The sequence below is a fragment of the Mycolicibacterium arcueilense genome (genome assembly GCF_058536225.1).
The window spans coordinates 734,677-849,465 of sequence record NZ_JBZTYL010000007.1 but is presented as its reverse complement, the minus strand read 5'-3'; the positions used below and the strand labels follow the sequence as shown (position 1 = coordinate 849,465).

Here is a 114,789-nt window from a genome sequence, read left to right as displayed (position 1 = left end):
GGACCGACGCGGAGGCCCCGGCCGCCGCACTAGGCGGCGGCCGGGTTACCTGCGGCGTTCTTCCGCGGACGGCCACGCGGCCGCTTGCGGGCCACAATGGTTCCGCGGTCGAGGATCTCGCCGCCCCAGACGCCCCACGGCTCCTGCCGTTCCAGCGCGGCGGCCAGGCACTCGTTACGGATCGGGCAATCCGCGCACAGTGCCTTGGCCTGCTCCAGATCGACTGGGCTCTCGGCGAACCACAGATCGGGATTCCCGATGTGGCATGGCACCGCCGGCAGCCGCTCTTCGCATGTCACCGGCGCGACGCTCATCTCCGGAGCGGTCATCGCAATGGACATGTGCTTATCCCCCTGCTTCCTGGTCGTTTGTTGTCGGCGATCTGTCTCTTCGAGGGATCTGCGACCAGGTTTCGAGGGTTGGAACAACTCCCAAAAACAATGGCCACGGATCCGGTTGACTGCGGGTCCGTGGCCATTTGGCTGTGATGGGAGCTCTTCCTAGAAGGGGCTCCGATCCACGGACGCGCCAGTCGCGGCGGCGGGACGGCGCTTATGCTGCGGCGCAATAGCAGCAGCGGCGGCGGCCGGCCATCCGGCGGCGGGGGCAGCGGGTGCGGCGTACCGACGGGCTGCCGGGGAAACCGCGGCAACGGCGACGGCGAGCACGGACGACGGCATGCCAGCAACCGCTACACCGCTGAATTCGATGTTGTTATCCATTGCGGGCACCCTCCTTCCGTCTCGTTACCAGAGCTGTGTTACGAGGCTAAAGCCTAACAGCCAGATCGCACAACCTATTTTCTACCTGCGGTTTTGGCACGATCTTTACGAATTTTGGCGGCCGCGAACCAACTCGAGAACATCTGGGCCGTATTGCTCAAGCTTGCGCGCACCGATCCCGGGAAGCGCCACCAGTGCGGCTTCGTCGGTCGGCAGAGACTCGGCGATGGCGATCAGAGTGTTGTCCGTGAACACCACATAGGCCGGCACTTTCATCTCCTTGGAGACCCGTAGCCGCCATTCCTTGAGCTCGGCGAGCAGCTCCTCGTCCAAGTCCGACGGGCAGGTTTCGCAGCGCCGCAACATGATCGCGGGCGGAGTTGTCAGAGCGGCATTGCAGACCCGGCAGCGCGGCGCCGGTCCTCGCTGACGACGCGACCGGTCCGGGCTTGAGCCGGCCCCGTTCTGCAGCTGCGGCGCGATGCCGTTGAGGAACCGCGACGGCCGTCGGCCCTGCCGCCCGCCCGGGGTCCGGGCCAGCGCCCAGCTCAGCCCCAGGTGTACCCGGGCACGGGTGACCCCGACATAGAGCAGCCGACGCTCTTCCTCCACCGGTTCACTGTCGGGTCCGTGCGCGAGCGCATGGGAGATCGGCAAAGTGTTGTCGGCCAGGCCTACCAGGTACACCGCATCCCACTCCAGCCCCTTGGCGGCGTGCAGCGACGCCAGCGTCACGCCCTGCACCACCGGTGGGTGGCGCGAGTCGGCCCGCTGGCGCAGTTCGGCGACCAATGCCCGCAGATCCAGCTCAGGGCGCACCGCGACCTCTTCGTCGACCAGTTCGGCCAACGCCGTCAACGCTTCCCAGCGTTCCCGCGCCTTGGTGCCGGCCGGCGGCTCGGCCGTCAACCCCAGCGGTTCCAGGAGCTCACGCACGAGGGCGGGCAGGTTGTCCTCGGGAATGTCCCGCTCCGCGAAGCGTTGCATCGCTACCAGTGACTGACGGATCTCCTGGCGGCTGAAAAAGCCCTCGCCGCCGCGCACCTGGAACGCAACCCCCGCCTCGGTGAGCGCCTCCTCATAGACCTCGGACTGCGCGTTGATCCGGTAGAGCACCGCGATTTCGGCCGGCTCCGTTCCGTTTTCGATCAGCTTCTTGATGGACCGGGCGACGGCGTTGGCCTCGGCGACCTCGTCCGGATATTCGGAAAACGTCGGCTCGGGACCAGAATCGCGCTGCCCCACCAGATGCAGCTTGCTGCCGGCCATCCGGCCACGTGCGGCTGCGATCACCCGGTTGGCCAGTGACACCACCTGCGGCGTCGAGCGGTAGTCGCGCTCCAGCCGCACCACCGCGGCGTCGGGGAAACGTCGCGAGAAGTCCAGCAGGAACCGCGGGGTGGCCCCGGTGAACGAGTAGATCGTCTGGTTGGCATCACCGACCACGGTGAGATCGTCGCGCTCCCCCAGCCACGCGTCGAGCACCCGTTGCTGCAGGGGCGTGACGTCCTGGTACTCGTCGACGACGAAGCAGCGGTAGCGGTCGCGGAATTCCTGCGCGACGGCGGCGTCGTTTTCGATGGCCGCGGCGGTGTGCAGCAGCAGGTCGTCGAAGTCCAGCAATGCTGAGCCGTCGCGGCGCGCCTTGAGCGCCTCGTAGCCCGAATAGACCGCCGCCACCTTGGAGGCGTCGAACGGAATGTCACGCCCGGTCTTCGCGACGGCCGTGCTGTAGGCCTCGGGGGTGATCAAAGATGCCTTGGCCCATTCGATTTCGCCGGCCAGGTCACGGACATCGTCAGTACTGGTCTGCATACCCGCCCGGTTGGCGGCCTGTGCGACGACGGAGAACTTGCTGTCGAGCAACTCCCATCCGGTGTCGCCGACCAGCCGCGGCCAGAAGTACTGCAGCTGCCGGCGTGCCGCGGCGTGAAACGTCACCGCCTGCACCGCAGCGGTGTTCACCCCCGACTCCTGGCCCAGCACGCGCAACCGGCTCCGCATCTCCCCGGCCGCGCGCGCGGTGAAGGTCACCGCCAGCACCTGACTGGGCGCGACGTGACCACCGGCCACCAGATGCGCGATCCGGCGGGTGATGGTGCGGGTCTTGCCGGTGCCCGCGCCGGCGAGCACGCACACCGGACCGCGGGCGGCCAGCACAGCCTCCCGCTGCTCATCGTCCAGATCGCCCAAGGCGGGCGAGGGAGCCTCCAACGGCATGCGGTCCATGGTGTCAGAGACCGGTGACATCATCGGGCCCGGCGTGTCCCCCGGCCTACCGCTGCCGGCTTAGCCACTGGTCGAAGGTGGTGGGCGCGATGCGGGCATTCTCACCGGGCAGCAAGACATTGCCCGACATCGACAGCCCGAAGATCGACGACCACGTCGGCACCAGCGTCACCTCACGCCCGCGCGCCGCCAGGGTCCGGCGGGCCAGGTCCACCAGATCCTGGGTCTGCGGACCGGCCACGTCGACGTGGCGGCCCTGCGGGTCGCCCACCACCACCTCGGCGAGCACGGCGGCCACGTCGTCGGGATCGATGGGCTGAACCAGCAACGGGGCGATTTCGGCACGCCCGTTCTGCTCCGTCCAACTCACCACCATCTCGGCGAAATCATGGAACTGGGTGGCCGGCACGATCGTCCACGGCACGGACCCGGCCTCGATCAGCCGCTCCTGCTCGCGTTTTCCGGCATAGTGCGGATTGCCCTCGATGTCGTGGATTCCCACGATGGACAGCAGCACATGGTGCGCCACTCCCGTGCGTGCTTCGGCCGCGAGCAGGTTGCGGGTGGCGGTGCCCAGGTAGTCCACGGTGCTGTCCCGGTCCGCGGGCGGCGCACTGATCGCGTCGACGACCGCCTGCACCCCGGCCAGGGCCGCGTCGAGACCCTCCCCGGTGGACAGGTCCACCCCGTTCGAGCGGCTCATCGCCACCACGTCGTGTCCGGCACCCTGCAGCGCCGCGACCACGCGCGCCCCGATGTTCCCTGTAGCCCCGGCAACTGCGATCCGCATGACGACTCCTGTCCTGGCCGATAGATATCTCGGACTATATAGGTCCTTGATATCTGTAATAAACTACGGCCGTGAAACTTCCCGTGGCCACGGAGTGGGCGCTGCACTGCGCGACGTCGCTGGCGCAGCTCGAGGCCGGGACCACCGCATCGGCCGCCGATCTCGCGGAGTACTTCGACCTGCCCGCGGCCTACCTCGCCAAGCAGCTGCAGGCGCTCACCCGTGCGAGCGTGCTGACCGCGACGACCGGCCCGCGCGGTGGGTTCCGCCTCGGGCGGGCACCAGCCGACATCACGCTGCTGCAGATCGTCGAAGCCGTCGACGGTGCGGCCGCTCCCTACGAATGCCGCGAGATCCGGCAGCAGGGCCGCGGCGCCCTACCTGCCGCCTGGTGCCGCCACGAGTGCATCCTGGCCGTGAAAATGGCTGAGGCGCACCAGGCTTGGCGGGCCAGCCTCGACGACGTCACGCTTGCCGACATCCTCGCCGACATCCCGGGCGCGGCGCCGGCCCGCACCCGAAAGTTGTTGGGCAGGCGGGGCACATAGCCGGATCGCGCCCCGCCCGGTCAACTCAGCCCCATTGTCCGACCACGTATCCGACGAGCAGAACCGCGAATCCACCGATCTCACCGGCGATCAGCAGCGCCATCGAGACGTGCATCCCGGCATTCGGGTGTTCGAACTGATTCGTCGTGTCACGCCGCGCGCCATGGACGATGTAGCTGATGATCGCGGCGAGGAAGAAGAACACCAGCACCATGGCCGCAGTCAGGTTGACCCAGTCCGGCCACGCACTGAGTTCGACGAACACCGCGGTCAGCAGCGTCGCGAACGCATACAGCAGCGACGCACGATGGGCGATGTCGACATACGGATGGGCGACGTGCTGCGCGGAAGTGGCCATCTGCCGGTACTTCCACACTCCGAGTGCGAGTGCCAGCAGGAAGATCAGCCCGGCCGCGAGCAACGTCGTCGCGGTGGCAATACCCAACGCCGGGATGGCGCGATCCATGCCGCCGCCCCTCACGACACGTCGAGGAGCCGGCGCAGTTCCTCGCGATCGTCGCCATCGAGCGGGAGCAACGGCAGCCGCGGCACGCCGACCCCCTGGCCCACCAGTTCCAGGCCGCCTTTGATCGTGGTGGGCAGACCGCCCGCGACGATGAACTCCAGGAAGGGCTTGAGTTCGGTGTAGATGGCCTCAGCCTTCGTCCAGTCTCCGGCCTGTGCCGCTGCGTAGAGATCCAGGCACGGCTGCGGCAGCAGGTTCGGCGCCGCTGTACACCAGCCCCTGGCTCCCGCCTTGAAGGCCTTGAGAATCATGGGATTACTGCCGTTGTAGAACGGCAGCCGGCCGTCGGTGAGCTCGGACAGGCGCTCCATGCGGGTGATGTCACCGGTGGATTCCTTGACCATGGTGACGTTGTCGATGTCGTTGAACATCTGCACCAGCAGCTCCGGCCGCATGTCGATGCCACTGGTCGCCGGGTTGTTGTAGACCATGATCGGAATCCCGATCGCGGCGCCGATCGCCGCGTAGTGCTGGGCGATCTCCCGTTCGGACAGCTTCCAATACGAGATCGGCAGCACCATCACCGCGTCGGCACCGGCGCGCTCGGCGTACTGGGCCCGGCGAATGGTGTTGGCCGTGGTCAGATCTGAGGCTCCGATGATGACGGGGACCCGCCGGTCGACCACCCCGATCGTGGTGTCGATGACGGCATCGAACTCGGCTTCGGTGAGGTACGCCGACTCACCGGTGCTGCCGAGCGGGACGATGCCGTGCGCTCCGCCGGCCACCAGGCGTTCGACCAGGGCAGCGAGCTTGCCCGTGTCGATCTGGTGGTCGTCGGTGAACGGCGTCACCGGATAGGCGAGAATTCCGTGGATCTCAGTGTTGGCAGTCATGTTCGTCCTTCTTCCGTACGGTTGGAGCTGGCTTCGGGGATCAACTGGTGAGCGCGTCGGGGTGATTGCGCAGCGCGCGCCGGGCGTAGTAGGCGAAGTTGGCCTGGCTGCGTTTGGGCCGCAGCGTCCAGTCGTGGGCCTCGCGGGCCAGTCGCGGCGGCAGTTCGGCGATGGTGCCCGCGGCCATGGCGGCCAGTTGCAATTTGGCGCCGCGCTCGATCAGCATCGCCAGCGAGCATGATTCCTCGATGCTCGCTCCGGCGATCACATGGCCGTGGTGGGCCAACAGGATCGCCTTCTTGTCCCCCAGTGCGGCGCTGATGATCTCGCCCTCTTCGTTGCCGACCGGAACGCCGGGCCAGTCGGCCAGGAAGGCGCAATCGTCGTACAGGGGCGCGATGTCCATCTGCGATACCTGCAGCGGGACTTCCAGCATCGACAGCGCCGCGACGTGGAACGGATGCGTGTGCACGATGCACTGGACGTCGGGCCTGGCGCGGTAGATCCAGGTGTGGAATCGATTGGCGGGATTGGCCATTCCCTCGCCCTCGAGGACGTTGAGATCTTCGTCGACCAGCAACAGATTGTCTTCGGAGATCTCGTCGAAGCCCAGCCCCAGCCGTTGGGTGTAGTAGGTACCGGGCGTGCCGGCCCGCGCGGTGATCTGACCGGCCAGGCCGGAGTCGTGGCCTGCGTCGAAAAGTGCCCGACACGTCAACGCCAGCTTCTGCCGCGTCGTCAGGGTCGACTCTTCGATATGAGTCGACAACCCGTCGAGGGCACGCTGCATCAGAACTTGTTTCGAATCACCAAGCGTAGTCGTCATCTCGGCCTGCCTTTCTCGGTGGTGAACCAGCGACACAAGGATTTACCGTATGACACTTTGTGTCCTGATGTCAACGTTGCTGAGCACCAGCTACGCTTGCCAGCAGGTGACACCATGTGTCCACCGTGCATTCACAATCCAAGGAGAGTTCGATCATGGTCCTGGCGGCGGCAGTCCAACTCGACGCGACACTCGCCGATGTTCCGGCCAACCTGGCCGCCTGCGAGCGGCTCAGCCATGAGGCCGGGCATGCGGGGGCACGGATCATCGCGCTACCGGAGTTCTTCTCCACGGGGATCGGCTTCGCGGCCTCGCTGGCCGACGCAGCGTTACCCCCGGACGGCCCCGCCACGCAGCTTCTCACCACGCTCGCCCGCCGGCACTCAGCCCTGGTGGGCGGCTCTTTCCTCTGCCGCGACCCCGACGGACACGTCCGCAACGCGTATTTTCTCGCCGATCCGACCGGCGTCATCGGGCGACACGACAAGGACCTCCCCACGATGTGGGAGAACGCGTTCTACGTGGGCGGCAACGACGACGGCGTCATCGACACCGCCGGGTATCAGGTAGGCGCCGCGGTGTGCTGGGAGCTGATGCGCACAGACACGGTCCGACGCCTGCGGGGTCGCGTGGACCTCCTCATGACCGGCTCGGGCTGGTGGTCGATCCCCCGGTGGCAACCACATGCCGTGTTCGACCGCATGGAGCACAACAACCGTCGCACCGCGCGCACAGCGGCGGCCTCGTTCTCCCGCTACATCGGTGCACCCTGCGTGCACGCGGCCCACGCAGGCAACCTCGAATGCTCAATGCCCTGGTTGCCGGCGACCTACCGCGGCCACTTCGAGGGCTCGACCATGATCACCACGGCCGCCGGCGAGATCGTCGCCGAACGACGGGCCGAGGAAGGAGAGGGCGTGGTTCTCGGGGAGATCGCGGTCGGCCGCCGGGATCCCGGCCTGTCCGCCCCCAGCGGCTATTGGTTACACAAGCGCGGCCTCCTACCGAGCACAGTCTGGCACTACCAGCGCTGGCACGGCCGCCCGTGGTACCGACGCAACGTGGCTGGCACCCCATCGGGGGTATCGGCCTAGGAACACCTTCACCGGGCGAAACCCGGTCGAAACATGCGCTTTTCACCCCGACAACCGCAGGCCAAACAATATGTTTCCTTCATGACACATTGTGTCCTATGATTCGAGGCGTACTGCTCGGACCATCGAGAAGGAGTGCAAAGCCATGAAGCACATCGCAACCATCACGGCGCTTTCTGTGGGCGTAGTCGCCGGCGGCCTCACTGTCGGCGCCGCGGTCGCCGCGGCGGCCCCGACCGGACCGTCGGCAGCAGAAACCATCGCGCGACTACAGGCCGAAGGCAAGCGGGTGATCATCAACCGGGTCGGCAGCGGCCCGCTCAGTCAGTGCATGGTGACCGATGTCCGCTCAGTGGTCTTACGGCCGCAGGCGAAGACAGTCACGATCCACGGCCTGCCGGATCTGGAGCCCATCCCCACCGTGCACGTGAACCTCAAGTGCTCGCGCGGGTCCTGAACGTAAGTCAGCGGTTACGGCCGTACTCGGTGTGGGTGATCACCAGAACCTCACTGGGCGTGCTCCCCCGCTGCCGCAGCTGGTGCGGTAACGACGCATCGAAATATGCGCAATCGCCGGGTTCCAGGATGACCAGGTCGTCCTGGTAGCGCAGCTCCACGACACCTGCGTGGACGAACACCAGCTCCTGCCCGGCATGCTCTGGATGCGGATGTTCGGCGAACTTCAGAGTCGGTCGCACGATGAACGGCGACATCGACTTTCCGAGCATGCCCGCGGCCACGGCGTGATAGCGGCTGTTGCCCCGCTCGCCCGCACGGTCGATGGACAACGTCGTGACGGCAGGATCCTCGGAAAACAACTGTGCGACATCGACCTCGAGCGCACGCGCCAACTTCATCGCCACCGCGATCGACGGGGTGGAACGCTGGCGTTCGACCTTGGACAGGTAACTCTTGGTCAACCCCGTCGCCTCGGCGAGCTCCTCAAGCGTCATGCCCCGCTGTTGACGCACAGCACGCAACAGAGCGCTCATAACACCTCCTGCTCCCGGCGAAGAATACCCAATTCGGGTAATAGTCCCATAGGACAGCCGGTGTCATATCGTCGACATTCCGATCGGCCATACTCTCCTGGTGACGCGCGAACTATCCGCCGGCACCAGTGACCAACGCCCACAACCCGTCCGCGCCAGCCCGAGTGGCGTACTCGGTGAGCTTGTCGTCCCATTGCGCGACCGACCCGTACTCCGAGCGCCACGACAGTGCCGGCATGGTGAACTCGTGCAGGCGATGCTCGCGGGTGGTACCGATCGCGCCGTGGACCTGATGAGCGTTGCGCACGACCACTGAAGCCGCATGGCCCGCGCAGGAACGTGCGACTGCGACAAGGAAATCCAACTGCGGTGAGGACCAATCCGAACGCAGCGCCTCGGCCAACGCGCCGTCGGTGGCCGCGCGAGCCAGTGCCGACTCGGCAGCGATGTCGGCCACCAGGTTCTGCACCGCCTGGAATTTCGCCAGCGGCCGGCCGAACTGGGTGCGCTCGGTCGTGTGAGCCACCGACATCGCCAGGATCCGGTCGAGTGCGGCACATACCTGAATCGCCCGCACCAGTGCGGCGCGGCGGGTGAAATGCTCGAACATGTTGTCGGGCAACGATGTTCCGCCCAACGCGGCGAGATCTGCTCTGACGTCATCGCGCGGCTCCCCCGCCCGGTTGTGGCCGGGGATGACCGTCAGCGACGCGGTGTCCACGTCGGCCACGCGGTAGCCCGCATCGTCGCGCCAGAGCACCACCACCCGCTCGGAGTCCGCCGCCCACGGCACCCCGCGGGCCGCACCGTCGGCGTCGAGCAGGCAGGCGGTGCGGCGCGCGTCGTCGACCTCCAGCCCGGCCGTCTCCAGCAGCCAGCAAGCCAGCAGATCGTGTTCGCCCAGTGGGACACTCACGCCGTGCCCGGCGGCCGCGCGCAGTAACTCGGCGGCCTCAGCCCAGCCGGCCCCGCTACCGCCGCCTTCCTCGGCTCCGGTCAGCCGGATCAGCCCGAGTTCCCCAAGTTGGTCCCACAATTCGTCGACGCCCTCACCGGGCGCGTACTTCTCACGGTGCGCGGCGAACACCGCCGCCATCATCTCCACCAGTTCGATGTCGACACTCATCTCATCCCCAATCCCCGCGCAATGACCCCGCGCAACACCTCGTTGGTACCGCCGCGCAGGGTGAACCCCGGACGCTGGGCCACGGCATCGGCCAGCATCGCGTCGTAGCTCTCGTCCTCCGTCTCCCCGAGAACGTCGGCGAAATCGGCAATATCGCCTTCGGTGGATGTTCCGAGCACCTTGACCACAGCCGCCGCGGTGTCGGCCGGCTCGTGCCGCTCCAGCGCTCCTGCCACCGCCATCGACATCTGGTGCAGTCCGGTGATGCGGGCCAGATAGCGCCCCAGATCGGTGTGGCGCGGCAGAGATCCGTCGCGCATGTGCGAGGCCAGGTCGGCCAGCAGCGGGAAGGTCGACAGGAAGCGCTCGGGCCCACTGCGTTCGAAGCTGAGCTCGGAGGTCACCTGCTGCCAACCGTTGCCGATGGTGCCGAACACCATGGTGTCGGGCACGAACACCTCATCGAGGATCACCTCGTTGAAATGGTGCTTGCCGTTCATCGAGATGATGGGCCGGATGTCCACGCCGGGCGCGTGCAGATCGACGATGAACTGGCTCAGGCCGTCGTGGCGGTGTGCGGGATCGACCGGCGCACTGCGGGCCAGGCAGATGAACGCGTGGGCCAGATGTGCCCCCGATGTCCACACCTTCGCACCGGTGATCGCCCAACCCCCGTCGACCTGCACCGCCTTGGTGCGCACGCTGGCCAGATCTGATCCGGAATCCGGCTCGCTCATGCCGATTCCGAAATAGCACTCACCTTTGGCGATGGCGGGTAAGAACTTTCGTCGCTGCTCCTCGGTGCCGTACTTGAGCAGTGACGGGACGATCTGCCGGTCGGCGATCCAGTGCGCCCCCACCGGAGCCCCGGCCGCCAGCAGCTCCTCGGTGACCACGAAGCGTTCCTGGTGGCTGCGCCCGTGCCCGCCGTAGGAGACCGGCACCGTCATGCCCAACCAGCCGTTGGCGGCCAGCGCCCGGCTGAAGTCCTCGTCCCAACCGGTCAGCCAGCTGTCGGCATACCGGCCGATCCTGCCGGCCCGCTGCTGCTCGGCGACGAATGCGCGCACCTGTAGCCGCAGCTCGTCGAGCGCGTGCGGGTCGCCGGCCACCGGCGGTACCAATCGGGTCATGTTCGGCTCCGTCCCATTGCAGATTGGCAACTTACCGCTGCGGGCCGGAGACCTGCGTCACCGCGGGGATCAGGCAGCCGTTCAGCTACGTTATGTGCACTATGACTGCTACACCCACTGTGACCATGTACACCACGACGTGGTGCGGCTACTGCTCGCGGCTCAAGATGGCGTTGAAGTCCGAGGGCATCGCCTGGACCGAGGTCGACATCGAGCAGGATCCGGCCGCCGCCGAGTTCGTCGGGTCGGTCAACGGCGGTAACCACGTGGTACCGACCCTGAAGTTCGCCGACGGGTCGACGCTGACCAACCCGACCATCAAGCAGGTCAAGGCCAAGCTCGGCTAGCCGTCTCAGTCCAGCGCCGCCCAGGATTCGATGATCTCGCGAGCGATCGAAATCGAGCCGGGCAGCAGCAACCGTGACCGGGAATCGCCGTCGGCCGCACCCCAGTCCCCCTGGTCCAGCGCCTCACGGATCTCGGCCCGGGTGAACCAGCCGGCCTCGGCGATCTCGCCGTCATTGAACGAGAACGGCTGCTCGGGATCGCCGACGGCGTGGAAGCCCACCATCAGCGACCGCGGGAACGGCCACGGCTGACTCCCCAGGTACTGCACATCGGTCACCGTGATGCCGATCTCCTCGGAGATCTCCCGCACCACACAGGTCTCGAAGGATTCACCGGCCTCGACGAAACCGGCGAGGATCGAGAACAACCGCTCGGGCCACACCGTCTGCCGGGCCAGCACAGCGCGGTCGAAGCCGTCATGAACCAGGCAGATCACCGCCGGGTCGATGCGCGGGAACTCCTCGTGGCCGTTGACCGGGTCGACGCGGGACCAGCCCCCTTTGGCCGGTTTGGTGGCGCCACCGTCCACCGCGCTGAACCGGGCCCGGTCATGCCAGTTGAGCAACGCTGTCGCGGTCGACACCAACTGGGCGCTGACGTCGTCGAAGACCTCACCGGCCCGGCGTAGGTCGAGCACCTCGACCGGCTGGTCCGGGTCCTCGGGCCCCTCCAGAGCGCTGCGAATGCCCCAGACATGCCGCCCGTCGGCCAGCCGTCCCAAGAACACCGCGTGCTCCGGCGGCTTGTCGGTGCCCAGGCTCGAAGCCTTGCCGAGGACCACCTGGCCACCTGAGATCAGCACCTGGTTGCGTCGGTCGACCCGCAGCAGCAGCGCGTCCTTCCAGCCTTCGGTCGCGGCGTCGATATCGGTGCGCAGGGCATCGGCACGGTCGGCACCGACCCGCGAGAGCAGAGGAACGTTGCGCAGGCCGAAGGTTCTAGGTGTCATCGCTCGGCGTCCGCGCTGCGGATGTAGAGCAGCCGGTCCCCGGCCTCCAGCGCATCCACCTCAGGCGCGTCGACCCGCACCAACCGGCCGCCGCGCACCACACCCAGCACGATGTCGTGCAGATGGCGCGGAGAGCCGCCCTCCTCCTTCGGAGTGACCTCGCGCTCGGCGATGGCGAAGCCCGCGTCGGGAGTCAGCAGATCCTCCATCATCTCCACCACGCTGGGTGTCTGCGTCGCGATACCGAGCAGGCGGCCGGCGGTCTCGGACGACACGACCGTGGAGTCCGCGCCCGACTGCTTGAGCAGATGCAGGTTGTCCGACTCCCGCACCGCCGCGATGATCTTGGCTTTGGGGGCCAACTCGCGGGCCGTCAACGTGACCAGTACCGCGCTGGCGTCGTTGTCTGCCGCGACGATGATCGACTTGGCGTGCTGGGCGCCTGCCAGCCGCAGGACACCGGAATTGGTGGCGTCGCCATGCACGGTCACCAACCCAGCGCCCTTGGCGCGTTCCAGCGCTGCCGCGTTCTCGTCGACGACGACGATGTCAGCCGGGGAGACCTCGTCGCCGACCATTGCGGCGACCGCCGTCCGGCCCTTGGTGCCGTATCCGATGACGACGGTGTGGTTACGCACTTTGTTCCTCCATCGCTGAATCTTCAGCGCCTGCCGGGATTGGGTGGTCAGGGTTTCCACGGTGGTACCGATGAGAACGATCAGGAAGGCCACCCGCAGTGGCGTGATGACGATGACGTTCACCAGCCGGGCCGAATCCGAGTACGGCGTGATGTCGCCGTACCCCGTGGTCGACAGCGACACCGTCGCGTAGTACAGGCAATCCAGGAACGTCAACGGATTGTCGGGATTCGGGGCACTGTCGTTGTCCCGATACCCGTAGCGGTCTGCGTAGACGATGAGCACCGCCGCGAACAGCGCGCCCAACGCGTACAGCACCCGCATGAAGATCTTGCGGGCCGGGCTGACGAACGGCTCGGGGATGCGCAGCACATCGACGAGCGCGGCATCCGGGCGCGAAGTCAGGTTCGGGTCCATCGCGGCGAGCCGGCGCCGCAGCCTGCCTTTAGCCACGCGACCCCATCATCGAGCAAAGCACCCCGGGATGTGCCGGGATCATTCCGATCAGACGCACGCCACAATGTAACCATGACCGCACCCGAGCCTCAGCGGATCTCCTCCGCACCCACCGCACAACGCATGGCGGCCCTGCTCCTGGGCATGGGCACGCTGCACTTCGTCGCGCCCAAACCCTTCGACTCGATCATCCCGGCCGAGCTGCCCGGCAGCGCCCGCTTCTACACCTACGCCTCCGGCGTCGGCGAGCTGGCCACCGGTGCCCTGCTCGCCGCGCCCCGCACCCGGCGCCTCGGCGCACTGGCCGCCGTGGCCCTGTTCATCGCCGTGTTCCCCGGCAACGTGAACATGGTCCGGCTGTGGTGGGACAAGCCCTGGCCGATGCGGATCGTGGCGATCGCCCGGCTGCCGCTGCAGATCCCGATGATCACCACGGCACTGCGGGTGTACCGCAACTCGTAGCCGCGCTACCAGAACAACTGGCCACCAACGAGTTTCACCGCCCGGCGCAGGTTCGGACCCTTCCCGAGCCGAGGTTTGGCAAGGCTATCGTTGCTGGTGACGTGCCGTTTTGATCGATATGGTCGGGATCGTGACGAATCCCAGCCATCCCTCCGAGCCGCACGTCGGATCACTGTCGTCGAAGCTGAACTGGCTGCGCGCCGGGGTTTTGGGCGCCAACGACGGCATCGTCTCCACCGCAGGCATCGTGGTGGGTGTGGCCGCGGCGACGGTGGAGCAAGCGCCGATTCTGACCGCCGGCATCGCAGGCCTGGCCGCCGGCGCAGTCTCGATGGCGTTGGGTGAGTACGTCTCGGTGAGCACGCAACGCGACACCGAACGCGCACTGCTGCGCAAGGAACGCCGCGAGTTGCGTGACGACCCGGCCGCCGAATTGGACGAGTTGAGCGCGCTCTACGAGGCCAAGGGGCTGTCGACGGCGACCGCACGCACGGTGGCCGAGGAACTCACCGACCACGACGCCTTCGCCGCGCACGCCGAGGTCGAATTGGGTATCGATCCCAAGGATCTGACCAATCCGTGGCAGGCGGCAGCATCCTCGGCGCTGTCCTTCACCATCGGTGCGCTGCTGCCGTTGATCGCGATCCTGGTCCCACCGACAACGTGGCGTATCCCGGTGACCGTGGTGGCGGTGCTGCTGGCGCTGATGCTCACCGGGGCGGTATCGGCCGGGCTGGGTGGGGCGCCGAAGGGACGCGCGGTGCTGCGCAACGTGATCGGCGGCGGCCTGGCCCTCGCGATCACCTATCTGATCGGCCTTCTGGTGGGCACCACCATCACCTGACCGGAATACATCTAGAACTCCCGGGCCCCGCTCGACGATGCCGCGGGGTCGGCCAGCAGCGCGACGAGTTCGTCCTCCCCTGGTAGCGCTTCCGGGCTGACGGTCCGCCCCGAGCGCACATAGTGGAACGCGGCCCGTACCGACTCCGGTGCGCATCCGCGCAGCGACGCCCAGGCCAGGCGGTATACCGCGAGCTGAACCGCGGCCTGCGCCATGGCTTCCGGCGTGGCCGGCGGCTCGCCCGTCTTCCAGTCGACCACGGTGGTCGTGCCGTCCTCGTCTGCGAACACCGCGTCGATACGGCCGCGCACGACGGTCGTTCGGGTCGTTCCGATCGCCATGTCGAAGGGCACCTCTACCTCGATCGGGGTGCGTGCGGCCCACGACGACATGACGAAGGCGTCCTGCAACTCGGACAGTTCGGCAGCGCTCGCACGTCCGCTGTCACTGTCCACCGCACCGGGGATGTCGTCGAGGTCGAACAGCCGTTCCGAATGGAAGAACCGCTGCACCCACTCGTGAAACGCGGTGCCCAGCAGCGCATGCGGGTCCGGGCGTTGCGGCAACCTCCGGCGCAGGCGGTGCAACGCAGCCTCCCGGTCACGGCTCAACTCCACCAAGGTGCTGACCGACACCTGGCCGGGCAGCTCAAGCGGCGCGGCCTGTGGCGCACGATCCCGCTCGGCCAGAAGTGCATCGACATCGGCGGCCCAGCCCTCGGCGTCGGCGGTGTCGGTGTCAGCGGCGTGCTCCGAGCCCGCCTCCGCCCGGCTGCCGTCGGCCAACACCTGGGCCACCAGCGCCGCACCCCGGTCGACGTCGGACTCTCTGGCGGGGGCCGCCGGCCAGATCGCTTCGACAGCCTTGTCCCGCAACGGGTTGACCTCGCCGGCCGACGGGTCGGGAGCCCACTGTTCGATCTCACCACACGGCTGCCCCTGCGCGGCCGCATCCTCGATGACGGTCTTGATCTCACACAGGAACTCCGAGGGCCCACGCGGCTTGCTTTCGGTGGCACCCCAGTGATGCCCGGAGATCAGCAGGGTGTCCTCCGAGCGGGTGATCGCGACGTAGAGCAACCGGCGCTCCTCGTCGATGCGCCGCTGCTCGAGGCTCCGTTTGTGATCAGAGATCTTGTCCGACAGGATCTTCCGGTCGTTGATGTCAGACGTGTCGAGCACGGGCACACCCAACTCCGACTCGGTCGCACGATCGCCACGCAGCAGCGGAGGCAGATCCGACGAGTCGGTGAGCCAGGTACGTGCCGATGCGGTCGACGGAAATACCCGGCCGCTGAGGTGTGGCACCGCGACCACCTGCCATTCCAGCCCCTTGGCGGCGTGCACGGTCAGGATCTGCACCCGGTCGTGCGACACCGTCAATTCGGCGGGCGCCAGGCCATTTTCGACCTCCGTCGCCACATCCAGGTAGGCCAGCAGCGCGAGCACCGACCCACCCGCGCGCCCGGCGAAATCGGCCACCAGGTCACAGAAGGTGTCGAGGTTCTCGGTCCCGGTCCAACCCGCCGCCACCGGGCGGGCCGCGCGAGCCTCGGCATCCAGTCCCGCGACCCGTCGCACCTCGGCCACCAACTCGGGCAGCGGGTGGCTCAGATGTGCCCGCAGCATGGTCAGTTCGCGCCCGAGCGCCTCGATCCGCTGATAACCCGCAGGCGAATAGTGTTCGGCGGCACCGGGATCGCAGAGCGCGTCGGCCAGACAGGCCGAGTCCGCATCCGGAGCGGCCTGAGCGACGATCTCCGCGGCGCTGGGCTCCCCCACCGGACGATCGTCGAGTTCCCTGGCCCGGCGCCACAGCGCGGCGATGTCCCGGGCACCGAACCGCCACCGCGGCCCCGTCAGCACCCGCATCACCGCGGACCCCGCGGCGGGATCGGCCACCAGCCGCAGCATCGCGACCAGGTCGGCCACCTCGGGTACCGCCAACAGTCCGGCCACCCCGACCACCTCGGCCGGCACCCCGCGGGCGCTGAGCGCCTCGGCCATCGGCGCGGCGTCGGCGTTACGCCGCACCAGCACCGCTGCGGTCGGCGTCACCGTCCCCTGTGCCACCGCCCCGTGGTAGATCCGGGCCAGATGGTCTGCGACCCAATTACGTTCGGTCTCGACATCATTGAGCAGCGCACACCGGATGGTGCCCGGCTCGGCATCGGGCCTGGGCCGCAGTTCATGCACCGTCACCGAGCGACGCCGGGCTTCGGCCGATACCGCGTTGGCCAGATGCAGGGCACTCGGCGGGTTACGCCAACTGGTGCGCAGTTCCAGCGTCGGTGCGGGACTCCCGTCGATCAGCGGAAAATCGGTAGTGAACCGGGGCAGGTTGGTCGCCGACGCGCCCCGCCAGCCATAGATCGACTGGATCGGGTCACCCACCGCAGTCAGTGCCAGGCCTTCGTCGACGCCTCCGCCGAACAGCGAGGACAGCGCCACCCGCTGCGCGTGCCCGGTGTCCTGGTACTCATCGAGGAGCACCACCCGGAAACGCTGCCGCAGTTGTTCACCGACCTGCGGGAAATTCGCGGCCAGCCGCGCCGCAGCGGACATCTGCATACCGAAATCCATCACCTTGTCGGCGCGCATCCGCTGGTGCAGCGCATCGATCAACGGCACCAGCTCGGTGCGTTCGGTCTGGGTGGCCAGCATCTTGAGCAGCCACTGGCTGGGCCCGCGGTCACGCTGATAGGGGCCGGCAGGCAGGGTGTGCACCAACCGCTCCAGCTCCACGTGCGTATCACGCAGTTGATCGGTGTCCACCAGGTGTTCGGCCAGCGCGCCGGCCAGGCGCAGCACCATGCCGGTGACAGCGGCCGGGGTCTTCTCGATGGCCAACTCCCCCGGGTGCGCACACACCACATCGAAGGCCAGCTGCCACAGCTCCGTCTCACTGAGCAGCCGGGTGTCCGGCTCGACCGGGAGCAGCAGCCCGTGCTCGCGCAGCAGGGTGCCGGCGAACGCGTGATAGGTACTGACCGTGGCGATTTCATCGGCGCCGCCGGGCACCGGCGCCAGACCGGCACCGGCAAGGCGGGCCAGCCGGGTCCGGACGCGGCGCAGCAACTGGCCCGCGGCCTTGCGGGTGAAGGTGAGGCCCAGTACCTGCGAGGGGGTGGCATAGCCATTGGCCACCAACCAGACGACCCGGGCCGCCATGGTCTCGGTCTTACCGGCGCCCGCGCCCGCGATGACCACCAACGGTCCCGGCGGTGCGGCGATCACCGCGGCCTGCTCCTCGGTCGGCGGGAACAGTCCCAGCGCGGAGGACAATTCGGCCGGGCTGTACCGCACGGCGGCCTGTGTGGATTCCGTCATGACCGGTCCCCCGCAGCCTGGGCCGGGCACGACGAACGCACCGGGCAGTTCGCGCAACCGTCGTTGACGCGGGCCACGAACTGCGGCCCGGCGGTGGCCGCCGCCGCGCTGCTGACCGTGCCCAGCCAATCGGCACGAGTGTCTGGTGTCATCGGATCCTGTTCGCGTTCGGTGGCGCCCGCCGCACCTGCCTTGCCCAGGTATACCAACCGGCCCCCGCCCGGCTGATCCCCCTGCGGCAGTAGTCCCGCGGCCACCGCCAGCTGATACGTGGCCAGCTGGGCGTGCTTCTGCGCGTCGTCCTTGGTGACCGGACTCTTACCGGTCTTCAGGTCGACCACGACGAGCCGATCCGCCTGATCCCGCTCGAGCCGATCCAGCCGGCCCCGCACCCGAACGCCCGGCCCGTCGGGACCCGGCTCGACGAGCACGCCCTCGACGTCGATCTCGGTGGCAACCTCGGTCAGCTGTGCCCGGGAGTCCGCGCGCCACCTGGTGAAGGTTTCCAGCATCTCGCGGTGGCGGGACAACTCGTTGTCCGAGTACCACCTTGCCTCGAAAGGCAGGTCTTCCCAGACCTTTTCCAGGTCGTTGACCAGCTGGCTCTCGGTCTTTCCGGAGTCGGCGACCAGCGCATGCAGCAATGAGCCGACCGTCGAACGCACGTCGCGCCCGTCACTGCCGCCGTGGCGCTCCAGCAGCCAGCGCAGCGGGCAGTCGGTGAGCATCTGCAGCGTGGACGGCGACAACACAACCTCAGGCGCCACGCCATCGGTCTCAGACCACAGCGGCTCCTCGGTAGACAACGCCGTCATGGTGTGCCATTGCGAAGGATCCGCCCCCGGCACACCGGCTGCGGCAAGCCTGGCCAACTGAGTGGCCGCACAGGACCGGGACTCGTCGTCGACAGCACCCTCCGGCGCGCACACGACCGCCCGCAGCCGGCCGACCACCGCCGACGGCAACAGCACCCGCGGTGCGGCCAACGGCGGAAGCGGAACGGATTCCGTTGCCACCTCGGCCAGTTCGGCACAGAACAAAGACGGCAGCAACGATTCGTCCCCGCCATCGCTGTCGACCGCGGTCACCAGCAGCCGGGTCCGGGCCCGCCCCATCGCTGCCATCAACAGCCGCCGTTCCTCGGCGAGTAGAGGGGCGCGGGTCGACACTGCGCGGTCATCGGGCGCGGCCACCCCGTCGAGCACATCAACCAGATTCTGCGTACCCAGGATCCCGCCGCGCGGAATGGTATTGGGCCACAGTCCTTCCTGCACTCCGGCGATCACCACGAAGTCCCATTCGCGGCCGAGTGCAGCATGCGCGCTGAGCACCGAGACCGCGTCAGGCCTGGTGTTCGAATCCGAGGCCGACATCGACGAGCCCAAGGTCGCCACATGGTCCACCAGCCCGCGCAGCGATGCCCCCGCCGTGCGGCTCACAAACTGATCGGCCACATCGAACAGGGTGGTCACCGCGTCGAGGTCACGGTCGGCCTGGGCACCGATGGTGCCGCCCCGCTCACTGGCGGCCAGCCAGCGCGGCTGCAACCGGCAGGCGTTCCAGACCTGCCACAAGGTGTGGCGCGGATCGGCGCCGTCCCGTTGGCTGCGACGGGCGGCGGCCAGCACCGACCGCAGCCGGCGCAGCGGCTTGACGTGTTCGGCCGACAACCCGGCCGGCTCCGCGTCGATGGCCGCAACGAGCAGATCGGTGAAATCCTTTGGTGGCGTGGAGCCATCGGCACGTCGCAGCGCCCGTCGCAACTGCCGCAGGGTCACCGGGTCGACGCGTCCGATCGGACCGGTGAGCAGGTTGATCGCGCTGTCGCCGTCGAGTCTCCCGGCCGCCGCCACCTCCAACACCGTCAGCAGGGCCGCGACCGCAGGCTGCTGGGCCAGCCCCAGATCGGCACCCGTGGCGTGCACCGGCACCCCGGCCCCACTCAGTGCCCGCGCCAGAGCCGCGCCTACCCGCGGAACCGAACGCACCACCACCGCCATCTCCGACCAGGGCACCCCGTCCACCAGATGAGCACGGCGCAGTGCGTCGGCGATGTAGGCGTTCTCGGCATGCGGCGTGGCCGCCAACCGCATGGTCACCTCACCTTGTCCATGCTCGGGGTTGCCTTCCATCGCGCGCCCGGCCCCCACACCGGGCAGCCGGCGGGCGATACCCGAGATCGCCGCAGCGACCGCGGGGGCACAGCGGCGTGACTCGGTGAGGATGATCGCCGGGGCATCCTCGCCGCCGTGATCGCGCAACAACACCGGATCGGCGCCGCGGTAGGAGAACACCGTCTGGTCCGGGTCACCCGCGATCACGGTCAAGCCCGCCCCGGCAGCCAGCACCCGCACCAACAACGCGGCCTGTGGGTCGAGGTGCTGGGCGTCGTCGACCAGCAGCAGGCTGATCCGCGCCCGCTCGGCGGCCAGCAGATCCGCGTCGGTCCCGAGCGCCTCCAGCGCCGCACCGACCAGTTCGGCTGCCCCCAGCGCTGGGACCGTGGCCTGCGGTGCGGCCATCCCGACGGCCGACCGCAACAGCATGATCTGCTCGTAGGCCTGGGCAAACCGGCCCGCCGCCAACCATTCCGGACGTCCCGCCGAACGGCCCAGCCGTTGCAGGGCACGCGGATCCACGCCGCGCTCGGTGCAGCGGGCCATCAGATCACGCAGCTCGGTGGCGAAGCCCGCGGTACTCAGCGCGGGCCACAGCTGCTCGGGCCAGCCCACGAGGGAATCCGCGCCGTCCTCGATATCTCCGGCCAGCAGTTCCCGGATGATGCCGTCCTGTTCAGCAGTGGTGATCAGCCGCGGCGGCGGATCACCGTTGCGCTGAGCCGCCAGCCGCAGCAGCGCGAACGCATAGGAATGCACGGTGCGCACCATCGGTTCCCGTACGACACCGTGCGTGCCCGCCCCGAGCAGGCGGGCGGTGATGGCGGCCCTGGCCTCGCCCCGCAACCGGGCCGAACCGGTCAGCAACAGCACCGACTCGGGATCGGTGCCTGCCGCGATGTGCTCGACCGCGGTGTGGATCAACAGCGAGCTCTTGCCGGTGCCCGGCCCGCCCAACACCCGCACCACACCACCGCGCCCCGGTACCAGCAGCTCGGTGCCGGCCAGTGCCGGTTCGATGTGGTGTGTGGTCATGGAGGAGATGACACCAGAAGGGACCGACAAGTAGCGGAGCGGATTGGAGCGAAAGGCCCGACAAGTAGCGGAGCGGATTGGAGCGAAAGGCCCGACAAGTAGCGGATTGGAGCGAACAGCCCGACAAGTAACGGTGCCGCGACTCCTGGCAGCATGAACGGATGTCAGCCGACAAGTTGCACGTCCACCGTTACGGTCCCGCCGATCCGGCCCGTCTGTTGCTCGTCCACGGATTGACCGGACACGGGGAACGCTGGAAGACATTGGCCGAACAACACCTGCCCGAGGTGGCCGTGCTGGCGCCAGATCTGCTCGGGCACGGCCGCTCGTCGTGGGCCGCCCCGTGGACGCTCGACGCCAATGTCGAGGCCCTGGCATCGCTGTTGGACGGTCCGACGCTGGTGGCCGGGCATTCGTTCGGCGGTGCGGTGGCACTCAATCTCGCTGCCGCACATCCCGATCTGGTCAGCGGGCTGCTGCTGTTGGACCCTGCGGTCGAACTCGACGGCCAATGGATGCGTGACATCGCCGATTCCATGTTGGCCTCGCCCGACTATCCCGACCGCGCCGAGGCACGCGCGGAGAAGGCCAACGGTTCGTGGGGCGAGGTAGCACCGGATGAGTTGGACCGTGACCTCGACGAGCACCTCGTCGAACTACCCGGCGGCCGCTACGGGTGGCGGATCAGCATCCCGGCGATGATGTCCTATTGGAGCGAGCTGGCCCGCCCGGTTGCGCTGCCGCGCAAGGGCACACCCACGGTGCTGGTTCGCGCTACCCGCACCAGCCCGCCGTATGCGCGGGACGGTCTCATCGGCGCACTCAGCGGACAACTTGGCCCGGACTTCACCCTGCTGGATTGGGACTGCGATCACATGGTGGCCCAGGCCAAGCCCGCCGAGACCGCGAAGCTGATCCTCGAGCAACTGGGCTGACATGCCCGCCGTCACCGAGGAACAGGTGGAGACCGTGCGCGCACTGGTCGCCGCGATCCCGTCGGGCCGCGTCTGCACGTACGGCGACATCGCCGATGCCGCAGAGCTTTCCAGTCCGCGAATCGTCGGTTGGATCATGCGGACAGACTCCTCGGACCTGCCCTGGCACCGGGTGATCCCGGCATCGGGGCGCCCGGCCCCGCACCTGGCGACCCGGCAGTTGGACCGGCTGCGCGCCGAAGGGGTGCTCGCCGTCGACGGGCGGGTCCGCCTGACCGAGTACCGCCACCAGTTCTGACCGCGAACAGACACCTAGGTACCCGGAAATGGTCGAAACGGGGTACTGCCGCGTCTGCTCGCGGGAGAAAGGTGAGTTACAGGATCAGCCGGACCAGCGAGGCAGTGCGGGCCAGGCCCGGGAAGGCCGCGGCAGTCGACCGCGGGTGCAGCGCGTGAACGGCGAGGCGGAACATCAACGCCCGCAACAACATCTGCGGCCATTCGGGCAGTGACTGCCACCGCTCGACCAGCCCGTCGTCGGCGTCGCCCCAGGACAGTGCGTCGATCACCACGACCCCGGCAGCCCACGGGGCGGGGCGCCAGTACGGGGTGATGTCGGTGATTCCCGGCGCGGCCGTCCCGGCGAAAAGCACTGTGCCGTATAGGTCACCGTGGACCAGTTGACTGGAGCTCTTGGTCGGCCTGCGCAGGCCGGCCAACTGATTGATCAGTTCGACCGAGCGCTGACCGTCTGACGAACCGGGCGAGACCCTCGCGCCGGGCGGCAACGAATGCAGCGGCCGGTCCTCCCAGGCCGCCCGGTCGGCGGCGATGAACACGTCGACGTCAGCCCATGGCGCGACGGGCGGTTGGGTGAGGAAGCGGGGCCGCTCCAGTTTCGCGGTGGCCTCGTGCAATCGCACTGCGGCCGACACCACCTCGTCGTGACGGGGCTCGGGCGTCCCGGCGACGAAGGTGTCGGCACGCCACCCGGCGACCACGTAGCGGCCGTCCGTCGAGCGGACCGGGCGGGCCAGCCGCACGCCGTCGATGAACAGCGATTCCCGCACCTTGGCCGACCACGCCGCACGGGCGTGCTCGGGCACCATCGACATCACAACCTCGCCGCAGCGCCAGCCACCCTCCCAGCCTGAGCCGAGCGGTACCGGGCGCACCCCGGACAGGCCGAACGCCGCCAGCACATGTTCCGGCGGCCGTTCCACACTCACAACCTCAGCCTAAGGTGTGGACCGGCAAACCAGCCGTCAGTACATCACCATGTCGGGCTCGAGTTGCTTGGCCCAGGCCACAATTCCGCCCTGCAGATGCACCGCGTCGGAGAAACCGGCCTGTTTGACGATGGCGAGCACCTCAGCGGAACGTATCCCGGTCTTGCAGTACAGCACCGGTGTCCGGTCCACCGGGAGCTTGGCCAGTGCGTCACCCGACTCGAACGTCGGCTTCGGGATCAGCTCGGCGCCCTCGATGTGATTGATATCCCACTCGACGGGCTCGCGGACATCGATCAGCGCCAACGGTTTCCCGGAATCGATGAGCTCCTTGAGCTCCAGCGGGGTGACCGTCGACCCGGCAGCGGCCTCCGCGGCGGCATCCGAAACCACACCGCAGAAGGCTTCGTAATCGATCAACTCGGTGATCTTGGGAGTCGCGGGGTCCTTGCGGATCCGGATGGTGCGGTAGGTCATGTCCAGCGCGTCATAGACCATCAGCCGGCCCAGCAGTGGCTCGCCGATGCCGGTGATGAGCTTGATTGCCTCGGTCCCCATCACCGACGCGATCGAGGCGCACAGGATGCCCAGCACGCCACCTTCGGCGCACGAGGGCACCATGCCCGGCGGCGGCGGCTCGGGATAGAGGTCGCGGTAGTTCAGGCCGAGACCATCGGGAGCGTCCTCCCAGAACACCGATACCTGACCCTCGAACCGGTAGATCGAACCCCACACATAAGGCTTGCCTGCCAGCACCGCGGCATCGTTGACCAGGTAGCGGGTGGCGAAGTTGTCGGTGCCGTCGAGGACCAGGTCGTACTGGCTGAACAGCTCCACCGCATTGTCGGGTTCCAACCGGAACTCGTGCAGATTCACCGTCACCAGCGGGTTGATCTCCAGCACCGACTCCTTGGCGCTCTGCGCCTTGGATCGCCCGATGTCGGACTGACCGTGGATGATCTGCCGCTGCAGATTGGACTCGTCGACGACGTCGAACTCGACGATGCCGATGGTGCCCACCCCGGCCGCGGCCAGGTAGAGCAATGTCGGTGAACCGAGCCCACCGGCCCCGATCACCAGCACCTTGGCGTTCTTCAGCCGCTTCTGCCCGATCACGCCGACATCCGGAATGATCAGGTGCCGGCTGTAGCGCGTCACTTCTTCGCGCGTCAGCTCGGCGGCCGGCTCGACCAACGGCGGTAACGACACGTCCAAATTCGCGGACACCGGATGTCTCCTCAGTTTCAGATGATCAGTTCATCGTCCCAGCTGCTCGTACCCACAACGGTAATCCGGTGCCGATGCTTCCCGTGCCCCGCCCACGCGATCGCTCCGGCCGCGCGTCCAGCCACCGATCTGGACGCCCGTGCCGCGCGGCGAATCCCACCACGGCGGCGGCGGTCAGGCGATCGGGTACGGCCAGGGATTGAACTTGCAGGTCAGACCATCGGCCGTGACGGTTCCGGGGTCGAACTTGGCGGCATCGTCATTCGAGGTGGAGAACGTCTGCTGCATCATGATCGGCGCCAGCTTCCCGTTGGCTTCACAGGCTTCATGGCGCTGGTACCCGATGGCGTGACCAACCTCATGGTTGATCAGGTACTGGCGGTAGGACCCGATGTCCCCCTGGAACGGCACCGCACCGCGCACCCAACGAGCCTCGTTGACGAAGACGCGGGGCTGATGCCCGTCGTACGACGGGTTGTAGCAGGACGATTCCAGCTCGATGTCGTAGCCACAGCCCTCCCGGACCGTCATCGGAGAGGTCAGCGACACCCGGAAATCGGGTTCGACACCGCTGGTCTCATCGACCCGGGTGAAGGCGAACAGCCCGTTGTGCGTCCAGCTCTTCGGATTGGCCAGGGTCTCGCTGACCATCCGGGCAAAACCGTCGTCACCTCCGAACGCGGTGGTGTCGACTCCGTCCTCGACCTCGACGCTGTAGGTGAACGACTTCGTGGTGCCCTGGCCGATCTTGGGAGTGGTGCCCGGCACGATCCGCCAGGTCCGGGCGCCGGCCTCGGTGAACTGGCCGCCGGCGGGCAGGATCCCGGTGGGCAGGTTCGCGTCGAACTGGGTCAGGCCCTTGGGCGGCGCGCCGATGATCGAGGTGCTGGCCACATCGATCGTGGGAGGGCCCTGCACCGGGCCCTCCTCTTCCTGCGCGGAGTGCGGCGCGCTGGTGCCGGTGATCGTCTGGTACATGACCACCACGGTCAGCACGATGAGGACCGGCAGCGCATACGCGCGCCAGCCGTAGGTGGACACGAAGCGGCCGATCCACGTCTGCTTACGCCACTGCTGGTGGTCGTCGCGGTTGGATCTGGCTCGTCCTGAATCGGAGGCAATCGGATCTCGCTGAGCGCGTAGCGGCTCCCGCCACTCGTTGCGCAGCGCCGGGACACGGCCACCCCCGCGACGTCCCGGGTCGTAGGTCACCGGACCAGAATGGCACAGAGTCCTGTGGATGGGTTCGGAGCGCAGCTATGCCGTGACCTCGCCGGTGTCATTTCGAAATCCATGCCGTTTCGCATCGCCCGCACGACGGCAGTGACGAGTCACGGTAGTAGTGTCGGTGCGATCAGCGGCTCGGATGAACATGTCCAAGTGCGCCAGAGCAATACAGATTGAGGACCTGATGAGCGATCTCGCCAACACCGCCGAGAGGAGAGGCGACAAGCCTGCGACCGGTGGTCGACGCGGCAACCGCCTGCCTCGTGATGAGCGGCGCGGACAGCTGTTGGCAGCCGCCAGCGAGGTATTCGTCGAACGCGGATACCACGCGGCAGGGATGGACGAGATCGCCGAACGCGCGGGTGTGAGCAAACCCGTTCTGTATCAACACTTCTCGTCGAAGCTCGAGCTGTACCTGGCAGTGCTGCAGCGCCATGTCGACAACCTGGTGTCCGGCGTGCGCCAGGCCTTGCGCACCACGACCGACAACCGGCAGCGGCTGCGTGCCGCGGTCGAGGCGTTCTTCGATTTCATCGAGCACGACAGCCAGGGGTACCGGCTGATTTTCGAGAATGACTACGTCAGCGAGCCGCAGGTGGCGGCTCAGGTGAAGGTGGCAACCGAGGCCTGCACCGATGCGGTGTTCGATCTGATCAGCCGCGATTCCGGTCTGGAGGCGCACCGCGCCAGGATGATCGCGGTCGGACTGGTGGCCATCAGCGTCGACTCGGCGCGGTACTGGCTGACCAATGAACGGCCGATCGACCGGAATACCGCCGTGGACGGCACGGTGCAGTTCGCCTGGGGCGGACTGTCACACGTGCCACTCACGCGGTCGTAGAACTCAGGCGGATTCCGCCCCCACGCCGAAACCGACCCGACGCACGTCGGCGGCGCCGATCTCCACATAGGCGATCCGGCTGTTCTGCACCAGGAATCGCCGTCCCTTCTCATCGGTCAACGCCAGCACACCCGAATCCTTGGCGAGTGCGTCGGTGACCTGCTGCTCCACCTCGGTGGGTGTCTGCGCGCTGTTGAAGGTGAGCTCGCGCGGGCTGTCCGTGACACCGATTTTGACCTCCACGCTGGACCCTTCTTTCTTTCTCACAACGTTTGTCGACTTCCCTGAGCAGGCTAGTGGACGGTCGGACCCGCCTGCCGCGAGCGGGGCTGGACAAGAGGTACGCCGTGCGCGAAACACAGATACCGAACCGAGTCCGGACCGTGACCGACACGCACCGAACTCAACCTCATCTGTCACTTTCGTCTCGATAGCATCAGTTTCGATATTGGACGAGACGACTGGGACAGCCGCATGACCAGGCACTATTCGCCGTATGACACCACTCCGACCGAGCGCTTCGGGGATCACCCGTATGAGTCGGGCGGGTACTCCGGCCATACCTCGGCCGGCTACAACTACAGCCCAGAGTCGGACCATTCGGTCGATTACGACGTCGACTACGACGACTACGACGACGAGGTCACGTTCTACGAGGACCCCATCGACCGCCGCTGGATCTGGGTAGCCGCTGTAGCCGGCGCGATCCTGTTGATCGCGGTGATCTGCACCGTGGTGATCCTCGGCGGCGGGGACAGCGGTTCGGTGTCGGCCACGCTGACCTCACCGGCGGCCCAGCCGACACAGACCACCCAACCGGCCCAGGACGCCACCTCCAAGCCGGTCCCGCCGCGCGCAGCACCGACGGCGCCGCTGTCCCCCGAAACCGTGACCACGGTGACGCCGTCACCCAGTGCCACCGCGGCGCCTGCGCCCGTCGCCCCGCCGGCCGAGGCGGCCCCACCCGCAGCCGCCGTGAGTCCGAACACCATCACCTACCGGGTGACCGGCAACCGGCAGCTCATCGACCTGGTGACCATCGTCTACACCGACGCGCAGGGCGCCCTGCAGACCGACATCAACGTCGCGCTGCCCTGGGCCAAGACCGTCGTGCTCAACCCCGGCGTCACGCTCAAGTCGGTGACCGCGACCAGCGTCGCGGGTCAGCTCAACTGCTCGATCACCGACGCGGCGGGCGGCGTGATCATGGCGCAGAACAACAACACGATGATCACCACCTGCACGCAGTAGAGACAGAACCTCTCAGCGGCGACTGGGTCTGGCGGATATCTACGCCAGGCCCAGTTCCTGCATCCGGGACTGATGGGTGTTCTGCAGCCTGCCGAAGAACTCGGCCAGCTGGGTCAGGCCCTCGCCGCTCGACATCACCAGGTCGACCAGTTCGTCGTGATCGGCCAGCACGAACTGCGCCTGGGTGACGGCCTCACCGAGCAGTCGACGCGCCCACAGCGCCAGTCGGTGCCGCTGGCGATCGCTGGCGGTCACCGCCGCGCGCACCTCGGCGACCACGAACTGCGAATGCCCGGTTTCGGACAGCACCGCGCGCACCACTTTGGCCACCTGCTCGGGTAACGCGTCAGCGATCTCCAGGTAGAAATCCGCCGCCAGCGCATCACCGATGTAGGTCTTGACCAACGCCTCCAGCCAGGTACTCGGCGTGGTCATCCGGTGGTAGTTCTCCAGCACCGAGGCGTATTTCGTCATCGCCGAAACGACGTCAACTCCCCTGTGCTCCAACGCATCCCGAAGCAACTCGTAGTGACCCATCTCCGCAGCGGCCATGCTCGCCATGTTGATCCGGCCACGCAGGTTCGGCGCCATACGCGCCTCTTCGGTAAGCCGGTAGAACGCCGCGACCTCGCCGTAGGCCAGCACCGCGAACAACTCGTTGACCCCGGGATGATCCGCCGTCACGCCCGAATCGACCGGTTCTGCGATCCGTTCCGCGGCAGGCTGAGGCGAATTCATGAAGCCAACTCTAGACGCCGTCGGGAGACCGGGATCGGCTGGCAAATCGGTCCACATCCCGCGACCAGCTACAATGGCAGACGGTAACGGCTTCGAGCCGACTGTTTCAGCGCCCGAACCGCTACCAGGAAATGTGCGTGCACGCAGTTGGCCCGCCCTGTGGAGCTGGGCCCAGCGGATCGGCAGCGCCGATGGATACGACCCGTATCCGGTGAACCCGACCGTTGTTTCATCGTCAAAACTCCGTGTGCGCTGGATGCCCGTGAGGTTTGACAGTGAAAGGCCACCTCTTCCAACCATGACTCATGTAAATAAAACGTTTGCCGAGCTCGGCGTCCGCGACGAAATCGTCCGCGCCCTCCGTGAGACCGGTATCGAACACCCCTTTGCCATCCAGGAACTGACCCTCCCGCTCGCGCTTGCCGGCGACGATCTGATCGGTCAGGCCCGCACCGGTATGGGCAAGACCTACGCCTTCGGTGTCCCGCTGCTTCATCGCATCTCCACCGACGAGACCCGCCCGCTCAACGGCACCCCCCGTGCCCTGATCGTCGTGCCCACCCGTGAGCTGTGCATTCAGGTCTATGGCGACCTCGCCGGAGCGGCCAAGTACGTCACCACGGGCGATCGCAAATTCTCCGTGACCTCGATCTACGGCGGCCGTCCCTACGAGCCCCAGATCGAGGCGCTGCGCAAGGGCGTCGACGTCGTCGTCGGCACCCCGGGCCGCCTGCTCGACCTGGCCCAGCAGGGGCACCTCCAGCTCGGCGGACTGTCCGTGCTCGTGCTCGACGAAGCCGACGAGATGCTGGACCTGGGCTTCCTGCCCGACATCGAGCGCATCCTGCGGCTGACCCCGGACGATCGTCAGTCGATGCTGTTCTCGGCCACCATGCCCGACCCGATCATCACGCTGGCCCGCACGTTCATGAACCAGCCGACCCACATCCGGGCCGAGGCCCCGCACTCGGCGGCCACCCACGACACCACCGAGCAGTTCGCCTACCGGGCCCACGCTCTGGACAAGTCCGAGCTGGTGAGCCGGATCCTGCAGGCCGAGGGCCGCGGCGCCACGATGATCTTCACCCGCACCAAGCGCACCGCACAGAAGGTGTCCGACGAGCTCGCCGAGCGTGGATTCAAGGTCGACGCCGTGCACGGCGATCTCGGCCAGGGTGCCCGCGAGAAGGCACTCAAGTCGTTCCGCAGCGGCGCCGTCGACGTGCTGGTCGCGACCGACGTCGCGGCACGGGGTATTGACATCGACGACGTCACACACGTCATCAACTACCAGTGCCCCGAGGACGAGCAGGCCTACGTGCACCGCATCGGACGCACCGGCCGCGCCGGCAAGACCGGTGTCGCCATCACCCTGGTCGACTGGGACGAACTGGGCCGGTGGGAAACGATCGACAAGGCGCTGGGCCTGAACTGCCCCGATCCGGCAGAGACCTATTCCAGCTCACCGCATATCTACGAAGAGCTGGGCATCCCGACCGACGCCACGGGCACCATCGGCGAGCCCGTCAAGGCCAAGGCCAAGCGCAGCCCCGACGAGAAGCGCATCTCCTCGGCCGACTCCGAGGGCCGGCCGGCCAAGACCCGGACCCGCAACCGTCGGCGTACCCGCGGCGGCGAGGCGGCCTCCGGTCACCCCGAAGGCGCCGCCCCGGCAGCCGAGAGCACCGATTCCGCACCGGTCACCGACCCGGAGGACACCGCCGGCGATGCATCGTCCGCCGGACGACGTCGACGTCGGCGCCGCCCCCGGAAGACCGAGACCGCCACGGCCGGCTGACCGGCGCACGCCAGACAAGACCGGTCAGTGGTCAAACCCGAACGCCGCACCCGCGGCGACATGGCCGCCGCGGCGGCAATCGTCGCGATCGTCGCGCTGGCGGCCGGCCTGATCTGGTGGACGAGTGACGCCCGGGCCACCATCAGCAGACCGGCTGCAGCGCCCGTTCCCTACCTGACGCCGGCCCACGAGGTACCGGCCGGGCTGCAGCAGTTGTGGACCGCCGACAGCCCTCGGACCACCGAACCCGTGCTCGCCGGCGGATCGGTGGTGACCGCCGAGGGTTCCACCGTCGAAGGCCGTGACCCCGCCAGTGGCGCCGTGCTGTGGAGCTACGCCCGCGACCTCGAACTGTGCGGTGTGACGGCGGTGTACCAGTACGCGGTCGCGGTGTATCCCGATGTCCGCGGCTGCGGACAGGTCAGCACCGTCGACGGCAAGACCGGCAGGCGCGGGCCTGCCCGCACCGCCTACGCCGACCCCGAAGTTCAGCTGACGTCCGACGGCTCCACGGTGCTCTCGGCCGGGGACAGTCGACTTGAGCTGTGGCGCTCGGACATGGTCCGGATGCTGTCCTATGGTGCGCTGGACGCCCGCATCAAGCCCGACGTGCCGGCATCACCGGTATGCCGCCAGCTGTCGGCAGCAGCGAATTCCTCGGCCGTGTCGGTGCTGGAATCGTGCCCGAAGAGCAAGTTCATCCGGCTGACGCTGCTGCGCCCAGCCGACGAAGAAGACACTCCCGAAGTGCGCTACGTCGAACTGCAGGACATCACCGACGAGTCCGGGGCCAAGGTGATCGCGGTGTCCGGCACCACGACCGCGGTGTATCTGCCCACACCGAGGCCGATGGTCAACGTCATCGACGAGACCGGAAAGACGCTTGCCAGCCTGCCGCTGGCCAAGCCTGCGGCGCCGCAGTCGACGACCACCCGAGCCGGGGATCTGATCACCTGGTGGACCGGCGACTCGGTTCTGGTGTTCAGCACCAACGGAGGGTCCGGCCTTCAGTACAAGTTCACCGTCAGCCCGTCGGGGCCGCATCTTCCGGTCGGGCCCGCCACGGTGATGGCCGGTCGGTTATTGGTTCCGGTCAGCGACGGTTACGACGTCTTCGACCAGGAGACCGGAGCCGGCCAGCGGCACATCGCACTGCCGCGTAGCCCCAGCGTGTCGCCGGTGGTGCCGGTGGCGGCCGGTGACACCGTGCTCGAACAGCGCGGCACGCAACTGGTGGCCCTCGGCGCGAACTGAACCGGACGTCCGGCTCAGCCGATATCGATCACGATCACCGTGGTGTTGTCGCTGCCGCCGGCGTCGTTGGCGACCTGGACCAGCCGCTGCGCAACGACCTCGGGGTCGTCCTCTGCGGCGGCGTCGACGATGTCGGCATCATCCGCACCGGCGAACAATCCGTCACTGCTGATCAACAGCCGGTCTCCCGGACGACACTCCAGATCGAACAGATCGGGCCGGATGGCGGGGCCGATACCGAGCGCCCGGGTCAGCAGATGACGGTGCGGGTGGAAGCGGGCCTCTTCACGGGTGATCTCACCGGCCCGCACCAGCTCTCCGGAAACACTGTGATCGTTGGTCAGCTGACTCATCGCGCCCTCGCGGATCAGGTTGAGCGGCGAATCCCCGATGTTGATGGCCAGCGGCCCGCCCTGCTCGTCGCCGAAGAACGCCACCACGGTCAGCGTGGCACCCGAACTGGTACCCGACGCGCTGACATGCGCGAAAACCTGTTCATTGGCCTGCTGGACCGCCCCGATCAGGCCGTCGCGGTCGGGCGCGGCGGTGAAGCCTGCGGCGAGCGCCTCCACCGCGATCCGGCTGGCGTGGTCACCTTCGGGTCCGAAACCGTCGGCCACCGCGTACAGAATGCCGTCGGCGAGCAGCGAATCCTGGTTGCTCTCCCGCACCGGGCCCTGGTCGGTGGCCGTCGCGGACCGTAGCACCGAAGCCATGGAGTTCGTCCTCTCGTCGCTCCGGCGACCCCCTGCCACCGGAAAAGGCACTGTTCACCGAGCCGCCCGTTGCTGACCGGTACCTCCGGTCGGAATAGGGCGATCCCCGCGACAGGCATGCGTGCTCCGCGGAGCAACCTCGCCGTGCGCACCTGGGCAACCTGGTCTGTCCATGGGACTGCTCCCTACACCACCTCAGGTGCGAAGGTCGGCAGCTTCTTGCCGGACTTCCAGTGTTTGAGCAGGGCCTGGGCCAGCTCACGATAGGCCAGCCCGCCCTTGCTCTTGCGGCCGGCCAGCACCGAGGATCCCGATGCGCTGGCCTCGGCGAACCGCACGGTGCGCGGAATCGGCGGAGCCAGTACGGGCAGTTCGTACCGGTCAGCGACATCCAGCAGCACGTCACGGCTGTGCGTGGTGCGCGAATCGTAGAGCGTCGGCAGCGCGCCGAGCAGTGCCAGCTCGGGGTTGGTGATCTGCTGTACGTCGGAGATCGTGCGCAGGAACTGGCCCACGCCCCGGTGCGCCAGGGTCTCGCACTGCAACGGCACGATCACCTCGTTCGCGGCCGTCAGACCGTTGAGCGTCAACACGCCCAAAGATGGCGGGCAGTCGATGATCACCACGTCGAAATCGTCGGAAACCTTGGCCAGGGCCCGTTTGAGCGCATACTCCCGCCCGGCCCGCATCAGCAGCATTGCTTCGGATCCAGCCAGATCGATGTTGGCCGGCAGCAGCGTCATCCCCTCGGCCGTCTCGACCAGCGCCGCCCCCGGCTCGACGTCGCCGAGCAATACCTCGTGTACCGACACCGGCAGCTTGTCCGGGTCGTGGCCCAATGAAAACGTCAGACAGCCTTGCGGATCCAGATCGACCAGCAGCACCCGCCGACCCTGCTCGGACATCGCCGCACCCAGCGACGCCACCGTCGTCGTCTTGGCTACCCCACCCTTTTGATTGGCGACCGCTAATACTCGCGTCACACCCTCATCCAAGCACGCTCCCGGCGGCATTGCCGGAACGTGCGGCAGAATCGCCGGTGTGAGCGACCGCCTGCACCGCCTGATCCTGCTTCGCCACGGCGAGACCGAATGGTCGGCTACCGGCAGGCACACCGGCCGCACCGAGCAGGACCTGACCGAAACCGGACGGGAGCAGGCCGTGCTGGCCCGCCCGGCACTCGCCGAGTTGCAGTTGACCGAGCCACTGGTGATCAGCAGCCCGCGGCGCCGCGCGCTGGACACCGCCGAACTGGCCGGACTGCATGTCGACGAGATCGACCCCGAGCTGTCCGAATGGGATTACGGCGACTATGAGGGACTGACCACACCTCAGATCCGCGAAAGCGTGCCCGACTGGCTGGTGTGGACACATGGCTGTCCCGGCGGCGAGAGCGTCGATCAGGTTTCCGCCCGTGCCGACCGTGCGATCGGCACGGCGCTGGATCATCTGGCCACCCGGGACGTGGTGTTTGTCGGGCACGGGCATTTCTCCCGTGCGATGTTGACCCGCTGGGCGGAACTGCCGGTGTCCGAAGGGATCCGGCTGTCGATGGTGCCGGCATCGCTGGCAGTCTGCGGATTCGAGCACGGTGTGCGTCAGATCACCGCGCTCGGGCTGACCGGTCACCCCAACCCGTGCCTGTCGCAGTGAACCCGTCGTTCGTGTTGGCCGGGCCGAAGGGCGCCGTCCTGGCCGAGGGGGTGCGCACCGGATTCGCCTATATCGCCGACGCCCAGGCCGCGCTGCGGTCGGGTACGCCAATAGTGCTGGGCGCGTTGCCATTCGATCCGGCCACACCGGCCGCGTTGTACGAACCCGATGCGGTCCGGTTCACCGATGCGCTCCCGGACTGGCCCGTGAATCCGTCCCCGACGGTGGTGGAGCGCGAAACCCTGCCACCGGGATCGGTGCACCGCGAGCGGGTGGCCGAGGCGATCCGGCGGCTGCAGGATCCGCAGATCCCGATCGACAAGGTGGTGCTGGCCCGCTCGCTGCGCCTGTCCACGGATTCCGCATGGGACGTCCGGACCGTGTTACGCCGACTGGCCGACGCCGACCCCGCCGCCACCGTCTACCTGGCCGATCTGTCTCCGGCGGGCGGCGCGAACGCCGGCACGGCCCTGGTCGGCGCGAGCCCCGAACTGTTGGTGGCGCGCGAGGGCGAGACGGTGATCTGCCAGCCCTTCGCCGGGTCGGCACCGCGCTCGGCCGATCCTGCCGTGGACGCGGCCAACGCGACCGCGCTGGCGGCTTCGGCGAAGAACCGCCACGAGCACCAACTGGTGGTCGACATGATGCGTCGGGCGCTCGAGCCCTTGTGCGTCGATCTGCAGATCGCCGAGGAACCACAGCTGCACGGCACCGACGCACTGTGGCACCTGAGCACCCCCGTGGTGGGCCGTCTTCGCGAAAAAGACACCACCGCAATCGATCTGGCACTCGCACTGCACCCCACCCCCGCGGTCGGCGGGGTGCCGACCGACCGCGCCGCCGCACTGATCGGCGAACTGGAGGGCGATCGCGGGTTCTACGCGGGCGCCGTGGGCTGGTGCGACAGCAGCGGCGACGGGCGCTGGGTGGTGTCGATCCGGTGTGCGGTGCTGTCCGCGGATCGATGCACGGCCCTGGCCAGCGCCGGCGGCGGTATCGTCGCCGAATCCGATCCCGACGACGAAGTCGACGAGACCACCACGAAATTCAGAACCATCCTGACTGGACTAGGGGCGACATGAGCGAGTTGATCCGCCGGGCGCGACCCGGCGACGAGGTCGAGATCACCGCGATGATCCGCGAGTTGGCCGAGTTCGAACGCGCCGCCGATGAGTGCACCGTCACCGAAACGCAGATGCACACAGCACTTTTCGGTGACCGACCGGTGGCCTATGCGCACATGCTGGAGGTCGACGGGCAGGTGGCCGCGACGGCGGTGTGGTTCCTGAACTTCTCCACCTGGGACGGCGTCGCCGGCCTCTATCTGGAGGACCTCTACGTGCGTCCGGCCTTCCGGCGCCGCGGACTGGCCCGAAAGCTGTTGTCCACCTTGGCCGCCGAATGCGTCGAACAGGGCTACACCCGGATGACCTGGGCGGTGCTGAACTGGAACGTCAACGCCATCGCACTGTATGACGCCGTGGGCGGCAAGCCGCAGACCGAGTGGACCACCTACCGAGTATCGGGACCAGAGCTTTCAGCACTGGCCGCCGAGCAGCGCGGCTAATCGCGTCGGGCGATCCAGTCCACCGAGGAGGGGCTGAACAGCAGACCCAGGGTGATCAGGGCGAGCAGCCCGACCAGCACGCCGTACACCACGTGATGCGAGGTGATCACGTACCAGGCCACCGGCAGCAACAGCAGGTTGGCCAATACCGCGATCCCCCGGCCCCAATACCGCGCGGCGATCAGCGCCCAGCCACCCGCGAGCACCCCACCACCGATCAGCAGGAACCAGATCGCTGTGCCGTACCCGCTGACGATGTGCTGATCTGCACCGCCCAGCGCCCGCACCAGCAGCACGACCGCCATGACCAGCGCGGCGATCCCTTCGGCCGCGGTCAGAAAACCTGCGTACCGGATGGCGGGAGGCTGGATCACGACTCCCGCTCCGCCAGGTACCGCACCGCGTATTCGTAGCCGGCCGGACCCGCGCCGGCGATGACGACCTCGGCGACTGCCGAGACGTACGAGTGATGCCGGAACGCCTCGCGAGTGTGGATGTTGCTCAGGTGAACCTCGACCACCGGCAGTTCGGCGGCGCTGAGCGCATCGCGGATCGCCACCGAGGTGTGGCTGTAGGCCGCCGGATTGATGATGATGCCGACGCAGTCCTGCCGGGCCGCCTGAATGGCGTCGACGAGCGCACCCTCGTGGTTGCTCTGCACGGCGCGGACCTCGAAGCCGAACTCGGCCGCCAGGTCGGCCACCCGCTGCTCGATCTGAGCCAGCGTGGTGGAGCCGTAGATCTCGGGCTGCCGGGTGCCCAGCATGTTGAGATTCGGTCCGTTGACGAGCAGTAATCGGCGTGCGGTCACGTCCTGTACGGTACCGACGCCGGCGTGGTTTTCGACGTCCAGATCGACGTCAGGGTCGTGAGCGGACAGAAAACACAGCCCTCACGTCGATCTCGGCGTCCAGGACCGCCCGGAATACTTGCCTACGTGACCGACCAACCCTGCCCGTGCGGCACCGGCCTGGCCTACGCCGACTGCTGCGGGCCGCTGCACACCGGTACGCAGCAGGCCCCCACGGCCGTTGCCCTGATGCGGTCCCGGTTCAGCGCGTTCGCCGTCGGCGACGTCGACTACCTGTTGACCTCCTGGCATCCCGACACCCGCCCCGCCGACCTGTCCCTCGACGGGGACATCGTGTGGCGGCGGTTGCAGATCGTCGACTCCGAGTCGGGAGGCGAGGACGACACCGAAGGCGTGGTCGAGTTCCGCGCCCAGTACGTCCACGACGGCAGCCGGCATATCCTGCATGAACGGAGCCGTTTCGAGCGGGTCGGCGGCCGGTGGCGCTACCTGGATGGACAGATTTACGAATAACTGCCGTACACCTTGCCCGGTTAGGCTCATGCCCCGTGCGTGCCGTGCTGATCGTCAATCCGAACGCGACCTCGACCACCCCGGCCGGGCGTGACCTGCTCGCCCACGCGCTGGAAAGTCGGGTGACGCTGACCGTCGAACACACCAATCATCGAGGTCACGCCATCGAGATCGCCCGCGATGCCGCATGTGACGGTGTGGACGTGCTGATCGTGCACGGTGGAGACGGCACGGTCAACGAAGTCGTCAACGGCCTGCTCGGCGACTGTGGAACCCGTCCCGACGCCGCCCTGGCGCCCGCGGTCGCCGTCGTGCCCGGCGGTTCGGCCAACGTCTTCGCCCGGGCGCTGGGCATCAGCCCCGATCCCATCGAGGCCACCAACCAACTCGTCGACCTCCTCGGCGGCTACCGGATGGGACGCCCGTGGCGCCGCATCGGCCTGATGGACTGCGGCGAGCGCTGGGGCGTGTTCACCGCCGGGATGGGCGTGGACGGCGACGTGGTGGCGGCCGTGGAGGCCCAGCGTGCGAAGGGACGCAAGGTCACCGCATCCCGCTACATCCGGGTGGCTGTGCGGGAGTTCCTGACGACCGCACGCCGGGATCCGACGTTGACGCTGCATCTGCCGGGCGCCGACCCGATTGCCGGGGTGCACTTCGCGTTCGTGTCGAACTCCAGCCCCTGGACGTATGCGAACAGCCGCCCGGTGTGGACGAACCCCGAAACCACGTTCGACACCGGCTTGGGAGTGTTCGCCACCACGAGCATGAACATCTGGTCGAATCTGCGTCTGGTCCGGCAGATGGTGGCCCGCAAGCCCCGCCTCGAGGCCAAGCACCTGATCCGCGACGACAACGTCTCATCGGTCACCGTGACGAGCAACACGCCTGCCGCCTGCCAGATTGACGGAGATTACATCGGCACGCGCGAAACCATGACGTTCACGTCGGTTCCCGAGGCGCTCAGCGTCGTCGCACCGACGAATAAAAGTGATTGACCTGCGCAAACACACCGCCTAGGGTGGAATTAGGGCGCAGCTAGATCCAGAGTGTAGTACACAGGAGTGAGGGTTCTGGTCACCGCCCCACCCAGTGACATTGCCCACGTGTTAACTCAATGCTATTGACATCTGTTCAGCCTGTGAAAGCATCAATGCAACAGTGCAGAAACATTCGTGTGCACGCGTTAACAGCCGAAGAAAATCTGGTGCGCTTTGCCGCGCACACATGACATGTCTAACGAGGAGTTTGATCTTATGGATTGGCGCCACAAGGCCGTCTGTCGCGACGAAGATCCGGAGCTGTTCTTCCCCGTGGGAAACAGTGGCCCGGCGCTTGCTCAGATCGCCGACGCGAAGCTGGTCTGCAACCGTTGCCCTGTAACCACTGAGTGCCTCACCTGGGCCTTGGACTCCGGCCAGGACGCCGGCGTGTGGGGCGGGATGAGCGAGGACGAGCGTCGTGCGCTCAAGCGTCGCAACGCCCGCACCAAGGCCCGCACCGGAGTCTGACCTTTCGGTTCAGATCACGACGCAAGCTATGGCCCCGACAATGTCGGGGCCATAGCTTATTTTTTGGACAATTCGCTACAGCAAATTGCGTAATTGTCATCACACCTTCTATTGACGCAACTGAGTAATTGCTTCAGTGGTACTGGCGTCCCACTGTGAACGCCCTGTGGCCCGCGGCCGGGCTCACTGGATGCCGCGACTGCGCCTGCCGATCGGCACCCGCAGCACCACATCGGTCCCCCCCGACGGGACATCGTGCATACCCAGCGAGCCGTCCAATTCCGCGGTGACCAGCGTTCGCACGATCTGCAGGCCCAGCCGGTCGGACTTCTCCAGGCTGAACCCGTCGGGCACGCCACGCCCGTCGTCGTGCACCACGACGTCGAGCCAGCGGGCGGAGCGCTCGGCCCGGATGGTCACGCAACCCTGGGGCGTGTCGGCGTCGAAGGCATGCTCGATGGCGTTCTGCACCAATTCGGTGATCACCATGATCAAGGCCGTCGCGCGGTCGGCGTCGAGCACGCCGAGGGCGCCGTCGCGGTTGATCCGGATCGGGGTGTCCACCGAGGCAACGTCGTTCATGATCGGCAGGATCCGGTCGATCACCTCGTCGAGGTTGACCTCCTCGTCGACCGACATCGACAACGCGTCGTGTACCAGTGCGATCGACGACACCCGTCGCACCGATTCGATCAGCGCCTCGCGGGCCTCCAGGTTGTTGGTCCGGCGTGCCTGCAGTCGCAACAGGGCCGCCACGGTCTGCAGGTTGTTCTTCACCCGGTGATGGATCTCGCGGATGGTGGCGTCCTTGCTCAGCAGCGCACGGTCGCGCCGTTTGACCTCGGTGACGTCGCGGATCAGGACGGCGGCTCCGACAGCGGCGCCATGCACGACCAACGGCAGGGTCCGCAACAGCACCGCCGCACCGCCGGCGTCGACCTCCATGCGCATGCTGGAGCCACCGGCCAGGGAGTCGCGGACATGGTTGGCCAGTTCCTGGGCCTCGAACGGGTCGGAGATCAACGGCCGGGTGACGGTGACCAGATTGTGCCCGTCGAGCTCGGACGCCAGGCCCATGCGGTGATAGGCCGAGATGGCGTTGGGGCTGGCGAACACCACGTCGCCGACCTTGTCGAGGCGGATGAAGCCGTCGCCCACCCGCGGGCTGGAACGCGACATGGCCAGATCGCCGACGTTCGGGAAGGTGCCCTCGGACAGCATGTGCAGCAGATTGCTCGCACAGTCCAGGTAGGCGCCCTCCAGCGGGCTGGCCATCCGACGGGCGGCCAGCGCGGTCTGGTGGGTCAACACCGCGACCACGTGATCGCGATGCCGCACGGGCACCGCTTCCACGTTCAGACCGGGGAGGTCCGGCGAATGTCGTTGTGTGCCACCGTTTCCCCGTCCGATCGCACCCGACTCGAAGGCCGTGGTGACGACGGGGAGGTCTGCGGCCGCAGCCAGCGTGCTGACCGAGTCGGCCAGCAAGACAGTGGGGGCGGTATTGGGCCGCACCTGCGCGACGCACACCAGCACGCCGTCGTCGCGGCGCACCCACATCAGATAGTCGGCGAACGACAGGTCGGCCAGCAGCTGCCACTCCCCGACCACCGCATGCAGGTGGTCCACGGCGCTGCCGGGCAGCATCGTATGTTCGGCGAGCAGGTCACCGAGAGTGGACATCAGCCAACGTCCACCGGGAACAGGGAAACGAACCGAGTCAGTCGATCACCGCGATGAGATCGCCGGCCTGGATCACGTCCCCCTCGGCGACGCTGACCTTGGTAACGGTGCCCGCGACCTCAGCGAGGACCGGGATCTCCATCTTCATCGACTCGAGCAGCACCAGGGTGTCCCCCGCACCGATCTGATCGCCCTCGTGAACCACGACCTCCAGCACACTGGCCACGATTTCGGCGCGAACGTCCTCGGCCATCTTCACCCCACTTCACTCCGGCGCTAACCCGACTACTTCTGCGGCCTATATCGAACCACAACCCCGGGTGGACAGCGCCGCCCCCGGGGCATGAGACACTAGGGAGCAAGTTCTTACACCATCTGGAGGATCATCATGGCCAAGCGTGGCCGCAAGAAGCGGGACCGCAAGCACTCGAAGGCGAACCACGGCAAGCGCCCCAACGCCGGCTCGAAGTCAGTGCGCTAGCCGCTTCGGCAGACTGTGACCGCCCGACTCCCTTCGGAGATCGGGCGGTTTGTCGTCGGGCCACACAGGCTCAGCGCGTGGTCAGCCCCGGATGATGGTGGTCTGGCTGATCTGGATCCGCAGCCGTTCCCGCAGCCCCTCAGGGGCCTTTTCACCACTGCACTTGGCCGCGATGAGCTTCTTGACGCGCTCCTCGACCCCGTAGTGACGTAGGCACGCCGGGCATTCTTCGAGATGGTGCTTGAGCTTGTCACGGCTTTCGGCCGTGCACTCGCCGTCGAGCAACGTCCATACCTCGGCGATCACCGCGGCGCACTCCGGATGTTCGGGGTCGACGGGTCCCACCGGCGGGCTCCAGCGCTCGTCCTCGCGATTCGACTCACGGTCCCCGCTCATGAGGACACCTCCTCCGGCTCACCAAGCTGCTGACCTCGGATGAAGCCGCGATCCCTGGCCACATCGGCCAGCAGGTCACGTAGCTGCTTGCGGCCGCGGTGCAAGCGGGACATCACGGTCCCGATGGGAGTATCCATGATCTCGGCGATCTCCTTGTAGGGGAAGCCCTCGACGTCGGCGTAATACACCGCCATCCGGAATTCCTCGGGCAGCGCCTGCAGCGCTGCCTTGATCTCGGTGTCGGGCAGCGACTCCAGTGCTTCGACCTCCGCCGACCGCAAACCGGTCGAGGAGTGCTCGGCGTTGGCAGCCAGCTGCCAGTCGGTGATCTCGTCGGTCGGGTACTCGGCAGGTTGGCGCTGCTTCTTGCGGTAGCTGTTGATGTAGGTGTTGGTCAGGATGCGGTAGAGCCACGCCTTGAGGTTGGTGCCCTCACGGAACGACCGGAAGCCGGCGTATGCCTTGACCATGGTTTCCTGCAGCAGGTCCTCGGCGTCGGCGGGGTTGCGGGTCATGCGCAGGGCGCCGCCGTAGAGCTGGTCCAGCAGCGGGATGGCATCGCGTTCGAACCGTGCGGTCAGCTCGGCATCGGTTTCAGTCGGCTGCGGCGTGTCAGGCTCGGCCTGCTCGACGTCAGTCATCGTGGGAAACACCTTCCCTTCTGTCACGGCGCCACCAAGGGGTCCGGAATACCACTGGGTATCCGGCGTCCGTTCCAGGCAAACGGTTGGCACCAGAATCCTCCTTACAGATCCTAGAGCGTGCTACCGACAAGTAGCGCTGAGCAGGTGTCGAGAGCAATAACAGCATGCAGGGGCCACTGTGTTCCCGCACGTTGGTCCCGCGCGTGCCCGGCTACGCTGAGCGCCGTGGCACGTGCAGCGACACCCGCGATCGCAGCTCTGGTGGCGGCGGGCATCGACCACCAGGTCGTGCAGTACCACCACGATTCCCGCAACGAGTCGTTCGGGGCGGAGGCGGTCGCGGAACTGGCGGCGGACGGCTTCGCCGCCGAGCAGGTGTTCAAGACGCTGGTCATCGCCTTGCCGAAGGGCCTGGCCGTGGCCGTGCTACCGGTGCCGAGCAAGTTGTCGCTGAAGGCCGCGGCGGCGGCGCTGGGGGTTCCGAAGGCCGAGATGGCCGACCCGGCGGCGGCCCAGCGCTCCAGCGGATACGTGGTGGGTGGCATCTCCCCGCTCGGGCAGCGCAAGGCGCTGCCCACCGTCGTCGACGCCACGGCACTGGCTTTCGACAAGGTGCTGTGCAGCGCGGGCAGGCGGGGTTGGGACATCGCGCTGGCTCCGGCCGACCTGATTCGGGCCACCGGCGCAGTAACCGCCGAGATCGCGGTCATCTGAACCCTCCGACCCGGCTTCGCCGTCGGCATGTCGCAATTGGAAACGTACCGGTGTCCGAATCCGTGATTTACATCACGAGCCCCGCCGGATTGCATGGACCCGACAAGGAAGGCTGGAGCCCATGACGATCAGTGTGGCCGAGCGGGCAGAACTGGCCGCCGCGGTCTCCGCGTTGCTGCACGACGAATGCACCGAGCAGGACGTACGAAGGGTGATGGACAGCGACGACGGGTTCGACCGCGAGTTGTGGCGCAAGCTCGCCGCCCAGGGGGTGACCGGCCTGCTGGTCGACACCGAGTACGGCGGCGTCGGCCTGAGCGCCCTCGAACTCGAGGCCGTCGCGGAGGCGACCGGTGCCGCGCTGCTACCGGCACCGTTCCTGTCCAGCGCGGTGCTGGCGTCAGCCCTGATCGACGCGGCAGGTTCCGACGCCGACAAGCAACGCCTACTGCCTGCCCTGGTCGAGGGCACGTCGGTGGGCACCGTCGCGGTGACCGGCTCCCGGGGAACCTGGGCGCCGGAGGGCGTCGCGGTTCGCGCCGCTTCGGCCACCGATGGCCCGGAAGGCACCGACCACACGCTGACCGGCAATGCTCACTACGTCATGCACGGGCAGGTCGCCGACGTGATCCTGGTGGTGGCCCGCGTCAACGGAGACTTCGGCGTCTTCCAGATCGCACCCGACGCGGACGGTTTCGAGCGCACGGCCGCAACGGTTTTCGACGCGACCGTCCCGTTGTCGACCTACACCTTCGACACCGCCCCGGCCCGTCGCATCGGCACCGCCGGCTGGGACGCGGTGCAGCGCGCCCTCGACCTCGGATTGGTCGCTCTGGCGGGTGAACAGGTGGGCGGGACCAGGCGGATCTTCGACATCACCGTGGACTATCTCAAGACCCGGATCCAGTTCGGCCGTCCCATCGGCAGCTTCCAGGCCCTCAAGCACATGGCGGCTGACTTGCTGGTTCAGGTGGAATCGGCCACCTCGGCCGCCCAGCATGCCGCAACCGAACTTGCCGCTGATAGCGAAAAAGTCAGTGGTGCAATCGGTCTGGCCGGATTCACCTGCGCCGAGGCCTACCATACGACCGCCCTGTCGGCGATCCAGATGCACGGCGGCATCGCGTTCACCTGGGAGCACCCGGCCCACCTGTTCCTGCGCCGGGCCCGTACCGGCCTGCACCTGCTCGGCGGCTCGGGCCTGCACCGCGAGCGCTACCTCTCGTCGAAAGGCGCCTGACGATGACCGCCAACGAACTACCCGGCGCCGATCAACTGCGCACCGAGGTGCGCGACTGGCTCGCCCAGAACTGGTCAGGGTTACCGAAATCCACGAATCCGTGGGTCAGCTCCCCCGAGCGGGTGGCCTGGCTGGAGAAGGTGCTCGACGCGGGCTACGCGGTGCCGACCTACCCCACCGAATGGTTCGGGCGGGCGTACCCGAACGCACTGGCGGCGGTGATCGAGCAGGAGTTCCGGGCGGTCAAGGCACCCGGTGCGCGCCAGGACAAATACAGCATCCCGGCCAACACTGCGCTCAAGTTCGGCACCGATCGGCTCAAGAACGACCTGGTGCGTGAGTTCCTGACCGAGCGGGCCCGCACCTGCCTGCTCTACAGCGAGCCCGGGGCCGGATCCGATCTGGCCGCCGTGCGCACCACCGCGGTCCGCGACGGCGACGAGTGGGTGGTCAACGGCCAGAAGGTGTGGACCTCGGGTGCCACCACGTCCGAGTACGCGCTGCTGATCGCCCGCACCGACTGGGATGTGCCCAAGCACAAAGGCTTGAGCTTCTTCATGATTCCGATGCGACAGCCGGGTATCGAGGTGCGTCCGCTGGTCCAGATCACCGGCGAATCGCACTTCAACGAGGTCTTCATCACCGACGCGCGGGTGTCCGAAGCCTACCTGCTCGGCGGGGAAGGCAACGGATGGCGGGTGCTGCAGACCGCACTGGCCTACGAGCGGTCGATCATGGGCGACGGCGGGCGCGGCTCACGCAACCGCACCCGGGCCGACGACCTCATCGGCCTGGCCCGCGACCATGGCCGCCTGGAGGATCCGGCAGTCCGCAAGGAACTGGCCGACGTACTGGCGTTGCGCGAACTCAACTCGCTCAACAACGCCCGCGCCAAGGCCGCTGCGGCCCAAGGTACTTCCAGCTCCATCATGTCGCTCGGGAAGCTGGCCATGTCGAACATCCTGCACGCCGAGGCGCGCCTCAAGACCGAGATCATCGGCGCCGAAGCACTTTTGGCCGGTCCCGAGAACCCCGAGGCCGACGACATCAACTTCCTGACCCTCAACGCGTTCTTCACCTCGATCGGCGGCGGCACCGACCAGGTCCAGCGCAACATCATCGGTGAGCGCGTACTCGGCCTGGCCAAGGAACCCGAGGTCGATCGGGACATCCCGTTCCGCCAGGCCCGCCGGAGCTGAGCGGTGACCAACCCCGACGACTACGACCCGCCGCTGGCCGGGGTGCGCATCCTCGACCTGTCCCGCGGCCCGATGACGGCGGTCGGCCGCCTGCTGGCCGACCTCGGCGCCTCGGTGACCCAGGTGCACATCCCCGGTGTCACCGAGGCACCCGACGATCGCCTCGCCGCAGGTGGCGGGGTCGATCCCGAATCGGTGGGCGCCGCGATCAACCGGTACGGCCTGAGCACCGTCGTCATCGATCTCTCGATCCCCGACGACCGCCGTCGCTGGGTTCACCTGTTGGCCGGGGCCGACATCCTGATCGAGGACACCTGTCCGGACTCTTCGGCCGAGAAAGCCTTGGCGGCGCGCAATATTCACGCCGAACACCCGGGCCTGGTGATCCTGTCCATCAGCGATTTCGGCCGCGATACCAGCTATCGCGGTTGGCACGCCACGACCCCGGTGCTGCACGCGCTGACCAGCGAGCTGTCCCGCTCGGGTATCCCGGGGCGGGAGCCCCTGGTGCCGCCGGCGGCGCAGCTGCCCTATCACGTGGCGGCAGCGCAGGCCGCGGTGATGACCGTCAGCGTGCATCTGGACCGATTACGTACGGGCGAAGGCGATCTCATCGATTTCTCGATTCTCGACGGCGCCATGCAGACCCTCGATCCTCCGCACGGAACAGTGGGGACGGCCTCGGCCGGAGTGGCGTTGAGCCGCCAACGACGCAACTGGAACGCCGAACGACTGCGATACCCGATCATCGCGTGCAAGGACGGGCACGTGCGAATCTGCCTTTTGGCAAAACGCCAGTGGCACGGCATGTTCGAGTGGATGGGCCGACCCGACGAGTTCGCCGATCCTTCGTTCGACCGGCTCAAGGTGCGGCTCAGCTCGCCCGAGCTGCTGGCCGGCGTCGGCCGGTTCTGCGCCGGGCAGACCCGGGCCGAGCTGGAGGTCGCCGGCCAGCGCCACGGAGTGCCGACGGCGGCGGTGCTGACACTGGCCGAAACCCTCGGCACCGACCAGGTCATGAGCCGCGGGTACTTCCACGAGGTGGAGCTGGCCCCGGGAATGCCTGCGCCCGTGCCGGCCGGCGTCGTCGAGATCGACGGGCACCGGGCCAAGGCGCCGGCCCGGTCCGACCATGAGGCCGACGGACACCCGCGCCACCTCGATGTGGCACCGCTACTCGCCGGCCGCGACCGCCGCAACGAAGGCCTTCCGCTGGAAGGTGTACGGGTGCTGGATCTCGGCGTGATCGTCGTCGGGTCCGACACCGGGCGACTCTTCGGCGATCTCGGCGCCGACGTCATCAAGATCGAGAACTCCGCGTTCCCGGATGGCCTGCGGGGCAACCTGACCTCGATGTCGCCGACGTACGCCGCCGGCCACCGCAACAAACGTTCGATCGGCATCGATCTGCGGACGCCGCGGGGCCGGGCAGTGGCGCACCAGCTGGTCGCGATGTCCGACGTCGTGCTGACCAACTTCAAACCGGGCGTGGCCGAGACGCTGGGAATGGACTACCAGACGTTGCGGGACGTGAACCCCGGCATCGTGGTCGTGGACAGTTCGGCCTTCGGGCCCACCGGACCTTGGGCCAAGCGAATGGGCTACGGCCCGCTGGTCCGTGCAGCCGCCGGGTTCACCGACCTGTGGGTGTATCCGGATGAACCAGAGTCGTTCTGCGACACCGTCACCGTCTACCCCGATCACGTGGCGGCCCGAATCGGCGCGCTCGGGGCGCTGGCGCTGCTGCTGCGCCGCGAACGGACCGGGACCGGTGGATCGGCCAGCGTCGCGCAGTCGGAGGTGATGCTGAGCCATCTGGCGGGAGAGATCGCGGCGGAGGTCCTGGTGCGCCGCGGCCACGAATCCTCGGCCCTACCGGTCCACGATGCCCCGTGGGGCCTGTTCCCGGCTGCCGGCGAGGACACCTGGCTCGCGGTCACCGTGCGCGATGACGCTGATTGGCACGCCCTGTGTGGGGTGATCAGTCGTCCCGACCTCGGCGCCGACGCGCAACTGGGCACCCGTAGTGGCCGGGACGCTCACCGTGGCCGCATCGACGAGGCGGTGCGGTCCTGGACCGCACAGCGCCCGGCGACCGAGGCGATGGAGCTGCTGCAGTCGGCCGGTGTGCCTGCCGGCGCCGCGCTGCATGCCGACGACATCGCCGGCTGGGACTATTACGTGCAGCGCCGCGCCTTCCGCGAGGAGTTGCACCCCCACGCCGAGGAGCCGTTCACGATGGAGAACGTGCAGATCCATTCGGATCGCGTCGCCGATCCACCGCTGATCCAGGCGCCGTTGCTCGGCGAGCAGACCCGCGACATCGCCGTCGAACTGTTGGGCCTCGACAAGGCCGACATCGACGAGCTGATCGAGACCGGGGTGCTCGAAGTGCCGCAGAGCGCCGTGCCAACAGGCTGAACACCACGCCTGCCGGCGACTGATCGGGTGTCCCTCGTACGATTCGTGGGTCCCCTCGCCCTCACGCCGGAAAAGACCGCATGGACTTCACCAGACTCAGGTACTTCGTGGCGGTCGCCGAGGAATTGCACTTCAAGCGGGCCGCCGACCGGTTGATGATCACGCCGCCCCCGCTGAGCAAGCAGATCAAGCTGCTGGAATCAGAACTCGGCGGGCAGCTCTTCGAGCGCAACTACCACGAGGTCCGGTTGACGCCGCTGGGCGCCAAACTGCTCGGCCCTGCGCGCGAAATCCTGCGCCAGGTCGAGGAATTGAAGGCCACCGCGACCCGGCTCACCGAAGGAGCCGCCACCGTCCGGGTCGGTGCCACCGCCTATGCGCCATCGGATTTCGTGGCGCAGGTCCAGACGGCCGTCGCCAACTTGCCGGTACCGACCGAGTTCAGCGTTCCGGGGTCGGCCGCCGAGGTGACCGCCAAGTTGGTGTCCGGTCATCTCGATCTCGGTCTGATCCATCTACCCACCGCCGACAAGCGGCTGCAGTACCGCGTGGTGGCCACCTTCCAGGGCGCGGTGGCGGTCCGTTTCGACGATCCACTGGCCACCAGGGACCTGGTGTCCATCGAGGAGCTCCGCGATCGCGATGTGGTCATCGACTTCGCCCGACCCAATCCTGTCATGCTGGCCGGCCTGACCCGTGCGCTCAATGCCCGGGGGGTGACCCGCATCGTGCGCACCACCAACCAGTTCGGCGGCGAACTGGAGATGGCCGCGCAGGTGTTCAACCGCCACCTCGTCGCGGTGGTGCCCTACGCACCCGAGTCGCTGATCGGCAAGATCTTCTCGCCACCGGAATTCACGCTGGTGCCGATCGACGAGAGCACCTGGTCGCCGGCCCGGATCGCTCTGGCCTGGGTGCCTGATCGCCTGAAGAACCCCACCGAGATCGAGTCGCTGGTGGAGGAGCTGGCGGTCGACCTGGCCCGCGGGCGGGCGCAGTAGTGTGGGCACAGTGATACCGAAGCTGGTGGGCACCACTGTGGCCTCGAGCGTCGCCGTCCTGGCGGCCCTGCTCGGCCAGCCGGCGCCGGCCGGACCGCAGATCCGGTTGGTCGACAACCCCGTCCCGATGACCCAGGGGGACGGCTCGCTGCCCGACGGGCAGGTCCTCACCCCGTATGACGTGCAGAATCCGGCGATCGGCCGGTTGGACCCGCGCCTGCTGGCCGCCATTCAGAACGCTGCCGATGCCGCGGCCGCCGACGGCGTGACCATGACGATCAACTCGGGGTGGCGCTCGGCCGGTTTCCAGCAGTCACTGCTGGATCAGGCGGTGCAGACATACGGCAGCCTGGCGGCGGCCCGTCAGTACGTGCAGACGCCGGCTGCGTCCCGGCACGTGACCGGGGAGGCGGTCGATGTCGGGGGTCCGCAGGCCGATCACTGGCTGATCGCCAACGGTGCCCGCTTCGGGCTGTGCCAGATCTACGCCAACGAGCTGTGGCACTTCGAACTCGTCGCCGACCCGGCCGGCAACTGCCCGGCGCTGCAACCCAACGCGGCAGGCTGAGCCGCCGCCGATTTCTGCATGAGGGTTGCTGGGATCGTCGATCAACCGCCCGGGTGTAGAAACCACGAGCCCTGCAGGCGCTTATCGTGTTCCCTATGACTCTGTCCGGGAAGACCATGTTCATCTCCGGCGCCAGCCGCGGCATCGGGCTGGCGATCGCCAAGAAGGCCGCCGCCGACGGCGCCAACATCGCGCTGGTCGCCAAGACCGCCGAACCGCATCCCAAGCTCGAAGGCACCGTCTACACGGCCGCCAAGGAGATCGAAGAGGCCGGCGGGCAGGCTCTGCCGATCGTCGGAGACGTGCGTGACGGCGACTCGGTGGCCGCGGCAGTAGAACAAGCGGTCACCCAATTCGGCGGTATCGATCTCTGCGTCAACAACGCCTCGGCGATCAATCTCGGCTCCATCGAGGAAGTTCCGCTCAAGCGCTTCGACCTGATGAACGGGATCCAGATCCGCGGCACCTACGCCGTGTCGCAGGCCTGCATCCCGCACATGAAGGGCCGGGAGAACCCCCACATCCTGACACTGTCCCCGCCGATCCGCCTGGAGTCGGAGTGGCTCAAGCCGACCGCGTACATGATGGCCAAGTACGGAATGACGTTGTGTGCCTTGGGTATCGCCGAGGAGATGCGCGAGGCAGGCATCGCGTCGAACACGCTGTGGCCGCGCACCCTGGTGGCCACCGCGGCGGTGCAGAACCTGCTCGGCGGTGACGAGGCCATGGGCCGCGCCCGCAAGCCCGACGTCTACGCCGACGCGGCCTACGCGATCTTCAACAAGCCCGCACGCGAGTACACCGGCCAGAGCCTGTTGTGCGAGGACGTACTGCTCGCGAACGGCGTGACCGATCTGTCGGTGTACGACTGCGTGCCCGGATCAGAACTCGGCGTCGACCTGTGGGTGGACACCCCCAACCCGCCGGGATACGTCCAGCGCTGATTCGCGCCGCTCGCCAGGCGTTTGCCCGCCTGGCGAGCGACAATTCAGCGACAATCGAAAAGCGTGTCCAAGCTGCTGGTATGGGAGTAGCATCGAACATGTGTTCGAATTGCTCAATCGGTCGGCGCTCCGTGAATACACTGACGCCGCACTGATCGACGCGCTCGAGCACCGCACCCGCGCCGAAGCCATCGAAGCCGCCGGACGTCTGGCAACCATCGCCGAGATCGTGGCCCGCCACTGCGACGACGAAGACAACATCTCCGCATTCCGGGTGATCGACGGCTGGGAAACCGCCACCGCCGCGATCAGCGCCGCCTGCAACCTGACCCGCCGCGCCGCCTCCACCCAAATGCGCATCGCCCAAGCCCTACGCGAACGGCTCCCCAAAGTCGCCGCCGTATTCGCCCGCGGAGACATCTCAACCGCCGTCGTCTCCACCATCACCTGGCGCACCCAACTCGTCACCGACGACGACGCCATACAACTGATCGACACCGCCCTGGCCGGCGCCGCCACCACCTACGGCGCACTGACCGCCTCCAAGACCGAACAGGCCATCGACGTATGGGTCGAAAAATTCGACCCCGCCGCCGTACGCAAAACCCGCACCGCCGCCCGAGAACGCGACATCCACTTCGGCGACCCCGACGACCCCAACGGCACCGTCTCCATCTGGGGACGCCTACTCGCCACCGACGCAGCCCTGCTCAAAAACCTACTCAACGCCATGGCCCGCGGAGTCTGCGACAACGACCCTCGCACCCTCGGCCAACGCCGCTCCGACGCACTGGGCGCCATCGGCGCCGGAGCCGACCACCTCACCTGCCAATGCAACAACCCCGACTGCCCAGCCACCGGCGTCGACCCCCGCTCCCGTGCCGTAGTGATCCACCTACTCGCACAACTCCTGCCCCAAAGCGCCGCCAACGCCCAAGAAGACGAGGACCACGCCGGCGCAGACGACGCCACCCAGGAGCCCGACGGCAATGACGACCCGGTCGACACTTCCGCCGACGAACCTGCAGCGCAACCACCCCGCGACCCACGCATCCACGGCGAACCCGATCCCAGCGATCACGCCGACGACCGGAAACCGGCTGTAACCGGCGGCCCCGCAGTCATTCTCGGCGGCGGGATAGTGCCCGCACCGCTACTGGCCGAACTGATCGCCACCGGCGCCACGGTCAAACACCTCACCGACCCCGAGGACCTCACCACCCAAACCAACTACCGGCCCTCGGCGAAACTGGCCACATTCGTCCGGATGCGCGACCTCGTGTGCATGTTCCCCGGCTGCGCAGTATCAGCCCACAACTGCGACCTCGACCACGCCACCCCCTGGCCACAAGGAGCCACCCATCCCGGCAACCTCGGCCCCAAATGCCGAACCCACCACCTCCTCAAGACATTCCAAACCGGCGAGAACGGCTGGACCGACACCCAGCACCCCGACGGCAGCCACACCTGGACCTCCCCCACCGGCCACACCTACCAAACGACGCCCTTCAGTCAGATCCTGTTTCCCGATTGGACCAGCCACACCCCAGCCCCACCGACAACACCAGCACCAACACCCACCACCACCGACCGGCACATGAAAATGCCGCTGCGCCAACAAACCCGCCAACAAACCCGCACCCAACGCATCAACACCGAACGCCGACTCAACACAGAACAAGACAAACCGCCGCCGTACTAATCGAATTCGATGATGCCGCGGATATTGCGCCCCTCACGCATATCGGTGATGGCGTCGTTGATCTGATCGAGCCGGTACCGCCGCGTGACCAGTTCGTCGAGTTTGAGGTGGCCGTTGCGATACATGTCCAGCAGCATGGGCATACTCGCACGGGCGTTCATCCCGCCGTAGAGCAGTCCCTTGAACGTCTTGCAGTTCTGCAGCATGTCGACCAGCACCATCGGCACCATGCTGAGCTCGATCTTCGGCACGGCGGTCATCAGGCAGGTACCCCCCTTGCGGGTCAGCATCAGGGCCGGCGCCACCATCTCTGCGCGTACGACGCTCGGTGTGAGCACCACCCGGTCTGCCATAACCCCGCGGGTCAGTTCCTGAACCAGCGGTATCGCTGCTTCCATCGACGGACAGGTGTCCGTCGCGCCGAAGAACTTCGCCGTGTCCCGTTTGAACTCGACGGGGTCCACCGCGATCACCAGGTTGGCGCCTGCTGCACGGGCACCCTGAACCGCGTTCATCCCCACTCCGCCGGTGCCGACGATCACGACTGTGTCGCCGGGCTGTGTTCCGACACCGACGGTTCCCGAACCCCAGCCTGTCGTCACGCCGCAGGACAGCAGTGATGCGGCCACGAGTGGAACCGACTCGTCGAGCTTGATCACCGAATGTTCAGACAGGACCGCGTATTCGGAGAAAGTGCCGAGCTGACCGAAGGCCATCAGGTCCTCGTCGCCGAGGTGATGCCTGATGGTGTTGTCGGTGACCATCTCCTTGGCCATCATCATCGCCCCGTTGTCGCAGAGGTACGTCATCCCCGACACGCACCAGCGGCACGTGCCGCACGCCGCGATGAACGACAGGCCGACGTGATCGCCCGGTTGCACAGACTGCACACCCGGCCCGACGGCCTCGACGATGCCGGCCCCCTCGTGTCCACCGAGCATCGGGAAGTAGTCCGGCGCAGGCATACCCATCGCCTCGTATATGGCCAACAGCTCCGGCGTCGGCACCATGTCGCCGGTCGCGAAGTGGTCGTCGGTGTGGCAGATCCCGGCCACGGCCATCTTTACCAGGACCTCACCGGTTCGCGGCGGGTCGAGGGTGACCTCTTCGATCTCCCAGTCCAGCCCGACGCCGCGCAGTACTGCGCCCCGGCACTTCAGCGGCTTTGCAGGTGATTCGGTCATTCATCGAGCATCTGTCCGCCATGCAGGGCGCAATAGCGTATCCGCATACCCCATCTAGGCTCGTCTGCATGTCTGACCCGCAACCCACCAACTGGGCCGCCGGCCGCTATCAAGCAGTCGCCGAACAGATCGTCGTCATCGCCGGTGAGGTCGTCGCCACCGCCGACCGGCTGCGGCCGGTCCGCGACACCACCCTGGTCGACCTGGCGTGCGGCACCGGAAGCGCTGCACTGGCTGCCACTGAGGCCGGGGCCCACGTCACCGGCGTGGACCTCACCGCCGAGCTGATCGCCATCGCCTCAGAGCGCCCTGGAGCCGACGCGGTGCAGTGGGTCGTCGCCGACGCCGCCCACACCGGGCTGCCCGCGGGCGGATTCGACACCGTGGTGTCGAACATGGGGATCATCTTCGTCGAGCCCACCAGCCTGGTGGCCGAGGTCGCCCGGCTGTTGAACCCGGGCGGGATCTTCGCGTTCTCCACCTGGATCCGTGACGAGGCCGGCAGCCCGTTCTTCACCCCGATCGTGGAAACCCTCGGTGCGCCGCCGGCGGCGGCCTACTCGCCCGATCAGTGGGGCGATCCCGATGTCGTGCTCTCGCGCCTCGGCGTTGGTTTCAACGATGTCCATTTCGAAACCGCCTCACACACATGGAAATTCGACTCTGTCGAAACGGCGGTCCGATTCATCTCGGACGAATCGCCGATGCACGTCAACCTGCTGAGCCGGCTGGATGACGTGACGCGAACCCGGCTGCTCGACGCCTTCACCGCGGCGCTGGCCGCACAGACCGAGGACGACGGCCGGGTCGTCTTCGACGCGCCCTATGCGGTGGTGACGGCACGCAAGATCAGGAACGATTAGCGCGCCCGCGTCCCGCCGGACAGCATGGTCTCGACGCTGTCGGCGAAAGCCGCGGTGGTGAAACAAGTCGGTTCGGCGAACTCTTCGAGCATGAGCGCGTCGTTCCAACTGGCGTCGGCCGCGGTCCGCAGCAGGGGTTTGGTCATCGCGACCGCGTGCGGCGGCAGCGCGGCGACCCGGGAACACCATTCGTCGGCGGTGGCGAGTAGCTGGTCGTGGGCGACGACCTCGTGCACCAGGCCCAGCCGCTGCGCGGTTTCGGCGTCGATGTGCTCGCCTTTCAGGTAGTAGGCCAGCGCACCCTGATAGCCGAGTCGCCGGGTGAGCGCCCAACTGGTGCCCACCTCCGGGATCAATCCGAGGCGGGCGAAGGCAGGCACGATGATGGCCCGCTCACTGGCGATGGTCAGATCGCACGTCAGCGCCCAGGCCAGCCCGACACCGGCGGCCGGACCGTTGAGGGCGGCCACGAAGACGGTGTCCGAGCCCGCGATGAGCCGGGCGATACCTCCGAATTCGCGTCGTATCCAGCGCCATACGTCCGCCGTTCCCTCGGCCCGGTACCGATTCTCGACGGCCGCACGCATCATGCGCAGGTCGCCGCCCGCGCTGAAGCCCGGGTCTGCGCCCGTCAGCACGACAGCGCGAATCTCGTTGTCTGCCACCAACTCCTCCAGAGCCCGGCGCAGCTGCCGGACCAGCGGCGCGGACAGTACGTTCAGCCGGTCAGGTTCGTCGAGGGTCACCACCGCGCGGTCGCCGCTGCGCTCGACCACAATCCGTTGTGGCGCAGCCGGATCGTCGCCTTCGGCAACCATGCCGCGATACAAGGGCTCGTCCATCAGAAATTCTCCTCAATCGGTTTGGCCTGCAATGCATTCCATGCCGCATCGGCAAATGTCTCGACGACCTCGCTGTCCATCTCGGTGACATCGCCGGCCACCCAGTGGCGGGCGTACTCCTGCGCGGGGCCGAACCATAGGGCGGCCGTGACGCCGGGATGGATGGCGGAAAGCACTCCGTAGGCGCGGTGTGGCCGCCACCAGGCCTGGATCGCCGCGAAGAAGTCCTGATTGGCCGCCCGCAACGCGCTGCTGTCGAGCCGGTCGCCCAGCAGGAGTGCGGCTTCGCCGCGGTGTGCTGCGATCCAGTTCAGGTGATGCCGCACCCCGCCGCGAATTCCTTCTTCGGCGGTGTCCTGCCCACGCAGCATCTCCACGAAACCGGCCTGGTACTCCGCCATGACCTGGGCGTAGACCGCCGCTGCCAGCGCCGGCTTGTCGGGAAAGTGGTGGTAGAGCGATCCGACGCTCACCTCGGCCTCACGCCGCATCTCGTCGAGCGTCGGGGCGATGGTCCCCTCCGACCCGAACCGTCGTCGCGCGACCGCCAGTAATCGGTCCCGCGCGCCCCTACCCTTTGACGGCGCCACGAGGATTACTCTAGCAAAACCGAGCAATCCTCTAAAGAGCTGTCATTCTGCCTGGTAGAGGATTCCGCGGCCGATCGCTTCCCGCACCTCCGGCAGCGCGGCCTGCGCCAGTGCGTCGGCATCGACGCCGTGATGGGTGGCCAGCAGTTGGATCAAGGCACCCAACGGCACCTCGCCGCGGCAGCCCGCCAGAAGCGCTCGCATCACCTCGTCGACCCCGATGACGGCGGCCGGACCGCCAGGGCGGCGCACCGCGGCGCCCACCTCCTGCCAGCCATCCGGCCCGGGCAGCGCCTGCGCCTCCAGGAACACCGGCGCCGTGGAGAGCCGGGCTGCGAGCAGCGTGTCGTCGGAGGTGTCGCGCAGGAATGCCCGCCGGGCGAAGAACGCGTCCACCTCGGCTCCGGTGACCGCCTCGTCGACGCCGGTGATCTCCTCGAGGATCTGCTCGGGCAGTTCCCCGTTTCGCGGGACCCGCAGCGAGATCATGCCCATCCCGACGCCGGCGATCCCCTGTTCGGTGAACCAGTCGAGCCATTCACCACCGCGCTGCGCCTGCCGATCGAGGTCTTCTCCGGCGTCGGCCAGCCACAACGAGACATAGCTGACCGGGTCGGCCAGCTCGCGCTGTACCACCCAGGCGTGCAGGCCGGTGCCGGCCAGCCAGCCTGAAACCCGCTCCCGCCAGTCGTGGCCCTCGCGCACAATCCAGTTCGCCATGATGTGGGCAGTGCCACCCGGGGACAGATGATCACCGATCTGCTCGATCAGGCTCTGGCACAACGCATCTCCCGCCACACCCGAATCGCGGTAGATGTAATCGCGGGCACCCGAACCCACCACGAACGGTGGATTGGAGACGATCAGATCGAATCGCTCGCCCGCCACCGGTTCGAAGAGGCTGCCCTGACGCAGGTCCCACGACATGCCGTTCAGCCGTGCAGTCATCGCGGCCAGTACCAGCGCCCGCTCGTTGGTGTCGGTCGCGACGATCTCGTCGCAGTGTGCGTCCAGATGCAGCGCCTGGATACCGCATCCGGTTCCGAGGTCGAGAGCGCGGCCGACCGGGTTACGCGTGACCGCCCGCGCCAATGACACCGACGCCCCGCCGATGCCGAGCACGTGATCGTGTCGCAACGGCCCCCGGCGCACCGCCGCGTCCTGGTCGGACACGACGTAAAAATCCCGGGCTCCGTCGCTGTGCGGGCGGATGTCGAGCGCGGCCCGAACCTTGTCGCCGGTGAACTCCAGTACGCCGCCCGCAGCCAGCGCCTGCGGGCTGGTCGACGGGAATGCCGCCTCGACCAGATCGCGCGCCTCCTCGGTCCCGAGCAGCAGCAGACGCACCAGCACGGCCAGCCGCTGCCGGTCCGCCGGGGCGGCATGGGTGACCCGCAGGACCGGCCACCACACGCCCCGGCCCAGCGCGGCGTTGGCGTCGGCGCCGAGCAGCTCGGCCACCCCGTCGGTGGTGAATCCGGCCGATCGCAGGTCGGCACCGATTGCGTCGACCAGGTCAGGATCGACCACACCGGCATCGATGCCGCTCAAAACAACCCCATCTCTTCGGGCTCGGCCGGCTCGATGAGCTCGGGGCCGTTGTTGCGGACACTGTTGACCAGTCGTGACACCTCACGGACGGCGATCCGGTCGAGATCCCCGTGACCACGCAGCAGGCCCTCGTCGATGGGGGCGTCGGGATCCATCCAGCGGTCCCAGTCGGGCGCGCTGATGGTCAGCGGCATCCGGTCATGGATCTCGGCGAGCGGTCCGGCGGAGTCGGTGGTGATGATCGTGCAACTGAGCAGGGGCGGCGCGTCCTTCGGTGCGCCCTGCGGACGCCACGTCGTCCACAGCCCCGCCATGAACAGCAGCTCGCCGTCGGCGCCGTACATGTAGTACGGGGTCTTGGCGGCTTTCTTGCCGGCCGTGTCCGCGTTCGGCTTCCACTCGTACCAACCGTCCATCGGGATCAGACACCGCTTGCTCTTGGCGGAGTTGCGGAATGCCGGTGACGTGGTGACCTTCTCGGCGCGCGCGTTGATCAGCAGCGGTCCCTTGGTGTCGGGGCCGCCACCCTCGGCCGTCTTCACCCACGGCGGGATCAGCCCCCAGCGCATGGACCGGACCCGGCGGGTCGATTCGTCCTCCGGCTCGGTGTGCCGTTTGACCACGCTGCTGATGCTCGTGGTGGGGGCGACGTTGTAATTGGCGCCTGCCACATCCTTGTCTCCCGGGCTCGACGCGCTCTCGTCGAGCGCCTGGATCTTCTGCGCCAGCAGCGCCGGATCGGTGGTCACCGCGAAACGTCCACACATAGTGCCCATGGTTGCAGAGTCCGCGGACAAGGCAGGATGTAGTGCGTGAGTGCACGTGAGGAGCAAACAGAACACTGGCAGGCCCCGTCGACGACGGTGCCGGTCGACGCCACCGTCACGGTGCCGGGTTCGAAGTCTCTGACCAACCGTGCACTCGTACTGGCCGCTCTGGCCACCGCGCAGGGGCCCTCCACCGTCAGCGGCGCGCTGCGCAGCCGCGACACCGACTTGATGATCGACGCGATCCGCACCCTCGGCGTCAGCGTCACGGCAGCCGAACACGACGACACCGCGCTGACCGTCAGTGGCCGCATCGCGCCGGCCCCGGATGCGCGGGTCGATTGCGGGCTGGCCGGCACCGTGCTGCGGTTCGTGCCCCCGGTCGCCGCGTTGGGCACCGCCTCGGTCACCTTCGACGGCGACGAGCAGGCCCGGTCCCGGCCGATCTCCCCGCTACTCAACGGGCTGCGTGGGCTCGGAGTCGAGGTGGACGGTGACGGTCTGCCGTTCGCGGTACTCGGCCGGGGCGCCGTCGCCGGTGGCACCGTCGAGATCGACGCGTCGGGTTCCTCGCAGTTCGTCTCCGGGTTGTTGTTGTCGGGTGCGACCTTCACCGACGGGCTCACCATCGTGCACACCGGAGCCTCGGTGCCGTCGGCCCCGCACGTCGCGATGACGGTGGCGATGCTGCGCGACGCCGGGGTGCAGGTCGATGACTCGACCCCCAACCGCTGGCGGGTCTCCCCCGGGCCGGTCACCGCGCGGGCCTGGCACATCGAACCGGATCTGTCGAACTCCACGCCCTTTCTGGCCGCTGCGATCGTCACCGGCGGAACGGTGCGGATCGCAGGCTGGCCGTCGGCCAGCATCCAGCCCGCCGACACCATCCTCGACCTTCTGACGAAGGTGAATGCGACTGTCCACCAACGTGATACCCATTTGGAGGTCAGCGGCGCCGAAGGGTATGGCGGGTTTGACGCCGACCTGCACGACGTCGGCGAGCTCGCCCCCACGGTGGCAGCGCTGGCCGCATTGGCCGCTGACGGCTCGACGTCACGGCTGCGGGGTATCGCGCACCTGCGCGGGCACGAGACCGACCGGCTGGCCGCACTGACCGCCGAGATCAACGGGCTCGGCGGCGATTGCGCCGAGACCGAGGACGGCCTGCTCATCACCGCACGGCCGCTGCACGGCGGAGTGTGGCGCTCTTACGCCGACCACCGGATGGCCACCGCCGGCGCGATCATCGGCCTGCGCGTAGCGGGTGTCGCGGTGGAGAACATCGAGACCACCGCCAAGACCCTGCCCGATTTCCCGCGCATGTGGGAGCAGATGCTGGCGGGCGACCCGCATACTGGCCTTCATACGAGGGGGAAGTAAACCACTTTGGGAGCGCGGGAATACGACGAGTCCGATGTCCGGATCAGGCCGGGCCGGGGTACCCGTCCGCGCACCAAGACCCGCCCCGACCACGCCGATGCCCAGTCCGCGATGGTGGTGACCGTCGACCGCGGCCGCTGGGGCTGCGCCCTGGATCGCGACCCGCATCACCGCGTGGTCGCGATGCGGGCCCGTGAACTGGGCCGCACCCCGATCGTCGTCGGCGACGACGTCGACATCGTCGGCGACCTGTCCGGCCGCCCCGACACCCTGGCTCGGATCGTCCGCCGTGGTGAACGCCGAACAGTGTTGCGCCGCACCGCTGATGACACCGATCCGACGGAACGGGTGGTGGTCGCCAACGCCGACCAGCTGCTGATCGTGGTGGCTCTCGCCGATCCGCCGCCACGCACGGGCTTCGTCGAACGCGCGCTGATCGCCGCCTACGCGGGCGGCCTGAAACCGGTGCTGTGCCTGACGAAATCCGATCTCGCCGACCCCGAGCCGTTCGCCGCCCAGTTCACCGATCTCGATCTGACCATCGTCACCGCGGGCCGTGACGATCCACTCGACGCCGTCGCACCGCTGCTGACCGATCAAGTCACCGTGTTCCTCGGGCATTCCGGCGTGGGTAAGTCGACGCTGGTGAATCGCCTTGTCCCGGAGGCTGATCGGGCCACGGGCGAGGTCTCGGGCGTCGGCAAGGGCAAGCACACGTCCACCCAGTCGGTGGCACTGCCGCTCGACGGGCAGGGCTGGGTGATCGACACCCCGGGCATCAGGTCGTTCGGGTTGGCGCACATTCAACCGGACGACGTGATCAGGGCGTTCTCGGATCTGGCCGACACCATCGAGGACTGTCCGCGCGGCTGCGGCCATATGGGCCCACCAGCCGATCCCGAATGTGCGCTGGACACCCTGACCGGGCCGGCGGCGGGCCGGGTCGCGGCGGCGCGTCACCTGTTGACCGCTCTGCGGGAAGCCTGACCTGCGCCGACGTCTCGGCGACTATGGTCGCTGATCGTGGCTACTTACGTTCTCACCGGCAGCGCCTCTGGGCTTGGAGCGGCAACCAAGAAACGGCTGGAATCCGACGGGCATCGGGTGATCGGCGTCGACCTGCGCGGGGCCGACGTGAACGTGGACCTGAGCACCCCCGACGGGCGTGCGGAGGCGATCGTCAAGGTCACCGAACTGGCCGACGGCGGCATCGACGGTTTCGTCCCGTTCGCCGGTCTGGCCGCCGCAACCGGCCGTCCGGCGGACCTGCTCATCGCCGTCAACTACTTCGGTGCCATCGAGCTGCTGGAAGGTCTGCGTCCGCTGCTGGCCGGCCGGGAGAACGCCTCGGTGGTGCTGATCAGTTCGAATTCGACGACCACCCAACCCAATTGGCCGGTAGAGCTGGCCGAGGCCTGCCTGGCCGGTGACGAGACGGGCGCCAACACCGTCGCCTCCACCTACGGCGATTACGCGGCGCTGCAGGCCTACCCGGCGACCAAGGCAGCCCTGGCGTACTACGCCCGCACCAAGTCGGCGGAGTACATCGCCGACGGCATCCGGCTCAACGCGATCGCGCCGGGGCTCATCGACACCCCGATGACCCAGGAGGGCCGCAAGGATCCGCTGACGGGTGCGGGGATGGAGCAGTTCCTCAAGACGATCCCCGCCGGACGCGGCGGGCGGCCCGAAGAGGTGGCCGCGCTGGTGACATTCCTGCTGGGCCCCGATGCGGGTTACTTCGTCGGGTCGGTCATCTTCGTCGATGGCGGTATCGACGCCGCCCTCCGGGGCAAGGACTGGCCGAAGGTCTGGGAACTCAACATGTAACGGGTCAGTGCTTGGTCTTGGCCTGGTCGGCCGCAGCCTGCTGCTGTTCCTCCTCGGCCTGCTGCTTGGCCGCCGCGATGGCGGCGCGCCCCTCCGGGCTGGCGGCCGAGTTGCCCGGGGTCTTGGCCGAGGCCACCCCGGCGTTGCAGTTCAGGTTGATCAGCACCGTGTCGGTGACGGGCGCGAAGTTGTCCCCTTTGTGCCAGGACGCCTTCTCCGAGCTCGCCACCACGCAGTCGTCGTCAGCCTCGGAATCACCCGAGCGGGTCGCGACGACACCCTTCATCCCGGCATCGGACAGCTCCGACTGCACGTCGGAGTATTTCTGCCCGGCGTAGTCGTCGGCCGCGGCGATACCGGTGGCCAGTGCACCCACCGGAACGGCCGAGGCGCCCAGCACCAGGGCTGCCGCAAGTAGCTTCCTCACGAACGCAGAATATGAACGACGACTGCGAGGACCCTGGGAGTGCGTCGGGCAATTGCTTGGAGTCTCAGCGCCGGCGCCAGCCCCGCACGGTCGCGATGGCCGTCTTCAGACCACGACGACGTCCCGTCGTCGGATCGGTGACGCCGTACCCGTCGAGCTCGGTGAACATCCGCTCACTGCGCGTTTCCGGGGCGTTGTCGGCCGTGTCCTTCAGGAACCGGTCCGGCAGCGACAGTTTGGCGATCGTGCGCCAGGTCTTGCCGTACTGCACCAGGAACGGCCCCGTGGTGTAGGGCAGGTCGTACTTGTCGCACAGCGCCCGCACCCGGACCGCGATCTCGGCGTACCGATTGCTCGGCAGATCCGGGAACAGGTGATGCTCGATCTGGTAGCTCAGATTGCCGCTCATGAAGGCCAGCACCGGTCCCGAGTTGAAGTTGGCGCTGCCCAGCATCTGGCGCAGATACCACTGCCCCTTGGACTCACCGACCATGTCGGTCTTGGTGAATTTCTCTGCGCCATCGGGGAAATGGCCGCAGAAGATCACCGCGTTGGCCCAGACATTGCGGATGACGTTGGCCACCGCGTTGGCCTTCAAGGTGGACTTGAAGGTGGCACCGGGCGACAGCGACGTGATCGCCGGCCAGACCACGTAGTCCTTGGCCAGCTGGTGGCCGGCCTTGACGCCGAACTCACGGACCCGGACGAGCGTCGCGTTGCGGTTGTCGCGGCCCTTGAAGATCTTGCCGAGCTCCAGGTGCTGCAACCCGACGCCCCACTCGAAGCCGATCGCGAGAAGGGTGTTGAAGAGCAGGTTGCCGTAGAGGTTGAACGGCTTCCACTTGGCATCCCGGGTCACTCGGATGACGCCGTAGCCCACGTCGTCATCCATGCCGAGGATGTTCGTGTACTTGTGGTGCATGAAGTTGTGGGTGAACCGCCAGTGCTTGGACGCCCCGCTCATGTCCCACTCCCACGACGAGGAGTGAATCTCGGGATCGTTCATCCAGTCCCACTGGCCGTGCATGGTGTTGTGGCCGATCTCCATGTTCTCGATGATCTTGGCCACGCCCAGGGTGATGGTGCCCGCCCACCACGCGGAACGCTTCGAGCTCGCCGCGAGCATGACGCGGCCGGCGACGTCGAGCGCACGTTGCGCCGCGATGGTGCGGCGGATGTAGCGGGCGTCCCGCTCACCACGGGAGTCTTCGATGTCTTGTCGGATCGCGTCGAGTTCGATGCCCAGATTCTCGATGTCGGCATCGGTCAGATGCGCGAATGCGGGAACGTCGGTTACTGCCATCGTCAGCCTCCTCTCAATTACCTACGGTAGCGTAACCTACGATCCCGTAGGTTACTAGCCAGTAAAGCTTAAACATCCAGCACGCAGTCGCCGGAAGCGGCGGAAACACACGTCTGGATCCTGGTGCCCGGGTCATGCTCGACGCCGGTGCGTAGATCGCGCACATGCCCTTCGACCAGGCCCACCACACAGGACTGGCAGATCCCCATCCGACAGCCGAACGGCATCTGAATCCCGACCTGCTCCCCCGCGTCCATCAACGGCGTCGCGCCGTCGATCGTGACCTCCTTGCCGCTGCGCTCGAACGTCACCGTGCCCCCGGCGCCGTGCGGAGCCGCCCGCGACACCGCGAACCGCTCCAGGTGCAGGTGCTCGGCGATACCGGCGGCCTCCCACACCTGTTCGGCGTCGTTGAGCATGCCCTCGGGCCCGCACGCCCATGCTTGACGCTCACGCCAATCGGGAACCAACTCACCGAGTTGCGCCAGATCAAGCCTGCCTTCGGTCCGAGTGCTGCGCAACAACAGCCGATAGCCGGGATGCGCATCGTGCAGTTCCGCCAGCTCCTGCCCGAACATCACATCGGATTCGGTTGGCGCGGAATGCACGTGCACGATGTCGGTGATCTGGCCCCGGCGCACCAGGGTGCGCAGCATCGACATCACCGGGGTGATGCCCGAGCCCGCCGTCACGAACAGGACCGTCGCCGGCGCCGGTTGCGGCATGACGAAGTTGCCCTGCGGCGCGGCCAGTCGCACCACGGTTCCCGGCTGGAGACCGTCGACGAGGTGCGCCGACAAGAAGCCCTCCGGCATCGCCTTGACAGTGATCGCGATGGTGCGCGCGGACTTCTCCGGCGTCGAGGTCAGCGAATATGACCGCCAGCGCCAGCGCCCGTCGATCAGCACACCGATGCCGATGTACTGACCGGGCTCATAGTCGAACGCGAACCCCCAGCCCGGCTTGATCACCAATGTCGCCGAGTCGGCGGTTTCCCGCCGCACCTCGACCACCCGGCCGCGCAACTCCCGTGCCGACCACAACGGGTTGGCCAGTTTGAGGTAGTCGTCGGGCAGCAGCGGCGTGGTCACCTGACCTACGATGCGGCGAAGCGCGTTCCAGCCGGGGCGCCGCGCGGCGCCGGCGATCGTGGGGCGGACCGTGTCGGCCACATTGGCCGAGACCTTGATGGAGTTCTTGGCCATGAACCTACGGTACCGTAGGTTACTGCCCCGTAGCTAGTCGTACGTCCGCTCTCACAGGTCAGGACGCCAAGGTGTTCTTGTACGTTTTCCCATCCTTCATGATCACTTTGAAATTACGTTCCGGGTCGGCGACCAGGTCCAATTGAGCCAGCGGGTCACCGTCGACCAGCAAGAGATCCGCCAGCGCCCCCTCCTGCACCACGCCCAGCTTTCCGGCGTACGGACTGCGCTTGCCTGACATCGCCAGCAGTTCGGCGTTGGTCCCGGTGGCCATCGTCAACGTCTCGGCGGGTGAGAACCACTTGCCCAGCCCGGCCAACAGCGCGCCCTGTTTCGGCGCCAGCTGCGGCGAGAACAGGATGTCGGTGCCGAAGGCCGTCTTGAGCTTGTACTTGCGGGCCAACTGATAGACGTTGCCGACGCCGTCGACGATCTCCTTGGCCTTGGCGGCCTCGTCGGAGCCCGGCGGAAACGCACCGATCATCTCGGCCGGGATGGGCTGCGTGCTCAGCCAGATGTTCTTGTCCGCCATCTCTTTGGCCGTCGCCTCATCCATCAGGTGGGCGTGCTCGATGCAGGTGACGCCGGCGCGGATCGCCTGCTGGATGGTTTGCGGGGTGTAGGCGTGTACGGCCACATAGGTGCCCCAGTTGCCAGCCGCTTCGGTGGCCGCCCGCAGTTCGGGTTCGGTGAAGGTGGTGACGTCGAGCGGACTGTGCGGGGAGGACACCCCGCCCCCGGCGGTCAGCTTGATCTGCGAGGCACCCTGGAACAGCTGCTCGCGCGCACGCATCCGCACCTCGTCGGGACTGTCGGCCACCATGGCGGCGCCGAGTTCCTCCTGACGCGACTGCGGGCCACCGGGATTGCGCGGCAGATCCGCGGGGGTACGGAAGTCACCATGGCCGCTGGTGACGGTGATGATCGCACCCGACGGGAAGATGCGCGGTCCGTCGATGACGCCTTCGTCGATGGCCTTCTTGAGCCCGAAGCTCGGGCCACCGAGATCGCGCACCGTGGTGAATCCACGCATCAAGGTGTCGCCGGCCTCGGCGCCGGCCAACAGGTTGAGGTACCCCGGATCCAACGTCGTCAGCTGTGTCACCGGCGGCCGCACGAGCATTGTGTGCCAATGGTTGTCGATCAGCCCGGGCATCAACGTGCGTCCACCGCCGTCGATCACCGTGGCGGCCGGATCAGCCGGGAGCTCCGCGGTGGAGATCCGTTCGATCCGGTTCCCTTTCACCCGCACATTCGACGGCGCCGACAGCCGATCACTATGGCCGTCAAAGATTTTCACGTTGCGGAAGTCCGTGGTGGCCACCCCCGGTGCCGCAGGCGGCGGCGCAGACTCCGCGGGACGACCCGGTTCCGAGGGTCCGGCCGCTGAGGTGTCACCCCCGCCGGTCGAACATGCCGCACTCGCCAAGACCACGGCCAGCACCGCCAACAGCCCGAATCCGCGCATCAAAATCCCCGTCTCGTCGATCAGAGCAGTTCAAGCAGGAACGGCAATTCCTGCGGGGCGTACCACGCCAGGTCGTGATCCTGGGCGTCTCCCACCGTGAGTTCGGCGTCCTCGTCGCCCATGTCCGCCTCGTCGATGACGTCCACTGCGGCCAGCACCGCCGACTCCGCATCGGCATTGTCGACGTACACCGCGACCACGGCATCGATCGGCAACGGCCCGGACAGCCGCACCACGGCGTCGTCGAGATCAGGGCGAATCGTCACCTCCACGTCCGGCCCCGGGTCGGCCACCACGACCGCGCGCCGTGGCGGCAGGCCCGAATCGGACGGGCCGCCGGCCAGCAACCGCAGGGAGGCCAGCGCGGCTTCCCGCAAGGCCACCTCGGCGAGTTCGTCGTCGTCGCCCTCGGCATATGCCTCCCGCAACGTCGGGGTGACCGCGAACGCGGTCCCGTTCACGACGAGCAGGTGACGGTCGGCGACGAGCTGCTGCAGGGCGACCAGGGTCGTCGGGATGTAGACGCGCACACCGCGAGGTTAATCGTCCGCGGCGTCTCTGCGGTCGTCGGCTTGCGGGTCCTTCTCCACCGAAATCACGAAATCGTCGCCGTGCTGGGTGACACCGGCGACCACCGCATCGTTGACCGCCTCCAGCGCGTACTCGCGGCGCACCACCAGCGGATCCTGGCGCAGGTCCCGGACCAGCGACACCGCGAGCCCGATCATCACGAGCACAAAGGGCACCGCGACGATGATGGTGATCGACTGCAGGCCGTTCAGCGCGTCGGCTCCACCGACCAGCAGCATGACCGCGGCCACCGCCCCGGTTGCAACACCCCAGAAGATCACCGTGGGCCGGGTCGGCTTGATGGTGCCGCGCTCGGACAGCGAACCCATCACGATCGAGGCCGCATCGGCACCGGACACGAAGAAGATGGCGACGAGCACCATCACCACCACGCTGGTGACGGTCGCGATCGGATACTCGCCGAGCAAGCTGAACAGCTGTTGCTCCTGGCTGCCCATGCCGGCCAGGTCCACCCCGTTCTGCTGCTCGAAGATGGCCGCGCCGCCGAACACACAGAACCAGACCACCGACACCACGCTGGGCACCAGCAGCACGCCCGTGACGAACTGCCGGATGGTGCGGCCGCGGGAGATCCGGGCGATGAACATCCCGACGAAGGGGGTCCAGGAGATCCACCAGGCCCAGTAGAAGATGGTCCAGCTCTGCAGCCAGGTGCTGACCGCTTCGCCTTCGGCACCGGTCCGGGCGGCCATCTGGGCGAGATCTCCGAAGTAACTGCCGATGGACGTCGGAATCATGTTCAGCATGAACATGGTCGGGCCGACCAGGAAGATGAACAGCGCCATGGCCAGCGCCAGCACCATGTTGATGTTGGACAACCACTGGATCCCGCGCGCGACCCCGGACACCGCCGACAGGACGAAGGCGATGGTGAGGATCGTGATGATGCCGATCAGGACCGCATTGCCGGTTTCACCGATTCCGGCGACGATGTGCAGCCCGCTGCGGATCTGCAGCGCGCCGAGGCCGAGCGAGGCGGCGGACCCGAACAGCGTGGCGAAGATCGCCAGCATGTCGATCACCTTGCCCCACGGCCCGTTGGCGTGTCTGCCCAGCAACGGCTCGAACGCTGCCGACACCAGCTGCAACCGGCCCTTGCGGTAGACGCCGTAAGCGATGGTCAGGCCGACGACGGCGTAGATCGCCCACGGGTGCAACGTCCAGTGGAACATCGTGGTCGCCATCGCGGTCTCGGCCGCCCTGGGATTGCCGGGTCCCCCGGTTCCCGGTGGCGGCGAGGCGAAATGCGACAGCGGCTCGGACACCCCGAAGAACATCAGGCCGATGCCCATGCCGGCGCTGAACATCATCGCCACCCAGGACACGGTGCGGAACTCCGGCTCGTCGTCGTCACGGCCCAGCGGGATGTTGCCGTAGCGGCTCATCGCCAGCCAGATCACGAAGATCACGAACCCGGACGCCGTCAGGACGAACAACCAACCAACATCGGCCATCACCCAGCCGAGGGCGTTCTTCGAGGCGCTGGCAAGCGAATCCGTGCTGACGAATCCCCAGACCAGGAATGCGAGCGCGATGACGGCGGTGACCCCGAAAACCACCCAGTCGACGCCGGCGCGGCGGGTGTAGGCCTTCTGCTCTACCGGGACGTCGAGCACCGGGTGGTGGGGCACCACCTCGGCAACCGACTTGAGCGCATCCTCGGTCTTCTTGACCATGGATCTCTTGGCCTCGTGCGTGTTCTCGTCGGATCTACTTTTTCGTATCTCAGCTGGCATGATCAATTCATCAGACCGCGAATTGCAGCTCAGGTCAAACAGCCCACGCGTCGTGCCGGGTTTATCTCGCCGCCTCGAGCAACTCTTCGAGGGATTCGCGGAACAGGCTCGGCAACACGTCGACGTCGCTCATCGCGTCCCGGTCGGCGTTGATCCCGAAGTACAACATGCCGTTGTACGACGTGACCCCGATGGCCAGCACCTGGTTCTGCAGCAACGGCGGCACCGCGTACGTCTCCAGCAACTTGGTGCCCGCGACATACATCTGCTTCTGGGCCCCGGGCACGTTGGTGATCAGCAGGTTGAACAGCCGCGCCGAGAAACCTGTCGCCACCCGAATACCCATGGCGTGCAAGGTCGGCGGCGCGAACCCGGACAGTGTCACGATGGTGCGCGCATCGACCAGGCTGGCTGCGGTGGAATGAGATTCGGTGGCGTGGGCGATCTGCGACAGCCGCACCACCGCATTGCCCTCGCCGACCGGGAGGTCGACCAGGAACGGCGACACCTCGCTGATGGCCTGGCCCGGTCCCGTGGAGTCCAGTTCGGCATCCGGGTACACCGACATCGGCGCCATCGCCCGGACGGTGGTGGTCGGGGTGACCGGTTCCCCCCGGGACAGCAGCCAGTTGCGCAGCGCGCCGGCCACCACAGCGAGGACGACGTCGTTGATGTCGCAGTTGTAGCGGGCCCGCACCAGTCGGTAGTCCTCCAGCCGATGCTCGTCCACCGAGAACCTGCGGTTGCGCGAGACCGTGGTGTTGAGCGGACTGCTCGGGGCCGTGCCGCGGGCGACCGTGCGGGCCACATCGGCAACGCGACGGCCCACCGCCGCCAGTTCGCTGGCACTGGTGGCCACCTCGGTCACCGTGTCACGCAAGGCCGCGAGCTGGGTGGTCGGGCGGGTGATCCACTCCCCGATCGCACCGAGCATCAACTGACGGTCGCTGGGTTCGCGGGCCGGGATCCAGATGTCCTCGCCGAACTCCGGCGGCTTCTGCGCGCGATCGACGATCACGTGCCCGATCTCGAGCGCGGTCATCCCGTTGACCAGGGCCTGGTGCGTCTTGGTGTAGATGGCGATGCGGTTCTTGGTCAACCCTTCGACCAGGTACATCTCCCACAGCGGACGGGTCCGGTCCAGCGGCCGCGAGCCGAGCCGGGCGATCAGGTCGTGCAGCTGCGCGTCGCTTCCCGGAGACGGCAGCGCCGAGCGCCGAATGTGATAGGTGATGTCGAAATCCCGGTCGTCCACCCACACCGGCCGGGCCAGGCCCAGCGTCACCTCACGCACCTTCTGCCGGTAGCGAGGGATCTGCGGCAGCCGGTGCTCGACGGTCTCCAGCAGGGTCTCGTAACTCAAGCCGGCCCGCGGCTTGCGCAGGATCGACAAGGACCCCACATACATCGGCGTAGCCGTGTTCTCCAGATGGAAGAACGCTGCGTCGGACGCCGACAGCCTGTTCACCATGCGGCGCCAACCTCCCCTTCTCGCTCCCTTGAACCCGTCACGTTAACCGGCGAATCTGCTGCTCCGCATCACGGGTGCTACCGCGCGTCAATTTCACGCCGGAGCTACTGAGAGTTCATCCCGGGATCACCGAGAGCTCCCAGCGCCCACTGCCCTCCAACTGCAACCGTGACCGGTGATGCCGGTCGATGGTGGACCGGTGCCCCACACTGACCACCACACAGTCGGGTAACCGTTCCCGCACCAGCCCATACATGGCGTCCTCCAGTCCCTCGTCCAAAGCGGAGGTCGACTCGTCGAGGAACACCACCCGCGGACGGACCAGCAGCACCCGCGCAAAGGACACCCGCTGCTGCTCGCCCAGGGACAGCACCGACGCCCAGTCGGCCTCCTCGTCCAGGCGCTCGGTCAGATGCCCGAGGGCCACCGCGCGCAAGGTGTCCCGCAGTTCGCTGTCGCCCACATCGGCAATCGGCAACGGGTACACCACCGAGGCCCGCAGGTCGCCCAGCGGCAGGTACGGCAGTTGGGGCAGGAACAGCGTCGACCACCCGTACGGATACTCCGCCAGTCCCCGGGCCCTCGGCCACAACTCGGCCAGGCTGCGCAGCAGGGTCGTCTTACCGCACCCGGACGGCCCCTTGACCACCACGCTGTCACCCGGGTTCAGCACCATCGACAGATCCGCGATCAGCGGACGCCCCTGCAGGTCGTCGACCTGTACCTCCGTGAGCGCCAGCGAATCACGGGTGGCCGCGACCGAGATCCGGGGCAGCTCCCGGGCCCGGTGATCACTCTCGAGCATCTGATCGATGCGCATCAGGGCAGCCCGGTAGACGGTGAACTCGTCATAGCTGTCCCGGAAGAACGACATTGCGCCACAGACATTTCCGAACGCCGCAACCGTCTGCAGCAGACCGCCGAGCGTGATCTGACCGGCAAAGAACCGCGGCGCCTGCACGATGTAGGGGATCATGCCCGTCGTCACGTCTCCGACCCCGCGGTTCCAGCCGTTGAGGCGCAACTGCGCGAACACGATTCGCCACATGTTGGCGATGATCTCGGCGAACCGGGAGTGCAGCAGTTTCCGTTCACGCTCCCCACCTCGGTAGAACGCAACGCGCTCGGCACTGTCGCGCAACCGCACCAGCGCATAGCGGAAACTGGCGCTGAACCGTTCGTTGAGGAAGTTCAGCCGGACCAGGGGGCGGCCGATCCAGAACGCGATGACCGTCACCGTGATCGAGAAGATGAACGCCACGAAGACCATCGCCCGCGGAATCACCCAGCCGCCCAACTGCAATGGCCCTGATAGTTGCCACAACACCCCGGTGAACATGACGATCAACAAAGACTTGCTCACCGCGCCGATGCTCAGGTCGACCGATTTGGTGGTGAAGGTCTCGACGTCGGTCTGGATGCGCTGATCAGGGTTCTCCACCGGCGCATCAAGAAAGCGGTTGCGGTAGAACGCATCGCCGGCCATCCAGTCGTCGACCAGCCGGGCGTTGAGCCAGACCCGCCAATGGATCGAGAAGACGCGGCGCAGGAACAGGTCGACAACGGTGTAGATGACGGTGAGCGCCACCAGAATCCCGCTGATCGCAAACGACGTCATGAACGCCTGGCGCGCGGCGTCGAGTTTCGCGTCGTCGTGGGTGGCGAGTGCCTCCGAACCGGCCTGCACCGCATTCATCAGGTCCGCGTACTGGTAGGTGAAAATGACCACCACCCGCGCCGCATACACGGTGTGCCACAGGATGAACGCCAGCAGCGCCCAGGTGCGCCAACTACCCGCGCCGGTGAAGAACGGTGCGTTGACCCGCCAGAACTGTTGTCCCCACCGGGTGAACCTGGCGATGAGCACTGCCACGACGAGGAACACCACGAACGTGATCACCCACGCCTGCAGCGTCCACACCAGCGAGCGCAGCGGCTCGGCCGGCCAATCGATGCTGGGCTGAACCATTCTGTTCCCCCTGGTTCGACGACTCTCGTCACGCTAACCGGAGAAACCGAGCGCAGGATTATCCGTGCTTTCGGCACGCCGAACCCATGCGATCATGGGTAGGTCTGCACCTCTCCAGCAGATGTCGTCCGTGATGCCGACCGCTGGAGGTTGCCTGTGACCACCCCGAAACGCGCTGTGCAGCCGCTGACCGCACCCGTCATCGACTGCGAGCCGCCGGCGCTGCCACTGGGCGGCCCACCGCCTGACGTACCTGCCGCCGCCGCTTGCCCGGCCCCGACCGTGCTGCACGGGCACAGCCCGCGCCGGTTGCGGCTGGTCAGCCCCGAACCCGAACGCCAATTGCACCCCGGCGCGGCGCAATTCGCCGACATGGCCCTGCGCCGGGTCCTTGAGGTCGTCGACCGGCGCAGGCCGCCGTCTCAGCTGAAATCACTGATGAGCCAGCTGTTGCTGGACGCGGTCGTCGCCTCCGCCACATCCCGGCACGTCACCACCGCCAGCCTGCGTCGGGTGGGGTTACGCCCGGCAGCCTCACCCGAGGCCGCCGAGCTGTTCGCCACCTATACCCGCGGGGCGCGCGTACGCGCCATCGCCGGGCGTATCGAATTGCGCAGTGGCCGTTGGCAACTCACTGCGCTGCAGTTGGGTTAACCCTTGCGGTGCGACTTCGACGGCCGGCCGGTCTTGGCCTGCTTGCGGGCTGCTTCGCGCCGCTCGCGCCGTGTGCCACCACCGGAGGACGCGGCATGCTTCCCGCCACCGCCGGACCGCTGCACCTCCGCGGTTCCGTCCTCGGACGGTCCGGTGTAGGTCAGCGGCGGAGCGTCGTTCTCGATGCCCTTGGCGCGCAATGCAGGTGCCGGGCGCTCCTTGGTCGCCACCGCACCCGACTCCGCGTCTGCGGCGGTGGCCTCACCGGCCTTCGCTGCGGCGGCCGCGGCGAACTCGGCCAGCCCGCTGGGGGCGGCCACCGGTGCCACCTGGGTGCTCGGCTGCGAAGGCACAGCCTCGACCTGGACGTTGAACAGGAATCCGACCGACTCCTCCTTGAGCGCGTCGAGCATGCCGACGAACATGTCGTAGCCCTCGCGCTGGTATTCGACCAGCGGATCGCGCTGCGCCATCGCGCGCAGGCCGATGCCCTCCTTGAGGTAGTCCATCTCGTAGAGGTGCTCGCGCCACTTGCGGTCGATCACGTTGAGCAGGACGTTGCGCTCCAGCTGGCGCATGGCACCCTCGCCCGCCAGTTCCTCGAGCTGCTTCTCGCGCTCGGCGTAGGCACGGTCGGCGTCGGCGACCAGTGCTTCGAGCAACTCGTCACGGGTCAGCTCACCGGGCTCGCCCACCGCATCGGAATCGACCAGGTCGTGGTGGTCGATGCCCACCGGGTACAGCGTCTTGAGCGCCTCCCACAGCTTGGCCAGATCCCAGTCCTCGGCATAACCCTCGGCGGTGGCACCGTCGACGTAGGCGGTGATCACGTCGACGAGCATGTCGTGGGCCTGTTCCTGGAGGTTCTCGCCCTCCAGGAGCATCCGCCGCTCCTTGTAGATGACCTTGCGCTGCTGGTTCATCACCTCGTCGTACTTGAGGACGTTCTTGCGGACCTCGAAGTTCTGCTGCTCGACCTGGGTCTGCGCGCTCTTGATCGCGCGGGTCACCATCTTGGCCTCGATCGGCACATCGTCGGGCAGGTTCAGCCTGGTCAGCAGCGACTCCAGGGTCGCGCCGTTGAACCGTCGCATCAACTCGTCACCCAGCGACAGGTAGAACCGGGACTCGCCTGGGTCGCCCTGGCGGCCCGAGCGGCCGCGCAGCTGGTTGTCGATACGCCGGGACTCATGACGCTCGGTGCCCAGCACATACAGCCCACCGGCCTCGGTGACCTTCTCGGCCTCCTTGTTGGCCTCTTCCTTGATGGCCGTGAGGGTGTCGTCCCAGGCGGCCTCGTACTCCTCCGGGGTCTCCACCGGATCCAGGCCCTTTTCGCGCAGCCGCTTGTCGGCCAGGAAGTCGGCGTTGCCGCCGAGCACGATGTCCGTACCACGACCGGCCATGTTGGTGGCGACCGTGATGGCGCCGAGCCGGCCGGCCTCGGCGATGATGTTCGCCTCCTGCTCGTGGTACTTCGCGTTCAGGACGTTGTGCGGAATCTTGCGCTTGGTGAACTGCCGCGACAGGTACTCGGAGCGCTCGACGCTGGTGGTACCGATCAGCACCGGCTGACCCTTTTCATAGCGCTCGGACACGTCGTCGACGACCGCGATGTACTTGGCTTCCTCGGTCTTGTAGATCAGGTCGCCCTGATCGGCACGGACCATCGGCTTGTTGGTGGGGATCGGCACCACACCCAGCTTGTAGATCTCGTGCAGCTCGGCGGCCTCGGTCTCGGCCGTACCGGTCATGCCGGACAGCTTGTCGTAGAGCCGGAAGTAGTTCTGCAGCGTGATGGTGGCCAGTGTCTGGTTCTCGGCCTTGATCTCGACGTGCTCTTTGGCCTCGATCGCCTGGTGCATGCCCTCGTTGTAGCGGCGTCCCAGCAGAACACGGCCGGTGAACTCGTCGACGATGAGCACCTCGCCGTCGCGGACGATGTAGTCCTTGTCGCGCTGGAACAGCTCCTTGGCCTTGATGGCGTTGTTCAGGTAGCTGACCAGCGGCGAGTTGGCCGCCTCGTAGAGGTTCTCGATGCCCAACTGGTCCTCGACGAACTCCACGCCCAGCTCGTGCACACCGATGGTGCGCTTGCGGATGTCGACCTCGTAGTGGGTGTCCTTCTCCATCAACGGGGCCAGCCGGGCGAACTCGCTGTACCAGTTGGAGGCGCCGTCGGCGGGGCCCGAGATGATCAGCGGGGTACGGGCCTCGTCGATGAGGATCGAGTCGACCTCGTCCACGATCGCGAAGTTGTGGCCACGCTGGACCATGTCCTCGGTGGAGTGCGCCATGTTGTCGCGCAGGTAGTCGAACCCGAACTCGTTGTTGGTGCCGTAGGTGATGTCGGCGTGGTACGCCGTCCTGCGCTCCTCCGGGGTCAGGCCCGAGAGGATGACGCCGACCTCCAGGCCCAGGAACCGGTGCACGCGGCCCATCCACTCGCTGTCGCGTTTGGCCAGGTAGTCGTTGACCGTAACCACGTGCACGCCCTCGCCGGACAGCGCGTTGAGGTAGGCCGGCAGCACCGCGGTCAGGGTCTTGCCCTCACCGGTCTTCATCTCGGCGACGTTGCCGAAGTGCAGCGCCGCGCCGCCCATGATCTGGACCTCGAAGTGCTTTTGGGACAGCACCCGCCACGCCGCCTCACGGGCCACCGCGAACGCCTCGGGCAGCAGGTCGTCGAGGTCCTCGCCATCGGCGATGCGCTTCTTGAACTCGTCGGTCTTGCCGCGCAGCTCGGCGTCCGAGAGCTTCTCCATGTCGTCGGACAAGGTGTCGACATAGTCGGCCACCTTCTTGAGGCGCTTGACCATGCGGCCTTCACCGAGACGGAGCAACTTCGACAGCACGCTATTTCCCCTGTGGGTTCGATGGATCCCGTGGGCGGGATCGCACGGGCTTAGTTGACGTCCATCGTAGGTGACCGGTCGAAGTCGCTGGTTCTGCTGGCGCGAAGAGACAAAATCGCACCCCGGAATGCTCCGAGGTGCGATTCTGCGCCTTCTGGCGGTCAGGCCAGACGGATCAGCCCGTAGTCGTAGGCGTGGCGGCGATACACCACCGACGGGCGGTCGCTCTCCTTGTCTTGGAACAGGAAGAAATCGTGGCCGACCAGCTCCATCTCATAGAGGGCGTCGTCGACGGTCATCGGCTTCGCCGGGTGTTCTTTGGTCCGTACGATCCGGCCCGGCTCATGGTCGTCGAGACCATCCGACAATCCGGCATCGGCCGTCGCGGTCGGCTGCTGCTCGAACAGCGTCTCGTGCGCGGTTGCTTCGGCCAGCGAGACCGGGGTCTTGTCGCCGTAGTGGATCTTGCGGCGGTCCTTGCTCTTGCGGAGCCTGCTTTCGAGTTTGCCGGCCGCTGATTCCAGGGCCGCATAGAAGCTGTCTGCGCAGGCCTCGCCGCGCACCACCGGGCCACGGCCGCGGGCCGTGATCTCGACGTGCTGGCAGTTTTTGCGCTGACGGCGGTTACGTTCGTGGTCGAGTTCGACGTCGAACAGGTAGATGGTGCGGTCGAACCGCTCCAGGCGCGACAACTTCTCCGAGACGTAGATACGGAAGTGATCGGGAACTTCGACGTTTCGACCTTTGACCACGACCTCTGCGTTCGGCTCCGGGGTGGTGTCGCCGACCTGCTCGTCGGGGTCGACCACCATGGTGGCGCTTGTGTCCGGGGAATGGGTTGACATACTCGGCAACTCGTTTCTCTCAGTTGTCACACGCGTTCACGCGTGCCCTACTTCTCAACGAATCGAGATGGTGCCGATGGGCCGAATAGTTTGCTCCACCCATCGGCGAAAGGTGTCGGGTACTCACCTCCTACCGTTTGGCAGTGAAGTGGCGCCGCGTTCCGGGGGCGCCGCCGTGAGTCGTTCACGGGTGGTTGCTGCCGACGGTAGTCCGTGTTCACCCACTCGTGCCACCAATTTCAAATACGTGTTCTCAGTTCTTCATGTGGGTTTGATCTCGGCGAAATGACGCGCGCGTCAGGCGTGTGAAATCGCCAGTACAACAGCCACGTCGGCCCCCGAAGTGGTAAGCATCCGCACCGATTCGGCCGCCGTGGCTCCGGTGGTGACGATGTCGTCGACCAGCACCACTTCACCCGCGACCGGTCTGATCAGACGCACGCGGCCGGCGATGTTGCGCTGGCGCGCGGCGCCCGACAGGCCCACCGAATCCCGCACCCACGGCCGCAGGCGCAGCGCGGGCACCACACCGACACCCGGTAGACCGGCGACCGCCGCCGTGGCGATCCGGCGGACCGGGTCACCACCGCGCCGACGCGCCGCGACGAGACGGGTGGGGGCTGGGACCAGCGTCACCGGCGTGCCGATGACGCCCCAGGTCAGCAGATGCTGCAGGCCGGCATTCAGCGCGCCGGCCAGCGGGACGATCAGGTCGCTGCGGCCGTGTTCCTTGGCCGCCACGATGGCGCGCCGGCGGATACCGGCGTGGCGGCCCAGGGCAAACACCGGAACTCCCGGATCGGTTCGCGGAGTGACCAGGTGCGGCTCGTCCTCGCCGACGCTCAGCTGCGCGGCACACGTCGCACACCACCTGGTCGACGGTGCCCCACAGCCACCGCACTCCAGCGGCAGGATGAGGTCGAGCATGCCGGCAGTCTGCGCGTCGGGGCCGACATCTTCGCCGGGCTCGGCCGGCGATTGAGCGCGGTGCTTGCCCGCCGCGCTTCGTCGCATGCCCGTCGCTTCGCCGTCGATTTCCACCGCAGGGTCGCGACGCGCGCCGCGGCACAGCCCACAGGTCGAAAATGGCGACAACTGCGCAGCCGTTCTTCGCCCCATCGCCGCCGATTTCCACCGCAGGGTCGCGACGAGCGCCGCGGCACAACCCTCACGTAGAAACCGGCACGGTGCGCGATGGCGCGGTGCGCGATGGCGCGGTGCGCGCCGCAGGAGTCCGCCGACGAATCAACCCGGCAGCACGGGCAACGAGCCGGGAACCATCAGCGGCCGCACCTCGACCCACCCGGGGTTGTCCTCACTGACCGATGCGGACAACTGCATCACCCCGCGCTGGTCGGCGACGTAGACCGTCGACGGATTCGCGGCCACCATGCCCACCGGGACCTGCAGATTGCGGCTGGGCCCGTCCGAGTTCACCCCGTCGAGATTCACGTAGGACACCGGGTGCGCCGGATCGGTCCGGCTGACCACGATGTCGTCGCCGGTACGCCACGACAGCGACACCACCGTGTTGCCCAGGCCGAAGCCGAGGCGCCGCGGATAGGTCAGCAGGAACTGGCCTTCCGGTGTCCGCTCGATCCCGGCCAGGATCACCTGCCCACCGATCACCATCGCCGCGCGGGTGCCGTCCCGCGACAGCTGCAGTTCGGTGATGGGGCCGGGATATCGGGTGACCACGGCCGCCGCGTCGACGGGGATACGGGCGGGCACACCGGACGCGTCGCGGATGGCGCGGACCACGTTGACGTCGTCGACCACCACCCACACGGCCTGGTCCAGCGACCAACTCGGGCGACTCAGGGTGCGGCCCTCGATGGCCATGGCGGTGGGGCCCCCGAGCGGCCCCATCCACAGCGAGGCGGCCGTCGCCTCCGGGGCATCGGGCAACACGACGACGGACGCCGCATCCTGACCATTGCGCGACACCGCTGCCGACTTCTGATTGGGTGCCGAACCGAACGCGCCGGGCACACGGGTGGTGCTCTGCCCGTCCAACGCCACCAGCGATCCGCCGACCAGTGCGTGCAGGCCGGCGGCCGCGCCGGGCACCGCCCCCGGGTCGGTGGCCGCGACGTCGGAGGTCTCCCAGCCGTCGGCGAACCGGTCGTCCAGCGGGGCACCGTCGACGTTGATCACGTAAGGCCCACTGATCCCGGCCCGCGACAGGGTCCAGATGATCTGTGCGGCGAGCAGTTGCCTGCTGTGCGGATCGGTGGTCGAGAGGTTCTCGAGGTCGATTCGGGCGCCGCCGTAGCCGCGCCCCACTCCGGTCTTTCCACCGTCGGCCCGGGTGACCGGACCACGCAGCCGCAATGGTGCGTCGAGCAGATTACGCACGGCCCTGGCGATCTCCGGGCGAGGTCCGGAAACCAGTTTGGAGATCAGTTCGGTGGCCAACTGGTCGGGATCGGACACCGCGACATAACGCGGGTCCGGTACGACCGTGGTTCCGGTCGGGTCGACGAAGTAGAGCGTGTTGCGCTTGTAGGTGGACTGAAACTGTTGCCAGTCAAGGAAAACCCCGTTGGGCAGCCGGTCGATGCGCCAACCGGCCGGAGTCTGGACCAGCTCGATCGGGCCGGGGTCGGGCAGTGCCCCCTCCCCGGTCTCGAACACCCCCATGTCGGACAGGGATCCCAGGATGTCTGCCCGCATGCTCACCGAAACCCGGTCCGCACCACGGGTTTCGACGAACACCACGCGGTCGAGCAGCAGTGCGCTGCCGGCATCGTCCCACGAGCTGGACGCCGACTCGGTGAGGAACTGCCGGGCCGCGAGGTGCCGGTTCGCGGGATCGGCGGTGGCCTTGAGGAATTCGCGCAGGAGAACGTCGGGATCCATGCCCGGCGCCGGTTTCGGCAGGTTCGGTGGCGCCGGCCGGTCGACGGTGCCGATCGCTTGAGGGGAGGACGAATTCGGAATTCCGGCGCATCCGGACACCAGAACTACCAGACCGACGACCACCACCGTCAGTAGGCGCTTCACACGTTCTCCTCCGCATGCTCGCGGTCGCGGTTGGGACGCTGCCGCGACTTCTGCTGCTGCGAAGCAGGTTTCAGCGGCAGCGGGCTGGTGGTCACCTTGTGGCCGCGCACCAGTGGCAGCGTCAGACGGAAGCAGGCTCCCTTGCCGGGTTCACCCCAGGCCTCCAACCGGCCCTGGTGCAGGCGCGCATCCTCGATGCTGATGGCCAGGCCGAGGCCGGTGCCACCGGAGCGGCGCACCCGGGACGGGTCGGACCGCCAGAACCGGCTGAACACCAGCTTCTCCTCGCCGGGACGCAGGCCGACACCGTAATCGCGCACGGTGACGGCGACGGTGTCCTCGTCGGCAGCCATCCGGATGCGCACCGGTTTGCGTTCGGCGTGGTCGATGGCGTTGGCGATGAGGTTGCGCAAGATCCGTTCCACCCGACGCGGATCCACCTCGGCGATCACCTCGTCACCCGGCATGTTGACGTCGAGCTCGACCTCGGCATCGGCCGCCAGGTGTCCGACGTTGTCCAGCGCGCTCTGCACCGTCGTCCGCAGATCCACCGACTCCACCGACAGCTCGGCCACGCCGGCGTCGTGGCGGGAGATCTCCAGGAGGTCGGCCAGCAGGGTCTCGAACCGGTCCAGCTCGTTGACCATCAGCTCGGTGGACCGGCGCAGGGCGGGGTCGAGGTCCTCGCTGTGATCGTGGATCAGGTCGGCGGCCATGCGCACCGTGGTCAGCGGGGTCCGCAGTTCATGGCTGACGTCAGAGGTGAAGCGGCGCTGCAGGTTACCGAATTCCTCGAGCTGCTGGATCTGACGGGACAGGCTCTCGGCCATGTCGTTGAACGACACCGCGAGCCGGGCCATGTCGTCCTCGCCGCGCACCGGCATCCGCTCGGTGAGGTGGCCTTCGGCGAACCGCTCGGCGATCCGTGAGGCGGACCGGACCGGCTGCACGATCTGACGGGCCACCACCAGAGCGATCGCCGCCAGCAGACCGAGCAGCACCACGCCGCCGGTCGCCATGGTGCCGCGCACCAGGGAGATGGTGCTTTCCTCGTTGTTCAGCGGAAAGATCAGGTACAGCTCAAGATTGGGCACCGACGAGGACGCCGGGCTGCCGACGATCAGCGCAGGACCGGAGAATGCATCGGTGGCGACCGGGGTGTACTGGTAGCTGACCTGTCCGGCCTTGACGAAGTCACGTAGCGCCTTGGGCACCTGTTGCACCGGCCCGGCCGCAGCGGCTTCGCGCGGCCCGTCGCCGGGGACCATGAGCACCGCGTCGAACGCACCGGCCACATCCGCTCGAGCGTCGGCCTTGCGATCGATCAGGGTGTTCCGGGCCAACTGCAGACTGCTGTCGAGCGACCGGCTCTCCTCACCGCCGACGATGCCGCCGACCGTGACGCGGGCCCGTTCCACCTCCTCGGTGGCGGCCTTGACCTTGACCTCGAGGATCCGGTCGGTGATCTGGCTGGTCAGCACGAAGCCGAGCACCAGGATGACGGCGAGCGAGAGCCCCAGGGTCAGCGTCACGACCCGCAGTTGCAGCGAACGGCGCCAGACCAGGCTCACTGCCCGTCCGAGCGTCCCCAATCCGCGCAACAGCGGACCAGAACCTCCCCAGCGGCCACGGATGCGGCGCCTGGAGCTGAAGATCACGGCCACCGCCGGGCGGTGAGCGTCACGGCGACGGCGAGCCGTCCTGTCACGGCGGTCCGGCCTTGTATCCCACTCCTCGAACGGTCAATACCACCTGCGGGTTCTCCGGGTCTTTCTCGACCTTGGCCCGCAACCGCTGGACATGCACGTTCACCAAACGGGTGTCAGCGGGGTGGCGATATCCCCACACCTGTTCGAGCAGCACATCACGAGTAAACACCTGGCGTGGTTTGCGTGCCAGCGCCACCAGCAGGTCGAACTCCAGCGGTGTCAGCGAAATCTGCTCGCCCTGCCGGGTCACCTTGTGGGCGGGCACGTCGATCTCGACATCGTTGATCGAGAGCAGCTCGGCAGGCTCGTCCTCGTTGCGGCGCAGACGCGCGCGCACCCGGGCCACCAGCTCCTTCGGCTTGAAAGGCTTCATCACGTAGTCGTCGGCGCCGGACTCCAGGCCGAGTACCACGTCAACGGTATCGGTCTTGGCCGTCAGCATGACGATGGGCACGCCGGAGTCGGCACGGAGCACCCGGCACACGTCGATCCCGTTCATGCCGGGCAGCATCAGATCCAACAGGACCAGGTCAGGCCGCAATTCGCGGACCGCTGTCAGCGCCTGGCTGCCATCGCCGATGACCGCGGTGTCGAATCCCTCACCACGCAAGACGATGGTGAGCATCTCGGCCAGCGATGGGTCGTCGTCGACGACAAGGATCCTTTGCCTCATGGTGTCCATGGTGTCACCCGATCGCGATAAAACCGGGGTACCACACGCGGGTTTCTCCGCTTTATCTGCTGCTTAGCCGCCCCGCCAAGGCCGCCGGGTCCACATCGGGGCCCGCGACCGCCCATCGGCCGCACCAGTCGGCGGCTGCCAGCGCGGCATACACCGCACCGGTGCGCTGTTGCAGCCCGCCGTCGCGCTCGTAGGCGTCCTTGGCGCGGTCGACCTCGGTGTTGGCGCGATGCTCGGCCCGCGCAGCAGCCAGCTCGGTCGGGACGTCGAGCAGAATCTGCCAATCCGGGCTGGGGAGTTCGAGACGGTCGAACTCGAGCTCACGCACCCAGGCCACCGCCTCCCCGTCGGCGCCCTGGTGGAGCCGGGCCGCGCTGTAGGCGGCGTTGGACGCCACGTAGCGATCCAGGATGACGACGTCATAGGCCGCCTGGAGATGTTCGATCTCCTCCCGGGCACCGGCGCGGTCGAGCGCGAACAGAGTCGCCATCGCGTAGACGGATTCGGCCAGATCGCCGTGGGCGCCGTGCAGCGCCTCGGCGGCCAGGTCCGCGGGCACCGAGCGGTGATAACGCGGGAACGCCAGGGTGCCGACGGAGAGGTGGTCGGCCTCGAACGCGGCCCGAAGGCCACCCGTCAACGTACGTTTGCCTGCGCCGTCGACACCCTCGATCGCAATGAGCACCCCGCGAGCCTAGCTCTGCGGCGGCCGTCGCCCCCCAATGTCACGCCAGAGTGGCGCCAGCCCTCGAGCGTCACGCTGGAGTGGCAGCTCGTTGGCCACGTAGCCATCGGTGATCGTGTTGTCCCGCAACGTCCCGTCTATGTCGAAGGCGATGGTTACCTGCTCCACTTGCCATCCCCTACTGACCGCTCAGCCAGCCGTACACCCGCAGACACACGGCCCCGAACAACAACAACGGGCCCGAGAGATCTGTCAGCGGAGTCGATCCCACCACCACGGTGGCCACCCCCGCGACGATCGCGAACACCAGGAACAGTAGGCGGACGGCCAGGAAGGTTCGCTCACGTAACACTGCACGCAGCGTCGAGCGCGGCACGCTGCGCACGAGCCAGGCGATCACCGCCACCAACCCGAGCGTCAGCAAGGCGGTGAAAATCCTTGGTACCACGGTCGGTTGGGAATCGCCGTGCGCGGCCATCACGGAGATCATCGCGAATGCCAGGAAGATGACACACGCCGTGGAAACGCGCAGTACGCGGATCAGCACCACCCCGATGTTGCGGCGGGCCAACGCGCCCAGTCCCGGGTCCAGCCGGCCCGCCCCGAGGAAGCCGTTGATCGACGTCGTCAACTTGCCCCACTTCAGCCTGGCGACCGCTAGATTGTGGACTGCCGAGGCGTGGTCGGGCTCCAGCCGCAAGGCTGCCTGGTAGTTGTCCTCGGCAGCGGTGGAACTCCCCAGCGCCCGGTGGATGTCACCGCGCAGCACCAGCGAGTCCACCGACTCGGGGTGCAACCGGAGAGCTTCGTCGATCACGTCGAGCGCCTCGCGCGACCGCCCGGCCTCGTGCAACAGGCCGGCGTAGGTGTAATGCACGGAATAGATGTGCGGATTCTCCGTGGCTGCCTTCCACGCCATCTGCAGCGCTTCCTGCCGCCGCCCCTGTCCGTTCAGTGCGAGGGCATACACGCGCATCACGTGTTCGTCGCCGGGAGCGGCGGCCAACGCCGAATACGCGGCCTGTGCCGCACCGTGGTAGTCCTTCAACCCCAGGAGCGCACGGGCGTACTGCGCAAGGAGTCCGGCGTTGTTCGGATCTTCGGCAAGCGCGGACTGCAACACTTCGGCGGCCCGCCGATAGTTCCTGGTCTCCAGATACGCCTCGGCGACATCGCCGGGGCCGGCGGCAGCCGACGTCACCGAAGTTTGTTCCGCCGCATGTACTTTGCGAGATCGTCGTAGGTGCCGTCGCGGTTGCTGAACTCCACGACGTTGCGTGCGGTCTCGAACCACGGCCCGGTCGACGGCCGGATCTGAGCCACTGCGGCGTCGATATCGGACATCTGAACGGGCCGCACCTGACCGCTTCGCAGGGATTCGGCCATCGCCAATTGCGTTGCGGTATCACAGATATGGGCCAGATCGGCGCCGGAGAAGCCGTCAGTACGTTTGGCCACCGACGCCAGGTTGATGCCCTCCACCGGCCGGTCCTGCAGATGCAGTTTCATGATTGCCGCACGCGCATCGACGTCAGGCAGTGACACGAAGATCATCCGGTCGAACCGGCCGGGCCTGCGCAACGCGGCGTCGACATCCCATGGCGCGTTGGTGGCGCCCAGCACGTAGACGCCGTCGTTGTTGGATGTGGCCGAATCCAGTTCTTCCAGAAGGGCGTTCACGACAGTCCTTAACCCGGCGGACCCGCTCAGTGCCGAACGACGATGGCCGAGCGCATCCACCTCGTCGAAGAACAGCACGCAGGGCGCGTTGCGACGCGCGTTGTCGAAGATCGACCGGACGCTGTGTTCGCTCTCGCCGAGCCAACGGGACAACACGTCGGCGATGCCGACCTGATAGAAGTTCGCCCCGAGCTCGCCGGACACCGCCTTGGCGATGAAGGACTTGCCGCATCCGGGCGGGCCGTACAGCAGCAGCCCGCCGCGCGCGGACACCTTGAAGGCCTTCATCAGCTCGGGATTGCGGATGGGGCCCAGCAGTGAGAGCTCGAGCTGTTTCTTGACCTCGGCCATCCCCGCGATGTCGTCGAGCCGGACCGACGTGCGCTGCAGTGCGTCGTAGTCGTCCTCGTTGACGGCTTCGGCGAGTTCGGAGACAAATGCCGGTTTGACGATGTCGGCGACCTCTTTCTCGGCCGCCGTCCAGTCGAAGCCGCGAGCGGGCTCCGCGGTTGCAGCGGGCGCTGACGCACCAGCCAGGCCGGCGCTGCACTGCTGCAGCAGTGTCACGGCCCTGGTGTTCGAGGAGTCCTGGGCCAGCACTGCGCTGCAATGTGTCAGCGCCTCGGCATAGCGGCCCCGTTCGACCAACAAAGCAGCCAGGTGCAGGCGCAACTCCGCCAGCTCTGGGCTGCGTTCGACAGCGGCAGCTAACTCCTGGATGACTGCGTCCTCAGCCATGTACACCCCCGATCGATCGCTGGTGAAAATCCTATCCGGAGCTCGACGCCGCTCCTGCGGGTAATCCGAGGGCCCTCCAAGGCGTCCGGTACGGTCGCCTGATTCCAGGAATCGCCGACGTATGAGGTAGCGGATGTACCAGAACACAGCGCTTGCTGCAGCCACCTTGCTGGACCTGCTGCAGCAGCGAGCCGCGACGTATCAGGACAAGGTTGCGTTCAGCTTCTCCTACGACGGCGACGACCAGAACCGCACCCAGCTGACCTACCGCGACCTGGACCGCCGCGCCCGCGCGATCGCGTCCACCCTGCAAGACCTGGGTGCCGCCGGTGAACGCGTCCTGGTGCTGTGCCGGCCCGGACTGGATTCCGTCGCCGGGTTCTTCGGCTGCATCTACGCGGGCGCTGTCGCCGTGCCGGTGCACGAGCGGTTGGCTCCACGCCTGTCCTCGGTGGTGCCCGACGCTCATGCGCGCTTCGCCCTGGCCACGGCCGAGACGCAGGGGAAGATCAAGGCTGCGATCGACGAGTTGGCCGAGGGGCGTGACCTGCGGTGGGTCCGCACCGATGAGGTGGACGGCACCGCCGCAGAGGGCAGCGGCTGGACAGCACCCGACCTCGACCCGGATGCGATCGCCATGGTGCAGTACACGTCCGGCTCCACCACCACTCCGAAGGGCGTCGCCCTGACGCACCGCAACCTTCTCCACAACATGGAGTCGATCCGCCAGGTATGGCACGGCGACGACACCGCAACCAGCGTGTTCTGGCTGCCGTCGCACCACGACATGGGGCTGATCGGCGGGATCCTCTCGATGATCTACGTCGGGTGCACCACCCATCTGATGTCGCCGTCTTCCTTCGTCAAACGGCCGATGGGCTGGCTGGAGGCGATTTCCCGGCTTCGCGCAACCTTCACCGCCGCACCGAACTTCGCCTACGACCGGTGTGTCGACGAGAGCACCGCAGAGCAGCGCGCGGCGCTCGATCTGTCCAGCCTGGCCACCGCCATGAACGGCGCCGAACCGGTACAGGCCGCCACGCTGGAGAAGTTCGCCGAGGCGTTCGCACCGGCGGGCTTCCGGCCGGAGGCGCTGTGTCCGGTGTACGGACTCGCCGAGGCAACCTTGCTGGTGTCCGGCGGGTCGGACTCCGCGCTGCCGGTCGTTGCACACGTCGATCGCACCGAACTTCAGGCGGATCGCGTTGTCGATGCCGAGCCGGGACATCCGTCCGCGGTCGCGTTGGTGGGGTGCGGCCAACCGCGAGGCGGCCAGCACGTGGTCATCGTCGATCCGTTGACCCACCGGCCGTGCGACGCGGACCAGGTGGGTGAGATCTGGATCGCCGGGCCGAGCGTCGGTTGGGGCTATTGGGCCCGGCCGGACGAGACGACGCAGACGTTTTCGGCGACGCTCCCGGACGAATCCGGCGGCCCGTTCCTGCGCACCGGCGATCTGGGTTTCCTGCGTTCGGGCGAGCTGTACATCACGGGACGCTGCAAGGACCTCGTCGTCATCCGCGGCGGCAACTACTACCCCAACGACATCGAGCGGACGGTGCAGGACTGCCATCCGACACTCGTCTCCGGCCGCGGCGCCGTCTTCGCGATCACCCCCGGCCTGGGGGCGGTCGAACAGATGGTGATCGTGCAGGAGGTGGCGCGCCGACCCGAAGGATCGGGCGACCTCTCCGCGGTGGCCGATGCGATCCGGACCGCGGTGACCGCGCGATACGGAGTCGAGCCGAACTCGGTTCTGCTGGTGGAACATCTGTCGATTCCGACGACGTCGAGCGGCAAGATCCAACGGGGCCGGTGCCGGCAACAGTTGCTCGACGACGAGATCGCGCCCGTGGCGCATTGGCGTAGGCCGTCGGCCCTCGACGACCTCGTCAAGGCCAGGGAACTCGAGGCCGCGATCCAGATCGCCGAGCTGATCAAGGCGGAGGCGGCCCGCCAGCAGGCCGCCAGCCAGAACTGAAGCTTAAAAGCTGACCAAGATTGTTAGCTGACCGCGGCCACCCGACCGGGTGGCCACGAGGTTCCACGTGCGAATCCGGTGGGCAAGGTCCGTGCACCGCCGGTACCGCGAGCGGCCGTTGCCGCCCATCCCCACAAAAATGACGCCGCACCGATATGCCTCGGCATCGGGCGCGCGCCCCAACCGAGCCGGATAACCGACGAACCGGCCGTGGACGCGGAACGGGGCTCAATCATATGAATTCTGTTGTCAGACAAATTTTTTGACAGACAACGAGCGCTCTCGTGACGTCTGACCAGCCGCTCGGCGAGGTGAATCAACGCCTCACCACAAGATCGTTCGCGACATAAGAAAATGTCTAATTATTAGCCCAAATCGGATTCGAGCCCGGCGAACAGCAGCTTCTCCCGCGACACCGCGTTGCTCGGCAGCGCCGAACCTTAAACTGGCTACATTCGTTGCCCAAATTTTGCATCCGCAACTACTTCGCCGGGCTATGGTCTGTCCGATTATTTACAGATGCGAAAGGAGATGCCGTGCATCTCGTTGCTCAGCCCCACACTGCCGTGGGTGCAAAGCAAGAAACCACCCGTCAATGGCTCACCGCCGCCGGCGTCGTTGTCGCCGCCGCCGGACTGATTGCCGCCACCCCGGGAATCTCCCCCGTCCCCGCCGTTGCCCAGCACGACATTCACGCCGATGCCGTGCGCCTCACAGCGGGTTGGGACCCCTTCGCGCCACTGCAAGCTGCCTTCGACACCGCGAAGGCCAACGGCACGATCTTGGGCGACAACTTCCTGTTGGCCCCGGGCGTCGGACTGCAGCAGGCGATCGCCAACCAGATCGGTTATGCCAAGCAGCTTTTCGATGACCCGTCGAGCTTCGAGGCCGTGTCGCAACAGTTCGCCGCCAATGCGATGAAGGTGGTCACGGGTCTCACCCTGATCGGTGCGGACGAGGAAACCAGGGACGCGGTGCTCAAGCACACCCTCGGCGGGATGCACGGCATGGCCCTCGACATGTTCCCGTCGTTCCTGGAGGAAGGGGTCGACGTCGAGACCTTCTCGGCGGTCATGAGTGTCCTGGCCTCGCCGCTGAGTGGCGTGATGATGGGGTTCGCCGGCCCGATGGTCAGCCCGGCGGTGGCGCTCCTCAACAGTGCCGTGGCGATCTCCAACGCCCTGCAGGCGGGCGACTCGACGACAGCGCTCTCCAGCCTGCTCGGGGTGCCGGCAGGAATGGTCGACGCCTTCCTCAACGGCGCCAACCTCAACCTCGATGCGCTGGCGCCGATGATCAACGATGCGGGCCTGATCAAGGACAGCGTCAGCATCGACGGGCTCAACATCGCGTTCGGCGGTCTGCTCACCCCGGGCTCCACCGATCGGAGCACCTACGAGTACACCGACGAACAGGGCAACAAGGTCACGATCCCCTCGGTCGGTGGATCGATCTTCAACAGCCTCGGCCTGGACATCAAGTTCGCCGGTATCCCCATCTCGGTCAAGGGTGAGGCCGTCGGCCCGATCGGCGCCCTGCAGGGGCTGTCGCAGACGGTCGGCGTGCTGCTCGGCAGCGGCTGGGACGACTACGACGGCAAGGGGAATGCACCAGCCCCGAAGCCCCCGCTGGTCGGGCTGAACCCGCTGGCATTCGGCGATCCGCTGAGCGACATCGCCGAAAGCGCAGGCGTCACCAAACTTCGTGAAGCGTTGAAGGGTGCCGCTGTCGAGAACATCGTCAAGAAGCTGCAAGGCCTCACCACGGGCACCGAGGAGGCCGCCGACCTGGCTGCCGCTCCGGTCACGGATGCCGACAGTTCGGTCACCGACAGTTCGGCCGCCAATGCCATCGCAGCGGCCACCGAGCTGACGCACACGACCGCGAACAAGACGGTCACGGTGGCGCTGGAGAAGCCGGCCGCCGTACCCGCGACCGCGGATGCCGCCAAGGCTCCGGCCGCCGCCAAGGTCGATACCGCTGACGAGTCTGGCACCACCGACGAGACCGCCGGAACGGCAGCGGAATCGGCGGACGAGGTCGGGACGGTAGCGAAGGCGACACCGAAGGCCCAGACCCGCCTGAAGGCGCCGTCGACCCGGACGGCCGACCCGACGGACAAGACCCCGCGCAGCAATCTGGTCAAGGGCGTCAAGGATGCGGTGAAGAACGTCCGCAACGGACTGGGCGCGAACAGCACCCGCAAGTCCAGCGAATCTGCCTCCAGCTCAAGCGGTTCGAGTGCCGGTGTGTCCAGCTCCGGTTCCGAATCCAAGAAGCCGGCCAAGAAGGACGCCGGCAGCAAGAGCAAGCACGACAACAAGAAGTAACTGGACAGCAGACGGAAAAATGCCCCAAATCGCTTGATTTGGGGCATTTTTCCGTCTGGTCGTGCTACCTCGGTAACTCAGTAGCGGTAGTGCTCCGGCTTGTACGGGCCGTCGACGTCGACGCCGATGTACTCGGCCTGCTCCTTGGTGAGCTTGGTCAGCGAGCCACCCAGCGCCTCGACGTGGATGCGCGCCACCTTCTCATCGAGGTGCTTGGCCAGGCGGTAGACCTCGTTGTCGTACTCGTCGTTCTTGGTCCACAGCTCGATCTGGGCGATCACCTGGTTCGAGAAGCTGTTGCTCATCACGAACGACGGGTGGCCCGTGGCGTTTCCGAGGTTGAGCAGACGGCCCTCGCTCAGCACGATGATCGACTTACCCGAGTCGCCGAAGGTCCACTGGTCGACCTGCGGCTTGATGTTCAACCGCGTAGCGCCCGACTTCTCCAGGGCCGCCATGTCGATCTCGTTGTCGAAGTGGCCGATGTTGCCCAGGATCGCGTGGTCCTTCATCGCCTTCATGTGCTCGAGCAGGATGATGTCGAAGTTGCCGGTCGCGGTCACCACGATGTCGGCGTTGCCGATCGCCTCTTCGACGGTCACCACGTCGTAACCGTCCATCAGCGCCTGCAGGGCGTTGATCGGGTCGACCTCGGTGACCTGCACGCGCGCGCCCTGACCGGCGAGCGACTCGGCACAGCCCTTGCCCACGTCGCCGTAGCCGCAGATCAGCACCTTCTTGCCACCGATCAGCGCGTCGGTACCACGGTTGATGCCGTCGACCAGCGAGTGCCGGGTGCCGTACTTGTTGTCGAACTTGCTCTTGGTGACCGAGTCGTTGACGTTGATGGCCGGGAACGCCAGCTCACCCGCGGCGGCGAACTGGTACAGCCGCAGCACGCCGGTGGTGGTCTCCTCGGTGACACCCTTGACCGACGCGGCGATCTTGGTCCACTTGTCCTTCTCGGTCTCGAAGCGCTTGCGCACCAGGGCCAGGAAGACCTTCCACTCGGCCGAGTCGTCTTCCTCTGAGGGCGGGACCACGCCGGCCTTCTCGTACTCGGCGCCACGCAGCACGAGCATGGTGGCGTCGCCGCCGTCGTCGAGGATCATGTTCGCCGGCTCACCCTCCCAGGTGAGCATCTGCTCGGCGGCCCACCAGTACTCCTCCAGCGTCTCGCCCTTCCAGGCGAACACGGGGGTGCCCTTGGGCTCCTCCGGGGTGCCGTTCGGACCGACGACGACCGCCGCGGCGGCATGGTCCTGGGTGGAGAAGATGTTGCAGGAAGCCCATCGCACTTCGGCGCCGAGAGCAACCAGCGTCTCGATCAGCACCGCGGTCTGCACGGTCATGTGCAGTGACCCGGAGATGCGGGCGCCCTTGAGCGGCTGCACGTCGTGGTACTCGCGGCGCAGAGCCATGAGGCCGGGCATCTCGTGCTCGGCCAGGCGGATCTCCTTGCGGCCGAATTCGGCCAGCGAGAGGTCGGCCACCTTGTAGTCGATACCGTTGAGGCTGTCGGCCTTCAACTCGGTCATGTAGAGCCCTCTTTCAGTCGTGATTGCTTGCACGCGCGCAGACGCGCCCGACGGCGACGCCACACGCAGATACCTCTAGCCTGCGGGCTCGCGGGACAGGCGCTCATGCGGAGTAACGGCAGCGGCGCTCTGACAGCTACGGGGTATCTATGACACCGTAGCGCTCGGCGAAAGGCGTCATGAGTCGGGCCAGGTCACCGGCCACGTCGTGGTCCGCCTCGGGCGGCATCGACACGTAACTCATCGCCAGGCGCACGATCGCCCGGGCCAGCACCCCGGCGTCTTCGTCACTGGCTTTCATCCAGCTGTTCTGAAAGGTTCCGGTCAACCGGGCAGAGCATCGGGAGATGATCGGGCCGCTGCCGGTGGTGATGATCTGGAGCAGGTCGGGCTTGGAAGCACCGGTGAGCAGCGAGATCACCAGCGGATCAGCGGCCGATTCCAGGAAGAACGCCCGGAACCCCTCCAGGAACGCCGCGTGCACCTCGCCGACGTTGTTGTTGATCGCATTGTCGACCGCGTCGACGAGCCGGTCCGCCAGACGCATGGCATAACCCTCGGCCAGCCCCTGCCGGGAGCCGAACTCGTTGTAGATCGTCTGACGGCTGATCCCCGCGACCTGGGCCACGTGCGAGAGCGTGATGGCCGACCAGTCGCGGGTCAACAGCAGTTCCCGCATGCCGTCGAGAATCGAATCGCGCAGCAGCACCCTGGATGCCTCCGCATAGGGGATGCGTTGTTTGTCTCGCGGCCGACTCACACGGGCGACAATATCGCTTTCCGCCCGTGTTTCGAGCCCGTCGCTCGAAGCCGTCAAGGCCGTGCGACCTCGACCATCTCGAAATCGGTCTTCGCAGCGCCGCAATCCGGGCAGCTCCAGTCTTCGGGGATGTCATCCCACCGGGTCCCCGGGGCGATGCCGTCCTCCGGCCAGCCCTTCGCCTCGTCGTACTCGAATCCGCACTGGACGCAGATGTACAGCTTGTACGGCTCGGTCATTTCACTGCTCCCATCGGTTCGAAGTCGATCTTCTCCCGCACCGCGCAGTCCGGGCAGCACCAGTCGTCGGGCACGTCGCTCCACGGCGTTCCGGCCGGAAAGCCTTCGCGCGGGGCGCCTTTCGCTTCGTCGTACACGTAGCCGCAGCCCGGGCACTCGTAGGCGCTCACGCGGCATCACCGGCCCCGTAGCGAGCCAACACCTTCGCCCGCAGCCGCGGCTGGATGTTCACCCGGGTGATGTCACCGTCGTAATGCTCCAGCACCCGGTGGTCCATCAGCTTGCGCCACAACGGCGGCAGGTAGGTGAGCCCGATCAGCGACGCATACCCGCTGGGCAGGTTGGGCGCGCCATCGATGCTGCGCAGTGTCTGATAGCGGCGCGTGGGGTTGGCGTGGTGATCACTGTGCCGCTGCAGGTGATACAGGAACAGGTTGGTCACGATGTGGTCGGAGTTCCAGCTGTGCACCGGGGCGCACCGCTCGTAGCGACCGCTGGCCATCTTCTGCCGCAGCAGCCCGTAGTGCTCGAGGTAGTTCACCGATTCCAGCAGGCTGAAGCCGTAGATGGCCTGGATGATGATGAACGGGATCAGCGCGGGTCCGAACACCGCGATCAGGATGCCGAAGAACACCACCGACATCGCCCACGCGTTGAGCACATCGTTCGACCAGTGCCACGGCGACTTGTCCTGCCGGCGCAACCGCTGGGCCTCCAACTCCCACGACGAGCGCAGACTGCCGAACACGCTGCGCGGCAGGAACTCCCAGAAGGTCTCACCGAAGCGGGCCGAAGCCGGGTCCTCGGGCGTGGCGACCCGGACGTGGTGTCCGCGGTTGTGCTCGATGTAGAAGTGGCCGTACCAGGTCTGGGCCAGCGTGATCTTGGACAGCCAGCGCTCCAGCGAGTCTCGCTTGTGCCCCATCTCGTGTGCGGTGTTGATGCCCACCCCTCCGAGCACCCCCACCGACAGTGCGATACCGATCTTGGCCGGCCAGCCCAGTCCGCCGTCGAACCCGAGCCAGCTGAGGTCGGACGCGGTGAACAGATACGCGCCCATGATGACGCTCGCGTACTGGAACGGAATGTAGACGTAGGTGCAGTAGCGGTAGTACTTGTCGTTCTCCAGCTGCTCCATCACCTCGTCGGGCGGGTTCTGGCCGTCGGGCCCGAACCGCAGATCCAGCAGCGGCAGCAGCACGTAGAGCAGGATCGGACCGATCCACAGAGGCACCTGGGCGGCGGTGTGCCAGCCGAGCTGGTTGAGCCCCCAGACCAGCGGCAGCATCACGAAGATCGCCGTCGGGGCGATCAGCCCCATGAGCCACAGATGCCGCTTCTTGTCCCGCCATTGGCCGACGTCTGCGACGTCGGGTCCATTCGAGAGTTCCGCCACCACGAGGAGCCTCCTTATGTGAGTGCTGTCACTGCGATGACTTGACTATAGGCACCTTCATGTCCGATGTCTAGACATTAGCCTATGTTTTGTAAAGTGACGCAGGCCACGAGGGATCCACAGTGGTCGAGCATCGATTTCAGCTACTGCGACGGCGTAGCCGCGACTTCCTTACCGGCAAGCGCGGAATGACTCCGGCCGTATACGGCGTACACCACCACCCCGATCACCATCCAGAGCAGGAACCGGATCCAGGTCAGCCCGGTGAGGTTGAGCATCAACCACAGGCACGCCAGGATCGCGGCGATCGGCAACACCGGCACCCATGGCACGCGGAATCCGCGCGGTAGGTCGGGCCGGGTCCGGCGCAGCACGATCACCCCGGCCGAAACCAGCACGAAGGCAAAGAGCGTGCCGATGTTGACCATCTCCTCGAGCCTGCCCATCGGGAACACCGAGGCGGCAATCGCCACCAGAACACCGACGATCAACGTGATCCGGACCGGCGTGCCGTGACTACCGGTGACGGCCAGTTGCCGCGGCAGCAGACCGTCCCGCGACATCGCGAACAGCACACGGGTCTGTCCCAGCATCAGCACGATCACCACCGTGGTGAGCCCCGCAAGCGCGCCGATGGAGATCACCTTCGCCGCCCAGTGCACACCGTTGGCTTCGAAGGCCGTGGCCAGGTTGGCGTGGCCATCGGGTGCATCGCGCAGCACGGTGTAGGACACCATGCCGGAAAGCACGACCGACACCGCGACGTACAACACGGTGACGATCCCGAGTGAGGCCAGGATGCCGCGGGGCACGTCGCGCTGGGGATCGCGGGTCTCCTCGGCGGTGGTCGCGACGACGTCGAACCCGATGAACGCGAAGAACACGATCGAGGCACCTGCCAGCACTCCGTACCAGCCGTAGTGGCTGCCCGCGGCGCCGGTCAACAACGAGAACAGTGACTGGTCGGCGCCGCTGGCGCCCTTGCCGGCCTCGTTCGGCGGAATGAACGGGGTGTAGTTGGCGGCCTTTATATAGAAGGCGCCGACGACGACCACCAACAGCACGACCGACACCTTGATGACGGTGATGACGAGACTGAAGTGTGCCGACAACTTGGTGCCGACCACCAGCAGGGTCGTCACCAGCGCAATGATCACCAACGCGCCCCAGTCGATTTCCAGACCGCCGAAATCCGCGATCCCGCCCCCGAATCCGAACACCGTCCCGAGGTAGCTCGACCACCCCTTGGCCACCACCGCGGACGCGACGGCGAACTCCAGGATCAGGTCCCATCCGATGATCCACGCCGCGAACTCGCCGAACGTGGCATAAGAGAAGGTGTACGCGCTCCCGGCCACCGGCACGGTCGAGGCGAACTCGGCGTAGCACAACGCGGCCAACCCGCATGCCACGGCCGCGATCAGAAAGGCGATCGAGATCGCCGGCCCGGTCAAGTTACCTGCAGTGGATGCAGTGATGGTGAAAATGCCCGCACCGATCACTACCGAGACACCGAAAACCGTCAGGTCCCACCACGTGAGGTCCTTGCGGAGCCGGGTCGACGGTTCATCGGTGTCGGCAATCGACTGCTCGACAGATTTGATTCGCCGAAGGGCAGACATTCCGTCATGCTCCCATCACGGTGGCGGTGAAACCGGTAGGACTCACAAACTTCGCCGAACCGTGCCATACCGCAAGAGTGGGGCGTACATCACACTCGGCGCCTATCGTGATACGGTCCGCGCATGGCTGAGCTCCCCTATTTCGACCTGCTGATCGACGAACGGCAGGACGGTGGCGAAACGGGCCAGCTATGGGAAAACCAGGTGCACTGGGGTTACTGGGAAGACCCCAAGACCGCCAAGGGCACCCGGGCTGACTACATCGCGGCCATGGAGCAGATGGACCACGTCCTGTTCGCTGCCGGAAAGGTTGCCGACGGGCAGAAGCTGCTGGACGCCGGTTGCGGGTTCGGCGGGACCATCCAGCAGGTCAACGGCACCTACTCCGACATGGACCTCACCGGACTCAACATCGACCCGCGCCAGCTTGCGGCGGCCGAGGCCCAGACCAAGCCCGTCAACGGCAACAAGATCGGTTGGGTCGAGGCCGACGCCTGTCAGCTGCCGTTCGAGGACAACTCCTTCGACCGCGTCCTCGCCGTCGAATGCATCTTCCACTTCCCGTCCCGCGAGAAGTTCCTCGCCGAGGCAGCGCGGGTGCTCAAGCCGGGCGGGTACCTGGCGGTGTCCGACTTCGTACCGACCCTGATGTTCTTCGGGAAGACCCCGATCTGGATGGCGATCCGTCCCCGGATCGCAAAGTCCTACGGAACGCTCGGGAACGTCCCCCTGCGGGGTTACCGGTCCATGGGCAAGCGTGCGGGGCTCGAGCTCGCAGAGAAACGCAACATCCGGAAGAACACCTTGCCGACATACCCCTTCCTGCTCAAGTTCTTCCGCGAGCAGGGGTCAGCGGACGCGCAGAAGACGATGATCGTCGGCACTCGCTGGATGAAGTGGCTGTCCAAGATCGGCCTCATTCAGTACCGCGTGTACACGTTCCAGAAGCCCGCCTGACCGGTAGCCGGATCGGCCTGCAACTCCTCGACTGACGCGGCGCCGGCCGCGGATACCGTCATGCACTGAGGCCGGCTGACGCGCCGCCGCCAGACCCGCTCAGGCCCAGCGGTTCTCCCCGGATACGCGAGGAAGGACGTTGCCGGCGGCAACGTCCTTCCTGCGCAAACGATTCGGGTTAGCTCAGAGGGTGGGCAAGAATTCGGCGAGCGCCAGGATCATGAAGACCACCAAGGCGAGTCCGATCAGACCGCCAGCGGGAATCATGGCCACGCACACCACAACCCACACAAAAAGCCGCGGCCATTCGAACGGCTGGTTGCCCATCACACCGCCGCGGCGCTCCCGGAAAGTGTGATAGGCCGCCCACACGCCCGCTCCGGCGGCCGCGCAACCGATGATCTTCAGGCCGTCCGGCGCCACCAGCAGGGCAACGCCCGCCATGATCGCTACGCCCGCAAGGCGTGCCGCCACTGCCGTGTGAAGCCCGGTCACGCGCTTGATCGCAGAGCCGCGATCCGGTTCACCGCGGTACCGCGGTAGTCGCCCGTCGATACCCAGCATTCGCCAGATCCAGCGCGACCACACCGTTCGCAGGCCCAGGTCCTCGGCTACTCGCCGAACATCGGCGGCCGATTCCGCCATCATCTGGCGCGACTGGTCACTCCGCCAGAACGCAGCCTTGAAAACCCGTCGCGGAACACCGAATTGCCGAGCAAACGTGCGCGGCGGCCCCATCATCTCCCCGATCAACCACCGCAGAAAGAATGGGAAGAGAATTGCGTACCACGCCCGCTTCCGCCGGCTGACGCTCTGCATTCGCTGAGCCAGAAGATCGTCGGCAAACGATATATGGCGCGCTTCCTCGGCCAGGTGAATGTAGGTGATCTTGTTCAGCAGCGGCGGCACGTGCGCCGCGCCACGATGCTGCAGCGTCTGCTGGAAATGCAGCGGCTGTTCACCGCACAGCACCCCGATGAAGTGAATCATGTTGGCATAACCGCCGATAAAGCCCAGGATCGGTCCGATGAACCGGGACCCTCGCCGCATTCCCGGCACGTCCTCGCCGGTGCGGTTGACGAATTCCTGGAACATCTGGATGTGATTGCATTCGTCGATCAGCTCGTGGAGCAGATACTGGAATACCGGCGAACCATTCGGCATCTTGCCCGCGTAATGCACCACTCCGCGAATCAACATCATTTCGAATTGGAGCGTGACCTTCAGGGTGTTCGCAGTTACCCAGCGCCCCATGTCGATACGGCGCTGCAAAGGCTGTTGGGCATACCATTCAGTGGCCGCGAGCGGAGCGCTGTCCGGGTCGAGCTGCCACCGCGGGTCGTCGTCGGCCAACGCGTTTTCGGGTGCATCCCAGTCGATGTCGACGTAGGGATCGAAGCGTCGACGGACCGTCGCACGAGAGAGGGCCTCCACCCTGTCGAAATAGAGGTCCCCCGTTGCTGTGCCGTCCGCGTCGCTGACCGTTGTCATTGCCCCATCCGTTGACTGTGAGTTTCCTTGCAGAGGGTATCAACTTGAGAGCCATATCACGCCTCCAGCCACAGGATTGTGCCATGAGTTGTTGCACGTTCGTTAGACAGGCCCACTGGGCGGGATCACCCGGCTGCGCCCCGCAGATTCGCTGACCGTACCTACAGCTCAGCGCAAGCGGCGTCCTACACCCCGACACCAACGAGCACCCTCACACCAATCGACGGCACGTGGCCCGCCGTTACAGTTGACGCTGCTTCTGATTTTTGTGCGCCGGGTGCCGTCGGCCCAGTACCGTGTCGAACAAATGCGCAGCTCATCAGGAACCCTCGCGACCCATGCCGTTGTCATCGGAGGCAGCATCGCCGGACTGTGCGCGGCCCGGGTCCTCGCCGATCACTACGACCACGTCACCCTCTACGAGCGTGATGAACTACCGGATCAGCCGGTCAATCGCAGCGCGATCCCGCAGGGCCAGCATGTCCATCTACTGATGGCCCGCGGCGCCCAGGAACTGGAGGAACTGTTTCCCGGGCTGCTTCACGACATGGCCGCCTCCGGCGTGCCGGTGATTCGCAACAAGCACGAGTTGATCCACTTCGACGCGGCCGGCCACGTCCTGGAAACCGGGCTGGACGACAAATACACCGCCTATGTGCCCAGCCGCGGTCACCTCGAATGGCAGATCCGCCAGCGGGTCAGCGCCATGCCCGGTATCGAGATCGAGCGCCGGACCGTCGCACATCCCCAGTACGATCCCGCGGCCGGGCGGGTGACCGGCGTCGTCCTCGACGACGGTGACGTCACGCCGACCGATCTGGTACTCGACGCGTCGGGCCGCGGCAGCCGACTTCCGGCGTGGTTGGAGCAGTGGGGATTCGAACGTCCACCTGAGGATTCGGTACAGGTCGGTGTCACCTACGCCTCGCACCGGGTGAAGATCCCCGACGGGATGATGCCCCAGAAGATGGTCATCGTCGGCGCCGTCCGAAACCGCCCGCTGGGAATGGGCATGCTGCTGCACGAGGACGGCATCTGGATGGTGACGGCATTCGGAGTCGCCAAGGCCGAACCCCCGCGTGATTTCGAGGGGGTCTGCGCGCTGGCCGACGAGCTGCTGCCGGCCGAGATCAGTGCCGCGTTGAGAGCAGGCATGCCGGTCGGCGAGTTGAACACTCACCGATACCCGACCAGCAAGTGGCGGCGTTACGAGCGGATCCGCAGATTTCCCAAGGGCATCCTGCCGTTCGGTGACGCCATAGTCAGCCTCAACCCCACGTTCGGGCAGGGCGTGACCATGGCGGCGCTGCAGGCTGCCAACCTGCGCCGGGTGTTGGCCGGCGGAAGGGACAACGTGATGTGGCGTCTGGCGTTCCGCAACGCCAAGACGATCTGGCCGGTCTGGCTGATGAACGCCGCAGCGGACCACACCGAGCACGGAGCGGTTGGTGATCACCCGTGGTGGTACCGCCCCGCGTACGAGATGTTCAACCAATTTGTCGGGGCAGCTGAGACCGATCCCTTTGTGGCCGAATGGTTTTTGAGCAGGACCAGCCTGATCGACAGCCTCTATCTGGTGCCGCCACCCCGCCTGATCGGACGTGCGATGCGCAACAACATCAGGCAGTGGTTCGCCGGACGCCAGAGTGAAGGCGGGAAGCCCGAAGCCCCCGCCCGTATGGAGACCGCTTCCGGTTAGATCCCGATCGTCACGCGGAACAGTTTGGTTGGTTCGGCCGCGGTCAGCCGGATCGGACCATCCTCGGCCGCCACCCACGCCGCTGCGCCCCGCTGCAGGGTCAGCTTGTCGTCGTCGGCATAGATCACGGCGGCGCCCTCAATGCACAACAGCAGCTGCGGACCATCGTGGTGGGAGTGCACGTCGATCTCATCACCGAGGTGCTCACCGTCGACCGTCAGCGCCGACACCGCGAATTCCTGCGCGGGCGTCCGATAGATGGTTTCCGTTCCGTCCGTGTCGGTTTCCGAGCGCAGCCGATCTTCCGGGGTCGGGGTGAAGTCCAGCACCCGCAGAAGTTCCGGCACGTCCACGTGCTTCGGGGTCAGCCCGCCGCGCAGCACGTTGTCAGAGTTCGCCATCACCTCGACACCGACACCGTGCAGATAGGCATGCAGATTTCCGGCGGGAAGGTAGATGCCCTCCCCCGGCCGCAGGCTGATGCGGTTCAGCAACAGGGAGGCCAACACTCCGGCATCGCCGGGGTATCGTTCACCGAGTTCCAGCACCGTCTTGACCTCGGCCGCGAATTTCTTTGCCCCGGAACGGATGTAATGCACGGCTCCGTCGAGAACAGCTGGCACCAACACGTCGAGATCGGGCTGAGGCGCAGTGATCCAGGTGGTGAACAGGGCCCGCAACCCGTCGGCATCGGACTGATCCGACAACAGGTTGATGAACGGGTCGAGATCCGAGACCGCCAGCGCACGCATCAACTCGACCGTGCGGTCTACCGGGCGGAATCCGGCCAGCGCATCGAATTGCCCCAACGCAACCAACAATTCGGGCTTGTGGCTGCGGTCACGGTAATTGCGGACGGGTGAGGACACCGGGATGTCGAGCCGGTCCTCGCGGTCGAAGCCCTCCCTCGCCTGCGCGGCACTGGGATGGGCCTGCAACGACAACGGCTCGTCAGCGGCCAGCACCTTCACGAGGAAGGGCAGCGCATCGCCGAATCTGCCGATCGCCACGCTGCCCAGTTGCCCCTCGGGATCGTCCTGGACGGCCTGCAGAAGCGACTCTTCACCGTGTTCGGTCTGCAGCCACGCCGGGTCCTGCGGATGTGCGCCGAGCCACAGCTCGGCCTCCGGATGGATTGTCGGACTGGGCCTTCCGGTGAAATCAGCGATTGCAGTGCGCGAACCCCAGGCATAGGTCCGCACCGCTCCCCGTAGCAGATGCACGTCTTATCCTCGAACCAGTTTCAAATATACGGCCGTCATCTCCAAGCGGACAGCCAGAACCGCCAGTTGTTGTTCCGGACGCCCCACCGGCAGGGTCGTCCCAGCCTGGTCCGGCACATCCTCGGCACCGATCATCGCGATGTCGTCGAAGCCGCTGACCCTCGCCCCCACCAGTTGTCGTTCGGTATCGGTGATCAAGGCGAACGTACGCATGCGGCGCGGTAGCGGTCCGTCGATCTCCTCGTCGTGGAACAGTGACCGGGTCGCAGGGTGGGCGACCGCGCCGCTGCCGATCGCAGCGAGAACGTCGCCCAGCCCGGCGGCGGCCACCACTTCACCGGCCAGCCTCAACATCACCGTCGCTCCGTGCCGGGCCAGCGCCAGAGTGGCCGGATTGTCGCCGGCCAGCACGATTGCGTTGTCCGTCATCCGTTCGGCCAGGGTCTTGGCCGGGTTGGTGAACAGATCCCGTCCGGCACTGTTGCGAAGCGCCTCGGCATCCAATTCGTCGGCCAGCGCGGCCAGATCCACGCGCATGCCGTGATCCACCACGTGGAGTGCGGCCAGACCCGCGGCCAGGTATCGCGTCAGTCCGAAGTCGTCGGGAACCCACAGCCGGGGCGCCAACACCACCGCGCGTCCGGCCGCGACATCACGCAACGGGCCCTCGTGCGGGGCCACGATCAGCACCCGGGCACCGCGACGCACCCCGGTGGCCGCCGCGTTCACCAGAGCCGGATCGCCCGGATCGTCACCGGCCACGATCACCACGTCGAGTGCCCCCAGCCACGGCGGGGTCTCGGCGGCCACCACGATCGGGGCGGCGATCGATGCGCCGAGCGCGGCGGCCAGCATGGCGCCTGCATTCTCGGCAGCGCCGTGACCGGCGACCCAAATCACCGTCCGCGGAGGATGATCGGCGCGCAGCGGGTCGAGCAGTCCTTCGGCCACTGCCGCGGCCGTCGCCCGAACCTGGGCGCCCGCCATGGCCGCCGCCCGCAGCAGACCGTTGCGGTCGGCGGCCAGAAGTCCGTCACCGTCGTCCAGGTCGACCGCGGCGTCCACGGCGTTCACGGCACCGGCTCGCTCACCCCACGGATCTGTCCCGAAACTCTGTCGACGAGTGCGGCGACGTCCTCTGCAGTGCGCGCTTCCACATTCAGACGCAGCAACGGTTCGGTATTCGACGTGCGCAGGTTGAACCAGCTGCCATCGCCGAGATCGACGGTGACGCCGTCGAGGTGGTCGATGGACTGGATCGAGCCGGAGAACGACTTCAGCACGGCGTCGACGCAGGCCGGCGCATCGCTGACGGTGAAGTTGATCTCGCCGGAGGCCTCGTACCGCTGATAGTCAGCCATGAAGTCGGACAGCGGGCGATCCTGCTCCCCCAGGGCGGCCAACACGTGCAGCGCGGCGAGCATGCCGGAATCGGCACCCCAGAAATCACGGAAGTAGTAGTGCGCCGAGTGTTCCCCACCGAAGATGGCGCCGGTCTCTGCCATCAGTCCCTTGATGTAGGAATGCCCGACCCGGGACCGCACCGGAGTGCCGCCGCGCTCGATCACCAACTCGGGAACAGCGCGCGAGGTGATCAGATTGTGGATCACGGTGGCACCGATTTCCCGCTTGAGCTCACGGGCGGCCACCAGTGCGGTCACCGCCGAGGGCGACACCGGACGGCCGAGTTCGTCGACCACGAAGCAACGGTCGGCGTCACCGTCGAAGGCCAGGCCGATGTCGGCGCCGCTGGCCAGTACGTGGGCCTGCAGGTCGACGAGGTTGGCCGGATCCAGTGGGTTGGCCTCGTGATTGGGGAAGCTGCCGTCGAGTTCGAAGAACAACGGGAGAATCGTGGCCCCAGGGATCGGCCCGAGCACCGCAGGCGTGGTGTGGCCGGCCATTCCGTTGCCCGCATCGACTGCGATGCGCAGCGGACGCAGCCCGCTGAGATCGACCAGGGAGCGGAGAAACGTGCCGTAGTCCGCCAGCACATCGCGATCCGAGATCACGCCGGCCGGGCCGTCGTGGGTAGGCACCCCCGAAATCACCTCGTCGGAGATCGTGGACAGTCCCGTGTCCTTGCCTACCGGTTTGGCCCCGGCGCGGCACAGTTTGATCCCGTTGTAGGCGGCCGGGTTGTGGCTGGCGGTGAACATCGCTCCCGGGCAGTCCAACAGGCCCGAGGCGAAGTAGAGCTGATCGGTGGAGGCCAGCCCGATGCGGACCACGTCCAGGCCCTGGGCTGTCACACCGTCGGCGAATGCGGCGGCCAGCGTGGGCGAACTCTCTCGCATGTCATAGCCGATCACCACCTGTGCGGCACCTTCGGCGCGGACCAGGCGGGCGAACGCACCGGCGACGTCGGCCACGAACGCTTCGTCGATCTGGCTACCGACCAGACCACGGACGTCATAGGCCTTGATGACATCGTGAACAGCCGCCGCTGGCCTAGACATATAGCTCCTTGTGAAACGGGATCGTTGGCGCCAGCCTAACCGTCGGGCGGCGCCGACACGTTCACTACTCTTGGGCCGGGCGTCGTCTAATCAGGATCTAATCAGGGCTCGTCCGGGCTAGTTGTCGGGGTCCGGCAACACCCGCAGGTGCCCGCGACGGCGGCCGTTGCTCTCGGCGGGACGCGCCTGCGGCGCCATCACCGCATTGGACCCCACACCGGTGGAGGGATCGGAGAATCCGGCCACCACCCCACTGTGGGGAACCGCACCCGGCTGACCTTCCCGCACCGCGTCGGCGAGTGCCACGAGGTCGTCCTCGTCGGGGTGGGTGGGCAGCGGGCCGGCATGACGGACCAACTCCCAGCCTCGCGGCGCCGTGATGCGGCCGGCATGGCCGACGCAGAGGTCCCAGGAATGGGGTTCAGACACCGTGGCCAGGGGTCCGACCACCGCCGTGGAGTCGGAGTAGACAAAAGTCAACGTCGCCACGGCATAGTGCGGGCACCCGGGCCGGCAGCAGCGACGGGGAACATTCACGCAACAGAGATTACTTTGGACGGTCGCTGTGCGGTGCCGGACACGCGCAGCCGCCGGGTGCCCGATCCCGAACCGTTACGATCATCGCCGTGGCCCAGCGAAACTCATGGCGATCGCGTCGCGGCCGCGATATGCGCGGACCGCTGCTTCCGCGCTCGGTTCCCGGCTGGCGTAGCCGCGGCGAGCGGTTCGACATGGCCGTGCTGGAAGCCTATGAGCCGATCGAGCGTCGGTGGGCGGCGCGGATCAAAGAACTCGATGTCGCGGTGGATGAGATTCCGCGGATGTCCCCGAAAGATCCCGAGGGCGTGCAATGGCCGCCCGAGGTCATCGCCGACGGACCGATCGCGTTGGCGCGGTTGATACCGGCTGGGGTTGATGTCAGAGGAAATGCGACCCGGGCTCGAATTGTCTTGTTCCGCAAGCCCATCGAGCGCCGGGTCAAAGGATCCGATGAGCTAGCTGACCTGCTGCATGAAATCCTGGTGGCACAGGTGGCCACCTATCTGGGAGTTGAACCGTCAGTCATCGACCCGACGATCGACGACGACTGACGTCGAGCGCTACATCGTGCGATGAGCGCTCCGCCGGAGAGCGTCAGATGATGCCGCGTTTGAGGCGGCGACGCTCCCGTTCGGACAATCCTCCCCAGATGCCGAAACGCTCATCGTGCGCGAGCGCATACTCCAGGCAGGCATCCTTGACTTCGCAGCCCAGGCAGATGCGCTTGGCCTCGCGGGTAGACCCGCCCTTTTCCGGAAAGAACGCCTCCGGGTCGGTCTGTGCGCACAGCGCACGTTCCTGCCATTGGTCGTCTTCGTCTTCCGGATCAACATCAATGTGTTCGGGAACCGAACTCACCGGAACCAGACTCAGTTGAGGACGTCCGGCCGCCCCCAGCGGTGTCGGTCCCACGTTGATGTGCGGTGCGTTGTCTACCGAGCCGAGTAGCCGATCGTCAAACCGGACCACATGATCGAAATCGCCGCTCTCATAAGACATTATCCCCCGCCTCCTCACTCGGTCTCGTAGATCCTAAGTGGAGCCCCACTACTGCGATGTGCGGTCACCCCATTCGAACAGTTGATCGAATCTCGGTCCGCGACACCGGAATCGGTCACCAACCGGGAAATGACACATCTGTGATTACACACGTGTTAGCTGCCAGGGTCAAGCGCCAGAGCGCGATTTCATACCATCTCGTAATGTCAAATCGGCGCGTCGCGACATCGGCGTGTCCTGCCCGTGACGACGTCGTTTCCATCCGCACGCCCTCAACGCCTAGGGTCGGACGTTGTGAAGATCACCGTTCTGGTCGGCGGCGTCGGAGGCGCCCGGTTTTTGCTGGGGGTACAGCACCTGTTGGGCCTCGGCCAGTTCGCCGGGACCGACAGCAAGCATGAGCATGAACTCACCGCGATCGTGAACGTCGGTGACGACGCCTGGATGCACGGCGTCCGCATCTGCCCAGACCTCGACACCTGCATGTACACACTGGGTGGCGGTATCGATCCGGAGCGCGGCTGGGGCCATCGCAATGAAACGTGGCACGCCAAGGAAGAACTCGCTGCCTACGGTGTGCAACCCGACTGGTTCGGACTCGGCGACCGGGACCTGGCCACCCACCTGGTCCGCACCCAGATGCTGCGCGCCGGCTACCCGCTGTCGCAGGTCACCGAAGCACTGTGTAAGCGCTGGTCACCGGGTGCGCAGCTGCTGCCCGTCACCGACGACCGCAGCGAGACCCACGTGGTCATCACCGATCCCGAGGATGGGGAACGGCGGGCCATCCACTTCCAGGAGTGGTGGGTGCGTTACCGCGCACAGGTGCCCTCGCACAGCTTTGCGTTCGTCGGAGCGGAACAGGCAACCGCCGCGCCGGGCGTCACCGAGGCGATCGCCGACGCCGATGTGGTGTTGCTGGCGCCGTCGAATCCCGTCGTCAGTGTCGGACCGATCCTGCAGATTCCCGGTGTCCGCGGCGCGCTGCGCTCGACCAAGGCGCCGGTGGTCGGTTACTCCCCCATCATCAATGGAAAACCGTTGCGCGGCATGGCCGATGAGTGCCTGTCCATCATCGGTGTGGAATCCACCTCACAGGCCGTCGGCCGGCATTTCGGCGCCCGGTCGGGCACCGGAATCCTGGACGGCTGGCTGATACACGAGGGTGATGAGGCCGACATCGAGGGCGTTCAGGTGCGCGCGGTGCCGCTGCTGATGACAGACCCGTCGACCACCGCCGAGATGGTGCGGGCCGGCCTGGACGTGGCCGGCGTTCCACTGTGAACACCGAGCACGGATCAGCCGGTCGGGTCGAGATCCTGCCCGTACCAGGGCTTCCCGAGTTCCGGCCCGGAGACGACCTGGCCACCGTTCTCGCCGAAGCGGCACCTTGGCTGCGCGACGGTGATGTACTGGTGGTCACCAGTAAGGTCGTTTCCAAGTGCGAAGGCCGTATCGTCACCGCTCCTTCCGACCCGGAAGAGCGGGATACTCTGCGGCGCAAGCTGATCGACAGCGAGGCAGTTCGGGTTCTCGCCCGCAAGGGCCGGACGCTGATCACCGAGAACGCGATCGGACTGGTCCAGGCCGCTGCCGGAGTGGACGGCTCCAACGTGGACTCGAACGAGTTGGCGCTGCTCCCGGTCGATCCCGACGGCAGTGCACGGGCCCTGCGCGAAGGTCTGCGTGAGCGACTCGGCGTGACCGTCGCCGTCGTGATCACCGACACGATGGGCCGCGCCTGGCGCAACGGCCAGGCCGATTTCGCGATCGGCGCGTCCGGGCTCACCGTGCTGCACGGTTACGCGGGCGCACACGATCGGCACGGCAACGAGCTGCTGGTTACCGAGGTGGCCGTGGCCGACGAGATCGCCGCCGCGGCCGATCTGGTCAAGGGCAAGCTCACCGCGATCCCCGTCGCGGTGGTACGCGGGCTGGAACTGCCCGACGACGGGTCGAACGCCCGTACCCTGCTGCGCTCCGGCGAGGACGACCTGTTCTGGCTCGGCACGGCCGAGTCGATCGAGCTGGGACGTAGCCAGGCTCAGCTACTGCGCCGCTCGGTGCGCACATTCTCCGACGGACCGGTTGACCACGCGCTCATCGAAGCCGCCATCGGCGAGGCGCTCACCGCACCCGCCCCACACCACACCCGCCCGGTGCGGTTCGTCTGGGTGCAGGACGGCGCCACCCGCGTCCGGCTCCTGGATCGGATGAAAGACAAGTGGCGGGACGATCTGAGCGGCGACGGCCGAGATCCCGAGTCCGTCGAGCGGCGCCTGAACCGCGGCCAGATCCTGTACGACGCTCCGGAACTGGTAATTCCGTTCATGGTTCCCGACGGTGCCCACAGCTATCCCGACGAAGCCCGCACGCAGGCCGAACACACCATGTTCACCGTCGCCGTGGGCGCGGCGGTGCAGGCCCTGCTGGTGGCGCTGGCGGTGCGTGAGGTGGGCAGCTGCTGGATCGGATCCACGATCTTCGCCGCCGATCTGGTCCGTTCCGAGCTCGATCTCCCGCCGGATTGGGAGCCTCTGGGGGCCATCGCAATCGGTCACCCCGCCGATCCGCAGCCTCCGCGCGATCCGGTGCCCACCGACGGCCTGCTGGTCGTGAAGTGAGCGCCGAGAGCCTGCACGCCTCCGCCGTCGAGGTGTTGACGCATTGGCAGACAGCCGATCCCGGTCAGGACACGCTGCGACATGCGATGCTGTCATTTCTGGCAGCCCGTCCCGATGCCTGCCTCCGGGCGTGCGTGCCCGGCCACATCACCGCCTCGGCGCTGGTCATCGACCACACCGGCACCCAGACACTACTCACCCTGCATCCGCGCTTCGGCCGTTGGCTGCAACTCGGCGGGCATTGTGAGGAAACGGATTCCGACATTCGCGCCGCTGCTTTGCGCGAGGCCACCGAGGAGTCCGGGGTCACCGGGCTGACCATCGATCCACAGCTGGCGGCGCTACACGTGCACCCGGTGACGTGCTCGCTCGGGGTGTCGACCCGCCACCTAGACATGCAGTTCGTGGTACGGGCGCCGGCAGGTGCCGAGATCGCCTGCAGTGACGAGTCTTTGGACCTACGGTGGTGGCCGTTGGAGGCGCTGCCCGAGGGTACCGACTTCGGGTTGACCCAACTCGCCGGCACCGTGACGGGATCCGCCTAGCCCGGCGCCTGCGTGCAGTAGGCCCGGCGGGCAGCGCGCAACGCAACCGCGGCTTGATCCGGAGCGGCGCCGTACTGGCCCGCCATCTGATCGATCACTGCCTGTGCCGGCGTACCGGTGTACAACAGGCGACACATCTGCCGGCCCACCGTCAGCAACTGGTCGTCATCGCCGGGAAACACCCCGCGCGTGGCGTTGAGGTAGGTGTTGTCTTCCCCGGTCAGCGGGATGGGCCAGGCCGCCGCCTCGGGTGCGGTGATTCCCAGAACCCCTCCGAACACCAATAGCGCTGCTATCGGCGCGACCGCCCTGCGCCGCCGTCCGTTGAACACGTTGAACATGGCCCTCCCCCTTCGACCATCAAATCCTAAGGCTCGATGGCGACCGGCAAACACACTTTCCGGCGCCAGAGGCCGCCGAAGTTAGGTAGTCGACTACTCAAGCGCTGCTGGGCCCGATCTCCCTACCGTTGATAAGCCACGGAAATACGGGTGGGAGGCACCATGAGTCTGCAGATCGAATCCCCTGCCGAAAACTCCGCCGGCGGCAAGAATGGCGACGAGCCGCCGGAGCAGCAGACTTCGAAAGTCGAAACCCCGCTGGGTGTCCGCCCCCGGGTCACAGAGGCTCTGCTGCTCATCTGCCTGACTGTCCAGACCGCAGTAGTTCTCTGGCTCGCGGTCTGGGACGCCACGCTGACCCGTTCAGCCTGGGATCTGTTAGGTGCCGCACTGCTTCTCGGTATCGGGATCACATGCGCGCTCGCGATCGGCGCAATACTGAGAAAATCGTCGAGCGCTTTCCTCACGGCGATGACAAGCCAGATCTTCGTGGTCTGTCTGGCGGCGTACGTGTGGCTCGTCGACGAGCGCAGCCCCGTCCGGCAAGTGATCGGCATCACCGGGACGGCGCTGGTCTTCGGCGCGGTCGCTCTCTTCTGGATGGTCTACCTGGCCAGGTACACCCATGGAGCGATCAACCGGGGCGCGGTGGCAGTCGTCGCATTGTTCCCGGTGTTGGGCCTGGTCCAGTTCTGGCTGCAGTCGGACTACCTGCCGGCGCGTTCACTTCCCCTGGTCGATGTACAGGCCGAACTGACTCCAGTGGGTTCCTCGGGTTCGATCATCCACCTGTCCGCCAACCTCACCATCCATAATCGCAGTTCGGTAGCGGTCGACATCCCGGCGGGTGTCATGCGGGTAAGGGCATACCCGTTCGGGGTCCCGGAGGAGCCTGCGACCACCAATACGGTTGCCTCGTATCTGGATCCGGTGGGAAGCATGATCGGCGATTATCGCCAGATCCCGGTCCTGCCCAGCGACTCCAAGTTGCTGTATGCGGGCAGCATCGGCGCCGCTGGGAAGTTCCTGACGCCCGGGTCCACCACAGGTGCGCAGATGATCCTCGATATCAACCCGCAGACTGTGCGGTTGGTCCAGATGGGTGTCAGCATCGTCGCCGTGACCCGCCGCGCTGTGCAGGACACCCGGACCTGCTACGAACCCAAGAAGTCATACACCGAGGACATTGAAGCGTTCCTGAAAGAGGCACGCCGGCTGCATGATTGGGTGGGTGGTGGCCAGGCGCTCTGCACCGAGACGCAATTCGCGGCCAGGGGTGCGATCGAAGAACTGGTCTCCGACCACCCGGTGCTGAGGATCTCCACCGTGGTGGACCACCCCGTGTTCACCACGCCGATGTTGGTACCGCTTCTGGGCACCAAAACCTCTCTCGACGATCCTGCGGGCGGGATGGACGAGGCCGCCACCATCGAAACAGCTACGCCCTCAGGAATATTCGGCGCCGGCGCCGAATATGCACCTGCCGACTCCGACTTGCACAAAACGGGTTGAGCGCCACCGAGACTACGGTTTCTGACGCATTTCCGCCGATTCTCGTCTCAGACGTCGGTGGAGTACCGGATGCCGCCGTCGGGGATGGACACCCCGGGCCACACCCTGGCCCCGCGCAACAGTTCGCAGCGCGCACCGATGTCGGCGCCGTCGCCGATCACGCCGTCACGGATCAGTGCCCGCGGGCCGATACGGGCACCGAAGCCCACGATCGAACGTTCAATCACCGCACCGGCTTCCACGCGCACCCCGTCGAAGATGACCGCGCCGTCGAGCCGGGCGCCCGCACCGATCTCGGCTCCGCGGCCCACCACGGTGCCACCGATCAGCAGGGCGCCCGGTGCGACCGCCGCACCTTCGTGGACCAGTGACTCACCGCGCTGACCGTTGAGCGCCGGTGACGGCGCGATCCCACGGACCAGATCGGCAGAGCCGCGGACGAAATCCTCGGGTGTGCCCATATCGCGCCAGTAGGAGGCGTCGACGTATCCGCACACCTTCAGCCCGTCGGTGAGCAGTCCCGGGAACACCTCGCGCTCGACCGAAACCGGCCGCCCCTTCGGAATCTGGTCGATCACATGCTTTTTGAACACATAGCAACCGGCGTTGATCTGGTCGGTGGGCGGGTCCTGGGTCTTTTCCAGGAATGCCGTCACGCGACCGTCGGCATCGGTGGGCACACAGCCGAACGCCCGCGGGTCACTGACGCGCACCAGATGCAGCGTCAGGTCGGCCTGGTGGGTGTCATGGGACTCGAGCAACGCGCCGAGATCGGCCGCCGACAGCACGTCACCGTTGAACACCATGGCCGTGTCGTAGCGCAGCTTGTCGGCCACGTTGGCGATCGCGCCACCGGTGCCGAGAGCTTCGGTCTCGGTGACGTATTCGATCTCCAGCCCCAGGTCGGAGCCGTTGCCGAAAGCTTCCTCGAAAACCTCGGCCTTGTACGAGGTGCCCATCACGACATGTTTGATGCCGGCCACCGCGATCCGGGCCAGCAGATGGGTCAGGAACGGCACGCCCGCCGTGGGCAACATCGGCTTGGGCGCCGAGAGGGTCAGTGGCCGCAGCCTGGTGCCTCGTCCACCGACGAGGACGACAGCGTCCACCTCCGCGGGATTGATCACGTCAGTGCCCTTTCGCCTGTTTACGTCGTGAACTACCGACCACCAGGCCCGCACGTGCTGCCAGCGCGCCCCGAATTGTCCACCGTAACGGCGCCTGCCAGGGCGCCGGGTATCGATCAGCCAAGAAAGTGTAGGTACTGCGGTGATGGGCAGCCAAGTTGCGCGCCGGGTCACGGCCGGTGGAGTGACCCTTGTGGTGCAGCACCTCCGCCGTCGGGACGTACACGTTCTGCCAGCCGGCCCGGCCGATCCGGTCCCCGAGGTCGACGTCTTCCATATACATGAAGTAGCGCTCGTCGAACCCGCCGACCGCGTCGAAGGCGGCCCGGCGCATCAACAGGCACGAACCGGACAGCCAGCCGACCTCGCGCTCGCTGGGGTCCTGCCGGTCCTGGCGGTAGGCCGCCGTCCACGGATTCGACTTCCAGAACGGGCCCACCACGGCATGCATGCCGCCGCGGACCAGGCTGGGCTGATGGCGCGCCGACGGGTAGACCGAGCCGTCGGGATCGCGGACCAACGGCCCGAGCGCACCCGCGCGCGGCCACCGCTTCGCCGCCTCGAGCAGCAGATCGATCGAGCCGGGGCCCCACTGCACGTCGGGGTTGGCGACGATGAAAAATTCCGGGCAGTCCGCATCCGATATCTGCTCGGCGCCGCGGTTGACGGCGCTGCCGTAACCCAGATTGCTGCCGGTTCGGAGCAGGCGCACGTTCGGGTAGCGCTTCTCGGCCTGTTCGGGTGCGCCGTCGGTGGAGCCGTTGTCAGCCATGACGACCGTCACCGGACGGTCGGTGGCCAGGGCGAGAGAGGCCAGGAAACGGTCCAGGTGTCGACCCGGCGAGTACGTCACCGTCACCACCACGAGCGGGCGGGCCGCATCCTCAGTCACGGCGTAGAGGGTAGCGGGCCAGACGGGCTCTCTTTTCCAACCGCTGTGACCAGGGCTTCCCGCCAATCCGGCAGCGGAGTCAGGCCGGCCTCGGCGGACCGGAGCCCGGACAGGACGGTGTAAGCCGGGCGGGGTGCGGGCCGCGGGTGCCGGTCGCTACCTACCGGGCGAACCCGCTCGGGATCTGCGCCGACGGCGGCGAACGTCGCCCTTGCCTGCTCGAACCTGCTGGTCGCTCCGGCGTTGGCGGCGTGCAGCACGCCGGGCCGGACGCCGCCGTCGGCGATCTGCAGCAGGGCCGTCACCAGGTCTCCGGTGTAGGTCGGTGACCCGATCTGGTCGGCGACCACATCCACCGGACCGTCGCCGGCGGCCAGCCTGCGCATGGTCGCCACGAAGTCTTTCCCGTCGCCACCGCGGTACACCCATGCCGTGCGAACGACGTACGCGTCCGGTTTGGCGGACAGCACCGCCTGTTCCCCGGCCAGTTTCGTCTGGCCATAGATGTTGACCGGCCCGGTCGGGTCGTCCACCTCATAGGGGGTACGCCGATGAGCCGACACGCCGAACACGTAATCGGTAGAGATGTGCACCAGCGCCGCACCGGCGCGGGCGCACGCCGTGGCGAGGTTGCCCGGGCCCACGGCATTGACCGCATAGGCCCTGTCCTGGTCGGTTTCTGCGGCGTCCACCTGCGTGTATGCCGCGCAGTTGATCACCACGTCGCCGGGTTCGACGAACCCTCGCACCGTGTCAACGTTGGTGATATCACAATCGGCGGAGGTCAGGGCCAGCACGTCACGACCCTCACGACGTCCCTGATCAGCCAATACTCGGCCGACCATGCCGCCGGCCCCGGTGATCACAATCCGTTGCGCCATGCGACCGAGTCTGGCACGCCGGTCCGCGTTACCCGGCTCACGTCCAGGCCGCAAGTAGCCTGGGCACGTGCGCAACCCCCTCCTCCGCTCCCTTGCTGTCGCCACGGCGTCGGCCGTGGTGCTCGGAACAGGGGTGGCCTGGTCCCAGATCCGCTCGTTCGAATCCGGCATCAACCACATCAGCTCGGCGGCGCTCGGCGGCGGTGGTGAGGACGGTGCCATCGACATCCTGCTGGTCGGGATGGACAGCCGCACCGACGCCCACGGCAACCCGCTGTCGCAGGAGGAGCTGGACACCCTGCGCGCCGGTGACGACGTCTCGACCAACACCGACACCATCATCCTGATCCGCATCCCCAACAACGGGAAGTCGGCCACGGCCATCTCCATCCCTCGCGATTCGTACGTCGAAGCACCGGGCTGGGGAAAGATGAAGATCAACGGCGTGTTCGGGGACGTCAAGCTCGACCGCATGAAGCAGCTCGTCGAGGTCGAGGGCGAGGATCCGGCGGTCGCCGAGCCCAAGGCCACCGAAGCTGCTCGCGAAGAACTGATCCAGACGGTCGCGTCGTTGACCGGCGTCACCGTGGACCATTACGCCGAAATCGGACTGCTCGGCTTCGCGCTGATCACCGATGCCCTGGGCGGCGTCAATGTCTGCCTCAAAGATGCTGTCTACGAACCGCTCTCGGGTGCCGATTTTCCCGCCGGCTGGCAGAAACTCAACGGCCCGCAGGCATTGAGCTTCGTTCGGCAACGTCATGACCTGCCGCGCGGCGACCTCGACCGGGTGACCCGCCAGCAGTCGGTGATGGCGTCGCTGGCCCATGAGGTGATCTCCAGCAAGACGCTGTCCAGTCCGGGGACGCTGGGACGGCTGCAGGATGCCGTGCAGCGCTCGGTGGTGATCTCCGACGGCTGGGACATCATGAATTTCGTCGAACAGCTGCAGAAGCTTGCCGCCGGAAGCGTGGCGTTCGCCACCATCCCGATCTTGCGTGAGGACGGCTGGAGCGACGACGGCATGCAGAGCGTCGTTCGGGTGGATCCCGACGAGGTCCATCAGTGGGTGTCGAGCCTGCTGCAGGACCAGGACCAGGGCAAGACCGAACAACTCAGTTACTCACCCGAAAACACCACCGTCGAGGTGGTCAACGGCACCGATATCAACGGCCTGGCGGCCGCGGTGTCACAGGTGCTCGGCAACAAGGGGTTCGTGCCCGGCGCCACCGGTAACCACGAGGGCGCCCCGCCCGCGTCCAGCCAGGTGCTGGCCGCCAAGAGCGATGACCTCGGCGCCCAGGCGGTGTCCAAGGACCTCGGCGGGCTGCCGGTTAACGAGGATTCGTCGCTGCCACCCGGTGCGGTACGGGTGGTCCTGGCCGCGGATTACACCGGCCCCGGCTCCGACGGCATGGATCCGACCTCAGGCGCGGGCATCGTGGATCCGGCCGCGGCCGGCGACACCTACAGCGATACCGGCGAACAGAGCCCGCCACCACCGCCGTCGCCGATCCTCAATGCGGGTTCGGACGATCCCAAGTGTGTGAACTGATCGTCCTCGAGTAAAACCAGAGGCTATGAGCACAGTCAGCGCTGCGATCCTGGATCCGTTGTTGGCCGCGGACCCGGCAGGCCCACGGATCACCTACTACGACGACGCGACCGGTGAGCGCATCGAGTTGTCGACGGTGACCATGGCCAACTGGGCCGCCAAGACCGCCAACCTGCTGCGCGACGAGATGGGCGCCGGCCCGGGGACCCGGGTGGCGGTGCTGCTGCCCGCTCACTGGCAGACCGCCGCGGCGCTGTTCGGGATCTGGTGGATCGGCAGTGAAGTAGTGCTGGACGGGGACGCCGACGTGGCTCTGTGCACCCGGGACCGACTCGACGAGGCCGACGACGCGGTGTCCGGAGGCGAGGTTGCGGTGCTGTCGCTGGACCCGTTCGGCAAGCCGGCGCCGGATCTGCCGATCGGGGTCGCCGACTACGCCACCGCGGTGCGGGTCCACGGCGATCAGATCGTGCCCGAGCGTGTACCGGGCCCGGCCCTGGCCGGACGGTCGGTCTCCGAGGTGCTGGAGTCGGCCCGCAATGCCGCTGCCACACAGGGATTCACCGCCGATGACCGAGTGCTGTCGACCGCGGAGTGGGCCACCCCCGACGAGCTCATCGAGAATCTGATCGCAGTGTTCGCCGCCGGGGCGTCACTCGTGCAGGTGGCCAATCCCGATGCGGGCGCACAGGAGCGGCGTCGCACCACGGAGAAAGTCACCCGCGGCTAGCACAACGTGCCCCGAAAAGCCCAATGGCCAGTTACCGCACGGCCTTTCGATGAAAGCGTGCACCAACTGGCCAGTGGGCGTCGGAACTACTTCAGCAGGGCGCGGCTCATGACCACGCGCTGAATCTGGTTGGTGCCCTCGTAGATCTGGGTGATCTTGGCGTCACGCATCATGCGCTCGACCGGGAAGTCCACCGTGTAACCGGCGCCGCCGAACAGCTGAACGGCATCGGTGGTGACCTCCATGGCCACATCCGAGGCCAGGCACTTGCTCGCCGCGGAGATGAAGCCGAGGTTGCCCTCGCCACGCTCGGCGCGCGCCGCGGCCGAGTACACCATCAACCGCGCGGCTTCCACCTTCATGGCCATGTCGGCGAGCATGAACTGCACGCCCTGGTTGTCACTGACCGGACGGCCGAACTGCTTGCGGTCCTTGGTGTAGGCGATCGCCGCGTCCAACGCACCCTGAGCGATACCGACGGCTTGCGCGCCGATGGTCGGGCGCGTGTGATCCAGGGTGGCCAGCGCGGTCTTGAACCCGGTGCCGGGATCGCCGATGATCCGGTCCCCCGGAACGCGGCAGTTCTCGAAATACAGCTCGGTCGTCGGGCTGCCCTTGATGCCGAGCTTGCGCTCCTTGGGGCCGACGACGAAGCCCTCGTCGTCCTTGTGGACCATGAACGCCGAGATACCGTTGGCGCCCTTGTCGGGGTCGGTCACCGCCATGACGGTGTACCAGGTCGACTTGCCGCCGTTGGTGATCCAGCACTTGGTGCCGTTGAGGATCCAGCCGTCACCGTCGGCCTTGGCGCGGGTGCGCATGCCGGCGGCGTCGCTGCCCGCCTCGCGCTCGGACAGCGCGTAGGACGCCATCGCCTCACCCGAGGCGAGCGACGGCAGCACCTGCTTCTTCAGCTCATCCGAGCCGCGCAGGATCAGACCCATGGTGCCCAGCTTGTTGACCGCCGGGATCAGCGACGCCGAGCAATCCACCCGGGCCACTTCCTCGATCACGATGCAGGCCGCGACCGAGTCCGCTCCCTGGCCTCCGTACTCCTCCGGCACGTGAATCGCGTTGAAACCCGAGGTGTTCAGGGCCTGCAGAGCTTCTTCCGGGAAGCGCGCATTCTCGTCGACGTCGGCAGCGTGCGGGGCTATTTCCTTCTCCGCCAGCGCCCGAATCGCCGCCCGAAGCTCCTGATGCTCCTCCGGCAGCTGAAACAGATCGAATGATGGGTTACCGGCCCAACCAGCCATGATCCTTCTCCTTCGCTTTCAGCTCTTGGCTTGTCTTGGATCAATCGTTGCGCGGACTGCACATCGAGTACATCGCCCTGCTACTTTTGGTACCCAGTACCATACCATCGGCACTCAGTACCACGAGAGGTGCACTCATGCCCGACCTGCCAAGTACCCGGGAGCGCCTGGTGAGCGCGGCATTCGAGCTGTTCGAGGAGCGTGGATACGAGGCCACCAGCGTCGACGACATCGCGACACGGGCGGGGGTGGGACGCACCACTGCGTTCCGTCAGTTCGGGTCGAAAGAGGCGTTGATCTTTCCCGATCACGAGGCGCTGCTGCGCCGCGCCGACGAGAGATTGTCGGCGGCACCGGCCGAAGCGCTGCCCGCCGAGGTCATCGCGGTGGCGACCACCTCGGTGTTCGAGAACTATCTCGCCGAGGGCGAGCGCGCGCGGACGCGCTACCGGCTCACTCGCTCGGTACCTGCCCTGCGCGACTTCGAAACCGCCGTCGTGTCGCGGTATGTCCGGCTGTTCACCAAACACCTGCGGACCGCGCAGGCCGAGGACTGGACGGCAGGCCTGCGCGCCGAACTGTTCGCCAACGCCGTCGTCGCCGCACACAACCATGTTCTGCGCCGATGGTTGCGTGGCGACGTGACCAACCCGCGGTCAGACCTGGCCGAGGCGCTGGCCGCGACCTGGCCGATCTACCGCGGTGGTAGCGGTCGCACCGCCGTTGTGGTGATGTCGACCGATGAACCGGTCGAGTCCCTGACGTCCCGCATTCGCGAGCTCATCGGGGATTGAATC

Annotated in this window: 110 protein-coding genes (1 of these 110 only partly in view); 44 read left to right on the top strand and 66 right to left on the bottom strand. The window is 66.9% G+C overall.

Features of this window, described 5'->3' with window-relative positions; genetic code table 11:
* Positions 1-29 precede the first annotated feature (29 nt).
* The 3 genes from AC4LGL_RS08315 to AC4LGL_RS08305 form a co-directional block, all read right to left on the bottom strand.
* Positions 30-341, bottom strand: a complete 312-nt coding sequence (locus AC4LGL_RS08315) for a WhiB family transcriptional regulator (RefSeq protein WP_082448913.1) — start codon at positions 339-341, stop codon at positions 30-32.
* Between the two features lie 486 nt (positions 342-827).
* Positions 828-2,951, bottom strand: coding sequence for an ATP-dependent DNA helicase UvrD2 (locus AC4LGL_RS08310; RefSeq protein ID WP_491839304.1), 2,124 nt, complete (start codon positions 2,949-2,951; stop codon positions 828-830).
* Between the two features lie 46 nt (positions 2,952-2,997).
* Positions 2,998-3,741, bottom strand: a complete 744-nt coding sequence (locus tag AC4LGL_RS08305) for an SDR family oxidoreductase (protein ID WP_491838293.1) — start codon at positions 3,739-3,741, stop codon at positions 2,998-3,000.
* Between the two features lie 71 nt (positions 3,742-3,812).
* On the opposite strand from AC4LGL_RS08305, the gene AC4LGL_RS08300 reads away from it, so the two are divergent.
* Entirely contained in the window at positions 3,813-4,289 is a 477-nt protein-coding gene (locus AC4LGL_RS08300; protein WP_491838292.1) for an RrF2 family transcriptional regulator, read from the top strand.
* Positions 4,290-4,314: 25 nt separating this feature from the next.
* Here the strand turns inward: AC4LGL_RS08300 and AC4LGL_RS08295 are convergent, their stop codons facing one another.
* The 3 genes from AC4LGL_RS08295 to AC4LGL_RS08285 are packed head-to-tail and all read right to left on the bottom strand — an operon-like array spanning position 4,315 to position 6,477.
* On the bottom strand, positions 4,315-4,755 hold the full coding sequence (locus AC4LGL_RS08295; protein WP_491838291.1) for a hypothetical protein: 441 nt from the start codon (positions 4,753-4,755) through the stop codon (positions 4,315-4,317).
* An 11-nt stretch (positions 4,756-4,766) separates the two neighbouring features.
* Positions 4,767-5,651, bottom strand: coding sequence for a dihydrodipicolinate synthase family protein (locus AC4LGL_RS08290; RefSeq protein ID WP_491838290.1), 885 nt, complete (start codon positions 5,649-5,651; stop codon positions 4,767-4,769).
* Between the two features lie 40 nt (positions 5,652-5,691).
* The gene (locus AC4LGL_RS08285) at positions 5,692-6,477 is read right to left on the bottom strand and encodes an aldolase (protein WP_491838289.1); all 786 of its coding nucleotides are present in this window, start codon (positions 6,475-6,477) and stop codon (positions 5,692-5,694) included.
* Positions 6,478-6,632: 155 nt separating this feature from the next.
* On the opposite strand from AC4LGL_RS08285, the gene AC4LGL_RS08280 reads away from it, so the two are divergent.
* Together AC4LGL_RS08280 and AC4LGL_RS08275 are read left to right on the top strand one after the other, a co-directional pair.
* The gene (locus tag AC4LGL_RS08280; RefSeq protein ID WP_491839303.1) at positions 6,633-7,571 is read left to right on the top strand and encodes a carbon-nitrogen hydrolase family protein; all 939 of its coding nucleotides are present in this window, start codon (positions 6,633-6,635) and stop codon (positions 7,569-7,571) included.
* A gap of 145 nt (positions 7,572-7,716) precedes the next feature.
* Entirely contained in the window at positions 7,717-8,028 is a 312-nt protein-coding gene (locus tag AC4LGL_RS08275) for a hypothetical protein (RefSeq protein WP_491838288.1), read from the top strand.
* Between the two features lie 7 nt (positions 8,029-8,035).
* Here the strand turns inward: AC4LGL_RS08275 and AC4LGL_RS08270 are convergent, their stop codons facing one another.
* The 3 genes from AC4LGL_RS08270 to AC4LGL_RS08260 all read right to left on the bottom strand — a co-directional run bounded on the left by AC4LGL_RS08270 (position 8,036) and on the right by AC4LGL_RS08260 (position 10,822).
* Positions 8,036-8,563: a helix-turn-helix domain-containing protein gene (locus AC4LGL_RS08270; RefSeq protein WP_491838287.1), complete on the bottom strand. Its 528-nt coding sequence runs from the start codon at positions 8,561-8,563 to the stop codon at positions 8,036-8,038.
* Between the two features lie 112 nt (positions 8,564-8,675).
* Entirely contained in the window at positions 8,676-9,689 is a 1,014-nt protein-coding gene (locus AC4LGL_RS08265; protein WP_491838286.1) for an acyl-CoA dehydrogenase family protein, read from the bottom strand.
* Complete coding sequence (locus AC4LGL_RS08260) at positions 9,686-10,822, bottom strand: acyl-CoA dehydrogenase family protein (protein WP_491838285.1); 1,137 nt, start codon at positions 10,820-10,822, stop codon at positions 9,686-9,688. The genes AC4LGL_RS08265 and AC4LGL_RS08260 overlap by 4 nt, the downstream gene beginning before the upstream one ends.
* Before the next feature lie 101 nt (positions 10,823-10,923).
* On the opposite strand from AC4LGL_RS08260, the gene mrx1 reads away from it, so the two are divergent.
* Positions 10,924-11,169 carry a mycoredoxin Mrx1 gene (gene mrx1, locus AC4LGL_RS08255; protein WP_054601722.1) on the top strand — a complete coding sequence of 82 codons (246 nt, stop codon included), beginning with the start codon at positions 10,924-10,926 and terminating at the stop codon, positions 11,167-11,169.
* A gap of 5 nt (positions 11,170-11,174) precedes the next feature.
* Here the strand turns inward: mrx1 and nudC are convergent, their stop codons facing one another.
* Together nudC and AC4LGL_RS08245 are read right to left on the bottom strand one after the other, a co-directional pair.
* Positions 11,175-12,119, bottom strand: a complete 945-nt coding sequence (gene nudC, locus AC4LGL_RS08250; protein WP_491838284.1) for an NAD(+) diphosphatase — start codon at positions 12,117-12,119, stop codon at positions 11,175-11,177.
* A complete protein-coding gene (locus AC4LGL_RS08245; protein ID WP_491838283.1) occupies positions 12,116-13,210 on the bottom strand; it encodes a potassium channel family protein in 1,095 nt (364 codons plus the stop codon). The genes nudC and AC4LGL_RS08245 overlap by 4 nt, the downstream gene beginning before the upstream one ends.
* A 75-nt stretch (positions 13,211-13,285) precedes the next feature.
* On the opposite strand from AC4LGL_RS08245, the gene AC4LGL_RS08240 reads away from it, so the two are divergent.
* Complete coding sequence (locus AC4LGL_RS08240; RefSeq protein WP_064888262.1) at positions 13,286-13,675, top strand: DoxX family protein; 390 nt, start codon at positions 13,286-13,288, stop codon at positions 13,673-13,675.
* A gap of 130 nt (positions 13,676-13,805) precedes the next feature.
* On the top strand, positions 13,806-14,519 hold the full coding sequence (locus tag AC4LGL_RS08235; protein ID WP_491838282.1) for a VIT1/CCC1 transporter family protein: 714 nt from the start codon (positions 13,806-13,808) through the stop codon (positions 14,517-14,519).
* An 11-nt stretch (positions 14,520-14,530) separates the two neighbouring features.
* Here AC4LGL_RS08235 and AC4LGL_RS08230 read toward each other — a convergent pair whose 3' ends face one another.
* The gene (locus tag AC4LGL_RS08230; RefSeq protein ID WP_491838281.1) at positions 14,531-17,848 is read right to left on the bottom strand and encodes an ATP-dependent helicase; all 3,318 of its coding nucleotides are present in this window, start codon (positions 17,846-17,848) and stop codon (positions 14,531-14,533) included.
* Complete coding sequence (locus AC4LGL_RS08225) at positions 17,845-21,000, bottom strand: ATP-dependent helicase (RefSeq protein ID WP_491838280.1); 3,156 nt, start codon at positions 20,998-21,000, stop codon at positions 17,845-17,847. The genes AC4LGL_RS08230 and AC4LGL_RS08225 overlap by 4 nt, the downstream gene beginning before the upstream one ends.
* Positions 21,001-21,161: 161 nt before the next feature.
* Here AC4LGL_RS08225 and AC4LGL_RS08220 point away from each other — a divergent pair, with 161 nt between their 5' ends.
* Both AC4LGL_RS08220 and AC4LGL_RS08215 read left to right on the top strand, forming a co-directional pair.
* The gene (locus AC4LGL_RS08220) at positions 21,162-21,935 is read left to right on the top strand and encodes an alpha/beta hydrolase (protein ID WP_491838279.1); all 774 of its coding nucleotides are present in this window, start codon (positions 21,162-21,164) and stop codon (positions 21,933-21,935) included.
* Position 21,936: 1 nt separating this feature from the next.
* Positions 21,937-22,233, top strand: a complete 297-nt coding sequence (locus AC4LGL_RS08215) for an MGMT family protein (RefSeq protein WP_491838278.1) — start codon at positions 21,937-21,939, stop codon at positions 22,231-22,233.
* A gap of 76 nt (positions 22,234-22,309) precedes the next feature.
* Here the strand turns inward: AC4LGL_RS08215 and AC4LGL_RS08210 are convergent, their stop codons facing one another.
* From AC4LGL_RS08210 to AC4LGL_RS08200, 3 genes are all read right to left on the bottom strand, one after another.
* Entirely contained in the window at positions 22,310-23,164 is an 855-nt protein-coding gene (locus AC4LGL_RS08210; protein WP_055112101.1) for a TIGR02569 family protein, read from the bottom strand.
* A gap of 36 nt (positions 23,165-23,200) precedes the next feature.
* Entirely contained in the window at positions 23,201-24,379 is a 1,179-nt protein-coding gene (gene moeZ, locus AC4LGL_RS08205) for an adenylyltransferase/sulfurtransferase MoeZ (RefSeq protein ID WP_491839302.1), read from the bottom strand.
* Between the two features lie 186 nt (positions 24,380-24,565).
* The gene (locus tag AC4LGL_RS08200; RefSeq protein WP_491838277.1) at positions 24,566-25,603 is read right to left on the bottom strand and encodes a DUF3152 domain-containing protein; all 1,038 of its coding nucleotides are present in this window, start codon (positions 25,601-25,603) and stop codon (positions 24,566-24,568) included.
* Between the two features lie 199 nt (positions 25,604-25,802).
* On the opposite strand from AC4LGL_RS08200, the gene fasR reads away from it, so the two are divergent.
* On the top strand, positions 25,803-26,459 hold the full coding sequence (gene fasR, locus AC4LGL_RS08195) for an HTH-type transcriptional activator FasR (protein ID WP_055119841.1): 657 nt from the start codon (positions 25,803-25,805) through the stop codon (positions 26,457-26,459).
* A 3-nt stretch (positions 26,460-26,462) separates the two neighbouring features.
* Here fasR and AC4LGL_RS08190 read toward each other — a convergent pair whose 3' ends face one another.
* Positions 26,463-26,702 (bottom strand): DUF3107 domain-containing protein, encoded by a 240-nt coding sequence (locus tag AC4LGL_RS08190; RefSeq protein ID WP_055112097.1) that lies wholly within the window; start codon positions 26,700-26,702, stop codon positions 26,463-26,465.
* 231 nt (positions 26,703-26,933) lie between these two features.
* Here AC4LGL_RS08190 and AC4LGL_RS08185 point away from each other — a divergent pair, with 231 nt between their 5' ends.
* Entirely contained in the window at positions 26,934-27,710 is a 777-nt protein-coding gene (locus AC4LGL_RS08185; protein WP_491838276.1) for an MmpS family transport accessory protein, read from the top strand.
* Between the two features lie 39 nt (positions 27,711-27,749).
* Here AC4LGL_RS08185 and AC4LGL_RS08180 read toward each other — a convergent pair whose 3' ends face one another.
* Positions 27,750-28,448, bottom strand: coding sequence for a ferritin-like fold-containing protein (locus AC4LGL_RS08180; RefSeq protein WP_055112093.1), 699 nt, complete (start codon positions 28,446-28,448; stop codon positions 27,750-27,752).
* A 298-nt stretch (positions 28,449-28,746) separates the two neighbouring features.
* Here AC4LGL_RS08180 and AC4LGL_RS08175 point away from each other — a divergent pair, with 298 nt between their 5' ends.
* Positions 28,747-30,246, top strand: a complete 1,500-nt coding sequence (locus AC4LGL_RS08175; protein WP_491838275.1) for a DEAD/DEAH box helicase — start codon at positions 28,747-28,749, stop codon at positions 30,244-30,246.
* A gap of 27 nt (positions 30,247-30,273) precedes the next feature.
* A complete protein-coding gene (locus AC4LGL_RS08170; RefSeq protein WP_491838274.1) occupies positions 30,274-31,500 on the top strand; it encodes an Rv3212 family protein in 1,227 nt (408 codons plus the stop codon).
* A gap of 14 nt (positions 31,501-31,514) precedes the next feature.
* On the opposite strand, the gene AC4LGL_RS08165 is transcribed toward AC4LGL_RS08170, so the two are convergent.
* Both AC4LGL_RS08165 and AC4LGL_RS08160 read right to left on the bottom strand, forming a co-directional pair.
* Entirely contained in the window at positions 31,515-32,216 is a 702-nt protein-coding gene (locus tag AC4LGL_RS08165) for a PP2C family protein-serine/threonine phosphatase (RefSeq protein ID WP_491838273.1), read from the bottom strand.
* Between the two features lie 185 nt (positions 32,217-32,401).
* A complete protein-coding gene (locus AC4LGL_RS08160; RefSeq protein ID WP_055112086.1) occupies positions 32,402-33,229 on the bottom strand; it encodes a ParA family protein in 828 nt (275 codons plus the stop codon).
* A gap of 28 nt (positions 33,230-33,257) precedes the next feature.
* Here AC4LGL_RS08160 and AC4LGL_RS08155 point away from each other — a divergent pair, with 28 nt between their 5' ends.
* From AC4LGL_RS08155 to AC4LGL_RS08145, 3 genes are read left to right on the top strand one after another with little or no spacing between them, the layout of a single operon-like run.
* A complete protein-coding gene (locus tag AC4LGL_RS08155; RefSeq protein ID WP_491838272.1) occupies positions 33,258-33,869 on the top strand; it encodes an acid phosphatase in 612 nt (203 codons plus the stop codon).
* A complete protein-coding gene (locus tag AC4LGL_RS08150) occupies positions 33,854-34,951 on the top strand; it encodes an isochorismate synthase (protein ID WP_491838271.1) in 1,098 nt (365 codons plus the stop codon). The genes AC4LGL_RS08155 and AC4LGL_RS08150 overlap by 16 nt, the downstream gene beginning before the upstream one ends.
* Positions 34,948-35,436: a GNAT family N-acetyltransferase gene (locus AC4LGL_RS08145; protein ID WP_491838270.1), complete on the top strand. Its 489-nt coding sequence runs from the start codon at positions 34,948-34,950 to the stop codon at positions 35,434-35,436. The genes AC4LGL_RS08150 and AC4LGL_RS08145 overlap by 4 nt, the downstream gene beginning before the upstream one ends.
* On the opposite strand, the gene AC4LGL_RS08140 is transcribed toward AC4LGL_RS08145, so the two are convergent.
* Both AC4LGL_RS08140 and aroQ read right to left on the bottom strand, forming a co-directional pair.
* Positions 35,433-35,810: a hypothetical protein gene (locus AC4LGL_RS08140; protein WP_491838269.1), complete on the bottom strand. Its 378-nt coding sequence runs from the start codon at positions 35,808-35,810 to the stop codon at positions 35,433-35,435. The genes AC4LGL_RS08145 and AC4LGL_RS08140 overlap by 4 nt on opposite strands.
* On the bottom strand, positions 35,807-36,247 hold the full coding sequence (gene aroQ / locus AC4LGL_RS08135) for a type II 3-dehydroquinate dehydratase (protein WP_491838268.1): 441 nt from the start codon (positions 36,245-36,247) through the stop codon (positions 35,807-35,809). Before aroQ ends, AC4LGL_RS08140 begins: the two co-directional genes overlap by 4 nt.
* Before the next feature lie 126 nt (positions 36,248-36,373).
* Here aroQ and AC4LGL_RS08130 point away from each other — a divergent pair, with 126 nt between their 5' ends.
* The 3 genes from AC4LGL_RS08130 (at position 36,374) to whiB1 (ending at position 38,271) form a co-directional block, all read left to right on the top strand.
* Entirely contained in the window at positions 36,374-36,760 is a 387-nt protein-coding gene (locus tag AC4LGL_RS08130; RefSeq protein WP_491838267.1) for a YchJ family protein, read from the top strand.
* Between the two features lie 35 nt (positions 36,761-36,795).
* Positions 36,796-37,758, top strand: coding sequence for a diacylglycerol/lipid kinase family protein (locus tag AC4LGL_RS08125; RefSeq protein WP_491838266.1), 963 nt, complete (start codon positions 36,796-36,798; stop codon positions 37,756-37,758).
* A 258-nt stretch (positions 37,759-38,016) separates the two neighbouring features.
* The gene (gene whiB1, locus AC4LGL_RS08120; RefSeq protein ID WP_003882795.1) at positions 38,017-38,271 is read left to right on the top strand and encodes a transcriptional regulator WhiB1; all 255 of its coding nucleotides are present in this window, start codon (positions 38,017-38,019) and stop codon (positions 38,269-38,271) included.
* 183 nt (positions 38,272-38,454) lie between these two features.
* Here whiB1 and AC4LGL_RS08115 read toward each other — a convergent pair whose 3' ends face one another.
* Positions 38,455-39,954 (bottom strand): two-component system sensor histidine kinase PdtaS, encoded by a 1,500-nt coding sequence (locus AC4LGL_RS08115; RefSeq protein WP_491838265.1) that lies wholly within the window; start codon positions 39,952-39,954, stop codon positions 38,455-38,457.
* Between the two features lie 37 nt (positions 39,955-39,991).
* On the bottom strand, positions 39,992-40,207 hold the full coding sequence (locus AC4LGL_RS08110) for a biotin/lipoyl-binding carrier protein (RefSeq protein ID WP_328816164.1): 216 nt from the start codon (positions 40,205-40,207) through the stop codon (positions 39,992-39,994).
* Between the two features lie 135 nt (positions 40,208-40,342).
* Here AC4LGL_RS08110 and AC4LGL_RS08105 point away from each other — a divergent pair, with 135 nt between their 5' ends.
* A complete protein-coding gene (locus AC4LGL_RS08105; RefSeq protein ID WP_003882799.1) occupies positions 40,343-40,435 on the top strand; it encodes a 50S ribosomal protein bL37 in 93 nt (30 codons plus the stop codon).
* 81 nt (positions 40,436-40,516) lie between these two features.
* Here the strand turns inward: AC4LGL_RS08105 and rsrA are convergent, their stop codons facing one another.
* Both rsrA and AC4LGL_RS08095 read right to left on the bottom strand, forming a co-directional pair.
* The gene (gene rsrA, locus AC4LGL_RS08100; RefSeq protein WP_055112068.1) at positions 40,517-40,831 is read right to left on the bottom strand and encodes a mycothiol system anti-sigma-R factor; all 315 of its coding nucleotides are present in this window, start codon (positions 40,829-40,831) and stop codon (positions 40,517-40,519) included.
* Positions 40,828-41,472: a sigma-70 family RNA polymerase sigma factor gene (locus AC4LGL_RS08095; protein ID WP_055112066.1), complete on the bottom strand. Its 645-nt coding sequence runs from the start codon at positions 41,470-41,472 to the stop codon at positions 40,828-40,830. The genes rsrA and AC4LGL_RS08095 overlap by 4 nt, the downstream gene beginning before the upstream one ends.
* 228 nt (positions 41,473-41,700) lie before the next feature.
* Between AC4LGL_RS08095 and ybaK the strand changes: the two genes are divergently transcribed.
* The 8 genes from ybaK (at position 41,701) to AC4LGL_RS08055 (ending at position 51,264) form a co-directional block, all read left to right on the top strand.
* Positions 41,701-42,189 (top strand): Cys-tRNA(Pro) deacylase, encoded by a 489-nt coding sequence (gene ybaK / locus AC4LGL_RS08090; protein WP_491838264.1) that lies wholly within the window; start codon positions 41,701-41,703, stop codon positions 42,187-42,189.
* Between the two features lie 121 nt (positions 42,190-42,310).
* Positions 42,311-43,429, top strand: a complete 1,119-nt coding sequence (locus tag AC4LGL_RS08085) for an acyl-CoA dehydrogenase family protein (protein WP_491838263.1) — start codon at positions 42,311-42,313, stop codon at positions 43,427-43,429.
* A 2-nt stretch (positions 43,430-43,431) separates the two neighbouring features.
* Complete coding sequence (locus AC4LGL_RS08080; RefSeq protein WP_491838262.1) at positions 43,432-44,628, top strand: acyl-CoA dehydrogenase family protein; 1,197 nt, start codon at positions 43,432-43,434, stop codon at positions 44,626-44,628.
* Between the two features lie 3 nt (positions 44,629-44,631).
* A complete protein-coding gene (locus AC4LGL_RS08075) occupies positions 44,632-47,049 on the top strand; it encodes a CaiB/BaiF CoA-transferase family protein (protein ID WP_491838261.1) in 2,418 nt (805 codons plus the stop codon).
* Positions 47,050-47,129: 80 nt separating this feature from the next.
* On the top strand, positions 47,130-48,050 hold the full coding sequence (locus AC4LGL_RS08070) for a LysR family transcriptional regulator (protein ID WP_491838260.1): 921 nt from the start codon (positions 47,130-47,132) through the stop codon (positions 48,048-48,050).
* 13 nt (positions 48,051-48,063) lie between these two features.
* Complete coding sequence (locus AC4LGL_RS08065) at positions 48,064-48,618, top strand: M15 family metallopeptidase (protein ID WP_491839301.1); 555 nt, start codon at positions 48,064-48,066, stop codon at positions 48,616-48,618.
* 95 nt (positions 48,619-48,713) lie between these two features.
* On the top strand, positions 48,714-49,562 hold the full coding sequence (locus tag AC4LGL_RS08060; RefSeq protein ID WP_491838259.1) for an SDR family oxidoreductase: 849 nt from the start codon (positions 48,714-48,716) through the stop codon (positions 49,560-49,562).
* Positions 49,563-49,662: 100 nt separating this feature from the next.
* Positions 49,663-51,264 carry an HNH endonuclease signature motif containing protein gene (locus AC4LGL_RS08055; protein WP_491838258.1) on the top strand — a complete coding sequence of 534 codons (1,602 nt, stop codon included), beginning with the start codon at positions 49,663-49,665 and terminating at the stop codon, positions 51,262-51,264.
* Here AC4LGL_RS08055 and AC4LGL_RS08050 read toward each other — a convergent pair.
* On the bottom strand, positions 51,261-52,448 hold the full coding sequence (locus AC4LGL_RS08050) for an NDMA-dependent alcohol dehydrogenase (RefSeq protein ID WP_491838257.1): 1,188 nt from the start codon (positions 52,446-52,448) through the stop codon (positions 51,261-51,263). The two genes, AC4LGL_RS08055 and AC4LGL_RS08050, sit on opposite strands and share 4 nt — an antisense overlap.
* Before the next feature lie 68 nt (positions 52,449-52,516).
* Between AC4LGL_RS08050 and AC4LGL_RS08045 the strand changes: the two genes are divergently transcribed.
* Positions 52,517-53,311 carry a class I SAM-dependent methyltransferase gene (locus AC4LGL_RS08045; protein WP_491838256.1) on the top strand — a complete coding sequence of 265 codons (795 nt, stop codon included), beginning with the start codon at positions 52,517-52,519 and terminating at the stop codon, positions 53,309-53,311.
* On the opposite strand, the gene AC4LGL_RS08040 is transcribed toward AC4LGL_RS08045, so the two are convergent.
* Genes AC4LGL_RS08040 through AC4LGL_RS08025 form a run of 4 tightly spaced genes read right to left on the bottom strand, consistent with a single transcriptional unit; the run spans position 53,308 to position 57,061 of the window.
* Positions 53,308-54,153: an enoyl-CoA hydratase/isomerase family protein gene (locus AC4LGL_RS08040; RefSeq protein WP_491838255.1), complete on the bottom strand. Its 846-nt coding sequence runs from the start codon at positions 54,151-54,153 to the stop codon at positions 53,308-53,310. The two genes, AC4LGL_RS08045 and AC4LGL_RS08040, sit on opposite strands and share 4 nt — an antisense overlap.
* A complete protein-coding gene (locus AC4LGL_RS08035) occupies positions 54,153-54,743 on the bottom strand; it encodes a TetR/AcrR family transcriptional regulator (RefSeq protein ID WP_491838254.1) in 591 nt (196 codons plus the stop codon). The genes AC4LGL_RS08040 and AC4LGL_RS08035 overlap by 1 nt, the downstream gene beginning before the upstream one ends.
* 42 nt (positions 54,744-54,785) lie before the next feature.
* On the bottom strand, positions 54,786-56,294 hold the full coding sequence (locus tag AC4LGL_RS08030) for a DUF7782 domain-containing protein (RefSeq protein WP_491838253.1): 1,509 nt from the start codon (positions 56,292-56,294) through the stop codon (positions 54,786-54,788).
* Complete coding sequence (locus tag AC4LGL_RS08025; protein WP_491839300.1) at positions 56,291-57,061, bottom strand: SOS response-associated peptidase; 771 nt, start codon at positions 57,059-57,061, stop codon at positions 56,291-56,293. The genes AC4LGL_RS08030 and AC4LGL_RS08025 overlap by 4 nt, the downstream gene beginning before the upstream one ends.
* Positions 57,062-57,106: 45 nt before the next feature.
* On the opposite strand from AC4LGL_RS08025, the gene aroA reads away from it, so the two are divergent.
* From aroA to AC4LGL_RS08010, 3 genes are read left to right on the top strand one after another with little or no spacing between them, the layout of a single operon-like run.
* Positions 57,107-58,441 carry a 3-phosphoshikimate 1-carboxyvinyltransferase gene (aroA, locus tag AC4LGL_RS08020; protein ID WP_491838252.1) on the top strand — a complete coding sequence of 445 codons (1,335 nt, stop codon included), beginning with the start codon at positions 57,107-57,109 and terminating at the stop codon, positions 58,439-58,441.
* A 6-nt stretch (positions 58,442-58,447) separates the two neighbouring features.
* The gene (gene rsgA, locus AC4LGL_RS08015; RefSeq protein WP_491838251.1) at positions 58,448-59,428 is read left to right on the top strand and encodes a ribosome small subunit-dependent GTPase A; all 981 of its coding nucleotides are present in this window, start codon (positions 58,448-58,450) and stop codon (positions 59,426-59,428) included.
* 36 nt (positions 59,429-59,464) lie between these two features.
* Positions 59,465-60,271 carry an SDR family oxidoreductase gene (locus AC4LGL_RS08010; RefSeq protein ID WP_491838250.1) on the top strand — a complete coding sequence of 269 codons (807 nt, stop codon included), beginning with the start codon at positions 59,465-59,467 and terminating at the stop codon, positions 60,269-60,271.
* 4 nt (positions 60,272-60,275) lie between these two features.
* On the opposite strand, the gene AC4LGL_RS08005 is transcribed toward AC4LGL_RS08010, so the two are convergent.
* From AC4LGL_RS08005 to AC4LGL_RS07970, 8 genes are all read right to left on the bottom strand, one after another.
* The gene (locus AC4LGL_RS08005) at positions 60,276-60,698 is read right to left on the bottom strand and encodes a hypothetical protein (RefSeq protein WP_491838249.1); all 423 of its coding nucleotides are present in this window, start codon (positions 60,696-60,698) and stop codon (positions 60,276-60,278) included.
* Between the two features lie 64 nt (positions 60,699-60,762).
* On the bottom strand, positions 60,763-62,001 hold the full coding sequence (locus AC4LGL_RS08000; RefSeq protein WP_491838248.1) for a fatty acid desaturase family protein: 1,239 nt from the start codon (positions 61,999-62,001) through the stop codon (positions 60,763-60,765).
* A gap of 68 nt (positions 62,002-62,069) precedes the next feature.
* The gene (locus AC4LGL_RS07995; RefSeq protein WP_491838247.1) at positions 62,070-63,206 is read right to left on the bottom strand and encodes a ferredoxin reductase; all 1,137 of its coding nucleotides are present in this window, start codon (positions 63,204-63,206) and stop codon (positions 62,070-62,072) included.
* 58 nt (positions 63,207-63,264) lie between these two features.
* Positions 63,265-64,674, bottom strand: a complete 1,410-nt coding sequence (locus AC4LGL_RS07990; protein WP_491838246.1) for a metal-dependent hydrolase family protein — start codon at positions 64,672-64,674, stop codon at positions 63,265-63,267.
* 20 nt (positions 64,675-64,694) lie between these two features.
* Positions 64,695-65,204 (bottom strand): DUF6912 family protein, encoded by a 510-nt coding sequence (locus AC4LGL_RS07985; RefSeq protein WP_491838245.1) that lies wholly within the window; start codon positions 65,202-65,204, stop codon positions 64,695-64,697.
* 9 nt (positions 65,205-65,213) lie between these two features.
* Positions 65,214-66,941, bottom strand: a complete 1,728-nt coding sequence (locus AC4LGL_RS07980) for a BCCT family transporter (protein WP_491838244.1) — start codon at positions 66,939-66,941, stop codon at positions 65,214-65,216.
* Between the two features lie 121 nt (positions 66,942-67,062).
* Positions 67,063-68,472: a WS/DGAT/MGAT family O-acyltransferase gene (locus tag AC4LGL_RS07975; RefSeq protein WP_064929018.1), complete on the bottom strand. Its 1,410-nt coding sequence runs from the start codon at positions 68,470-68,472 to the stop codon at positions 67,063-67,065.
* A gap of 115 nt (positions 68,473-68,587) precedes the next feature.
* Positions 68,588-70,441: an ABC transporter ATP-binding protein/permease gene (locus tag AC4LGL_RS07970; RefSeq protein ID WP_491838243.1), complete on the bottom strand. Its 1,854-nt coding sequence runs from the start codon at positions 70,439-70,441 to the stop codon at positions 68,588-68,590.
* A 156-nt stretch (positions 70,442-70,597) separates the two neighbouring features.
* Between AC4LGL_RS07970 and AC4LGL_RS07965 the strand changes: the two genes are divergently transcribed.
* Positions 70,598-71,095, top strand: a complete 498-nt coding sequence (locus tag AC4LGL_RS07965; protein ID WP_491838242.1) for an Rv3235 family protein — start codon at positions 70,598-70,600, stop codon at positions 71,093-71,095.
* On the opposite strand, the gene secA is transcribed toward AC4LGL_RS07965, so the two are convergent.
* The 9 genes from secA to AC4LGL_RS07920 form a co-directional block, all read right to left on the bottom strand.
* The gene (gene secA / locus AC4LGL_RS07960; RefSeq protein ID WP_491838241.1) at positions 71,092-73,950 is read right to left on the bottom strand and encodes a preprotein translocase subunit SecA; all 2,859 of its coding nucleotides are present in this window, start codon (positions 73,948-73,950) and stop codon (positions 71,092-71,094) included. The genes AC4LGL_RS07965 and secA overlap by 4 nt on opposite strands.
* 161 nt (positions 73,951-74,111) lie before the next feature.
* Positions 74,112-74,795, bottom strand: a complete 684-nt coding sequence (gene hpf / locus AC4LGL_RS07955) for a ribosome hibernation-promoting factor, HPF/YfiA family (RefSeq protein ID WP_491838240.1) — start codon at positions 74,793-74,795, stop codon at positions 74,112-74,114.
* Positions 74,796-75,092: 297 nt separating this feature from the next.
* Positions 75,093-75,722, bottom strand: coding sequence for a ComF family protein (locus AC4LGL_RS07950; protein WP_491839299.1), 630 nt, complete (start codon positions 75,720-75,722; stop codon positions 75,093-75,095).
* Positions 75,723-76,040: 318 nt separating this feature from the next.
* Complete coding sequence (lpqB, locus tag AC4LGL_RS07945; protein ID WP_491838239.1) at positions 76,041-77,801, bottom strand: MtrAB system accessory lipoprotein LpqB; 1,761 nt, start codon at positions 77,799-77,801, stop codon at positions 76,041-76,043.
* Positions 77,798-79,459, bottom strand: a complete 1,662-nt coding sequence (mtrB, locus tag AC4LGL_RS07940) for an MtrAB system histidine kinase MtrB (RefSeq protein WP_064886498.1) — start codon at positions 79,457-79,459, stop codon at positions 77,798-77,800. The genes lpqB and mtrB overlap by 4 nt, the downstream gene beginning before the upstream one ends.
* A gap of 46 nt (positions 79,460-79,505) precedes the next feature.
* A complete protein-coding gene (gene mtrA, locus AC4LGL_RS07935) occupies positions 79,506-80,192 on the bottom strand; it encodes a two-component system response regulator MtrA (RefSeq protein ID WP_019343547.1) in 687 nt (228 codons plus the stop codon).
* Between the two features lie 52 nt (positions 80,193-80,244).
* The gene (locus tag AC4LGL_RS07930) at positions 80,245-80,877 is read right to left on the bottom strand and encodes a dTMP kinase (RefSeq protein ID WP_491838238.1); all 633 of its coding nucleotides are present in this window, start codon (positions 80,875-80,877) and stop codon (positions 80,245-80,247) included.
* A 178-nt stretch (positions 80,878-81,055) separates the two neighbouring features.
* Positions 81,056-82,078 carry a tetratricopeptide repeat protein gene (locus tag AC4LGL_RS07925; RefSeq protein ID WP_491838237.1) on the bottom strand — a complete coding sequence of 341 codons (1,023 nt, stop codon included), beginning with the start codon at positions 82,076-82,078 and terminating at the stop codon, positions 81,056-81,058.
* A complete protein-coding gene (locus tag AC4LGL_RS07920; protein WP_491838236.1) occupies positions 82,075-83,295 on the bottom strand; it encodes an AAA family ATPase in 1,221 nt (406 codons plus the stop codon). Before AC4LGL_RS07920 ends, AC4LGL_RS07925 begins: the two co-directional genes overlap by 4 nt.
* A 133-nt stretch (positions 83,296-83,428) precedes the next feature.
* Between AC4LGL_RS07920 and AC4LGL_RS07915 the strand changes: the two genes are divergently transcribed.
* Complete coding sequence (locus tag AC4LGL_RS07915) at positions 83,429-85,276, top strand: fatty acyl-AMP ligase (protein WP_491838235.1); 1,848 nt, start codon at positions 83,429-83,431, stop codon at positions 85,274-85,276.
* A 536-nt stretch (positions 85,277-85,812) separates the two neighbouring features.
* A complete protein-coding gene (gene gjpA, locus AC4LGL_RS07910; RefSeq protein ID WP_491838234.1) occupies positions 85,813-87,606 on the top strand; it encodes an outer membrane porin GjpA in 1,794 nt (597 codons plus the stop codon).
* A gap of 77 nt (positions 87,607-87,683) precedes the next feature.
* On the opposite strand, the gene ahcY is transcribed toward gjpA, so the two are convergent.
* The 6 genes from ahcY to AC4LGL_RS07880 form a co-directional block, all read right to left on the bottom strand.
* Positions 87,684-89,144, bottom strand: coding sequence for an adenosylhomocysteinase (ahcY, locus tag AC4LGL_RS07905; protein ID WP_491838233.1), 1,461 nt, complete (start codon positions 89,142-89,144; stop codon positions 87,684-87,686).
* Positions 89,145-89,280: 136 nt separating this feature from the next.
* Positions 89,281-89,904 (bottom strand): TetR family transcriptional regulator AlkX, encoded by a 624-nt coding sequence (gene alkX, locus AC4LGL_RS07900; RefSeq protein WP_055111995.1) that lies wholly within the window; start codon positions 89,902-89,904, stop codon positions 89,281-89,283.
* 53 nt (positions 89,905-89,957) lie between these two features.
* Positions 89,958-90,143: a rubredoxin gene (locus AC4LGL_RS07895; RefSeq protein ID WP_491838232.1), complete on the bottom strand. Its 186-nt coding sequence runs from the start codon at positions 90,141-90,143 to the stop codon at positions 89,958-89,960.
* Positions 90,140-90,313: a rubredoxin gene (locus AC4LGL_RS07890; protein WP_064928988.1), complete on the bottom strand. Its 174-nt coding sequence runs from the start codon at positions 90,311-90,313 to the stop codon at positions 90,140-90,142. The genes AC4LGL_RS07895 and AC4LGL_RS07890 overlap by 4 nt, the downstream gene beginning before the upstream one ends.
* Positions 90,310-91,464: an alkane 1-monooxygenase gene (locus AC4LGL_RS07885; protein ID WP_491839298.1), complete on the bottom strand. Its 1,155-nt coding sequence runs from the start codon at positions 91,462-91,464 to the stop codon at positions 90,310-90,312. The genes AC4LGL_RS07890 and AC4LGL_RS07885 overlap by 4 nt, the downstream gene beginning before the upstream one ends.
* Positions 91,465-91,682: 218 nt before the next feature.
* Positions 91,683-93,161, bottom strand: a complete 1,479-nt coding sequence (locus AC4LGL_RS07880; protein WP_491838231.1) for an amino acid permease — start codon at positions 93,159-93,161, stop codon at positions 91,683-91,685.
* A gap of 123 nt (positions 93,162-93,284) precedes the next feature.
* Between AC4LGL_RS07880 and AC4LGL_RS07875 the strand changes: the two genes are divergently transcribed.
* Entirely contained in the window at positions 93,285-94,118 is an 834-nt protein-coding gene (locus AC4LGL_RS07875; protein ID WP_491838230.1) for a class I SAM-dependent methyltransferase, read from the top strand.
* A 183-nt stretch (positions 94,119-94,301) separates the two neighbouring features.
* Here the strand turns inward: AC4LGL_RS07875 and AC4LGL_RS07870 are convergent, their stop codons facing one another.
* On the bottom strand, positions 94,302-95,609 hold the full coding sequence (locus tag AC4LGL_RS07870) for an AurF N-oxygenase family protein (RefSeq protein ID WP_491838229.1): 1,308 nt from the start codon (positions 95,607-95,609) through the stop codon (positions 94,302-94,304).
* 307 nt (positions 95,610-95,916) lie between these two features.
* Between AC4LGL_RS07870 and AC4LGL_RS07865 the strand changes: the two genes are divergently transcribed.
* Positions 95,917-97,308, top strand: a complete 1,392-nt coding sequence (locus AC4LGL_RS07865) for an FAD-dependent oxidoreductase (RefSeq protein WP_491838228.1) — start codon at positions 95,917-95,919, stop codon at positions 97,306-97,308.
* Here the strand turns inward: AC4LGL_RS07865 and manA are convergent.
* The 4 genes from manA to AC4LGL_RS07845 all read right to left on the bottom strand — a co-directional run bounded on the left by manA (position 97,305) and on the right by AC4LGL_RS07845 (position 101,527).
* The gene (gene manA / locus AC4LGL_RS07860; RefSeq protein ID WP_491838227.1) at positions 97,305-98,531 is read right to left on the bottom strand and encodes a mannose-6-phosphate isomerase, class I; all 1,227 of its coding nucleotides are present in this window, start codon (positions 98,529-98,531) and stop codon (positions 97,305-97,307) included. The two genes, AC4LGL_RS07865 and manA, sit on opposite strands and share 4 nt — an antisense overlap.
* 3 nt (positions 98,532-98,534) lie before the next feature.
* Complete coding sequence (locus AC4LGL_RS07855; RefSeq protein ID WP_491838226.1) at positions 98,535-99,605, bottom strand: TobH protein; 1,071 nt, start codon at positions 99,603-99,605, stop codon at positions 98,535-98,537.
* Positions 99,602-100,990 (bottom strand): phosphomannomutase/phosphoglucomutase, encoded by a 1,389-nt coding sequence (locus tag AC4LGL_RS07850; RefSeq protein WP_491838225.1) that lies wholly within the window; start codon positions 100,988-100,990, stop codon positions 99,602-99,604. The genes AC4LGL_RS07855 and AC4LGL_RS07850 overlap by 4 nt, the downstream gene beginning before the upstream one ends.
* Positions 100,991-101,107: 117 nt before the next feature.
* Entirely contained in the window at positions 101,108-101,527 is a 420-nt protein-coding gene (locus tag AC4LGL_RS07845) for a DUF3499 domain-containing protein (protein ID WP_491838224.1), read from the bottom strand.
* A 131-nt stretch (positions 101,528-101,658) separates the two neighbouring features.
* On the opposite strand from AC4LGL_RS07845, the gene AC4LGL_RS07840 reads away from it, so the two are divergent.
* Complete coding sequence (locus tag AC4LGL_RS07840; protein WP_055111971.1) at positions 101,659-102,081, top strand: metallopeptidase family protein; 423 nt, start codon at positions 101,659-101,661, stop codon at positions 102,079-102,081.
* Between the two features lie 43 nt (positions 102,082-102,124).
* Here the strand turns inward: AC4LGL_RS07840 and AC4LGL_RS07835 are convergent, their stop codons facing one another.
* Complete coding sequence (locus tag AC4LGL_RS07835; protein ID WP_064886442.1) at positions 102,125-102,529, bottom strand: WhiB family transcriptional regulator; 405 nt, start codon at positions 102,527-102,529, stop codon at positions 102,125-102,127.
* A 294-nt stretch (positions 102,530-102,823) separates the two neighbouring features.
* Between AC4LGL_RS07835 and cofD the strand changes: the two genes are divergently transcribed.
* The 3 genes from cofD to AC4LGL_RS07820 are packed head-to-tail and all read left to right on the top strand — an operon-like array spanning position 102,824 to position 105,698.
* Positions 102,824-103,813: a 2-phospho-L-lactate transferase gene (gene cofD / locus AC4LGL_RS07830; protein WP_491838223.1), complete on the top strand. Its 990-nt coding sequence runs from the start codon at positions 102,824-102,826 to the stop codon at positions 103,811-103,813.
* Complete coding sequence (locus AC4LGL_RS07825) at positions 103,810-105,153, top strand: coenzyme F420-0:L-glutamate ligase (protein WP_491838222.1); 1,344 nt, start codon at positions 103,810-103,812, stop codon at positions 105,151-105,153. The genes cofD and AC4LGL_RS07825 overlap by 4 nt, the downstream gene beginning before the upstream one ends.
* Positions 105,150-105,698 carry an NUDIX hydrolase gene (locus tag AC4LGL_RS07820; protein WP_491838221.1) on the top strand — a complete coding sequence of 183 codons (549 nt, stop codon included), beginning with the start codon at positions 105,150-105,152 and terminating at the stop codon, positions 105,696-105,698. Before AC4LGL_RS07825 ends, AC4LGL_RS07820 begins: the two co-directional genes overlap by 4 nt.
* Here the strand turns inward: AC4LGL_RS07820 and AC4LGL_RS07815 are convergent.
* Entirely contained in the window at positions 105,695-106,039 is a 345-nt protein-coding gene (locus tag AC4LGL_RS07815; protein ID WP_491838220.1) for a DUF732 domain-containing protein, read from the bottom strand. The genes AC4LGL_RS07820 and AC4LGL_RS07815 overlap by 4 nt on opposite strands.
* Before the next feature lie 162 nt (positions 106,040-106,201).
* Here AC4LGL_RS07815 and AC4LGL_RS07810 point away from each other — a divergent pair, with 162 nt between their 5' ends.
* A complete protein-coding gene (locus AC4LGL_RS07810; RefSeq protein WP_491838219.1) occupies positions 106,202-107,551 on the top strand; it encodes a hypothetical protein in 1,350 nt (449 codons plus the stop codon).
* A gap of 47 nt (positions 107,552-107,598) precedes the next feature.
* Here the strand turns inward: AC4LGL_RS07810 and manB are convergent, their stop codons facing one another.
* The 3 genes from manB to rfbD are packed head-to-tail and all read right to left on the bottom strand — an operon-like array spanning position 107,599 to position 110,451.
* On the bottom strand, positions 107,599-108,678 hold the full coding sequence (gene manB, locus AC4LGL_RS07805; RefSeq protein ID WP_491838218.1) for a mannose-1-phosphate guanylyltransferase ManB: 1,080 nt from the start codon (positions 108,676-108,678) through the stop codon (positions 107,599-107,601).
* Position 108,679: 1 nt separating this feature from the next.
* Entirely contained in the window at positions 108,680-109,570 is an 891-nt protein-coding gene (locus AC4LGL_RS07800) for a glycosyltransferase family 2 protein (protein WP_491838217.1), read from the bottom strand.
* Complete coding sequence (rfbD, locus tag AC4LGL_RS07795) at positions 109,567-110,451, bottom strand: dTDP-4-dehydrorhamnose reductase (RefSeq protein WP_491838216.1); 885 nt, start codon at positions 110,449-110,451, stop codon at positions 109,567-109,569. Before rfbD ends, AC4LGL_RS07800 begins: the two co-directional genes overlap by 4 nt.
* A gap of 67 nt (positions 110,452-110,518) precedes the next feature.
* Here rfbD and AC4LGL_RS07790 point away from each other — a divergent pair, with 67 nt between their 5' ends.
* On the top strand, positions 110,519-112,006 hold the full coding sequence (locus tag AC4LGL_RS07790; RefSeq protein WP_491838215.1) for an LCP family protein: 1,488 nt from the start codon (positions 110,519-110,521) through the stop codon (positions 112,004-112,006).
* 25 nt (positions 112,007-112,031) lie between these two features.
* Positions 112,032-112,736 carry a TIGR03089 family protein gene (locus AC4LGL_RS07785; protein WP_491838214.1) on the top strand — a complete coding sequence of 235 codons (705 nt, stop codon included), beginning with the start codon at positions 112,032-112,034 and terminating at the stop codon, positions 112,734-112,736.
* A gap of 86 nt (positions 112,737-112,822) precedes the next feature.
* Here AC4LGL_RS07785 and AC4LGL_RS07780 read toward each other — a convergent pair whose 3' ends face one another.
* Positions 112,823-113,992, bottom strand: a complete 1,170-nt coding sequence (locus tag AC4LGL_RS07780; protein WP_491838213.1) for an acyl-CoA dehydrogenase — start codon at positions 113,990-113,992, stop codon at positions 112,823-112,825.
* A 137-nt stretch (positions 113,993-114,129) separates the two neighbouring features.
* Here AC4LGL_RS07780 and AC4LGL_RS07775 point away from each other — a divergent pair, with 137 nt between their 5' ends.
* Positions 114,130-114,786: a TetR/AcrR family transcriptional regulator gene (locus AC4LGL_RS07775; protein ID WP_491838212.1), complete on the top strand. Its 657-nt coding sequence runs from the start codon at positions 114,130-114,132 to the stop codon at positions 114,784-114,786.
* A gap of 1 nt (position 114,787) precedes the next feature.
* Here the strand turns inward: AC4LGL_RS07775 and purE are convergent, their stop codons facing one another.
* Positions 114,788-114,789, bottom strand: partial view of a 5-(carboxyamino)imidazole ribonucleotide mutase gene (gene purE, locus AC4LGL_RS07770; protein ID WP_491838211.1) — a 2-nt sliver only. 514 nt of this gene lie beyond the right edge of the window; only 2 of the gene's 516 nt are visible here; its start codon lies beyond the right edge, outside the window; its stop codon straddles the right edge of the window (only 2 of its three bases are visible, at positions 114,788-114,789).

Excerpts from the sequence above, each read along its gene's own strand:
- AC4LGL_RS08315 (WP_082448913.1), bottom strand. The coding sequence starts at position 341 with ATGTCCATTGCGATGACCGCTCCGGAGATGAGCGTCGCGCCGGTGACA.
- AC4LGL_RS08310 (WP_491839304.1), bottom strand. The coding sequence starts at position 2,951 with ATGGACCGCATGCCGTTGGAGGCTCCCTCGCCCGCCTTGGGCGATCTG.
- AC4LGL_RS08305 (WP_491838293.1), bottom strand. The coding sequence starts at position 3,741 with ATGCGGATCGCAGTTGCCGGGGCTACAGGGAACATCGGGGCGCGCGTG.
- AC4LGL_RS08295 (WP_491838291.1), bottom strand. The coding sequence starts at position 4,755 with ATGGATCGCGCCATCCCGGCGTTGGGTATTGCCACCGCGACGACGTTG.
- AC4LGL_RS08290 (WP_491838290.1), bottom strand. The coding sequence starts at position 5,651 with ATGACTGCCAACACTGAGATCCACGGAATTCTCGCCTATCCGGTGACG.
- AC4LGL_RS08285 (WP_491838289.1), bottom strand. The coding sequence starts at position 6,477 with ATGACGACTACGCTTGGTGATTCGAAACAAGTTCTGATGCAGCGTGCC.
- AC4LGL_RS08280 (WP_491839303.1), top strand. The coding sequence starts at position 6,633 with ATGGTCCTGGCGGCGGCAGTCCAACTCGACGCGACACTCGCCGATGTT.
- AC4LGL_RS08275 (WP_491838288.1), top strand. The coding sequence starts at position 7,717 with ATGAAGCACATCGCAACCATCACGGCGCTTTCTGTGGGCGTAGTCGCC.
- AC4LGL_RS08270 (WP_491838287.1), bottom strand. The coding sequence starts at position 8,563 with ATGAGCGCTCTGTTGCGTGCTGTGCGTCAACAGCGGGGCATGACGCTT.
- AC4LGL_RS08265 (WP_491838286.1), bottom strand. The coding sequence starts at position 9,689 with ATGAGTGTCGACATCGAACTGGTGGAGATGATGGCGGCGGTGTTCGCC.
- AC4LGL_RS08260 (WP_491838285.1), bottom strand. The coding sequence starts at position 10,822 with ATGACCCGATTGGTACCGCCGGTGGCCGGCGACCCGCACGCGCTCGAC.
- mrx1 (WP_054601722.1), top strand. The coding sequence starts at position 10,924 with ATGACTGCTACACCCACTGTGACCATGTACACCACGACGTGGTGCGGC.
- nudC (WP_491838284.1), bottom strand. The coding sequence starts at position 12,119 with ATGACACCTAGAACCTTCGGCCTGCGCAACGTTCCTCTGCTCTCGCGG.
- AC4LGL_RS08240 (WP_064888262.1), top strand. The coding sequence starts at position 13,286 with ATGACCGCACCCGAGCCTCAGCGGATCTCCTCCGCACCCACCGCACAA.
- AC4LGL_RS08230 (WP_491838281.1), bottom strand. The coding sequence starts at position 17,848 with ATGACGGAATCCACACAGGCCGCCGTGCGGTACAGCCCGGCCGAATTG.
- AC4LGL_RS08225 (WP_491838280.1), bottom strand. The coding sequence starts at position 21,000 with ATGACCACACACCACATCGAACCGGCACTGGCCGGCACCGAGCTGCTG.
- AC4LGL_RS08220 (WP_491838279.1), top strand. The coding sequence starts at position 21,162 with ATGTCAGCCGACAAGTTGCACGTCCACCGTTACGGTCCCGCCGATCCG.
- AC4LGL_RS08215 (WP_491838278.1), top strand. The coding sequence starts at position 21,937 with ATGCCCGCCGTCACCGAGGAACAGGTGGAGACCGTGCGCGCACTGGTC.
- fasR (WP_055119841.1), top strand. The coding sequence starts at position 25,803 with ATGAGCGATCTCGCCAACACCGCCGAGAGGAGAGGCGACAAGCCTGCG.
- AC4LGL_RS08185 (WP_491838276.1), top strand. The coding sequence starts at position 26,934 with ATGACCAGGCACTATTCGCCGTATGACACCACTCCGACCGAGCGCTTC.
- AC4LGL_RS08180 (WP_055112093.1), bottom strand. The coding sequence starts at position 28,448 with ATGAATTCGCCTCAGCCTGCCGCGGAACGGATCGCAGAACCGGTCGAT.
- AC4LGL_RS08175 (WP_491838275.1), top strand. The coding sequence starts at position 28,747 with ATGACTCATGTAAATAAAACGTTTGCCGAGCTCGGCGTCCGCGACGAA.
- AC4LGL_RS08165 (WP_491838273.1), bottom strand. The coding sequence starts at position 32,216 with ATGGCTTCGGTGCTACGGTCCGCGACGGCCACCGACCAGGGCCCGGTG.
- AC4LGL_RS08160 (WP_055112086.1), bottom strand. The coding sequence starts at position 33,229 with ATGCCGCCGGGAGCGTGCTTGGATGAGGGTGTGACGCGAGTATTAGCG.
- AC4LGL_RS08145 (WP_491838270.1), top strand. The coding sequence starts at position 34,948 with ATGAGCGAGTTGATCCGCCGGGCGCGACCCGGCGACGAGGTCGAGATC.
- whiB1 (WP_003882795.1), top strand. The coding sequence starts at position 38,017 with ATGGATTGGCGCCACAAGGCCGTCTGTCGCGACGAAGATCCGGAGCTG.
- AC4LGL_RS08115 (WP_491838265.1), bottom strand. The coding sequence starts at position 39,954 with ATGTCCACTCTCGGTGACCTGCTCGCCGAACATACGATGCTGCCCGGC.
- AC4LGL_RS08110 (WP_328816164.1), bottom strand. The coding sequence starts at position 40,207 with ATGGCCGAGGACGTTCGCGCCGAAATCGTGGCCAGTGTGCTGGAGGTC.
- AC4LGL_RS08105 (WP_003882799.1), top strand. The coding sequence starts at position 40,343 with ATGGCCAAGCGTGGCCGCAAGAAGCGGGACCGCAAGCACTCGAAGGCG.
- rsrA (WP_055112068.1), bottom strand. The coding sequence starts at position 40,831 with ATGAGCGGGGACCGTGAGTCGAATCGCGAGGACGAGCGCTGGAGCCCG.
- AC4LGL_RS08095 (WP_055112066.1), bottom strand. The coding sequence starts at position 41,472 with ATGACTGACGTCGAGCAGGCCGAGCCTGACACGCCGCAGCCGACTGAA.
- AC4LGL_RS08085 (WP_491838263.1), top strand. The coding sequence starts at position 42,311 with ATGACGATCAGTGTGGCCGAGCGGGCAGAACTGGCCGCCGCGGTCTCC.
- AC4LGL_RS08080 (WP_491838262.1), top strand. The coding sequence starts at position 43,432 with ATGACCGCCAACGAACTACCCGGCGCCGATCAACTGCGCACCGAGGTG.
- AC4LGL_RS08070 (WP_491838260.1), top strand. The coding sequence starts at position 47,130 with ATGGACTTCACCAGACTCAGGTACTTCGTGGCGGTCGCCGAGGAATTG.
- AC4LGL_RS08060 (WP_491838259.1), top strand. The coding sequence starts at position 48,714 with ATGACTCTGTCCGGGAAGACCATGTTCATCTCCGGCGCCAGCCGCGGC.
- AC4LGL_RS08050 (WP_491838257.1), bottom strand. The coding sequence starts at position 52,448 with ATGACCGAATCACCTGCAAAGCCGCTGAAGTGCCGGGGCGCAGTACTG.
- AC4LGL_RS08045 (WP_491838256.1), top strand. The coding sequence starts at position 52,517 with ATGTCTGACCCGCAACCCACCAACTGGGCCGCCGGCCGCTATCAAGCA.
- AC4LGL_RS08040 (WP_491838255.1), bottom strand. The coding sequence starts at position 54,153 with ATGGACGAGCCCTTGTATCGCGGCATGGTTGCCGAAGGCGACGATCCG.
- AC4LGL_RS08025 (WP_491839300.1), bottom strand. The coding sequence starts at position 57,061 with ATGTGTGGACGTTTCGCGGTGACCACCGATCCGGCGCTGCTGGCGCAG.
- AC4LGL_RS08000 (WP_491838248.1), bottom strand. The coding sequence starts at position 62,001 with ATGGCAGTAACCGACGTTCCCGCATTCGCGCATCTGACCGATGCCGAC.
- AC4LGL_RS07995 (WP_491838247.1), bottom strand. The coding sequence starts at position 63,206 with ATGGCCAAGAACTCCATCAAGGTCTCGGCCAATGTGGCCGACACGGTC.
- AC4LGL_RS07990 (WP_491838246.1), bottom strand. The coding sequence starts at position 64,674 with ATGCGCGGATTCGGGCTGTTGGCGGTGCTGGCCGTGGTCTTGGCGAGT.
- AC4LGL_RS07980 (WP_491838244.1), bottom strand. The coding sequence starts at position 66,941 with ATGGTCAAGAAGACCGAGGATGCGCTCAAGTCGGTTGCCGAGGTGGTG.
- AC4LGL_RS07975 (WP_064929018.1), bottom strand. The coding sequence starts at position 68,472 with ATGGTGAACAGGCTGTCGGCGTCCGACGCAGCGTTCTTCCATCTGGAG.
- AC4LGL_RS07970 (WP_491838243.1), bottom strand. The coding sequence starts at position 70,441 with ATGGTTCAGCCCAGCATCGATTGGCCGGCCGAGCCGCTGCGCTCGCTG.
- hpf (WP_491838240.1), bottom strand. The coding sequence starts at position 74,795 with ATGTCAACCCATTCCCCGGACACAAGCGCCACCATGGTGGTCGACCCC.
- AC4LGL_RS07950 (WP_491839299.1), bottom strand. The coding sequence starts at position 75,722 with ATGCTCGACCTCATCCTGCCGCTGGAGTGCGGTGGCTGTGGGGCACCG.
- mtrA (WP_019343547.1), bottom strand. The coding sequence starts at position 80,192 with ATGGACACCATGAGGCAAAGGATCCTTGTCGTCGACGACGACCCATCG.
- AC4LGL_RS07920 (WP_491838236.1), bottom strand. The coding sequence starts at position 83,295 with ATGGCTGAGGACGCAGTCATCCAGGAGTTAGCTGCCGCTGTCGAACGC.
- AC4LGL_RS07915 (WP_491838235.1), top strand. The coding sequence starts at position 83,429 with ATGTACCAGAACACAGCGCTTGCTGCAGCCACCTTGCTGGACCTGCTG.
- ahcY (WP_491838233.1), bottom strand. The coding sequence starts at position 89,144 with ATGACCGAGTTGAAGGCCGACAGCCTCAACGGTATCGACTACAAGGTG.
- AC4LGL_RS07895 (WP_491838232.1), bottom strand. The coding sequence starts at position 90,143 with ATGACCGAGCCGTACAAGCTGTACATCTGCGTCCAGTGCGGATTCGAG.
- AC4LGL_RS07885 (WP_491839298.1), bottom strand. The coding sequence starts at position 91,464 with ATGGGGCTGATCGCCCCGACGGCGATCTTCGTGATGCTGCCGCTGGTC.
- AC4LGL_RS07880 (WP_491838231.1), bottom strand. The coding sequence starts at position 93,161 with ATGTCTGCCCTTCGGCGAATCAAATCTGTCGAGCAGTCGATTGCCGAC.
- AC4LGL_RS07875 (WP_491838230.1), top strand. The coding sequence starts at position 93,285 with ATGGCTGAGCTCCCCTATTTCGACCTGCTGATCGACGAACGGCAGGAC.
- AC4LGL_RS07870 (WP_491838229.1), bottom strand. The coding sequence starts at position 95,609 with ATGACAACGGTCAGCGACGCGGACGGCACAGCAACGGGGGACCTCTAT.
- AC4LGL_RS07865 (WP_491838228.1), top strand. The coding sequence starts at position 95,917 with ATGCGCAGCTCATCAGGAACCCTCGCGACCCATGCCGTTGTCATCGGA.
- AC4LGL_RS07850 (WP_491838225.1), bottom strand. The coding sequence starts at position 100,990 with ATGTCTAGGCCAGCGGCGGCTGTTCACGATGTCATCAAGGCCTATGAC.
- AC4LGL_RS07840 (WP_055111971.1), top strand. The coding sequence starts at position 101,659 with ATGCGCGGACCGCTGCTTCCGCGCTCGGTTCCCGGCTGGCGTAGCCGC.
- AC4LGL_RS07835 (WP_064886442.1), bottom strand. The coding sequence starts at position 102,529 with ATGTCTTATGAGAGCGGCGATTTCGATCATGTGGTCCGGTTTGACGAT.
- AC4LGL_RS07815 (WP_491838220.1), bottom strand. The coding sequence starts at position 106,039 with ATGTTCAACGTGTTCAACGGACGGCGGCGCAGGGCGGTCGCGCCGATA.
- AC4LGL_RS07810 (WP_491838219.1), top strand. The coding sequence starts at position 106,202 with ATGAGTCTGCAGATCGAATCCCCTGCCGAAAACTCCGCCGGCGGCAAG.
- rfbD (WP_491838216.1), bottom strand. The coding sequence starts at position 110,451 with ATGGCGCAACGGATTGTGATCACCGGGGCCGGCGGCATGGTCGGCCGA.
- AC4LGL_RS07785 (WP_491838214.1), top strand. The coding sequence starts at position 112,032 with ATGAGCACAGTCAGCGCTGCGATCCTGGATCCGTTGTTGGCCGCGGAC.
- AC4LGL_RS07780 (WP_491838213.1), bottom strand. The coding sequence starts at position 113,992 with ATGGCTGGTTGGGCCGGTAACCCATCATTCGATCTGTTTCAGCTGCCG.
- AC4LGL_RS07775 (WP_491838212.1), top strand. The coding sequence starts at position 114,130 with ATGCCCGACCTGCCAAGTACCCGGGAGCGCCTGGTGAGCGCGGCATTC.